This window comes from Acinetobacter sp. NS-4 (assembly GCF_037402435.1).
GTDB lineage: Bacteria > Pseudomonadota > Gammaproteobacteria > Pseudomonadales > Moraxellaceae > Acinetobacter.
Genome location: NZ_JBBEUE010000014.1, coordinates 1 through 89,090, shown reverse-complemented (window position 1 = coordinate 89,090; position 89,090 = coordinate 1). Strand labels below are relative to the sequence as shown.

The following is an 89,090-nucleotide window of genomic DNA, read 5'->3' as shown; positions in this document are numbered from 1 at the left end:
ACGATAAGTTGAAACTACAGGTCGGGGACTTAAGTTCCCGATTTGTATTATAGGTCAGTAGTTCAATTGGTAGAGCGTCGGTCTCCAAAACCGAATGTTGGGGGTTCGAGTCCCTCCTGGCCTGCCATTTTTTTAAAAAAAAGCTTGATGCTGGTTAAATTGTCATATAATAAGTCGCGAAGCCTACGACGAGTACAAAAATGTCGAATGATAAATCGCGTGACGCATTAAGCGAAGCGCCAATTCCACAAAGAAATAATTCTGCTGAAGTTGTTAATTCTGGTTCCCCGTTAGATATTGTTCTATGGGTTATCGCATTGATTTTACTCATTGGTGTGACTATGGTGGGTCAGTATTTGCCAGCGTATTGGGCACCTGCGAATAATGTTGGTGTGCGCGTTGGTGTGATTTTGGCTTGTATCGTAGTGGCTTTAGGTTTATTATACGCCACCCATCAAGGCAAAGGCTTTGTTCGTTTGTTGAAAGATGCGCGAATCGAGTTGCGTCGTGTGACTTGGCCGACCAAGCAGGAAACAGTGACCACATCTTGGCATGTTCTTGCGGTTGTTGTAATCGCTTCCATTGTTTTATGGTGTTTTGATTACATTTTAGGCTGGTTAATGAAGTTTATTATCGGGTAAGAGAGCTATGAAACGTTGGTACATTATTCATGCCTATTCAGGTTATGAAAAACAGGTGTTACGCTCGCTTAATGATCGAATCCAGCGTAGCGCTGTAGCCGATAGCTTTGGTGAAGTCCTCGTTCCGACTGAAGAAGTCGTAGAAATGAAGGATGGCAAGAAGCGTAAATCAGAGCGTAAATTCTTTCCTGGCTATGTATTAGTTGAAATGGAAATGAATGATGATACTTGGCACATTGTTAAAGAATGTCCAAAAGTATTAGGCTTTATTGGTGGTACGGCTGAAAAACCGGCTCCAATTACGCAAAAAGAAGCTGATGCGATTCTTGCACGTGTACGCAATACTGGTGAAGCACCTCGTCCTAAGACAATGTTTGAGCCAGGCGAAGAATTACTCGTTATTGATGGTCCATTCACCGACTTTAAAGGCGTGGTGGAAGAAGTTCTTTACGAGAAGTCACGTTTAACGTTGACAATCAATGTATTCAATCGTCCAACTCAGGTTGAGCTCGAATTTCGTCAAGTCGAAAAAGCGAACTAATTTAAATTGGATTGAAAACGCCCGATTTATTATGGATCGGGCATTGTTGTTGTAACAGTTTTGTTACATGAATAATGTTGGGGAGCCTAGCGGCGTTTGTACCCAGAGGTAATTTGAAATGGCTAAGAAGATTGACGGCTATATCAAGCTGCAAGTTCCAGCTGGTAAAGCGAATCCATCTCCACCGATTGGTCCTGCACTAGGTCAACGTGGTGTTAACATCATGGCATTCTGTAAAGAATTCAATGCTGCTACACAAAAAGTTGAACAAGGTCTTCCAATTCCTGTAGTGATTACTGTGTACAACGACAAGTCGTTCACATTCATCATGAAAACTCCACCTGCTGCGATTCTTCTTAAGAAAGCTGCTGGTATTACTAAGGGTTCAGCTGTACCTAACAAAACTAAAGTTGGTAAGTTGACTCGCGCTCAATTAGAAGAAATTGCGACTACTAAAGAACCAGATTTAACTGGTGCTGATTTAGACGCACGTGTACGTACCATTGCTGGTTCTGCGCGTTCTATGGGCTTGGAAGTGGAGCTATAAGACATGGCTAAATTAACTAAACGTCAAAAAGCCATTGCTGCTGCTATTGAAGCAAACAAAGTTTACACTTTGGAAGAAGCAGTACAAGTTCTTAACAGCCTACCTGCTGCTAAATTCAAAGAATCTTTGGATGTAGCTGTAAATCTAGGTGTTGACCCACGTAAATCTGATCAGGTTGTTCGTGGCGCGACTACACTTCCTGCAGGTACTGGTAAAACTGTACGTGTTGCTGTATTTGCTCAAGGCGCTGCTGCTGAAGCTGCTAAAGCTGAAGGCGCAGACATCGTTGGTTTTGATGATCTTGCTGAGAGCATCCAAGCGGGTAACCTTGACTTTGACGTGGTAATTGCTGCACCTGACGCTATGCGTGTTGTGGGTAAATTAGGTACGATTCTTGGTCCACGTGGCTTAATGCCTAACCCTAAAGTGGGTACTGTAACTCCTGACGTTGCTACTGCAGTTAAAAATGCAAAAGCTGGTCAAGCACGTTACCGTGTAGACAAAGCGGGTATTATCCACGCTGCGATTGGTCAAGTAGGTTTTACTGCTGAAGCTATTCGTTCAAACGTTGAAGCGCTTATCGTTGACCTTAAGAAAGCAAAACCTGCGACTTCTAAAGGTGTTTACGTTCAAAAGATCACTCTAAGCTCAACTATGGGCCCAGGTCTTGTTGTTGACGTAGCAAACATTTCTAAATAAGTCTCGACTTATTTAACAGAATTTTAAAGCCCTGAGTAAGTTTAAAAGCACTGCTTTAAAACTTATGCAAGAGCAACCGGTTTCGGAACTCTTGCGCAACTTAGGCAAACTTTGAATTGATAAATATTTGTTTATCAGCGTCAAAGACCTCGGGCGAGGGGAGTTCTTCGGAGCTCGCTTCTTAAAAGTCCAGTCCGAGTAGACGCGGTGGTGTGATTTGTTCATCCTCCGCGTGTAAATTTAGCAATAAATTTACGAATTGGGAGTGTACTCGTTGGAGTGCATAAATCACCGTTAGGAGGTTTTACAATGGCTCTTCTTATCGAAGGCAAAAAACAGATCGTAGCTGAAGTAACTGAAGTTGCTTCTACTGCATTTGCTGCTGTTGTTGCTGACTACCAAGGTTTAACTGTTGAGCAATTAACTGCTCTTCGTGTTGAAGCTCGTAAGTTAGGTGTTGCTACACGCGTTGTACGTAATACTTTGGCTAAACGCGCTCTTCAAGATACTCAATTCAATATCTTGAACGACAACCTTGTTGGCCCAACAATCTTGGCTTTCTCAACTTCTGAAGACGACATGGGCGCAGCTGCTCGCTTGTTCGAAGAATTTGCTAAAACTAACAAAGCATTTGAACTTAAAGCTGCTGCATTTGACGGCAAACTTTATCAAGGTGCTGAAGTTAGCGTTATCGCGAATCTTCCGAACCAAGAGAAAGCACTTACTATGCTTGCCAATGTTCTTCAAGCTCCTATTTCGAAATTGGGCCGCTTACTTACAGCGCTTCAAGAGAAAAACGAGTCAGAAGCTGCATAAGCTTAAATCTATTTTCACACCATTCAATACCCATTTGGAGTTACTCTCATGGCTTTAACAAACGAAGAAATCTTAAACGCAGTTGCTGAAAAAACTGTTCTTGAACTTGTTGAACTTATTTCTGCTTTCGAAGAAAAATTCAACGTATCTGCTGCTGCTGTAGCTGTTGCTGCAGGTCCTGCTGCTGCTGCTGTTGAAGAACAAACTGAATTCAACGTTGAGTTGACTTCTTTCGGTGCTAACAAAGTTGCTGTAATTAAAGCAGTTCGTGAAATCACTGGTCTTGGCTTGAAAGAAGCTAAAGACATGGTTGAAGGCGCTCCTTCAGTTCTTAAAGAAGGCGTTTCTAAAGAAGAAGCTGAAGAACTTAAGAAAAAACTTGAAGAAACTGGTGCTACAGTTACTGTTAAGTAATTTCGATCGGGGTCTAATTTTAAATTGACCCCAAAAAATGGCTGATGGCTCTTGGGTCATCAGCCTTTTTGCGTTACAATTATCGGCTCGATTTTTGTTTGATTGATGTAAAAAACATCAATTACTATAATAAATCAATAATATCAAATGCTTATCAATATTTTTTATATTTGAAAATATTGCTAAGCGTTTTAATACCACTAAAAATTGCAGCATTTGTAAAAAGTGGTGGCCATATCGGCCTGTGTAATTCCTTCTAGGCTCGTTCTGCAGGCGAGCTTAGTTTACTTTCCGAGGACTCCAGATGGCATACTCATATACCGAAAAGAAACGGATCCGTAAGAATTTTGGTAAATTGCCTAGCGTCATGAATGCTCCGTACTTGCTCGCGATTCAGGTCGACTCGTACCGAACATTCTTACAAGATGGCAAAACACCAAAAAACCGCGAAGATATCGGTCTCCAAGCCGCATTTCGTTCAGTTTTTCCTATTGAAAGTTATTCTGGCAATGCTGCTTTAGAATTTGTTGAGTATAGTCTTGGTAAGCCTGAGTTTGACGTGCGTGAATGTATTTTACGCGGTTCAACTTATGCAGCACCAATGCGTGTGAAAATTCGTCTGATCATTAAAGATCGCGAAACTAAATCAATTAAAGACGTACGTGAACAAGAAGTGTACATGGGTGAAATGCCACTCATGACTGAAAACGGTACTTTTGTCATCAATGGTACTGAGCGTGTAATTGTGTCTCAATTACATCGTTCACCAGGTGTATTCTTTGACCACGATAAAGGCAAAACTCACTCTAGCGGTAAAGTTCTTTATTCAGCACGTATCATTCCTTACCGTGGTTCATGGTTAGACTTTGAATTCGATGCTAAAGACCTTGTCTTTGTACGTATTGACCGTCGTCGTAAATTACTCGCGACTGTTGTTCTACGTGCATTAGGTTATAGCAACGAACAAGTCCTAGACATGTTCTATGAAAAAGTACCTGTGTATCTTGACATGGGTAGTTATCAAATTGACCTTGTGCCTGAACGCCTGCGCGGTGAAATGGCTCAATTCGACATTGCTGATGCTGACGGCAAAGTGATTGTTGAACAAGGTAAACGTATTAATGCACGTCATGTCCGTCAAATGGAAGCATCTGGCTTAACCAAGCTTCCTGTTCCTGATGAGTACTTGTACGAACGCATCACTGCTGAAGATATCGCATTAAAAGATGGCGATGTCATTGCTGCAAACACAGTATTGAGCCATGAGATCATGGTGAAGATTGCAGAAGGCGGTGTTAAACAGTTCAATATTCTGTTCACCAATGACATTGATCGTGGTTCTTTTGTTGCGGACTCTTTACGTGCAGATACGACTTCAGGTCGTGAAGAAGCACTGGTAGAAATCTACAAAGTGATGCGTCCAGGTGAGCCACCAACAAAAGAAGCTGCTGAAAACTTATTCAACAACTTGTTCTTCTCTTCTGAACGTTATGACTTGTCTCCAGTAGGCCGCATGAAGTTCAACCGTCGTTTGGGTCGTCCTTACGAAGTCGGTACAGACCAGAAGTCACGTGAAGTTGAAGGTATTCTTTCAAACGAAGATATTACAGATGTATTAAAAACACTGGTTGAAATTCGCAACGGTAAAGGTGAAGTCGACGATATCGATCACTTGGGTAACCGTCGCGTACGTTCAGTCGGTGAAATGACAGAAAACCAATTCCGTGTTGGTTTGGTTCGTGTAGAACGTGCTGTTAAAGAACGTTTAAGCCAAGCTGAAACTGACAACTTGTCTCCGCAAGATTTAATCAATGCGAAACCAGTTGCTGCTGCAATCAAAGAATTCTTTGGTTCAAGCCAGTTATCTCAGTTCATGGACCAAAACAATCCATTGTCTGAAATTACACATAAACGTCGTGTATCAGCGCTTGGGCCTGGTGGTTTAACACGTGAACGTGCGGGCTTCGAAGTACGTGACGTACATCAAACTCACTACGGTCGTGTTTGTCCAATTGAGACTCCTGAGGGTCCAAACATTGGTTTGATCAACTCATTGTCTGTTTATGCTAAATGTAACAACTTCGGTTTCTTGGAAACTCCCTACCGTAAAGTTGTTGATGGTCGTGTAACAGATGACGTTGAATATCTTTCTGCAATTGAAGAAGTAGGTACTGTCATTGCACAGGCCGATTCTGCAATTGATAAAGAAGGTAACTTAACAGAAGAATTTGTTTCTGTACGTCACCAAGGTGATTTCGTACGTATGCCTCCTGAAAAAGTGACGCATATGGACGTATCTGCTCAACAGGTTGTATCTGTTGCTGCATCACTTATTCCATTCCTTGAACACGATGATGCCAACCGTGCATTGATGGGTTCAAACATGCAACGTCAGGCAGTACCTACGTTGATCGCTGACAAGCCACTTGTTGGTACAGGTATGGAAGCTAACGTAGCGCACGACTCAGGTGTATGTGTTCTTGCGAAACGTGGTGGCCGTATCGAGTTCGTTGATGCTTCTCGTGTGGTTATTCGTGTAAACGAAGAAGAGATGATCGCGGGTGAAGCAGGTGTAGATATCTACAACCTGATCAAATATACACGTTCTAACCAAAACACTTGTATCAACCAAAAAGTTCTTGTGAAACTTGGTGATAAAGTGGGTCGTGGTGACGTTCTTGCGGATGGTCCATCTACAGATGGCGGTGAATTGGCACTTGGTCAAAACATGCGCGTAGCGTTCATGACCTGGAACGGTTACAACTACGAAGACTCGATCTTGTTATCTGAGCGCGTTCTTCAAGAAGACCGTTTAACCTCGATTCACATTCAAGAATTGTCATGTGTGGCTCGTGATACCAAGTTAGGTGCAGAAGAAATTACTGCCGATATTCCTAACGTTGGTGAAGCTGCACTTTCTAAACTTGATGAATCAGGTATCGTTTACATCGGTGCTGAAGTCACTGCGGGCGACATCCTGGTAGGTAAAGTAACGCCTAAAGGTGAAACGCAATTAACACCGGAAGAAAAATTGCTTCGTGCAATCTTCGGTGAAAAAGCGGCTGATGTTAAAGACTCATCTTTACGCGTGTCTTCAGGTGTTAAAGGTACTGTTATTGACGTTCAAGTGTTTACACGTGACGGTCTTGAAAAAGACGAACGTGCTCAAGCAATTGAAAAAGCTCAGCTTGATGCTTACCGTAAAGACTTGAAAGAAGAATTCAAAATCTTCGAAGAAGCAGCACGTGAACGTATCGTTCGTTTGTTGAAAGGTCAAGAATCTAACGGTGGTGGCACAACTAAACGTGGCGATAAATTAACTGAAGATTTATTGGCTGGTTTGGAACTTGTTGATTTGTTGGATATCCAACCTGTTGATGAAGCAATCGCTGAACGTTTAACTCAAATTCAAGTGTTCTTGAAAGAGAAGAGCTTCGAGATTGACGAGAAATTTGCTGAGAAAAAACGCAAACTTTCTACAGGTGACGAATTAACAACTGGCGTATTGAAAGTTGTTAAGGTTTACCTTGCGGTTAAACGTCGCATCCAACCGGGTGATAAGATGGCGGGTCGTCACGGTAACAAAGGTGTTGTATCAAACATCTTACCGGTAGAAGACATGCCACACGATGCTAACGGTGTACCGGTTGATATCGTGTTAAACCCACTGGGTGTACCTTCACGTATGAACGTGGGGCAGATTCTTGAAACTCACTTGGGTATGGCGGCAAAAGGTCTTGGCGATAAAATCGACAAGATGCTGCAAGAACAGCGTACTATTGCTGAACTGCGTATCTTCTTAGATAAGATTTATAACAAAGTCGGTGGCGAGCAAGAAGATCTTGATAGCCTGACTGATGATGAAATCCTGGCGCTTTCTAAAAACTTGCGTAAAGGTATTCCTCTTGCAACTCCTGTATTTGATGGTGCTGATGAAAGCCAAATCAAAGAGTTACTTGAACTTGCAGACATTCCACGTTCTGGTCAAACCGTATTGTTTGACGGACGTACAGGTGAACGTTTCGACCGTCCAGTAACTGTAGGTTACATGTACATGCTCAAATTGAACCACTTGGTTGATGACAAGATGCATGCGCGTTCTACAGGTTCTTACTCTCTAGTAACGCAACAACCATTGGGCGGTAAAGCTCAATTCGGTGGTCAGCGTTTCGGTGAGATGGAAGTCTGGGCTCTTGAAGCATATGGCGCAGCTTATACGCTCCAAGAAATGCTTACTGTTAAGTCGGATGACGTTGAAGGCCGTACTCGTATCTACAAAAACATTGTAGATGGTAACCATTATATGGACCCAGGTATGCCTGAATCGTTCAACGTATTGACCAAAGAGATCCGTTCTTTAGGTATCAACATTGAACTGAAAAATGGTGACTAATAAATCTTCCCCGACCTCTCTTTAGAAAAGAGAGGAGAAAGTCCCCCTTAATAATGGGGGATTTAGGGGGATTTTTTTGAGATTCCCGAATTTCAGTAAAAAACAATATTTGTGACCCAGTTGTGAAGTGAAAATCTCCACAACACACGGAGAAAAAAATTGAAAGACTTGCTCGATATCATGCGCAAAAAGACGGATTCAGACGGTCATGCTCCTGTAGAGTTTGACCGCATCCGTATTGGTCTTGCGTCACCAGAAATGATTAAGTCATGGTCTCATGGTGAAGTTAAAAAACCTGAGACAATTAACTATCGTACGTTCAAACCTGAACGTGATGGTTTGTTCTGTGCCAAAATCTTTGGTCCAGTAAAAGATTACGAATGCTTGTGTGGTAAATACAAGCGTATGAAATACAAAGGCGTCATTTGTGAAAAATGTGGCGTTGAAGTAACAACTGCGAAAGTTCGTCGTGAACGTATGGGTCACATTGAGCTTGCTTCTCCAGTTGCACACATCTGGTTCTTGAAATCATTACCGTCTCGTATCGGTCTTCTTTTAGACATGACTTTACGTGACATCGAACGCGTATTGTATTTCGAATCTTACGTGGTCACTGACCCGGGTATGACTCCAATGGAGAAATACCAGCTTCTTAACGATGAAGAATACTTCACAGCCTTAGAAGAACACGGTGATGAATTTACTGCGAAAATGGGTGCAGAAGCGATTCAAGACTTGTTGAAAGATATCGATCTTGAAAACGAAATTTCACGCCTGCGTGAAGAAATTCCAAACACAACTTCAGAAACCAAGCTGAAAAAAGCGTCTAAACGTTTGAAGTTGATGGAAGCGTTCAAAGAGTCAAACAACAAGCCAGAATGGATGGTATTAACTGTATTGCCAGTTCTTCCACCAGATCTTCGTCCGTTGGTTCCTCTTGAAGGTGGTCGTTTCGCGACTTCTGACTTGAACGATCTTTACCGTCGTGTGATTAACCGTAACAACCGTTTGAAACGTCTTCTTGACCTTGCTGCTCCAGACATTATCGTACGTAACGAAAAACGTATGTTGCAAGAGTCTGTAGATGCATTGTTAGATAACGGTCGTCGTGGTCGCGCAATCACAGGTTCGAACAAACGTCCTCTTAAATCTTTGGCAGATATGATCAAAGGTAAACAAGGTCGTTTCCGTCAAAACTTATTGGGTAAACGTGTCGACTATTCAGGTCGTTCGGTTATTACAGTAGGTCCGACTTTACGTTTGCACCAATGTGGTCTTCCTAAGAAAATGGCACTTGAATTGTTCAAGCCATTCATCTTTGCGAAACTACAAGCATCTGGTCAAGCAACAACCATTAAAGCTGCGAAGAAAATGGTTGAGCGCGAAACGCCGGAAGTTTGGGACGTTCTTGCTCACGTAATTCGTCAACATCCAGTGATGTTGAACCGTGCGCCAACACTTCACCGTTTGGGTCTTCAAGCATTTGAACCGACCCTGATTGAAGGTAAAGCGATCCGTCTACACCCACTCGTATGTGCTGCGTTCAACGCCGACTTCGACGGTGACCAAATGGCGGTACACGTTCCATTAACACTTGAAGCTCAGTTAGAAGCTCGTGCGTTAATGATGTCGACCAACAACATCTTGTCTCCAGCCAACGGTGAACCAATCATCGTACCGTCTCAGGACGTTGTCTTGGGCTTGTATTACATCACGCGTGATGCAATCAATGCCAAAGGTGAAGGCATGGTGTTTGCGGATACTGATGAAGTAAACCGCGCATTGGCGACTGGTCAAGTGAATTTACACGCTCGCGTAAAAGCACGTGTACACCAGACTGTAATTGATGAAGATGGTAACCGCGAACAGCAAACCATTATTGTTGATACGACTCCAGGTCGTTGCTTACTTTGGGAAGTTGTTCCTGAAGGTATGGACTTCCAGCAAATTAACGTTGAGATGACCAAGAAGAACATCTCTAAGTTAATTAACTCTTGCTACCGTAAATTGGGTCTGAAAGATACCGTTATCTTTGCTGACCAGTTGATGTACTTGGGCTTCCGTCAAGCGACTCGCTCTGGTGTATCTGTTGGTATGGAAGACATGCTGATTCCGCCAACAAAATATACGATTATCGAAAAAGCAGAAACTGAAGTTCGCGAAATTGAACAACAGTTTGAACAAGGTTTCGTAACTGCCGGTGAACGTTATAACAAGGTTGTCGATATCTGGGCACGTACCAATGACCAGGTAGCGAAAGCGATGATGGACAACTTGTCTTTCACCACTGTTAAAAACAAACAGGGTGAAGACGAGAAACAAAAATCATTCAACTCGATCTACATGATGTCTGACTCGGGTGCCCGTGGTTCGGCAGCTCAGATTCGTCAGTTGGCGGGTATGCGTGGTTTGATGGCGAAACCGGATGGTTCGATCATTGAAACCCCGATTAAAGCAAACTTCCGTGAAGGTTTGACAGTACTTCAGTACTTCATTTCAACACATGGTGCGCGTAAAGGTTTGGCCGATACAGCACTTAAAACAGCAAACTCTGGTTACTTGACTCGTCGTCTGGTAGACGTAGCGCAGGATTTGGTTATTACCGAGCCGGATTGTGGTACTTATGGCGGTCTGGTCATGACGCCATTCATTCAAGGTGGCGATGTCATTGAGAATCTGGGTGCTCGAGTATTGGGTCGTGTTGTTGCTGAAGACGTGAAACGTGCTGGTTCTGACGAAGTCATTCTTCCACGTAACACTTTAATTGACGAAAAAATTGCTGCCTTCCTTGAAGAAGCAGGTGTCGATGAAGTTAAAGTACGTTCAGTTGTAAACTGTGAATCTACATTTGGCGTATGTGCGAAGTGTTATGGTCGTGACCTTGCTCGCGGTCACTTGGTTAACCCAGGTGAATCTGTGGGTGTAATGGCTGCTCAATCAATTGGTGAGCCAGGTACACAGTTAACCATGCGTACGTTCCACGTGGGTGGTGCTGCGAGCCGAACTTCTGCTGCAAACAGCGTACAAGTTCGTAACAAAGGTACAGTACGTTTCCACAACGTGAAAACAGTACAACATGCCAAAGGTCACTTGGTATCGACTTCACGTTCAGGTGAAATCGGTATTGCGGATGATTTAGGTCGTGAACGCGAACGCTATAAACTTCCTTACGGTGCATCTATCTTGTTGAAAGATGGTGAAGCTGTTGAAGCAGGCGGTATTGTAGCGACTTGGGATCCGCATACACATCCATTGGTTACAGAAGTTGCCGGTAAAGTACGTTTCAGCCAAATTGCTGATGGCGTAACTGTGACATCGAAAACTGATGATGCAACAGGTATGACAACGATCGAAATCTTGCCAGTGACTTCACGTCCTGCGTCAGGTAAAGATTTGCGTCCAGCGGTTGTATTGGATACAACTGATGGTGGCGAACAGTTCTACTTCTTGCCACAAAATACCATTCTTTCTGTCCGTGATGGCGAAACGATTGGTGTAGGTGACGTTATTGGTCGTGTACCACAAGAAACTTCACGTACCCGTGATATTACCGGTGGTCTTCCACGCGTAGCTGACTTGTTCGAAGCACGTAAACCGAAAGAGCACGCAATTCTTGCTGAAATTTCTGGTGTTGTAAGCTTCGGTAAAGAGACTAAAGGTAAGAACCGTCTTGTGATTACTCCGGATGACGGCTCTGAGATCTACGAAGAGCTTATTCCGAAGTGGCGTACCATCAACGTGTTCGAAGGCGAGCATGTGAACCGTGGTGAAACCATTTCTGATGGTCCGCAAAATCCACACGACATCTTGCGCTTGAAAGGTGAAGTGGCGTTGACCAACTACATCGTGAACGAAGTTCAGGACGTATACCGTCTGCAAGGTGTAAAAATCAACGATAAACACATCGAAGTGATCGTGCGTCAAATGTTGCGTAAAGTCGACATTACTGACGGTGGCGATACAAGCTTCATCAAAGGCGAACAAGTGGATTACATCCGTGTTATGAGTGAGAACCAAGCCGTTCTTGCGCAGAACAAGTTCCCGGCGAAGTTTGAACGTCAATTGATGGGTATTACCAAAGCATCGCTTTCTACTGACTCGTTCATCTCTGCTGCATCGTTCCAGGAAACAACTCGTGTGTTAACTGAAGCGGCTGTAACAGGTAAAGAAGATGACCTACGTGGCTTGAAAGAAAACGTAGTTGTAGGTCGTCTGATCCCAGCGGGTACTGGTCTTGCTTACCACTTGGAACGTCGTCGTCAGGAAGCAGAAGCTGCAGAACATGCACTTGTGAATGACTTCTCTGATGTAGACCAAGCATTAAGCCAGGCATTCAGCGATGAGTTTAACGGTCTGTAATTAGTCCTTTAAACTAGTCAAAAAAGAGCCACCTTCGGGTGGCTTTTTTATATACTTAAATTTGATGCTGATAAGTTATGGAGAATATTTTGGATCTAAAGATGCATCAACTTCTAGGACAAATATTGGAAATCGTCCAAAGAAATATCATAGAGAGTCATGATTATGAAATAGATTCATTGTTGCTTAGACAAATAAATAATTTGAATTTAGATGCTAAAAATATATTTTGGCATGATGTCGCAATGTCTTATCTGCGGCTAAATGATCAAAAATACCTAAAATGTATAGAGAAAATAGAAAGCAATAACGACAGTTCTTATGCAAAAGCACAGCATATTTTAGGTCATAATTATCTGAAAAATGGTGACTTAAATAGAGCATTTGAATATTTAAGCAGGGTAAATGAAGTTGATAAAGAAATTTATCATAATGCATTAATTGATTTAGCGTTGGTAAAAGAAAAACAAGGTGATATAGATGGTGCAATAATAAACTATAAAACAATTATAAAAAAAACAAGTAAGAATGATGAAGAATATGCAAAGGCTCAACAAAATTTAGCAAGTCTGTATGTTAATAAGAAACAATATACACAAGCAGAAAAATGTCTGACAAGAATATCTGAAGCTGATACCTCCTCATATGCTGATGCTCAATTCAGTTTAGGTTTAATATCTAGCTTAAAAGGTAAAGATCAAGAAGCATTAAATTTTTATAAAAACGTTAAGAAAAAGTATTCACGTGCTTACTCTAAAGCTAAATTTAATGAAGGTAATATTCACTATAGATCTGAAAAGTTAATCCAAGCTAAAAACTCATATGAAGCGGTTTTGGATACAGAAGTAGATTTATATGCTAAGGCTCAATTCTTATTAGGTCGCATTTTTCTTAGTGAAAATAATTTTAATGAGTTATCTAAGAAATGGAAAAATATACCTAAAGATGCAGATTTTTACCCAATTTATGGTTATCAGATAGAAAATACTATTGAAGTCGAAAGTAATGTAAAAATAACAAATATAAATGCATTTTTAAATATAATTGCTTTAGTAGATATGATTTTGAAGGTATTACATATAAAATCAGAATATGAGAGCTCTATTGCACATTATACGAACTTAACGGTATCAAAAATATTATTTTCTAAAATTGATAATCAACGCTCTCCATTACGTCTAAATACTATTAATTTAATGAATGACCCTAAAGAGGGGTTATTAATGCATAAATTATTAAATTTAGAGCAAAAAATAATTACTCAGGATTTAGCTTTTATTAGTTGTTTTACATTACACCATGACTCACTTAATCAATTTCGCCTTTATGCTAAAGAACATCAGCAAGAGGCAACTGGTGTGAGTTTTATATTTTCAAAAGATTTTTTTTCCAGAGAGTCTAATATTGTAGATATCCTTGGCAAGCTTGATTTTCAGGAATCAAAAATACCCGAATATCAAGAATTAGAAGAAGTTAAAAGAGATGATCATGCGAATTATCTTCCTAAAGTGCCTTTATATCGTTGTATCTATTTAGATCCAAATTCAGGTTTAATAAAGGTCGCACAACGAGAAGAGTGGAGCTTTCATAGGGAATATAAAGATGAAAACAAACAGCATCTGCTTGAATCTAATCCTGAAGCTGAAAAATGGTGGAATCAATATCAGAAAGAAATTTTAGAAATTGAGTCTGAAGTGAGTAAAGATTTAAAGGAAATTGTTATCCAAGTTGTAACTTTGAATCAGGATGAACTAACGTTTGATGAAAAACGGCTATTAGCAGAGATTCTTTTACCTCTACGTTATCTCATTAAACATATGGCATTTAAAGAAGAACAAGAATGTCGCATGATTTACGTGACTCAAATAGATAATCCATTAATTAAATATGATGAGAAAATTAATAGAATTTATATCGACTATGAGCCATCTGTGATGGAGCATTTGGAGAAAATCTATCTCGCACCTAAAGCTAAAGATGAAAAAATGGTGTTTGAATATCTCTGCTCAAGAGGACAAGAAATTCGTAAGGGAAAAGATCCTGTGAAGGTGAAAATTTCTCAAAACCCATTCCGTTAAAGAAAATCATCGACGCCTTCGGGCATCTTTTTTTATGAATTCCATTTGAGGGCATATTCCGGAATTTGAGAAAAATAGGATTTTAAATAGTGTTCAGATAATTTATAGCTTAAATGAGCTCCCTTTAGCTTCTCTCAATGGACAATTAATGGCTTTGTATAAATTGATTCACGGCTTGCGTATATGGATTATTTTTTCCCAGCGATTTATTGATTTCAATATGTGAAAGGGGGACAGGCAATAACTGGGCTTTAGTCCCTAATTTCTGTGCTTGTTGAATAAATTGCTGTGCCTGAGTACAAGGTTGGTCGGCACGGATGGTCGAACAAACAGCGAGAAATGCAGGTAAAGTTTGGTGAAGTTGCGATGTGGGAGAAAGGGCTTTCCAGTTTAATGGCTGATCACCAAAGGCTCGATCATAAAAACCTGCATGCGGAGACCGCATAATTTTTTCTACATTATAAGCGGCGCTGTCTAAAGCAATTGTAGCACGCCAAGACTGAGGCTGTGATACCAGCCAAAGGGGACGTGTTGTTAATAAGCTGACTAAATGTGCACCAGAGGAATGTCCCATGAGGACTAAGCGCTTGGAGTCAACATGCCAATGATGAGCTTGATTTTGAATATAAATGAGTGCTTCTGCGATATCTTGTGTTTGTTGTTGTAATGACACATCAGGAAGTAATCTATAGTTGATAGAAATAAAAATCCAATCTTGTTTCATCCAATAATCAATTTTATTTTTTACCACAGCAGCATTATTTTTATCACCTATGGTCCAAGCCCCGCCATGAACCATAACGATGAGCGGTGCTGGCTTTTCATCTGTTAGAGGTTGGGCAGGAAAATATACATCCATCACTTGATGAGGATGCTGTCCATAAGGAATATTTTTCAAAGATTTAGCTTTAGTCAGGGCATTTGTATCGAAATTATTGGGATATGCTGATGGATTGAAGCAAAGCAATGTCAATATCGATAAAACAAGATTTTTCATCCTGACTCTCCTGTAATTTTAAGTACTACAGCATTTTAAAATTTTTGTTATAAGCTAATTGATCGCTTGGAATATTTTTCTTTGAAATTCTTTTAACTTGAAAATATGTCATTAAACATAGGGTATTTATACAACAGCAGCAATGCCGATTTTTTTATGTTAGGCAAATAAAGCCTGCATTGATTTAATACCTTAACAAGATCAATCGTATCTACATTTATGACGAGCCATCAGTGATGGAGCATTTAGAAAAAATGTATCTTGCTCCTAAAGCCAAAAATAAAAAATGGTATTTGACTATGTTCAGGTATTCCAGTGATACAAAAGGGCGGTGTGATTGTGCCCACCTCAAAAATTGAAGTGAATACCACTATAAAGCAAGAAGGTAAGGTTCTTTCCCAAACCAAAAAAATTGATGCAGAAGGTGTTAAGTTTAAATCCGGACAAGCCCCAATTCATCGACCTTAAAGCTGGATCAGAAAAAGAATTTAGGCCAAAACACTCAAACTTCACATGCTGTTTTGACCGAAAATGGAATAACCACCAAAGATATTATGGTGCTCAGCGAAGACGAACAAGCTCCAATAAAAAAGCCCTGAAATTTTTAGGCCTTTTTACAAAACGCTGCATTTTAACTGTAATGGGTAACATTTTAGGGTCATTGCTTCCACAAAATAGGCATAATCTAAAAGAATGAAAAAAGGAGAGAAATCCCATGAAAAAGTTAATGAGCGTGATGGCAATGGCAACCTTGTCAACTTTTATGCTGGTGGGTTGTGATTCGATGTCTCCAAGAGATCAACGTATTGGCGCGGCTGCATTGGGTGGTGCCGTTGGTGGTGGAGTAGGGAATAAAGTTGGTGGTGGCCTTGGTGCAGCAGTTGGTGGTGGTGCCGGCGCAGCAGTCGGTAGTAAGACCCAAGGGGGTTCTAACCGTAATGCTACTTATAGCGGTATAGGCGGTGCCATTGGTTCTGCTGTGGGTAAAGGCGTGTTTGGTGGTAATGCCGGAGCTGCTATTGGTGGAGCGATTGGTGGCGGTGCAGGTGCTGCAATCGAACAGAAAAAACGTTAATTGATGTTTAGAATTTAAATAAAAGCGCTTGTTGACCAGGCGCTTTTTATCATTTAGGGCTGGCCTTTGGTTTTTTGCGGCGGATGTATACCGTTTTTTGTACCTCGGCAATACGTACGCCTGCTTCATCAAAAATATTTAAACTATAGTTTCGGTATACCGGCGCATGATTTTCAGTCAGCTGCTTAATCTGATCAATCTCTGTGGAATCTAGCCGAATATCGGCATAGACCGTACCACGGCCTGGAGACAGAAATTGTATAGATGCCGATTTATCCCAAACAATATATTTTGAACCCAGATGATGCATCAAAATCAGCATATAAAAAGGATCGACCATCGAATATAAGCTGCCACCAAAATGTACTCCGACCACATTTTGATTTTTACGCGTTAACGGCATTTTGATGCGAATATGAGAATTCGCCAGATCGACCTTATCAATCTCAATCCCTGCCCCACGGTAAGGTGCATAACGATTTAATAAAAATTTAGAAATGGCAGGAATTGTCTGTAGTTTTTTTAAAAGGCTCATTTTGGTCAATTGTTTTTTTATGGCTTCAGAACATACTAAAACAGAATGAGCAGGGTGGCATTGATCGCATTGCCCAGACTCTGCAATAAATAGTCAATAAAAGAATAGGATAACAATACATGCAAGCTCAAACACAATGGGTTGCTACCTCGGATCAGCAGCGTCTTTATGTCAAAACCTGGGGCAATGAGGCAAAACCGGCTTTAGTGCTGGTGCATGGTTATCCCGATAATCAGGAAGTTTGGGAGCCGGTGATTCAACAGTTGATCCAGGATTTTTATGTGCTGACTTATGATGTACGCGGTGCCGGGAAATCATCCATTCCAAAACGAATTCGTGACTATAGTTTGGCACAGTTGTCGCTCGATTTAGAAAGTGTGGTCAATACTGTGTTGGGTGATCGGGCATTTCATCTGGCAGCCCATGATTGGGGTTCAATCCAGTCTTGGGAATCGGTGACTGAAGCCAGATTTAGCCACAGGATTCTGTCCTATACCACCATTTCTGGCCCGTGTTTAGATCATGCGGCTTTTTGGATGCGTCAGCAATTTAAACAAAATAAGCCCAAGTTTTTCAAACAACTGGCTAAATCCTGGTATATCGCTGTTTTTCAGTTGCCATTGCTTGCCCCAACAGTCTGGCATTTTTTTAGCGCTGAAAAATGGGGCAAAGTTTTGCAGCAGCTAGAACATCAAAAAGACTTGCCTAGCAATACTCATATTGCCTCTGATGGAAAGCATGGTGTCGGGCTATATCGTGCCAATTTCCTTCCACGTTTAAGCATGCCACGTCGACGTTTTGCCATTTGTCCGGTACAAGCCATCGTGCTGAAACAGGACAATTTTGTCAGTCCTGAACTGATTGATGAAGTGCCAAAATGGGCGGAAAATTTTCAACGCGTTGAGGTGGATGCCAATCACTGGGCGATTTTAAGTCAAGCCGAGTTAGTCGCAGAATATATTAAAGCATTTGCCTTAAAAAATAATTGAATAGAGATTTTTTATTTAAATTTTAATTAAAATCAATAATTTGATAGTTTATTGCTAAGCCGATTTATTTACAGTTTCAAAAGAGCGAATCTGATAAAATAACGGCTTTTTCATCTTCCTCAAAATTTCCATGAATGCAGTAGTAATTGCGATTGCCGTGATGTTTATACTTTCACTGGCACGAGTTTCTGTTGTCTTGACTTTGGTCATTTCAGCAATTATTGGTGGCCTGGTTGCAGGGCTAAGTTTGTCAGATACTGTAACCGCATTTAATGCGGGGCTAGGTGATGGGGCAGAGGTTGCCTTGGCTTATGCGGTATTGGGTGCCTTTGCTTTAGCCTTGTCAAAATCAGGCTTGCCTGATCTTTTAGCACATAAACTGATTGGTTTGCTGGGTGCGGAAGCCACGCATCAAAAAACCAGAAAAGTAAAATATTTACTGTTAAGCATTTTACTCATTGCAGCCATTTTCTCTCAAAACCTTATTCCTGTGCATATTGCCTTTATTCCGGTACTGGTTCCACCGTTACTTAAAGTGATGAATCACATGAATCTGGACCGTCGTGCGGCAGCATGTGTATTGACCATGGGTCTAGTCGGAACTTATATTTTCCTACCAGTCGGTTTTGGTTCAATTTTCCTTGAACAAATTTTGATGGGCAATATCAATAAAATTGGTGCAGCCTATGACTTGCATGTCGATCGCTGGATGATGCCGATGGGGATGGCCATTCCGGTTATTGGCATGTTGATTGGTACGTTGACTGCCGTATTTTTCAGCTATCGCAAACCACGTCATTATATTGATCGTGCAGTTGCCCGTGTGACCACCATCGATCTGGACAAACCAATTCGTGCGGGCGAAGTGAGTCTGCAAGCGGATGCCGAAGAACTCAAACACGAAGCTGAACAAGCACCAATTATCGCGAAAAAAACCATCCTGATGGCACTACTTGCGATTTCCTTGACTTTGATTGCCCAGCTGTATTCAGGTTCCATGATCTTGGGTGGACTGGTCGGTTTTGCGGTGCTGTCTACTGCAGGTATCTTCAAATGGCAAGAGGCGGATGATGTCTTTGTTCAAGGCATGCGCATGATGGCATTGGTCGGCTTCATTATGATTTCTGCGGCTGGTTTTGCTTCGGTGATGACGCATACTGGTGACATCAATAGTCTGGTGAATGGAGTAGTGCATCTGATTGGTGACAATAAAGCCTTGGCTGCATTTCTGATGTTGTTTATTGGATTATTCGTGACTATTGGGATTGGTTCGTCATTCTCCAGTGTACCGGTATTGGCGGTAATTTATGTACCGCTTTGCGTACAATTCGGTTTCTCTCCATTGGCCACTGTGGCACTGATTGGTACCGCTGCAGCGTTGGGTGATGCCGGTTCTCCAGCTTCAGATTCAACTTTAGGTCCAACAGCCGGTCTGGGTGTGGATGGTCAGCATGATCATATTTGGGATACGGTGGTTCCGACTTTTATCCATTTTAATATTCCATTATTGGTATTTGGTTGGATTGCAGCAATGGTACTTTAATTGAATTTTTAATTCATTTTATTGCTAATTTTAAAATATGTATTTAAAATAAATGTTATTAAATAATTAATATAATAAAACCAAGCAATGTACTTGGAATATAATCATTAATCTGATTAACATAGTTGGTATTAAAACCAACTATGTTGGTCTGATTAAAATAAATAACTAATATTTTCAATGGTTTAAAAATAAATGAAATTTAAAATAATTAATGGCTATTGCATATTAATAATAGGCGTGTTTATTATTAATTAATGTTTGAAAATTACTGTTAATATTCTTCCATAGGGGTTTAAAAATGTTAAAACAAGTTGCTCTTATTACATTATTGGGGATGTCTGCTTCTGCGATGGCAGGTCAGTGGCAGGTTAAAGTAGGTGGTTCTGTAGTTGCTCCAACAGAAGATACAGCAGTGGCTGGCGTAGGCGTTGTTCAAGCTGACAATGAATATGCGTTCACCCCTTCTGTGGAATATTTTTTCAATGACAATATTTCGACTGAATTACTTCTTGCAGCGCCAATTAGCCATGATGTAACACTCGATGGTGTTAATGCGGTTAAAATTAAACATTTACCGCCTACATTAACAGTGAAATATAACTTTAAAAACTCAACTGGCTTCACACCATACATTGGGGTTGGTGGTACAGCATTTGTTGCTTGGGATGAAAGCGAACGTGGTCCTTTAACTGGTACTGACGTTAAGGTTAAAGAGGACTTTGGTTTTGCAGGTCAAGTTGGATTTAACTTTAAACCAGCTGATGCGAAAAACTGGGGTGTATTTGCTGACGTACGTTATGCACAAATTAGTCCTGAAGTGACAGTTAAAGCGGGCGATACTACTGTTGCTCAATTTGACTTGGATATTGATCCACTTGTTTACACCATTGGTTATAGCTACAAATTCTAAAACCAAAACTAAAACTAAAATAACAAATCAGCGTCAAAATCCCCATCTCTGATGGGGATCTTTTTATTTACTTATTCAGTCACAATAAATCACACAAATTGAGCATTTTAGTTCTGTTTAATCATTAAAAATGCGTTTAAGTTAATCGTCTACAATAAGCTAAAAGAGTAAGAAGAATCATGAAATTATTCACTTTATGTGGTGCAGTCTTTTTTAGTTTTTTGATGGGTTCTGCATCTGCTGCCAGTTTTAATTGTGACAAGGCACGTACTGCAACAGAACATGCAATTTGTGATCATCGCGCTATTAATGATGCTGATGTCAAAATGGCCACCACCTACCAGATGATTAAACGTTTGGTACCGATGGGAACACGTGGGGTCATTCAGGATGAACAAGTCAAATGGTTACAGTTGCGCGATCAATGTGGCAATTCAAGCCGTTGTTTAACTGAAGTTTATAAAATGCGCCAACAAAAACTGGATCTGTATATGGAACGGGTCTATCAACAGGGTCCTTTTTAAGAAAAATTTATTTAGTCCTATTGAAAATTCGCTAACTCACTCCATTCATTAAGCATCCAATAAAAACTGTGTAATGAATTTAAGGAGTGATTTATGAGTGAACAAAGCGCACAAAAACATAGTTTCCAGGCCGAAGTAGCGCAGCTGTTACATTTAGTGACGCATTCTCTCTATTCAAACCCTGAAATTTTCCTGCGAGAACTGATCTCGAATGCTTCGGATGCCTGCGATAAGCTGCGTTTTGAAGGGATTAATCATCCTGAATATTATGAGAATGATCCTGACTTGCATGTACGTGTCAGCCTGGATAAAGAGAATAAAACCCTCACCATTTCTGATAATGGTATTGGCTTAACCCAACAGGAAGCCATTGATAACTTGGGTACCATTGCCAAATCAGGTACCAAAGACTTCATGTCTAAACTGTCTGGCGATCAAAAGTCAGATGCGCAATTGATTGGCCAGTTTGGTGTCGGGTTTTATTCAGGCTTTATTGTTGCTGAAAAAATTACCGTAGAATCACGTCATGCAGCTGCCGATACCACTGACGCAGTACGCTGGATCAGTACCGGTACCGGTGATTTCGAAGTTGAACAAATCAATAAGGCTTCACGTGGAACAGATATCATTTTGCATTTGCGTGACAATGCTCTTGAGTATTTAGAATCTTATAAAGTTAAGCAAATCATCAATAAATACTCTGACCACATCAGCTTGCCGATTGAAATGCAGAAAGAAATCTGGCAGCAAGAAGAAGCGGCTGAAGGTGAACAAGCTAAGCCTGGTGAATACGTCAAAACTGACGAATGGGAAGCGATTAACTCTGCCAGCGCACTCTGGACCCGCAATAAAAATGAGATCACTGAAGAGCAATATACCGAGTTCTACAAGAACTTGAGCCATGACTTTGATGCGCCTTTGGCCTGGACGCATAACCGTGTAGAAGGCAGTACCGAATACACCCAGTTGTTGTATGTGCCAAGCAAGGCGCCTGGCAACCTCTTTACCCGTGAAGCCAAAGCTGGCATCAAGCTGTATGTAAAACGCGTGTTTATTATGGATGAAGCGGATAATCTGATTCCAAACTATTTGCGTTTTGTGCAAGGGGTGGTGGATAGTGCCGATCTTCCCCTCAATGTTAGCCGTGAATTGCTGCAAGAAAGCCGCGATGTCAAAACCATTCGTGAAGGAAATGCCCGCCGTGTGCTGACCATGCTGGATGGTCTGGCAAAATCTGAAGATGAACAGGATCAGGAAAAATTCAAAACTTTCTATGCTGAATTTGGTTCAGTACTTAAGGAAGGCTTGGGTGAAGACTTGGGTAACCGTGAACGTATTTTAAAATTATTACGCTTCTCGACTTCAAGCAATGATGAAGTTTCAACTTCATTGAGCGATTATAAGGCTCGCATGAAAGAAGGCCAGAAGGCCATTTATTATGTAACTGCTGATAGTCTGGCTGCTGCAAAAAATTCTCCGCAGCTGGAATTGTTTAAGAAAAAAGGTATTGAAGTGCTGTTAATGGCAGACCGTGTAGATGAGTGGGCAATGGAATTTGTGCACGAGTTTGATGGTACACCTATGCAAAACGTGTCTAAAGGTGCCGTGGACTTGGGTGATCTGCAGGATGCTGAAGAGAAGAAAGCCCTGGAAGCAGCAGCTGAACAGTTTAAACCTGTCGTAGATAAGCTTTCAGATGCACTCAAGGCCAAAACCCAACAAGTGCGGGTGACTACGCGTTTGGTCGATTCACCTGCATGTTTGGTGACAGGTGAAGGTGAACTTTCGCCGCAATTGATTCGTATGTTGAAACAAGCCGGTCAGGCTGTTCCTGAGTCGAAACCGATCTTGGAAATTAACCCGGAACATCCTTTGGTGAAAAAGCTGGAAGGATCGAACCAGTTTGATGATTTGGCCAATGTGATTTTTGATCAGGCCGTGATTGCCGAGGGTGGTCTACCGGAAGATCCTGCTGCCTATGTTAAGCGTATCAATAGTTTATTGTTGAAATAAGTACGCTTTGCTGTGCAATAAAAAACCTCCTCCGGGAGGTTTTTTATTGCAGGAAAATATAAATCATGGTTGCTCAATTTCTGGAGCTGACCTGCCTAGAACAATGCTTCTAGGCGCACTGATGCGCCAAGGAAATGACTCCGGTTTTCACGCTGGTCATTGAGATAGTTCAAATCGCCCTGTAGAAAAAACCATTCACGCACGAAAGGTTGTCGCCATGAAATATAGGGTCCCCAACTATTCAGGCGGAGGTCATTATTATTATAAAAACCGCCAGTATAGAGGCCATAGGCAAAACGGTTATTATGGAAAAACTGATGTTGTCTAAACAGATAATTATCCCAGCTTAAGTCATCAACTTGCTGATCCGAATAGGTCAGGCTGAACTGATTGGACAGAAATGCCTGATTCGGACGAGAATGTGAGAGTTCCAGATTGGTTCTTAAGTAGTTTTCACTCTGAATCCCATAGCGGTAAATCTGTTCAGCACGGAATCTGAAATCATTTTCCAGTTGCCAGTCTCTTGAAGCCTTTAGCCGTAAATAAATATCATCTCCTGAACGGACCCCTAAATCCAGATCGGTCTCAAAAGGAAGACGCTTGGAAAAATCAGACCAACGCAGGGCTAAAGAGCTGTTACTTTCTCGCGTCCGTTCACTGTCTAAAGCTTTACTACTGCTGCTATCCGGGTTTTCATCGGTAATGGCGATATTATTTTTCAGTTCGTTATCCAGAGAGTCATCACCAAATATTAGGCTGACTTTACGTTCTAAGGTCGGAAGTTTAATTTTTCCACGAAGACGCGGCTTAATTTCATAACCATCATGTTTATTCCAGCTGTTATCGATAATCAGACGGAGGGTTGCTGAAGCTGGATCATTCGGATCGGTTTCTCCAAACCAGTTATCAATTTTATGTGAGCTACGGTCGGTCCAATTCCGGATTTCATGTTGTTTGCGATCTAGCCAGCTTTGCTTTTCAGTGGCTTGTATGGGAGGAACAATCACTGCATCCGACTGTTGCGGTAAAACTGTCGGCATCGCATCAATCAGGCTTGGAATCTGATAGAGCAAATTAGAATTTGTTTCTGTTTCTGTTTCTGTTTCTGTTTCTGTTGCGATACGCTTTGGTTGATTAGCCCCGGTTTCAGCTAAGTTTGACCAGCTGACAGTAGACATTAATCCAGAGATCAACACACATAAGAGGGGTTTTAATATAGATAATTGTTTTTGCTGCATATCCTTGCTCTTATATTATCTGATGCTGTCTAGTCTGTTAAAAATACAGACTAAAAAGCAAGCTTTGGCTACAAAAATAAAAACTTAATCTGAAATATGTTTTTGAATCTCTTTATATAATTCCCGGCAATCGATTGGAGGCTTGAATTGGGCAATAATCATCTGAATCATTTGCCAGCTAATTCCATGATGGCGTTCTAATAAAAAATAAGGATAAGCCGATTCAGTCTGTGAGAGGGCTAAACGTTTTTGCCCATGAATGATGCGTATTTTTTGCCGTTCTTTGAGTAAAAGTAGCGGAGTATGAATATTGGCAGCACTTTCTTCAAACTGAATAATTTTTTGGGTCTGAAGCAGTTGTGCAGGAATAAACGGAATATAGTTTTCATCATTCCAGATACAAACAGCCTTATGGATATAGGCCTCAAACAGCGATTCAATGTCGGTAAAACGATCGGCCAAGTCTACCCAGAAAATCTGCTTAATTGCAGCCATGGCATGCTGGGAAGGAGCATTAAATAATTGCATTAACCGAATGGCCTGCATCTGGTCTTCTGCACCCAATAAAGCCAGATATTTAATAAAATGACCTTGCTGGCTAATCTGTTCTGCCAGATAAATCGGGCGTTGTTGCCAGTTTTCTATGTCTGCCCCATACAACAGTAAATCTACATGCTGGTAAAGTTCAGGCAGGACAGAAATGTCTAAACTGTATAGCTGTTGTAGCGAAGTATCTTCGCTATGCAGCGAATGCAGATGCGCCACGTATTGATTAAGTTTCAGAGTTTCTGGAACATCCTTTATTGCAGGGAACTGATCTGCCGGATTTTTTGTATCCGTCTCCGTGAGAGAAGAATCAGCAATGAGCTCTGCTACGAAAGTAGGCTGCTGGCTTTGCTGCATAGATGCATCAGTTACTGTCTGATCTTGCTTTGCATCAACCTCCGCTATGAATAGCTCACTCGAATTTGATGCTTTATTTAGAGCAATGATTTGAAGTTCATCAGCAGATACGGTTAGATTTGTCTCGGTCTCGGTCTCGGTCTCGGTCTCGGTCTCGGTCTCGGTCTCGGTCTCGGTCTCGGTCTCGGTCTCGGTCTCGGTCTCGGTCTCGGTCTCGGTCTCAGTTAAAGCCTTGGCTATCTGTTGCGCAACAAAACTCTGGATTTGCTTGAGTTCATGGTCGGTTTTTAGGCAGCGATAGCTCTGCTGTTGTTCCAGCATCCAATGATAAGTGTCATCCAGATTTCCCCATTCGCTGATTAATGCGGTACGGTTTGATGCGGGAATTAACCAGATTTGCCAACCTTGGTGTGGGTCATACAAAATCGCCCAACCAAAATCCGGATGCAGATAAAGGGCTTTTTCTAGCGCACTATCTTGTTGAAATACCCCACGAAAAGAGAGTTGAAACAAGGTTTGAGCAGCAAAATCTTTGGCTGCTTTTTCAGGCTGGATGTGTGATTTAAATTTTAAGATCTGTTTTTTAAAAATGGGTTCATCGCATAAAGCAAAGATTTCTTTTACCCGTGCTTTTGATCGGGCAATTTCAAAAAAAGATAAGGAACGTTGCTCCAATCCATCGAGGAGTTGATTTAATTCTTTAATCAGCTTGGCTTTTTCCAATACATTCATGCGCTGACCTCTAGAGATGCTTTTGTGCTTTTTCTAGATAACTTGCCAATACGATATTGATCGCAAGTTCAAGTAATTTGTATTCTGCAGACGTGGGCTGAGGGTAATGCTCAGCAAGCACGACCAACTTGTCGATGTTGACCGTTTGCGGAGGAATCTTCCCTTGAATCAGCGCTTGAAGTTCTTGCATATGAACACTTTTGATAGAGTGAATTATTTGTTTAATTGTTTTGATTATATGTATTTAGCAAGAAAAAGCATGAAAAAAATTGTCAGTTTTTGAGCATTTATAGACATAATTTGCAAAAAATGTAAATTTTAAATAAAAAACAAGCAACTTTTTTTGGCGAGGTCGAGACAAATCCTGCAATAAGTTTGTAGTTGTTCAATAATTTTGAAAAGAAAGGGATGAAATTGCGACAAAGAAAAAATTTTGTCTGAACAAAAGCTGCTGATTAATGGGCATAAAAAAAACCAGACGGAGATCACTCAATCTGGTTTTTTATTTGGAGCGCTGGTTAAGCAGCTTTTTTAGATCCAGTTACACTGTGCTCGACAGCATCAGTAGCAGGTGCTTTTTGTTCAGCATTCATTGTTTCAACCGCTTTTTTAACAGGGAAATCTGGAATATAAACAATTTGAGCAGATACATGGGCAGAGCAAGCCACAACAGCTACAGCCCAAAACGATTTAATCACGTTCATCATTTTTTCCTTTAGATGCAAGGATGTCTGGAACATTAAAAAAATAAACCAGGCAAGGAGATGGGTAAAAATAAACTTCACATGAATATTATCAATAAATGATCACATTAAGTAAGGGTTTGAGGGCTAAAAAAGATGAATGGCGAGTTTAAAAAATTATATATATCATATGTTTAGAGTCTTTACTCTAAGGCAGATCGTCCTTTAGCAATCTGCCTTAAATCTTTTAAAAATATAAATAAATTCTACATTTTATGGCATGAATTCTGGCATTTTTTCTCATAAACCTTGCCAGCCACACCTCCAATAATGGCCCCGCTGAAAGTGCCAAAAACAGGTAATACGCTACCAGCAACTGCGCCAATCAGTGCACCTGTTACTGTCGGGGAAAAACGGGATTTTGCACATGGACGTTGTTCAGGGGTAGCATCAACAGCAGCATTTTGTGTTTCAGTGTTCATATTTACCTCTATAAATTTCATGATTTGGAACCGAGATATTCCGCATACTAGCCTAGCGAATTGCACTTTTTATTGTGTCCAAGCCTTGTATAGATAAGTTGTCTTTTGTAAGAAGCGCGCAGCAAAAACAGATAATGTGACCTGGATGTAAGTTTTTGCGCTGTAATGTTAAAACTTACTTTTTTGTTTAAAAAATATCCTATGATCATGGCTCAAAATAATAAAACCTGAGGTGAAAACAATGGCTATAGCAAAAGTGGTTGAGGTTAATTCAAGCAGTAATAAAAGTTTTGAAGATGCTATTCAAACTGGAATCGAGAAAGTCACCGAAACAGTTAAAAATGTGCAAGGTGCATGGATTAATGAACAAAAGGTGGTGATTAAGGATAAAAAAATTACAGAATATCGGGTGAATTTAAAAATTAGTTTCTTGGTTGATTGAACAGATAAATAAATCTTAAGATAAAAAAATCCCCACTATCTGGGGATTTTCATTTGCTTGCTCTGCCTAAGACTTAAGCTTATTTTTCTGGCAGGTCACAGTTATCTTCTTTACACACTGCCGTATCTTCAGCTGGCATATTGGCTTGTTGAGGAGCTTGCTGTGCTTTTTCCATCACCTGTAAAAACACTTCACGTGGCTGTGCACCCGCTAGCGCGATACGTTGATCAAAAACAAAGAATGGTACACCGGTGACTTTTAATTGATCACGGGCCACATCTTCATCGAATTTAACAAAGTCGGCATATTCTTCTGAATTGAGCAGATCATCCACTTCAACCGGATTTAAGCCAATGCGTGCTGCGACATCTTCCAGTGTTTCGCGCTCGCCGATCGGTAATCCTTGAGTCATATAGCTGTAAAAAAAGGCTTCTTTGGCTTCCGATCCCAAACCTTTGCTTTGGGCTAAATGAATAATGCGGTGGGCATTGAAAGTATTACCCGAGTTGGCATTTTCCCAGTTGAACTGAATACCTTCTTCGGCTGCCATGGCAGCAATATTACGCTGCATTTCTTCAACTTCGACCAGGGTGCGGCCATATTTTTGTGCGAGACGCTCAGAGTTGGATATTTCCTGACGAACGGGTGCTTCCGGATCAAGCTCATAGCTATGCCAATGCACTTCAAGTTCTACACCTGCTTGTTCAGCAGCAGCTTCCAGACGTTTTTTACCAATATAACAAAATGGACAAACCACATCTGACCAAATATCTACACGCATGAGAGTTCTCTTATCTTTTCTTGATTCTATTGATGGGGATGGAGATTAAAATTTAAAGCATCTAAGAATGAAAAATGAGGACTTTATCAAATGACATAAAAATATAGATCTAAAGACAAAGTGAAACTTTAAGCATTGTAATGATTATGAAAATATCAAATAAGCATTTCCAATTTAATTAGATTACAAGAATAGCAATAAATAATATGCTTAAAAATATATTATTATTTTATTAATTGTTAATATGAATACTCCAACTTCTATCCGTTTATTAACTGTTTTATTGCCGCTGATCAGTACTCCTGTATTTGCAACGACTGGATACTTTATGCATGGTTATGGCATTAAGGCTCAGGGCAATGCCGGGACCTCGATTGCACATTTTCAAGATGCATTGACCATCGCGAATAACCCGGCAGGGTTGAGCTGGATAGGCTCGAGAATCGATATTGGCGCAACAATTTTTGCACCTGATCGCTCATCAGAAATAGTCGGGAATGCTGTACCGGGTGCCAATGGTCATTATGACGGCAATGGCCGCAAGTATTTCGTACTGCCTGAATTTGCCTATAACCATCAAGTGAATGATCAAGTTAATTTGGGGATTGCTATTTATGGCAATGGCGGTATGAATACCAGCTATAAGCAAAATCCATTTGCTGCATTTGGGAATCAAGGGAGTGCGGGGGTGGATTTGTCACAGATCTTTATTTCTCCTGCTGTCTCTTGGCACTATGCAAAAAATCAATCGATTGGTGTTGCAACCAATATCTTGTATCAACGTTTTGAAGCAAAAGGTATTACCGGCTTTGCGGGTTTTTCTGTTGATGGCGATAAGCTCAGTAATAAGGGTAAAGACTCCGCCACAGGCGTGGGCGTGCGTGTGGGTTGGGCCGGGAAGTTTTTGGATGAGCGTTTAACTCTAGGTGCAAATTATGCGTCTAAAATTGATGCAGACCGTTTTGATCAATACAGTGGCTTATTTGCAGAACAAGGTGATTTCGATGTACCTGAAAGTTATGGTATTGGTGCAGCCTATCAGCTGACAGCAAAGTTGAATGTGGCTGCAGATGTGGAACGTATTAACTATTCAGATGTAGGTTCGGTTGGACATGCTATTAACCCACTGTTCCAAGGGCATGCCTTTGGTTCTGATCAAGGTCCGGGCTTTGGCTGGAATGACATTAACGTGTATAAAGTTGCAGCAAGCTATCAGGTGCATCCAAAATTAACATTACGTGCCGGGTATAGTCATAACGATCAGCCAATTTCGGCGGATCAAACCTTCTTGAATATCTTGGCACCCGGGGTCGTACAAGATCATCTGAGCGTAGGCACAACATGGAATGTAGATGCTCATCAAGAGCTCAGCATTGCATATACCCATGCTTTAGAAAAAGAAGTAAAGGGTAACCAGTCCATTCCTGCAAACTTTGGTGGTGGTGAAGCGAATTTGACAATGAGTCAGAACATTTTAGGCTTGGCTTATGGTTATAAGTTCTAACTTCTGGATTTTAAAAGACGTAATATAAAGCTCTTTTAAGCCCTTTTCATAGGGCTTTTTTTAGGCCTGCAGTTTAATCTTCAATAAGCCATTTTCTTAAACAAGGCACATGGACTAGGTTTTAACTCATTTGTTGTCCTGCATACTTTGTGTACTTATTGTTTAATAAATGAACGATTTAAGCCTAAATCAAGTTATGATGGAAAAAAGGCGGTATAGAGGAGTCTGGTATGCCCAGAATTTTTCTCATCTTGGCATTGGCAACATGCAGTGTATTTGGCTGGATGTTTTATCAATATTCGGTCCAGCAAAAAGAACTCAGCCAACTGCACAGCTACCAGACGGTATTGTATGAAAAAGCTGAACTGATTTATCTGCAGGCGCAAGACTGGTCCAAGCCAATCAATATCCAAGTTTCAGATCCGCGTTTACAGGGCGATTATAAGGTAATGGCAGACTTCGTCCTGAGCCAGATGATTCAGAATGCTGAAGCCAGAAATAAATATTTGCGTGATCTTAAAGCGATTCATTGGGATCAATTTTTAAATATTGACCGTTTGGATCAGGATCGGAAACACAAGTTTGCAGAAACAGAGCAGATGCTACAGCAAGCCCATCTTCTGGCTGCACAGTATCAACAGCAAAGCCAGCAACGCCACGATAATACCTTGGCTCGAGCCAAACAGTTGTCAATCAAGGCACATCTGCGTCACCAATTAATTAATAGCTTGCGCGACAGTCGTGATAATGATCAAAGCCATGCCTTATTTGCTTTGGAACAGCAAGTACTCAATAAGGCCGATGTTCTGTTTCAGGTTTTAAAAAATAATCAATGGGAAAAAAAGAACAAGACCTTTATGTTTTATCAGGATCAACCGCTAAAACAATTTAATGCCTTGTATCAGGAAATTTTACAGTTAAATGCAGAAATGGAAAAAATTAAAAAGCAAAACCGTCAGGCGGTTGAGCAGCGCTTATAGTCTTTAAATTTCTATCGTGGTTGGCTGGCTCAGTTTGATAAGCTGCCTATAAAATAAAAAAGCGTACCGGAGTACGCTTTTTTTTTAATGCGATGTAGCAGCGTGATTAAGCGCTTTTAGCTTCCGCTGAAGCAGCCAACATGTGACCGGTTTCTTCAAAGTTAGAATGCCAAGACAAAGCTTCACGAAGAAGATGTGGAGTATGACCCCCTTTGGCACATGCACGATCAAAGTAATCATTTAATGCATCACGGTACATCGGGTGTGCACAGTTGTCGATAATCGCACGAGCACGTTCACGTGGAGCAAGACCACGTAAGTCAGCAAGACCCTGTTCAGTTACCAGGATGTCTACGTCGTGTTCAGCATGGTCTACGTGAGATGCGAATGGAACGATAGAAGAAATATCGCCACCTTTTGCAATCGATTTAGTCACGAAGATTGCCAAGTGTGCATTACGTGCGAAGTCACCTGAACCACCAATACCGTTCATCATTTTGGTGCCGCAAACGTGAGTTGAGTTTACGTTACCGTAAATATCAAACTCGAGCGCAGTATTGATACCGATAATACCTAGACGGCGAACTAATTCAGGGTGGTTCGAAATTTCCTGTGGACGAAGCACAAGTTTGTCTTTGTATGCTTCCAGGTTGTTAAATACTTTTTCGCCATATTTAGCAGAAAGGGTAATAGATGAACCTGAAGCAAATTTCATTTTGCCTGCATCAATCAATTCAAAAGTACAGTCTTGAAGTACTTCAGAGTACATCACCAAGTCTTCGAAGTTTGAATCTTTCAAACCGGTCAATACAGCGTTGGCAATTGAACCAATACCTGCTTGTAATGGGCCAAGGTTAGATGGAAGACGGCCTTCAGCCACTTCTTTTTCAAAGAATGCGATCAAGTGGTTCGCAATACCTTGAGTTTCATCATCTGGCTCAGTCACAGTTGATGGTGAGTCATGATATTCACCATTAAATACAATACCTACAATCTTAGACGGATCAATATTGATCGCATGTGTACCAATACGCTCATCAACCTTGGTCAAAGGAATTGGCTGACGGGTTGGACGATACGTTGGAATGTAGATGTCGTGTAAGCCTTCAAAAGCAGGGCTTAAGTTGGTGTTGATTTCTACAATCACTTTTTCAGCAAAGATTGCAAAGCTTGCAGAGTTACCTACAGAAGTCGTTGGGATGATGCCACCATCTTCAGTGATTGCAACAGCTTCAATCACTGCTACATCAGGTTTTTTTAACTGAAGGTTACGCATTTGCTCAACCGTTTCAGACAAATGCTGATCGATGAACATCACTTCGCCTTTGTTAATGGCTTTACGTAAAGTATTATCTACTTGGAACGGTAAACGACGAGCAAGTACACCAGCTTCAGTTAATTGTTTATCTAGGTCGTTACCCAGGCTTGCACCTGTGATTAAAGTAATTTTTAAAGGATTACTTTGAGCTTGTTTTACAAGCGCTAAAGGTACAGCTTTTGCTTCACCTGCACGAGTAAAGCCACTCATACCTACAGTCATACCATCTTGGATAAAAGTAGCAGCTTGTTCTGCGCTCATGACTTTGTCATGAAGTGACGCTAAACGAATACGATCTAAAGACATGGTTTACGCTCAATTCTTGTTCAAAACTAGACGGATTGTACCGTCCAAAAAACAAATTGTGCATGCCTGTTAGGCTAAGGTCTAATTTTTTGAAAAAATGTGGGTATAACGATTTTTTATGGTTTTTAATCTATTGATTTTTAGTAGTTAAAAACCAATAGATTAATAGCTGAGCAAAACTGTTTGTTGATTAATTAACCAAACCTTAAAAATGCCCAGTGATTGTTTGTTTAATTTTTCCTAAGGCGCCTTGCGGGATATTTTCCTCAACTTCATCGTGTAGTAGAGGTAAAGAAATAAGTGCTTCTAAACCACCCTGAGGACGATTATGGATCGTGAGCTTGCCTTGATGAAGATCAACAATGCGTTTCACGATGGCCAAACCTAAACCACTGCCTTGTATGGTACGGGCTTCATTACCGCGCACAAAAGGTTGCATTAAATCTTCAATTTGGTCTTCAGGAATGCCTTCGCCATGGTCGGCAACCTGAATCAGTAGATGATGATTTTCCACTTGGGCCGATAATTCGATTGGTTCGGCACCATAGCGTTTTGAGTTGTTAATGAGATTGCCAATCAGGCGTTTTAAAGACTGGCTACGCGCCTGAATGGTCGGCACTTCTTGCGCTTCAAAACGTACATCCAGAGGTTTGAACTGAATCACTAATTCTTGTAACAGCATATTAATGTCAGTGTCCTGGAGTTCTTCATCTGAGCCATCGCGCATGTAGGAGATAAACTGGTTCAGAATGGCATCCATATCTTCAACATCATAAATGAAGCCTTCTTTCAGAAAGTCATCATCGGGCATCATTTCTGCACTTAAGCGGATGCGGGTGAGGGGAGTACGCAAGTCATGAGAAATCCCTGCCAACATGATACGGCGGTCGCGTTCAGTCTGATCCAGGGTATAAATCATATGGTTGAAAGCCCGGTTCACTTCACGAATTTCTTGTGGCCCATGATTGGTTTCAAGATAGGGCGCCGAGCCGGTTTTACTGTAGCTGTTAGCCGCATTTTGCAAACGGCGCAAGGGCCGGTTTAGCTGGCGAACCAGGGTTAAAATGATGGCAGCGGCAATCAGTGGCACACCAAATAACCAGCCATAGACCAGTTCAGGACTATAGTTGGCATAGGTTTTTAAGGGTTCACGAACCCAATGTCCATTCATTTCCGGGGTTTGAATCCAAATACGCGGACTGGGTTTAAACTGGAAATAGACCGTGACATTTTCAATTTTTAGTTCTTTCGCCAGTTTTTTTTCTATCTGATTGGTAAAAAACTCGGCAATCACCTTGTCCTTTACATTGGGATATTCTTTGGGGTTGGTGACATATTCAATCCCAACCCGGTTTTTTAGCCAGGTGTCGACATCCACTTCGGCATCATTATGAAAAATCCGTAACTCAGGATTATTCAGAATTTCCAGTTCGACCCCTAAATAGCGGGCATGCTGTTGAATTTCAGGAAGGTAAAGGGTACGCCAGAAGAACCACAACGACATAAATAAGCTGAAAAATACAATGAATAACACGAGCACGGTGGTACGCATTGCGGCTGAACGTGGCTTTATTTTGTCGAGAAAGCGATTCCATGAGGTTCGCTTCTTTTCAGAATAAGCTTCGTAATCAGTAAATTTTTGCGGGTCGATGGGTTCGAGTTTCACACCGGATTCCTGTGGGCGTATTCTAAAAATTGCAGTTATTTTATTCGCGGTGGAATCTTACTGCTTGTACCTTCGATGGAAGGAGCTCGTTGTGTTACTTTTTTAAAAAAGTAACACCGTTACGCAAGAAAACTTTTGCCATTCGCTGAACTCGCCATCATTCATCTATAAATTCTGTTGAAGGATGCTTCGAACAGCAGCGAATGGCTTTTCCGGACAAGTATTTGAGTTTATCTTATCCGATAAAAATTGGCTTATTCAGCACCATCTGGAACAAAGACATAACCTACACCCCAAACCGTTTGAATGTAGCGCGCACGGGCAGGGTTTTCTTCAACCAGACGACGTAAACGAGACACCTGAACGTCAATCGAGCGTTCCATTGCCCCCCATTCACGACCACGCGCCAAATTCATCAACTTGTCACGGGTTAAAGGTTCACGTGGATGTTGCACTAACGCTTTCAGTACCGCGAACTCACCTGTGGTCAACGTTACCACTTGACCTTCACGAGTCAGGGTGCGGGTAGATAAATCCAGTGACCATGGGCCAAAGCTGACTACTTCCATTTGCTGGCTTGGTGCACCCGGAACTTCACGTACCTGACGACGTAACACGGCACGAATACGCGCCAGCAGTTCATTTGGGTTAAAAGGCTTAGGCAAGTAATCGTCGGCACCCGCTTCTAGCCCGGCAATACGGTCAGAATCGCTACCACGTGCAGTCAGCATGATAATCGGCGTATCAATATTCGATTGGCGTAAACGACGGCAAATACTTAAGCCATCTTCAACCGGAAGCATAAAATCGAGCACGATCAAGGAGAAAAGTTCGCGCTGCAATAAACGATCCATTTGCGTTGCATCGTGAGCGGTTTTGACCACGAAGCCTTTATCTTCTAGAAAACGCTGTAACAACGTACGTAAACGCACATCGTCATCTACAACGAGAATGCGTTCGACGCGATCAGTTTCAGTTTGTACTGGATCTGTTTTTTCAGCAGGTACCACTAAACTCATGATGTGCTCCTTATTCTTTATTGTCATCGTAAACAAAAGTTCGGATAGCCTTGAGTATACGATTCATTTGTATCTGTTTGCTATGCTCTAAAGCAACAAATATTGCAGATAAAATCAAGACATAGATACCAAATGTATACATCTAAATTATCGTTCATCTTGCTGAATATGTAGAGTAAAAATCTACTTGTCACTTAATTTTGTGAGAAATTCTGAAAAAGACATCAATTGGCAATATGAACCACTTATAAATTTAATCAAAACAATTGTGGATTTTATGGGCTTGGTCTTTATAATCATGCCATTTAGTACTTATCCTTGTGGGATCAAACACGATGACTGACTTAGTTCAGCAGTTAGCAAAAGAAATTGCCGTACGTCCAAATCAAGTAGAAGCTGCCATCAAGCTGATTGATGAAGGTGCCAGCGTTCCATTTATCGCACGTTACCGTAAAGAAGTAACGCAAGGCTTGGACGATACCCAGTTACGCCAACTCGACAACCGTTTATCGTATTTACGTGATTTATTTGAACGCCGTGAAAAAGTAATCGAATCTCTGAAAGAACAAAATAAATTGTCAGATGATTTGTTGGCACGTGTAAATGCTGCTGAAACCAAGAATGCTTTAGAAGAGATTTATGCGCCGTACCGTCCAAAACGTACCAGCAAATCTTTTAAAGCCAAAGAAGCAGGTTTGGGACCAATTGCTGAAAAAATCTTTAGCGAACAAGTTGATCCAGCAGAAGCTTTAGCTGGCTTTAGCCATGAAGATTATCCAGATTTAGAAAGTCAGCTCGATGCGATCCAGCATATTCTGCTTGATGACTGGGCACAAAACATTGCTTTAACCACTGAATTAAAAGCGGCATTTGCTAAAACAGCAGTTTTAAAAAGCGCAGTTGCAAGTGATGAGAAAAAAGAAGTCGGCAAAAAATTCCGTGATTACTTCGATTTTTCAGAAAACTTCAATAAGGTACCTTCACATCGCTTGCTTGCAATGCTTCGCGGCCGTCAAGAAAATGTCTTGGGCTTAAAAGTGGATGGTGAAGATGATGCACCCCTTGCGCGTATTGAAACTGAATACAATCTGGAAACAGTACAACCGCAAGCACGTCAAGACTACTTGAAACAAACTGCAAAACTGTTCTGGTTAGGCAAGGTTCGTCCACAAATCGAACATTCATTGTTGACTGAAAAACGTCTTGCTGCTGAAGCTGAAGCAATGGACGTATTTGCAGAAAACTTACGTCATTTATTGCTTTCTGCTCCTGCAGGCGCGCGTTGTACCTTAGGTGTAGATCCAGGCATCCGTACTGGTGTGAAACTGGCAGTGGTAAACCAGTCAGGTGATGTGGTTGCGCATAGCACTATTTACCCGTTTGCACCCAAAGAAGATAAAGAAGGTTCAATTGCTGAACTTGCACGTCTGTGCCGTGAATTCAATGTTGACCTGATTGCGATTGGTAATGGTACTGCAAGCCGTGAAACTGAAGCAGTTGTAGCTGAAATGATGGCTCAAAATGCTGATCTTAATCTAACGCGTGTTTCAGTGAGTGAAGCTGGGGCATCGGTTTATTCAGCTTCTGAACTGGCTTCACAAGAGCTTCCTGAATTAGACGTTACCATTCGTGGCGCAGTTTCAATTGCACGCCGTTTACAAGATCCATTGGCAGAACTTGTGAAAATTGATCCGAAATCAATTGGTGTAGGTCAGTACCAACACGATGTGAACCAAGCGGGCTTGGCAAAAACCCTTGAAGCAGTAGTGGAAGACTGTGTGAACTCGGTCGGTGTAGATGTAAATACTGCATCTTCAGCGATTTTGGGTTATATCGCAGGTTTAAATAAATCAATTGCACAACAGATTGTCGATTTCCGTAAAGAAAATGGCCGTTTTGATAACCGTCAAAGTCTGAAAAAAGTGCCACGTTTAGGCGAACGTACTTTTGAGCAAGCAGCAGGTTTCTTGCGTATTCAAGATGGTTCTGAACCACTGGATGCATCTGCGGTTCACCCTGAATCTTATGCTTTGGTGAGCAAAATTGTTGAAGCAAAAGCCACTACGGTAAAAGACATTATTGGCAATTCTGAAATCATCCGCCAAGTGAATGCAGAAGAATTTGCAGATGAGCAATTTGGTTTGCCAACCATTCAAGATGTATTGTCTGAACTTGAAAAACCGGGTCGTGACCCACGTCCGGAATTCCGTACTGCCAAATTCCGTGAAGACATTACTGAAGTGTCACAATTGACTGAAGGCATGCAGCTGGAAGGCGTAATCACCAATGTCACCAACTTCGGTGCATTTGTGGATGTAGGCGTACACCAAGACGGTTTAGTGCATATTTCTGAACTGGCGAACGAGTTTGTATCAGATCCGCACAAAGTAGTAAAACCGGGTCAGATCGTGCAAGTTCGTGTGTTAACTGTAGATGCTGAGCGTAACCGTGTGAATTTGTCGATGCGTCCTGAAGGTTCTGAAGCACCTGCTAAAGCGCCACGTCAGCCACGCCGTGAGCAAACTCATGGTCAAAATCAGGAACAACGCGGTGAGCGTAAGCCACAAGGCAAACGTCCACAGCATGTACGTCCGCAAGGCGACCGCCCTCAAGCGAAGAAACCTCAATCGGCTAAACCACAAGAGCAAAAAATTGGTGGTTTGGGGGCATTGTTATTACAAGCAGGGATTAAAGGTTCCAAATAATCTTTAACTGCTAAAAGAAAACCTCCCAATTGGGAGGTTTTTTTATTCATATTTGAGGTCTACACCATTAATTCTTATTTGCTGGGTTGATAAGGTTTTTTGCCAATCTATTAATTCTTGATCAAAAATAACTACATTAAAGCCTTTACCAAAAGAACTTTGGAACACTAATCCCTTAAGGTCGCCTATGTTTTTAAAAAATTCAGTAATAAATTGAGTGGGAATATAATCTAATCGAGATCGATGTGGTAATACAGGTAAAGATAATTCGCGGGAAAAATCCTCAAGAAGGTTAACTAATTTTAAAATATTTTTGAAATCAAAATTGTCATCATTTTCTGCTAAAGATAAAAATGATATGTTTTTTCTAGGAGTTCTTAAGTCTATTACTTTGAAATCGCATATAGGATTAATACTAACGATATTTACTTGTTGACCATTAGCTGGTCGTACTTCAGTTAGGCATGTATCAAGTGTTTCGGCAGCATATAAATATGGAATTCCATCAGGGTTAGCACGACCAAAGGTAACTTTATCATTTGGAGGTTGTTTCATTTCACCATTCTGAAGAATTTGTTCTGAAATACGAGCCCTAAAAAGTTGATCAGATGTAGTTATTTCATAATTTAACTCTTCAATAACATTTGTAAAAATATTGAATAGGTTACCTTGTTCTAAGAATGCTTCTTTATAGAGAGTGGTTTGAGGAAAAAATCTATTTTTATTTATTAATTCGGCTTTTAATTCTTCCCACCCGTTATCTAAATCTTGAGATAAGAGTTCAAATTTTTTATCTAAAAGTAATGGTTTATGTTCATAAAATGTATCTTTTACTAATGCGTGAATATTTGTTAAAGGGTTGAAAAGTGAAAACTCTATTTTTAATATTTCAGCAATATTTAAACCAGTTTCAGATTCTCGATAATTAGTCTCAATCACCTCAATAATTGGAGTAATTAGATTGAATAATTCACTTGTTTCAATTGTACTTTCTTCATTACTTCTACAATAAATACAACGTTGAATTTTTCCTAAATTATGAATTTTTTCACGTAAATTTTTATCAGTAAAACATTTGCTACAACATCTCTGAGCCATATTAAGACTCCTGATCTGCTAAATAAATAGAAATTGTTTGTATGTGATGTTTAATTGATAGTTTTTTGACTTGTCCAAGGCCAGGGAAGTGTTCTGAAAGGTGTAAAGCTTTGAATTCTTCTAATCCTATTGTGTCTGAGTAAGGGATTGCTTGAGTTTCAGTATCAGCGATTAATTGATTAAGAGCTTGCTTGAATTTAGCACCTGGATTTGTTGGTGTGCCATCATCTTTAGATGAGTAATGTCGTATAAATAATTCATCAAATCTGTTGAAATCAATATATGAGCAATGGATTGTTACTACATAGGCTGGACCTCCACCTTCACTAAAATCATCACCAGTAATAGTATAGTCTCCAAATCCAATATTAGATTCTTCTTCATAGTAACTATGTAGTGATGAGAATGGAGACTCTTTAGGATAATCAGCATTCTTTTTTTGTTTTCTAAAAAAATCTTCATAAGTGACTTTATTAGAAATTAATTTTTTAACATTCGGACTAGTATCATTTTGAATGAAGTTAATTTTTGATTCTTTTGAGAAATTAATAATTTCTTGATCTATACCTTTTTGTATAAATAAACCGAAATCATTTATTTCGAGAAAGTCTTTATATGTTTCAGTATTTTCATTAATTGAATATAAGATTTGATAACGGAGATAATCGAATTTCTTTAATTCTTCATATAAATTTTTAGGTAAATTTGAGAAATCACCAATCGTGGGATTAATGATTATATAGGGTTCTATAGTATTGGAATTGAGAGCCTCAATAGTTTTTACAAGTGCTTTTATATCTGTTTTTACAGGTTCTATGACTGGCGTGAAATTTTTAAGTTCTAATGGTGCAAGCTCCCTTAAAGCTAGAAGTTCATTTAATTTTCCCCTCAAAATTGGGTAATACATTAAGGTTTTTCTCCGAAAAAGTTTTTATAAGATTTTGAATATCATTTGGTTTGAATTTAAAGCTAATTAGTGCATTAGTCAAAGAATTTGGTAATGAACTTATAGCCTTAGCATTATTCTTTCGTGTAACTTTCAAAGTGGATAAAAATTCTTTTTTTACTATTCTTGGTTCATAAGATTTAATGATTTTTTCGCATAATTCATATAATCGAGTATTGGGAACATCTATTTTTAGTTGATATAGTTTTTCAGCAATAGATTGATATTCATTTTTACGAAGAGACTTCATCATGAGTTCGATATCTAATTGCTTAGTCTCGATAGGCTCACGTATAGTTTTTAAAGTATTTTTTTCTGTTAATACGATTATACCGACTTCTTTAGATGCCAAATCCAAAACAGAATCTACCATTTTTGGAGAACAAACTACATTTACCTTATCGAATAATTTTAAGTACGAGGTTAGTTGGTCTTCTAGTCGAACCAAACTGTCATATTCTGTTTTAATTTCATAACAAGTTGAGCAGCCGTTAAGTAGTACAAGATCAGCTTTATTCGTGCCAACTCGGAATTCTGACAGAAGAATAGAAGAGTTAAGAGAATGGCGACCAAGTAATATATTTCGAGCAATTATATTTTTATAAATATACTCATTGCGGTAATTCTTGCTAAGAGTTTTGTATGCATTTTCATAAAGCTCTTCAAAGGTTTGAGCTTGATACTGATTAGCTATTTCGTGTAGCTTTAACTTTTTTAAAGCAAAAAAATCATTGCCAGCAACGGCATTTAAGCAGTTGCTTGTGAATAACTTAGCAATTTCTCTTTCAGCGATCATAGTCATTAAGCATATTAAGAATATATACATTGTATAAAAAAACCTCCCACTTGGGAGGTTTTTTTATGCGAGCTTTGGCACGATCCAGCCACAAATAATTAGCATAATGCCCAAATGCCCCAACTTACGACTCACTTTTTCTAATATTGAAACTTGCACAGCTGACTGTTGAGATCCACTTTTCATTTTTATCGATGCAACCGCCTCATTGAAATGCAAAAATATAGCCAGATCGATACAAATTAAAATACCGCCGATATCACTGACTATGTCCATCAATTGATAATCTTGCAGGTATAGAGAAGTACCGACCTGATAGCAAAGAAAAAGAGCAAAAGCAAAGCAGGCATATTGAAAAATAACAGCAGCGATCCGCATAAAACATCTAAAAAGCAAAAATGATGGGGTTTATAGCATAAAAAAAGCCAGTCTAGTGGCTGGCTTTCGTATTGCAGAATCTTACCAGTGCTCACCCGGGAACAGGCGTGCATACGCTTTTTGTACCCAGTTTAATTTCTGTGGCTGACCTATCGAAGCGGAAGAACTTGGGAACAGGTTATAACCAATCGACATCAATTTATTATTGATGTCTGGCGCAATCGAATAGGTGATTGATGCTAAACGACCTAAGTTGGTTGCCACTTTTTTCGGACGCTTCACAATTGCATAAGCAATTAAATCTGCTGCCTGTTCAGGAGACAGGGTGGGTACATATTTATAGATTTTGGTTGGTGCAATCATTGGGGTACGAACCAATGGCATGTAAACTGAAGTAATGGCAATTTTATGTGAATGAACTTCGGCAGACAGACAGCGGCTGAAAGCATCCAGTGCGGCTTTAGAAGCCACATAAGCGGAAAAGCGTGTCGCATTGGCCAAGACACCAATCGAGCTGATATTGATGATATGACCATCGCGGCGGATCATCATTTGCGGCAGGATATTCATCACCAAACGCACTGCACCAAAGTAATTGAGTTGCATGGTACGTTCAAAATCATGGAAACGGTCTGTTGATTCATGAACAGCACGACGAATTGAGCGTCCGGCATTGTTGATCAGAATATCAATATGGTCTACAGATGCTAAAATTTGTTTTGATACTTCATCAATAGAGTCCATGTCGTTTAAATCACATGGGAAAACAGAGGCTTTGCCGCCTTTGGCTTCTATTTCTTCTTTAACTTGATCTAATGTTTCTTTGGTACGAGCCACCAACAGAACATGTGCACCAGCATCGGCAAGTTTATACGCAGCGGTTAAACCAATACCACTCGATGCACCTGTGATTAAAACAACTTTGCCGTTGACTCGATTCTGAAAGAGTTTCTCTAGTCTTGAATTCACAATATTTTCCTGGTTTCAATAGAATAAAAATTTGGATTATTTTTTTAGTTGATTCTAGCGCTCAAGATTTGGGGAAGTTGAGCTATTCTCGAGTCGACTATAATAACGAATGTAAAAAAAAAATCTAGAAATAAGTTATTGAATTTACAAATATAATTAGAGTAATTGCTCTATTATTGTTCTAATATTAATTTAATTTTTACCATGAATTTAAAGCAAAGCAAAGAGAAATAACCAGAAAATTACAAGCAAATAAAAAAGCCTTCCTTCGTTCAGAAAGAAGGCCACATTGTATTGAAATCAAAGGCTTTAAACTTGAGCCAATGCCTGTTCCAAATCGGCAATTAAATCATCAATATGCTCAATACCGACAGATAAACGTACCATATCAATACTGACCCCGGCCGATTTCAATTCTTCTTCATTGAGCTGGCGGTGAGTCGTAGTAGCAGGGTGACAAGCCAGACTTTTGGCATCGCCAATATTGACCAAGCGGGTAAAGAGTTGCAGTGCATCAATAAAGCGGGTGCCGCCATCAAGACCATCTTGCACCCCAAAAGACAGGATTGCAGACGGTTTACCTTTCACATATTTTTGTGCCAAGGCATGTTGAGGATGGTCTTTTAGACCTGCATAGTTCACCCAATTTACTTTGGCATGTTGCTGTAAATATTCAGCAACTTTTTGCGCATTTTCAGTATGACGCTCCATGCGGAGGTTAAGCGTTTCCAGACCTTGCAAGATCAGGAATACACTGAGCGGGCTAATGGCAGCACCGGTGTTGCGTAATGGCACCACACGTGCGCGGGCGATATACGCTGCTTCACCCAAAGCTTCGACATAATTAACCCCATGATAACTTGGATCAGGCGTGTTCAATACCTTGAAGCGTTCAGGATATTTGCCCCAAGGGAATTTACCGCTATCGACAATGGCACCGCCGATGGAATTGCCATGTCCGCCGATATATTTTGTCAGTGAATGCACCACAATGTCGGCGCCATATTCGAAAGGCTTAAGCAGAGCAGGAGTGGCCACGGTATTGTCCACAATCACCGGTACGCCGTATTCATGGGCAATGTTTGCAATGGCTTCCAGGTCAATGATATTGCCTAGTGGATTACCAATCGATTCGACAAAGACCAGCTTGGTTTTGTCATCAATCAAGTCGCGTAAGCTTTCAGGTTTTTGATAATCAAAGAAACGAACTTCAATGCCTTGCTTCGGTAAGGTATGGGCAAACAGGTTGTATGTACCGCCATAGAGCGTTGAAACCGAGGCAATATTGTCACCTGCTTCAGCAATGGTCTGGATGGAATAGGTAATCGCAGACATGCCGGAGGCTAGGGCCAAAGCACCAATCCCGCCTTCCAGTGCAGCCAGACGTTGTTCTAAAACAGCTGTGGTGGGATTCATAATCCGGGTATAGATATTGCCCTGAACCTTTAAATCGAATAAATCTGCCCCATGTTGGGTATTGTCAAAAGCATAAGAAGTCGTTTGATAAATGGGTACAGCGACCGCTTTTGTGGTCGGTTCAGGGCTATATCCGGCATGAATGGCAAGTGTTTCGTCTTTATAAGTCATGTTTACGTCATCTTTGTGAGTTAATTGTTTCGGTTGGTTATTTAATTAGTTTATCATCTGTGAATATGAATAAAAGTGCATATTATAGAAAAGAATATCTAATTTTCTTATATATACGGATTTTATTCAGTCAGATTTGAATACAACCTAGTGTCTATGATTATGTTTAAAAAACCAACACGCCATTAGTTGTAACATTCTATTGAAGATGCATGCTATGCCTTATTTTTTTTGTACATTCATCGTATAATGCCGGCCAAATATTTGTTCGCATTCTGCTTTGGTTAGAGTGCGAATGTTGCTTTTTCTATAGAGGAGTCCTACGTGGCCCAATATATTTACACGATGAACCGTGTGTCTAAGATGGTTCCGCCTAAGCGCGAAATCTTAAAAGACATCTCTTTATCATTCTTTCCAGGCGCAAAAATTGGTGTGCTTGGTTTAAACGGTGCAGGTAAATCTACCTTGCTTCGTATTATGGCTGGCGTAGATAAAGATTTCTCAGGTGAAGCGCGTGCTCAACCGGGTATTAAAATCGGCTATCTTGAGCAAGAACCACCACTTGATCCAAATAAAGACGTCCGTGGCAACATTGAAGATGGTTTGCGTGAACCACTAGATGCCTTGGCACGTTTGGATGAAGTTTTTGCTGAATACGCAGCTGAAGATGCAGACTTTGATGCTCTTGCAAAAGAGCAAGAAAAGCTGGAAGCGATTATCCATTCTTGGGATGCGCATAACCTAAGCAACCAGATGGATCAAGCTGCTGCTGCATTAAACTTACCAGCTTGGGATGCAGACGTAACCTTGCTTTCAGGTGGTGAACGCCGTCGTGTTGCACTTTGCCGTTTGCTATTGTCTAAACCGGACATGTTGCTTCTTGATGAACCGACTAACCATTTGGATGCAGAATCTGTATCTTGGTTAGAACGTTTCTTGAAAGACTTCCCGGGTACCATCGTGGCGATTACCCATGACCGTTACTTCCTGGATAACGTTGCGGAATGGATTCTTGAGCTTGACCGTGGCATGGGTATTCCTTACCAAGGTAACTACTCTTCTTGGCTTGAGCAGAAAAATGCCCGTTTAGAGCAAGAAAACAAACAAGAAGAATCTTTTGCCAAGGCATTGAAAAAAGAACTTGAATGGGTTCGTTCAAATGCCAAAGGTCAGCAAAAGAAAAACAAAGCGCGTATGGAGCGTTTTGAAGAGCTTAACTCACGCGAATTCCAGCAGCGTAATGAAACCTCTGAAATCTACATTCCACCTGGTCCACGTTTGGGCAACAAGGTGGTTGAAGTTGAAGGGATTAGCAAATCATTTGATGGTCGTCTGCTGTATAAAGACTTAACCTTCACAGTACCACCAACAGCAATTGTCGGTATCGTGGGTCCGAACGGTGCAGGTAAAACCACATTGTTCCGTATGATGACTGGAGAACAGCAACCGGATACTGGTACGGTGACCTTAGGTGAGTCGGTTAAAGTGGCTTATGTAGGTCAGATCCGTGACACACTAGACAATAATAAAACGGTTTGGGAAGAAGTGTCTGGCGGCCTGGATATTTTACGCATTGGCGATTACGAAATTGCCTCTCGTGCCTATATCGGTCGCTTTAACTTTAAAGGTCAAGATCAGCAAAAACGTGTCGGCGAATTGTCAGGTGGTGAGCGTAACCGTTTACAACTTGCGAAAATCCTGCAAATGGGTGCAAACGTAATTTTGCTGGATGAGCCATCGAACGACTTGGATATCGAAACCTTACGTGCACTTGAGGATGCAATTCTTGTATTCCCGGGTACTGTAATGGTGGTGTCGCATGACCGTTGGTTCCTGGACCGTATCGCAACGCACATCTTGTCATTTGAAAATGAACAGCCTGAATTCTATGAAGGTAACTATGCGGAATATGAAGCATACCGTCAGGCACGTTTAGGTGATGCTGCTGTACAAAAACGTACTAAATACAAAAAAATCGGTGGTTAATCTCTGATTTGATGTATTAAAAAACCAGCCTTCGGGCTGGTTTTTTTTATTAAAATGCAATTTGCGAATAACTATACATTAAAGTCTTTATGGCTTCCGGATGACCCTGATTTGCAGCTTTTTTAACCATTCTTGGGCACGAGTGTAATTTTTATCTAAACCTAAGTCACCGTTTAAATAACATAGGCCGAGTTTATACTGGGCGTCACGATGCCCTTTTAATGCTGCACTTAAAAAGTTCCATATTGCATTTCGGTGATCTTGTGTGACGGGATTTTTTTCTGGTGTTGTGTGATTGGCGTGCAGGCTTGCAAAGATTTGATTATGTTTTATTGCCAACTTTTCCTAATATAGACCTTGCGTATATGCTAACTGCGCCTCGGAAGGTGGATTTTGCTTTGCGGATATTTTAAGAGTCAAATGGAGGAAGCCAAGCGTACACGATCTGTTTTAATGTATGTATGATCATGTTCAGCTCCTTATGATCAAAATTAAATGATTTTTATCCAATATTATTAATTTATATGCTTTTTTTTAATTAAGCACTTTTTATTTGTAATTTGCTTTTTCATTTGAGATCAATTGTGTGTTGATTTTAATTAAGTTGTTAATTTTTTTGAATTTAAAATTTTGAATATGAATTATAATAAATTAATTCCTATATTGAGATTTGGTCTCAGCACTCATGATGCTGAGATAATAATGTAATTTTATAACTTTATAATTCCTTGCTATGCTGACCCAGAAGAAAAGCAAAAATTTATAGAAAAGGGAGTGTGTATGGGTGAACATCATGGGCATGATCACAGCCATGCAATCGTCACAGAGGGCAATGCCAAAAAGCTGACCTTTGCCCTGGCACTCACCAGCACCTTTTTAATTATTGAAGTCATTGCTGGTTTTATCACCCAAAGTTTGGCGCTGCTTTCCGATGCGGCACACATGTTTACCGATGCAGCAGCCTTAGCCATTGCCTTGGTCGCGATCAAAATTGGCAAAATGCCAGCGGATGATAAAAGAACTTTTGGTTACCAGCGTTTTGAAATTCTGGCGGCACTGTTTAATGCCTCGATGCTGTTTGTCGTAGCGATGTATATTCTATTCGAAGCTTATCAACGTTTTAGCCATCCCCCTGAAATCCAGAGTCTGGGCATGCTGGGCGTGGCTGTGATTGGTCTGGTGATTAACCTGATTGCCATGAAAATCCTGTTTTCCAGCTCGGCAGAAAGCCTGAATGTTAAAGGTGCTTATCTGGAAGTTTTAAGCGATGCAGTGGGTTCGATCGGGGTGATTATTGGCGCGGCCGTGATCTATTTCACCGGCTGGATGTGGGTAGATACCCTCATTGCGGTGCTGATTGGTTTTTGGGTATTGCCGAGAACCTGGATTTTACTCAAACAAAGTATCAATATTTTGCTTGAAGGGGTGCCAGAGGAAATTGATATTGAACAGTTGCGTAATGATCTTTTGAGCCTACAGGATGTAGAAAGTATTCATCAGCTGAAAGTTTGGGCCATTACTTCCAAAAATCTCCATCTAACCGTACATCTTTATGCACCACAGGCAGATCATCATGCCTTATATCAGCAAGCCTTGGAGATGTTAAGCCATCAACATGGCATTACAGAAATGACTTTACAGATTGAAGATACCGAATGTATGACGCATTCACATTGCCATAATGCGAGTGATCCAGTGCAACATTCAGATCATCAGGAAGATTCACATCAGCACCAACATTGAAGCTGATGTGAAATCAAATCTGTTTTAGATTTCCCATTCGTGATTACATTCACGACATTTCCATTTTTTTTGTGACTGCATAAAGCCTTGCATGGAAATTTTAAAATCAGGCAGATCACGGTAAAACAAGAACCCGGCGATGACACAGATAATAAAGACCACCACAGTGGCAATTTGTAGGGTAGAGCCTGCGCCATTGCCGAAAATCCACATGGCAATGCTAATTAAAACCAGCAGTAATAAAATGAATACAGCAGGAATTAGAAAGACAAGGCTTTTGGGAACTACAGGTCGTACTGCAGGGCTACCGGCTTGAGCGACAGGCATAATTTTAGGGCTTTGGCATTTGGGGCAACGGTATTGCATTACAACTCCATAATTTTAATCTATTGCTTATTTTAATCGGAATGACACAGAAAGCAAAAAACAGCGCAAATAAAAGTTTAGACAAAATTGAGGCAATAAAAAACCCAAGTCACAATGCTTGGGTTTTTTATCAGATCACTATAAATATATTATAGTGATCTTGAATATGGCGTCCCTACGGGGATTCGAACCCCGGTTACCGCCGTGAAAGGGCGATGTCCTAGGCCTCTAGACGATAGGGACAATTGAGGCAACACAGGTAAAAACAGCAAACTTTGGTGGAGTCAAGGAGGATCGAACTCCTGACCTCTACAATGCCATTGTAGCGCTCTACCAACTGAGCTATGACCCCAGTTTGTGTGAGCGCAATATTAGGGGTATTGCGCTTACACGTCAACTATAAAATCAATTATGCTTTATCAACTGCATCATTTTTCGGCAATTTTAAGCTTTCATTGAGTTTTTCCCATACTTTTGCTTCTTTTTTACTCGGTCCGCCGACAATTTCCAGGGCATGACGTAAACGTGCGAAAGTTAAATCGGGACCAATCGTGACCATAGACTGCATGACTGGAGTCGACGAGGTTGAACCGGCAATGGCAATAAAGAAGGTGGGCATGAAGTCACGAAGTTTCACTTCCATCTGGTTGGCCAAGTCCATTAAGGTTTGGCTGACTGTATCATTATTCCAGGTGAACAGGCTTTCCAGACGCCAAATGGCGAACTGCAAGCTTTGACGAATCTGTTCATCAGACAATTTCTTGCTTTCAAACTGCTCTTTGCTGATGCTTGGGAACTGGTTGAAATAGAAACCAGCCCAGTTCACTGCTTCAGAAAGCAGGTTGATACGCGGCTGAATGGCAGCAGCAATTTCTTCCAGGGTATTGCGGTCAGATTTCCACGCCAATAAAGTATTTAACAATTCGGCAGGAGAGAGTGCTTTAATCCATTGACCATTCAGCCAGTTGAGTTTTTCCACATCAAAGATTGGGCCACCTAAAGACACACGTTTAATGTCGAAGTGCTCAATCATCTCTGCCAACGTGAATTTTTCACGTTCATCTGGCATTGACCAGCCCATACGGCCTAAATAGTTCAACAATGCTTCCGGTAATACGCCGATGTCCCTGTAGTAATTGATTGAAGTCGGGTTTTTACGTTTAGACAGTTTTGATTTGTCCGGATTACGAAGCAATGGCATATGACCCAGTACCGGCATTTCCCAGCCAAAGTATTGGTAGAGCAACTGATGTTTTGGTGCAGATGGTAACCATTCCTCGCCACGGAAAACGTGAGTGATTTGCATCAGATGGTCATCGACGACATTGGCAAGATGGTAAGTCGGTAAACCATCGGTTTTAAGCAAGACTTGCATGTCGACTTGAGCCCAAGGAATTTCAACTACCCCACGCAGTAAATCATTGACTTTACAAATCCCTTCTTCAGGTACTTTCATACGAATCACGTGGGGCTCACCTGCGGCAAGGCGACGCTGCACTTCCTCTGCCGACAGCTTTAAACCACGACCATCATAACGCGGTGTTTCACCACGTGCCTGTTGTTCAGCACGCATTTGATCCAGTCCTTCTGGTGTTGCGAAGCAGTAAAAAGCATGCCCTTTTTCTACAAGTTCTAACGCATATTGCTTATAAATGCCCATACGTTCAGATTGACGGTAGGGTGCATGTGGACCGCCCACATCCGGACCTTCTGACCAATTTAAGCCTAACCAGCGCAATGAATCTAAAATCATTTTTTCAGATTCAGGAGTTGAGCGCAGTTGATCGGTATCTTCAATACGAAGAATAAATTCACCGCCATGCTGTTTAGCAAAACATAAGTTAAACAAGGCAATATAAGCAGTGCCTACGTGTGGAAAGCCAGTAGGAGAAGGTGCAATACGAGTACGAACAGTCATAACCAATATTTTCAGAATGTGAATGGAAGCTATTATAACGAAAAAGCCCAATCACTTAATGTTAAATTCAACATTGAAATGATTAGGCTAGATGGGAACCACTAAAGGGGCAAGAAGTTCGCTGCTGAATTAAGAGTTGTTTTGCGGGAATAGCGCTTGCACAAAACGGCTAAATTTCTGGTTTTGGGCGGCAAAAAAGCTTTGAGTCGGTGCAACTTTAATTTCGGTCAGAATTTTTAAATCGTTATCAGCACGTAAAGTATTGCCCCCGTGCTTTTGCTGTTGCAAGGCTTTTTCAATCAATGAAGATTTTTCAGGGCTTAAAGTCACTTTGGCTTCGGTACCTTTAATTGTAGCTGCATGTCCCAGCTGAGCCATAAACCCTAAACTTAAACTTAAACTTAACGCCTGTATAATTGCTGTATATCGCATTTCCACATCTCCCCTTCTGGTGCTGGAATTTTATATATTGTTTTAATCCTGTGGTGTGACACCATTTAACCACACAAAAAAATACAAAAGTAGAACTAGGTCACACTTTTTTACAAAATGATAAAATACCTATAAAGCTTGGGAACTTTGTATCAAAAAAATATGGAGACAACATGAAGAATGATGAAAAACAACAAGTTTGAGATTTTTTAGGGATGGTTTTAGTGCTAAAAGTGCATTTAAAAGCATTTTTATAGATATCTTTAAAACCGATTTTTAATCAATAAAATATTATAAGTTTATGATTGTTAAAAATATTCTCGATTCATATAGTGTCTTTATTCTTAAAGAAGAGTGTTACACATGAAAAAAATAATCGTCTCTACTTTTTTGGTCTTGCTGGGGAGCATGGGCACGCAGAGTTTCGCCGCGAAAGATTTCCTGAATGTCTCTTATGATCCGACCCGTGAATTTTATCAGGAATATAATCAGGCCTTTGGGGCGTATTGGAAACAACGTACCGGACAGGAGATCAATTTCAAGCAATCTCATGGCGGTTCAGGTAAGCAAGCCCGTTCCGTGATTGATGGTTTGCAGGCTGATGTGGTGACTTTGGCTCTGGCCAACGATATTGATGAAATTGTGAATGCTGGCCTGATTCATAAAAACTGGCAAAAGCAATTTCCGAACAATTCTGCACCGTATACCTCGACCGTGGTTTTTCTGGTTCGCAAGGGTAATCCTAAAAATATTAAAGATTGGAACGATTTAACCAAGCCGGGTGTGGAAATTATTACGCCAAATCCGAAAACTGGTGGTGCGCCACGCTGGATTTATCTGTCGGCATGGGGCTACGCGTTAAAACAGCCGGGTGGAAATGATGTCAAAGCACGGGAGCTGGTGAAAAAGCTTTATGGCAATGTGAAAGTACTGGATTCGGGTGCACGCGGCTCTTTAACCACTTTTGCCGAGCGTGGTATTGGCGATGTGCTGTTGTCTTGGGAAAATGAAGCCTTATTGGCAACTCAAGGCCTGGGCAAAGACAAATATCAGATTGTCTATCCTTCCATTTCAATTTTGGCTGAGCCATCGGTGGCAATTGTCGATAAAAATGTTGATAAGGATGGTAACCGTAACTTGGCTAAAGGTTATTTAAATTATCTGTATTCGCCAAAAGGGCAGGATTTGGCAGCACAATATTTCTTCCGTCCACGTGATTCAAAAGCGGCAGCGAAATATGCAGCACAATTTCCAAAAATCAAACTGTTTACTATTGGAGATGTGTTTGGTGGCTGGGCGAAAGCGCAAAAAACTCATTTTGTGAATGGTGCCATCTTCGACCAGATCTATAGTGAAAAGAATTAATATTCTGATCGTTATCAAGCATTAAAATAGAAAACGGATAACTAGATTATCCGTTTTTTTTATATCTAATCCATAAAAATCTATATATATGAAATAAGTATAATGTTGTCACTATTTTTGTATCTAAAACAGTGAATTAAGTAGAAAAACCTTTTATCTTAATCTGTTATGTCTAAATTGGATGAATTGCGAATTATGACTTTATTTCATATAGTTAGCATTAATGAAGATAATTGATCTGTATTGCAATGAAAACTCAATTTAAAGCGTTACTCAGTGCAGCATTGCTTGCTACGAGCATTGCTTTTACTGCAACTTCTGCTCAGGCGGCAGACCGTGAATTCTTAAATGTATCGTATGATGCAACACGTGAATTTTATGATGAATTCAACAAGTCTTTTGGTGCTTACTGGAAAGAGCGCACTGGGCGTAGTGTGAATTTCAAGCAATCTCATGGTGGCTCAGGCAAGCAGGCGCGTTCTGTGGTTGATGGCTTAAAAGCTGATGTGGTGACTTTGGCATTAGCAAATGATATTGAAGAAATCGTCAAATCGGGTCAAATCCAGCCGGGCTGGCAAAAAGAATTCCCGCATAACTCTGCACCTTATACTTCAACCATCGTATTTATGGTACGTAAAGGCAATCCCAAGCATATTAAAGACTGGTCTGATTTAACTAAACCGGGCGTGCAAATTATTACCCCGAATCCTAAAACAGGTGGTTTACCACGTTGGGTATACTTATCTGCTTGGGGTTATGCGCTGAAACAACCGGGTGGTAACGATGCCAAAGCTAAAGAGTTTGTGGGCAAGATGTACCACAATGTCAAAGTGATGGACTCGGCTGCTCGTGCTTCAATGACCACCTTTGCAGAACGCGGTATTGGCGATGTGTTATTGACTTGGGAAAATGAAGCCTTGGTCACTCAAAAAAGTCTGGGCAAAAACAAATTTGAAATTGTTTATCCATCCATGTCTATCTTAACTGAACCATCAGTTGCAATCGTGGATAAAAACGTGGAGAAAGATGGTAACAAGTGGTTAGCCAAAGGTTATATCAACTACTTGTACTCACCATTGGGTCAGGAAATGGCGGCAAAATACTACTACCGTCCACGTAATCCGGACGTGCTGGCTAAATATTCTGCTCAATTCCCGAAAATAAAAACGTTTACCATTGATGAAGTATTTGGTGGCTGGGCTAAAGCGCAACAGACCCATTTTGTGAATGGTGCAATTTTCGACCAGATTTACAATAGCAAGCGTTAATTCTGCGTGATCTAAAAAAGCCAATCCGTTGTGATTGGCTTTTTTATTGTGATTTGGGCTCATGATCCATAGATAAATCAAGGCCAGCAGGGCAAGGCAACTGCCCCTGAGCAGTAACGGTAATTTTGACCTAAATAAAGAACAAATCGCTAAGCTAGATCAAAGAAATGAACAGTAGAAAAATTTCTATTTAGCTGCTGATCAATTGATGACTAGAGAGGCAAATTTTAACAAACAATAAAGAGAAGAATCGGGTTTTTTAAATAATATGCATTCACAGCAAAATTTGCTTCAATATCCCCAAAAACGGTTTTCTCTATGAAAAGTAATATTTCCCTACAAAAAGTCGTTTGGAGCTTTGTTAAAACAAGGTAATAATGTGCAGTTACATTTTTCATAGTATTGATTGAACCCTTATGTCGCATATTTCTGTATTACTTCACGAAACTGTTGATGCCTTATTGGCAGATCGCAATACAGGAATTTATGTCGATGGCACTTTCGGTCGCGGCGGTCATACCCGTTTATTGCTGTCTAAATTGGATGAAAATGCCCGCGTCTATGCCTTTGATAAAGATCCGCAAGCTTTGGAAACTGCAGCTGTATTAGAACAGGAAGATTCACGTTTTAAAATTATCCATGCCAGCTTTGCCGATTTAAAACAGGAACTGGAAGATTTGGGCATCGACAAGGTTGATGGGGTAATGGCGGATTTAGGGGTGTCCTCTCCACAGCTTGATCAGGCGGAACGTGGTTTTAGTTTTATGAAAGATGGACCGCTAGATATGCGTATGGATAACTCGCAAGGTCCAACGGCGGCTGAATGGTTAGTCAATATTGAAGAAGAAGCTTTGGCCAATGTGATTTTCAAGTATGGAGAAGAGCGTTATAGCCGCCGTATTGCCAAAGCTATTAAAGCGGCAGGTTATATTGAAACGACTGCTCAACTGGCTGAAATTGTAAAAGTTGCCCATCCGAAATGGGAAAAAAATAAACATGCTGCAACCCGAACTTTTCAGGCTATCCGTATTGCCATTAATAAAGAATTAGATGATATTGAAGCTTTCTTGCCACAGGCTGTGGAAGTTTTAAAATCAGAGGGACGTTTGGCGGTGATCAGTTTCCATTCACTGGAAGACCGTCTAATTAAACAATTTATTCAAAAAGAATCGACTTTAGCGGAAGACACCAGTTGGGGGTTGCCACAAAAACGGGAAGATACCCGTCGTTTAAAGAAAATTTCCCGAGTTCGTGCCAGTGAAGAAGAGGTCAAAGCCAACCCTCGTTCTCGTAGTGCATGGCTTAGAGTTGCAGAACGCTTAGCTTCAAAAGGCGAATAATGAAAACTGAAGTTGTTGAAAAGAAAGCCGGTAAAAAGCCGATGAAAAAAATCATCAGTTATATCATTTTGCTGCTATTGGTCTTTGTTAGCGCATTGATGGTGGTATTCCAGGTATTTGAATATCGTCATGATTATCGCGAGTTAAGTTCTTTTATGCGGGAAAGGGATGATCTGAATGCAGAGTGGGGGCGTTTGCTGATTGAGCAACAAACCTTTGGTGCAACGGCGCAAATTGGCACGCGTGCGGTAACGCAATTGCGCATGTACTCGCCACCTGCCGCGCAGACGGTTGTAATTTCTTTACCAATGACTCCAGAAGATAAAAAATAAGGCTAGCTGTAATATGGTGGACAAGAGAACAAGTCAGGCAACACGCAAAAAGCAGCAGCCGATTACCGAGAAAAATGCCCTTAGCGTAGATATGTGGCGTTTTTATCTGATGTGGAGTGTGGTTTTACTATGCTTTTTAGCTTTGGTGAGCCGTGCATTCTATGTACAGGTCATCAACAAGGACTTTTTGCAAAACAAGGCCAATGCCAACATTTTAAGAACGGAAAAAGTCAAGGCGATGCGTGGCGTGATCTATGATCGTCATGGCGTGCCCTTGGCCATTAGTACGCCGGTCATGAAAGTGGTGATTGATCCGCGCGACTATTTTGAAACCAAAAAACTGTTTGATGAGATTACGGCTGAGCTGGCTAAAGATCCTCATAACCGTAAACTGAAACGTCAGTTACCCGATAAAAACCTCAATCTGGATGAACTTGCCGATGCGGTAGGCATTGATCGTGCAGAATTGAAAAAGAAGATGAACGACAAACCTCGTTCACGTTATCTGGTCCTGCAAAAAGAAATTCCACCCCAGCAAGCTGAACTGATCGCAAAACGTGAGTTTCAGGCTGTTTATACCGAGAAAAACTATAAGCGTTACTATCCGCAGCCGCAGCCGAATGCCCAGATTATTGGTTTAACCAATAGTGAAGGAACCGGGATTGAAGGTCTGGAGATGCAGCTGAATAGTGCTTTATCTGGTCATGATGGCGAACAGCAAATTGTGCGCGATAAGCGCGGCAACCGTTTTAAAGATCCTGAAGTTATCAAAGAAGTGGAAGCAGGGGAAAATATCACCTTAAGTATCGATTCGCGCCTGCAATATATTCTGTACCGTGAATTGACCGCTGCCGGTGTGGCCAATAATGCACGTTCTGCCACTGCGATTGCTGTAGATGTCAAAACTGGTGAAATTCTGGCAATGACCAGCTGGCCATCTTATAACCCGAACGATAAGAAAAGTTTAACCAATAAAGATGCCATGCGTAACCGCGGTGCAGTCGATTCATTCGAACCGGGTTCTACCATGAAACCGCTGACTGTGGCGATGGCACTGGAAAGTGGCAAATATACCGCGAACTCTATCGTCAATACATCGCCGGGCAGTATGCGTATTGGTAACCATACCATTCGTGATACCCATAACTATGGCGTACTTACCCTCGGCGGGATTATCCAGAAATCTTCCAACGTTGGTGTGGCAAAAATTGCCTTATCACTGCCTTATGCAACCTTGCCTACATTCTATAAACGTGTGGGGATGGGACAGCGTTCCGCAGTTAAATTCCCGGGTGAAAGTGCGGGTTTGATTTTGCCGCCAAGCAAATGGAATGTATCGGAAGTGGGTACCATGGCCTATGGTTATGGTCTGAATGCGACGGTACTGCAAATTGCCGATGCCTATGCCATGATTGCCAATAAAGGCGTGAAGGTGCCTTTAAGCCTGTATAAACTGGATCAGCCACCGAAGGGTGAGCAAATTGTCGATGCAAAAATTGCCGAACAGGTTTTGTTGATGATGGAAGCGGTGACCTTGCCGGGTGGTACGGCACAGCAGGCCAATATTCCAGGTTATCGTGTCGCAGGTAAGACCGGGACAGCACATAAATTACGTGCAGACCGTAAAGGCTATTCAGACTCGGAATACCGTGCACTGTTTGCCGGTATGGCACCGGTAAGTGATCCGCGCTTGGCCATGGTCATTGTGGTGGAAAATCCGAAAGGGCAATATTACGGTGGTTTGGTGGCAGCTCCTGTATTTGCACGGGTGATGCAAGAATCATTACGTTTGATGAACGTGCCTTTAGATAAACCTTTAGATACTCCCAAAATCCAGTAACAGGTGATGAATGTCGATTACATTTCAAGATCTCTACAGTACTGAGAAAACCGCTGGATGGATAAGCAAGCCATTCGGTGGCTTTAGTTTAGATAGTCGTAAAGTTGAAGCAGGGCAAATTTTTATTGCCCTGACTAGTTTTTCTCAGCCTGAAAAAACGCTGCAGTTTGCACAATCGGCTTTGGCACGTGGTGCCTTGGCGGTGGTGAGTGAAACGGATTTAGGCCTGGAAAACAGTATTGTGGTGCCGAATGTCCGTCATTTGATGGGGCAATGGCAAAAACAATATTTGCAGGCCAGCCAGCCGGTGCAGGCGGAACAGATTATTGCGGTGACAGGGACCAACGGTAAAACTACCATCTCGCGTTTAATTGCTGAACTGTTGATGTTGCAAGGCAAGAAATGCGCCGTGATGGGAACTACCGGTAACGGTATTTTGCCGAATCTGGAAGTTTCTTCGCATACCACTCTGGATGCCTTGCAGTTGCAAAATGCATTACATAAATATGCACAGGCTGGCGCTGAATTTGCTGCGATTGAAGCCAGCTCACACGGTCTGGAACAGGGTCGTTTGAATGGCTGCGATATTGAAATTGCGGCGTATAGCAACTTAAGCCGTGATCATCTGGATTATCACGGTACGCTTGAAGCCTATGCTGAAGCCAAGTCGCGGTTATTCAAATTTTCCAGTTTAAAAGTGGCGATTATCAACATTGATGATGAGCATGCACAGGTCATGATTGAGGCGGCACAATCAAATCCGGCTCGGCCAAAAATTCTCACTTACTCAATCACTCAGAACGCTGACTATCAAGCTGAAAATATTCAATATAGCTTAAGTGGTGCCTGCTTTACACTGTGCACGGCACAGGGTGAATTTGAAGTGCATAGCCCATTGCTCGGTCACTTCAATGTTGAAAATCTTGTCGCGAGTCTGATTGCTGCAGAGCAGGCAGGCTTTAAGCTGGCGGATTCGATTGCCGTTGCAGCGCAACTGAAAGGTGCGCCGGGTCGTATGCAGGTGATCCGTGATGGCGAGCGTCTGTTTGTGGTGGATTATGCCCATACTCCAGATGCTTTGATTCAGGTGCTGACCACCTTAAAACGCCATGTAGCGAAAAATTTATGGGCAGTCTTTGGCTGTGGTGGCGACCGTGACCGTGGCAAGCGTCCGCTGATGACCCGGGCTGCCTTGGATCATGCCGATGTCGCACTGATCACTTCAGACAATCCGCGCACTGAAAATCCGGAACAGATTTTTGCCGACATGAAAGCGGGAATCGATTTTTCAGCGCATACAGTGCATGAAATTCATGACCGCCGTGAAGCGATTAAATTTGCAGTGAAACAGGCTCAGGCGGGTGACATTGTGGTCATTGCCGGCAAGGGGCATGAAAACTATCAGGAAATTGATGGCGTACGTCATTGGTTTGATGATGTGATCGAAGTGCAGGCAGCTATTGATGCACAACCTCACACTCCAGATTCAGCTTATCCTGCGCAATAGGAAACCATCATGCATACATCGACTACCAGTACAGTGCCTTTAGAGCCGTGGACAGCAGCGCAGCTTGCTGAAGCCACCCAGGGTTACTGGTTGAATGAGAAAGTGCCTCAAGGCGAAATCAAACGAATTTTGACAGATTCACGTTATGCCGAACAAGGCGATACATTTCTTGCCCTGAAAGGTGAGCGTTTTGATGCGCACGATTTTGTTGCTCATGTTGCAGCAAATGGCTGTGAAATTGCGATTGTCAGTCATCCGGTCGACGCAGATATTTGTCAACTCGTGGTTGCAGATACGCGTTTGGCTCTTGGTCATTTAGGGGCTTATCGCCGTACGCAGAACTCACAATTGAAAGTGATTGCGCTGACCGGTAGCAGTGGTAAAACCACTACTAAGGAAATGCTAGGCAGTATTTTATCGCGTCTGGCACCGACCTTAATTACCCGCGGTAACCTGAATAACGATTTGGGTGTGCCAATGATGTTGCTCGAGCTGCGTGCCGAACATCAGTTTGCGGTCATGGAACTTGGCGCGAGCCATCAGGGTGAGATTGATTACACATCAAATCTGGTGCAACCGCATGTTGCCGGGATTATCAACATTGGTACGGCACATTTGGGTGAATTTGGCGGACGCGATGGTATCTGTCGTGCCAAATCGGAAATTTATGCACATATTGCCGCAACAGGTACTTCTATTGTTCCCGCTGCCGATGATTTTGCAGATACGATTCGCCAAGTGGTGCAAACTGAGAAGGTATTGAGTTTTGGTCAAGGTGGTGATGTATATGCAACAGACATCGAGTTGCAAGCACAATCTTCCCGCTTTACTTTAAATACCCCTCAAGGTGTGCGTCAGATCAGTCTGCCATTTGCCGGTGAACATAATGTTCAGAATGCCACTGCTGCGACAGCTTTTGCTCTCGCGATTGGTGTTGCGCTGGATGATATTGTGATTGGTCTGGAACAGGCGACGGGTGCCAAAGGTCGTTTGAACTTTATTCATACTGAAAAGCATCTGTTTATTGATGATACTTACAATGCCAATCCGACTTCCATGCGCGCAGCGGCAGAAGTGCTTGCCCAGCAGGAAGGTGTCAAGGTGATGGTGATTGGCGATATTGGTGAATTGGGCACAAGTGCAGCACAGCAACACTATATGCTGGGCCGTGACCTGGTTTCGGTACAGGGCGTTCACTTCGTGGTTGCCGTGGGTGAATTTGCTCCAGCCACCCAAGAAGGGGCGCGCAGTACCCAGTATGGAAAAAAATTGCAGGCCTTTTTGACTCAGGCACAAGCTCTTCCTTTCTTACTTGGTTTAATTGAAACACATCAACCTCAATCCATGAGTTTCCTGTTTAAAGGTTCTCGCTATACCCACATGGAAACATTGATGGCTGATTTGATGGAGAAACTTTAATGCTGTTATGGCTATTTGAACAACTGGCGGGCTATAACAGCTCGTTTCAGGTGGTTCGTTATTTAACATTACGTGCTTTGCTCAGTGTATTAACTGCATTAACCATTGGACTGGTCTTAGGGCCAGTGATGATCCGTAAGCTACAAGCACTCAAATATGGCCAAGCAGTCAGTTCGTTTGCTCCTGAAGGTCATGCCAAAAAAATGGGTACACCCACCATGGGCGGGATTTTGATCCTACTCTCGATTGGGATATCAACCTTGCTTTGGGCCGATTTATCTAATCCTTATGTCTGGATTGTGCTTGGGGTAATGGTGATCTTTGGTGCCGTAGGTTGGGCAGATGACTGGATTAAAGTCCGTTATAAAGACAATGCCGGCTTGCCTGCACGAAAAAAATTCTTCTGGACTTCAGTGGCTTCTCTGGGTGCCGGTATTGCCCTGTATGTGATTGCGACTCAGCAGGTCAATCCTGTGCATACCAGCAACATGCTAGATTTGTTGATTCCGTTCTTTAAAAATCTGTCTATTCCATTCTCGGTTATTCCTTTGGGAATTGGTTTTATTATCTTTACTTATCTGGTGATTAACGGTGCCTCCAATGCGGTCAACCTGACCGATGGTCTGGATGGTCTGGCAATTATGCCAATCGTTCTGGTTGCAGCAGGTTTGGGCGTGTTTGCCTACCTTGCAGGGGATGTTCGTTTTGCTAATTATCTACACATGCCATATGTGAAATATTCATCCGAATTGGTGGTGATCTGCGCTGCAATGATTGGTGCCGGCTTGGCTTTCCTTTGGTATAACGCCCATCCTGCGCAAGTGTTCATGGGTGATGTCGGTGCCTTATCCTTAGGTGCAATGCTAGGTACCATTGCAGTTATGGTTCGTCAGGAAATTGTTTTTGCCATTATGGGTGGTGTTTTTGTGGTAGAAGCCATTTCAGTATTCTTGCAGATCGGTTCACTGCGCATGCGTAACAAGCGGGTATTCCTGATGGCGCCGCTGCATCATCATTATGAGAAAAAAGGCTGGCGTGAAACCCAAGTGGTGATTCGTTTCTGGATTATCACAATTATGCTGGTAGTTTTAGGCTTAATGACCTTAAAATTGCGTTAAGCAAATATTCGAAAGAGCCGGCATTTGCTCCCACATCTGCCGGCTTTTTTATCGCCTGATTTCAGGCACTGGAGAAAAATATGAATCTGCTGATGTGTCCTGTCTGTCATGAAGCATTGAAACTGACCGAAAAAACATGGCACTGTGTGAATAACCACAGTTATGACGTGGCAAAACAAGGCTATGTGAACCTGCATGTGGTGCAGCATAAGCACAGTAAAAATCCGGGTGATACGCCTGAATCGGTACAGGCGCGTCGTGCATTTTTAAGTGCAGGTTTTTATGCACCTTTACAACAGGGCGTGGTTGAAAAAATTCGCGAATTACGCATTGAAAATCTGCTGGATATCGGTTGTGGTGAAGGTTATTACACCAATGCCATGCAGGCGGAAGTGCTGCAATGTGTCGGTGTAGATATTGCCAAAAATGCAGTTCAGGTTGCAGCCAAGCTGAATAAAAATGTGACCTGGGTGGTTGGAACGGGTGCAACATTACCTGTTTTAGATGCATCAATCGACTTGTGTACCAGCTTGTTTAGCCCTATTCCAAAACAGGAGATATTACGGGTACTGAAACCGCATGCCTATTTGATAGTGGTTACGCCTGCAACAGAGCATTTATATGCCATGCGTGAGGCGCTTTTTGAAGACGTGAATCCGCATGAACCACATAAATTTGTCGTCCAGCTGGAAGATGCTTTTGAGCTGGTAGGGGAGAGTATCGTAGATGCGCCCTTTATCTTGTCACAAGCGGATTTAAAGCATCTGCTTGCCATGACGCCTTATGCCTATAAAGCCAAGCCAGAACGACGTCAGGCTTTGGAACAGAAAGATCAGTTTGAGTTAAAGGCTCAATTCCAGATTTATTTGTTCAAAAAGAAATAAGCCCAATAAAAAAGCCCTCATTCGAGGGCTTTTTAGCATGCTATTCAAATACATCAATCAGATGATCAAGTGCATCCGGTTTGTGGTTTTGTTTTTGCATGTCTGGCGGGTTGGCATTATCCGGAACCAGGATTTTCTCTCCAGGAAGATCATCAAAGTCACGTTCCGGTGCCCGTGCTGGAGTAATAGGTGCCGGACGATACAATGGACGAGCCAAAGGTGGAGATGAACGATCTGTTTGAACAGGTTCACCGACAGTAATCGTCTGGTTATGATTGGTTGGCGCTTTGGCATTTTTGTCAAAATGCACCCAGGCTGCCGGTGTGCCTTTTAAGGCATTGCCCATAAAGTTGGTCCAGATTGGCAAGGCGGCAACACCCCCATACTCAAGGCGACCCAACGTAGTAGGCTGGTCAAAACCGACCCAGGCAACCGTCACCAGTTTGCCATTAAAACCGGCAAACCAGGCATCTTTGGCATCATTGGTTGTTCCGGTTTTACCGCCAAGATCATCACGGCCAATTCTGAGTGCGGCACGTCCGGTACCATGCTGAATCACATCACGCAGAATATTGGCCATGTCATATGCAGAGCTTGATTTCAAGACACGCTGTGCCTGACGGTACTGGCTTTTTGTTTCATCAAGTTCAAGTTTGGCCAGTTCTTTTTCTTCTGGTAATGTCTGATTGGTGACATCAATTACTTCATCATCAGGGGTTACCGGTTCTGCAGAGGTAGTTTCTTCATCAGTTTGGTTGATGCAGGAAATACATGCATAGTCAGGATTGCTTTGATAAATCACTTTGCCATACGCATCTTCAATACGGTCAATAAAGTGCGGCTGAATGCGGTAACCGCCATTGGCGAAGGTGGCATAGCCTGTGGCCATTTGAATAGGAAGAACTTGTGGTGTACCTAAGGCAATAGTGTAATTTCGTGGGATCTGATTTTCATGCAAACCAAAATCCATCAGTAATTGTCGGGTACGCTCAATGCCCACCGTTTGCAGCAGGCGAACGGACACGGTATTCCGTGATAAATACAAGGCGCGACGTAATGGAATCATGCCAAGATAACGACCATCCGAGTTTTTCGGTGACCATTTGCCAATGGTGATCGGACTGTCATTGACCATGCTGTAGGGTGTCATACCGCGTTCAAGTGCCAATGCATAGACAAAGGGTTTGATGGTTGAACCTGGTTGACGCCAGCCTTGTAGGGCACGGTTAAATTTGGACTGATAAAAATTGTATCCACCAACAATTGCTTCAATTGCGCCGTTGTTGGGGTTTAATGCAATCAGCTGGCCTTGTGCTTTAGGAATCTGTACCAGTGCCCAAGAAGTTTTATTGTCATTCGGACGCAAGCGGATAATATCGTTTACTTTAACAATTTGGGAAGCTGTGCGTGGAGCAGGACCTACACTGTTGGCATTCCTGTAAGGAGAAGCCCAAGACATGCCTGACCAAGGTACAGTCACGCTAGAGCCATCTTGCATCAATGCTTCAAAAGCGTTTTTATCGACTTTAATCACCTTGGCAGGATAGGTATTTGCATACGCCATGAATTCGCTCAAGGGTTTGTCATGGGCTTCAGCACCTCTCCAGCCATGTCGGCGGTCATAGGCTTCGAGACCTTCTTGTACCGATTGTTCTGCGAAGGCCTGACGTTGGCTATTGATGGTGGTATAGACTTTGTATCCAGAATCAATTGCTTGTTCACCAAACTTTTCCATCAATTCTGAGCGTACCATTTCGCCCACATAGGGAAATTTATTATTGATGCCACGTTCAGGCATATCGAGGTTAATCGGTTCAGCAATAGCCTGTTTATATTGAGCCTGATTAATATAACCCAGCTGCAGCATACGTCCCAGAATCCAGTTGCGACGTTCCAAGGCGCGGGTAGGATTGACCACCGGATTGTATTTTGAAGGTGCTTTGGGCAGCCCTGCAATCATGGCCATCTGAGCAATACTGAGCTGATCCAGGTTTTTGTTGTAGTAAATTTTTGCAGCTGCAGCAATGCCATAGGCATTTTTACCCAAGAAAATTTTATTCACATATAAGGTGAGAATTTCTTCCTTGGTCAGGTTTTGTTCAATTTTACGTGCTAAGAAAATTTCAGTCAGTTTGCGTTTTAGCGTGCGTTCTGGTGTTAAATAATAATTTTTAGCCACCTGCATGGTGATGGTAGAACCGCCGGTTTGTACGTTGGAACCGGTGATGGTTTCACTCACCGCACGTCCTAAACCTTTAAAGCTGATTCCGCTATGTTCAAAGAAGGATGAATCCTCTGCAGCAAGGAAGGCCGAGATAAAGGGTTTTGGAATCTGTTTGTATTCCACAGGGACAGACAATTTCCCGCCATACTCAGCAATAAGCTCATTATCGGCACTATATACTTGTAAAGGTTTTAATAACGGCGCCTTTTTTAAGGTGGTCATTTTGGGTAAGGATGGGGCAATATAGAGATACATGCCATAAAATCCCATCGGAATTGAGACCAAAACTATAATTATGATCAAAAAAAATGGATGAACATGGCCCGAACGTGATAGCTTTTTCATAACAAGTAAGTTTTAATAAGAGCTAATGGCAAACTAATTAGCGGTCAGTATAGCCTTTACACATGCAGATTGTTAGATGAGTTATTGTATCTGTATAAAATTATAGACCAGCACTGATTAGTAGGTTACTTTTATTGGGGATAAAAAAATAATAGGAAGTATATTGTGCTCAGGTTATATCGTAAGCCGAATAAGGGGTTAGTAGGAGTAGATATTAGTTCTACTTCTGTTAAATTGTTAGAACTTTCTGTTAAGAGCGGTAACAGGTACTGGGTTGAGAGCTATGCACTGGTTCCCTTACCTGAGGGTAGTGTTGTTGAAAAAAATATTTTAAATCCAGAAGCTGTCGGAGATGCACTAGAGCGAGCGCTTAATCTTGCCAATACGCAATCTAAAGCTGCAGCCCTTGCCATCCCAACTTCATTGGTGATTACCAAAACCATTGAAATGGATGCCGATATGACGGATGACGAACGTGAAGTTCAGATCCGTATGGATGCAGAGCAATACATTCCCTTTCCTCTGGATGAAGCCAGTCTGGATTTTGAAGTATTGCCGGATCGTTTAGCCAATCCGAATCGGGTGAATGTGCTTTTAGTTGCAACGCGTCTTGAAAATGTAGAAGCACGTGCTGAAGTGCTGGAATTGGCTAACCTGACACCAAAAATTGCCGATGTTGAAAGTTTTGCGATAGAAAATGCCTATAAAGTATTTTCCGATACTTTACCAATAGGTGTGAATACGGTTGGTGTTTTAGATATAGGTCATACCATGACGACCTTATCTGTGATGCAAAATAATAAAGTGATTTATACAAGAGAGCAGGTGTTTGGCGGTAAACAGCTGACTCAAGAAATTCAAAATCGCTATGGTCTGTCTTTTGAAGAAGCGGGCCGTGCCAAGAAAACCCGTTCATTGCCCGATGACTATGATGTTGAAGTCTTAGAGCCGTTCTTGGAAGCTGTAGTTCAACAGGCAGCAAGATCACTGCAGTTCTTCTTCTCATCTTCACAGTTTAATGAGATTGACCACATTTTATTGGCGGGGGGGAATGCTAATATTCCAGGACTCGCGAAATTACTACAACAAAAACTGGGTTATCGCGTCACGATTGCCAACCCATTTTTGCAAATGGGGTTTTCTCCACAAATCGATATTAAAAAAATAGAGAATGATGCTTCCTCGCTCATGGTGGCATGTGGTCTGGCATTGAGGAGTTTTGATTAATGGCAAGAATTAACTTGCTCCCTTGGCGTGATGAGCTGAGAGAGAAACGAAAAAAAGAATTTATAGCAATTTGTATTGGGGCTGCATTCATTGGCGCTTTGGCGGTTACATCATCATGGTTTTATTATGATCAAAAACTTGAAGACCAGGAACAGGCCAATCAGCTAATTACTAGCACCAATCAAAATCTTGATGTGCAATTAAAATCTCTGGAAGGTTTGGAAGCACAGCGCAATGCTATTATTGAGCGTATGAAACTGATTCAAGGCTTGCAAGGGCAACGTCCGATTGCAGTACGTCTGATTGACGAATTGGTACGAGTAACGCCAACTAATTTGTATATTACCAAATTTGTGCGTACTGGTGATAAATTTACTATCGAGGGGAAGGCGGAAAGCCCGAATACTGTTGCAGAGTTTTTACGTAATTTAGAAGCATCTGCCTGGTATCGCAACGCTTTTATGAATTCTTTTTTAGCAGTTGAAGAGCAAAAAGATAAAGCGCCTAGTTCAGTTGTTCCGCGTGTTGAGGAAGGTTATGGTTCATTTGTGGTGACTGCTGACTTAGACGAAATCGCACAACCAGTTGCACCAGAAGCACAACAACAAGCACAATCCGATACAGCTAATTCAACCGTGGAGGCAGCAAAATGAGTCTCGATGAACTAGATGAATTAAATCCAAATGAAGCTGTGGTCACTAAAAAGAAGATGACGCTGGATAAGTTCCTTCAGCAGTTCAATACTTTGGATATGAATAACTATGGCAGTTGGCCATTGTCCGTCAAAATTACCTGCTGGATTGCGATTGTATTGGCGATTGGTGTTCTTGGTTATTTTTTAACCATTAAAAGCAAATTGGACGATATTTCCAATGCTGCTGCTCAAGAACAAAACCTACTTAATGAATTTCGTGAAAAAGATTCCAAGCTTCGTAACCTGCAGTTGTTGCAAGCGCAGTTACAAGAAATGGAAGCGAATTTTAATCAGCAATTAGAGCAATTGCCGAAAGAAACTGAAATTCCAGGTCTGGTTGAAGATATCAACGTGACGGGTGTAAGTTCTGGCTTGAAATTTAAAAACATTAGTTTGGATCCAGAGGTTAAACAAGAATTCTTTATTGAACAGCCAATTTCAATCACAGCAACAGGTGATTATCATGCCTTTGGTTCTTTTGTGAGTGGGATTGCTGCACTGCCACGTATTGTAACCTTACATGATTTTGAGATTACAGCATCGGAAAATAAAGAGAAAAAATCTGACATTCCTCAAGTGAACTATAACGTTAAAGCAAAAACATACCGTTATATTGGGGTTACGGATGCTCAGGCTACGGCTACTCCAGCTACCGGTACTCAGGCTACGGATGCTAACTCAACGGCTACAACTGGAGGGGTAAAGTAATGAAAATGCAAAAAATCTCTCTCAGCTTGATGTTGGGTTTAATGTTAGTGGGCTGTGACTCGCGTATTGATGCCGTGAATGAACAAATGGCCAATATCCGTAATCAACCCCCATTAGCGATTGAACCCGCTCCGGTTTTTCCTCCTGTACCGACATTTAATTATGCGGCACACCAGTTGAAGAGTCCTTTTTTACCGAGTTCGCTGGCTGCTGAATTAAAAATTATGTCAGGAAAGCGGGTCTATCCTAATTTATCACGTCAACTGCAGCCTTTAGAAAGTTATGCAATTGAATCGTTAAATATGAAGGGAAGCATGCGTAGCCAGTCTGGACAGATACTGGCATTGATTCAGACGCCAGATGGTGAAATTGAACGAATACAGCGCGGCAGTTATATGGGTATGAATCATGGTCGCGTGATCAATATTACACCTACACAAATTGATCTCGTGGAAATTATTCCAGATGGGCGAGAAGGATACGTGGAACGTCCAAGAAGTCTAGTATTACTTGGACCAGCGCCTTAAGTTTAAAAGGAATAAAAATGAATAATAGTTTTAAAGATTTTATATTTGGGGATGGCAATACAATGAACCATTTGTTTCGTCAATTTTCTATGGGTGCTGTTGCGATCGCGATCATGCAGGTTGCAAATGCACAAGTCAGTATTACTAATATTGTGCCGATGCAGATTGCAGGTCAGGGTACAGAAATCCGTGTGATGTTTAATGGTTTACCACCACAACCTCAAGCTTATCAACTTGAGCAGCCGTCACGTTTGATTCTTGATTTTGATAAAGCACAACAAAATTTACAACAAAATAGCATTCCTGTCGCAACGAAAGAGGCAACTTCGGTCGATGTGAGTTCAGATGCGCAACGTTCACGTTTAACTGTGAACTTGGCTGATGCGGGTGCCTTTACCACACGTATTGAAGGCAATACCTTTATATTAAAAATTAATTCTGTTGCTGGAAATACATTTGCTTCACAGCAAATTATGGCTCAAAAAACTGCGCAAGGCATTTCCAATATCGGTTTCCAGCGTGGCAGTCAGGGTGAAGGCCAAATTATTGTTGATTTATTAGGTAGTAATACTCCGGTAGATGTACAACAGCAAGGCAGTAAAGTAGTAGTACGAACTTTGGGTAACAAAGTTCCTGCACACTTGGCACGTCGTTTAAATGTCAATGATTTTGCAACTCCGGTATCCACGGTCGATGCTACCAATGACGGCGGTAATGGCGTGATTACCATTCAGACTTCTGGTAGCTATGAATATATGGCTTATCAGACTGATAATAAACTAACCATCAGCTTAAAACGTCCTGAAGATAAAAATCCATTAAAACCTAAAGCAGCCAATGCTTATACAGGGAAAAAGATTTCTTTGGATTTCCAAGATATTGAAGTACGTCGTGTACTGCAATTATTGGCAGATTTCACCGGTATCAATATGGTGACTGCGGATAGTGTTCAAGGCAATATTACCCTGCGTTTAAAAGATGTCCCATGGGATCAGGCTCTTGATATTATTTTGAAAACCAAAAATCTGGATAAGCGCCGTAATGGCAACGTGATCTGGATTGCACCGGTATCAGAACTGATCAAGGCGGAAGAAGAAGAAGCTAAAGCTATAGCACAAAGTGTAAAACTGGCGCCGATTCAAACTGAATATTTAAAATTAAGTTACGCTAAAGTCACTGATATTGAAAAGTTAATTACTGAAACTAAACAGTCGAATAATTCGGGTGGTGGGAGTAGTGGCGGTAGATCAAATGATAATTCAGGTGAAACCCTCTTAAGTCCACGTGGTTCAATTTCGGTTGATGCACGTACCAATACCTTGATTATTAATGATACTGCACAAAATATCGATAAAGTTCGCAAAATGGTGGATTTGCTGGATGTGGCTGTGAAACAGGTTATGGTGGAAGCACGTATAGTGCGTGCAACCACAGACTTTACCAAAGAGATGGGTGTAAAGTGGGGCATTTTATCACAGGGTATCAACCAGAATAGTGACTTGCTTGTCGGTGGTAGTGATACAACCTTGTGGGATTTAAAGACTCCTAGTGATGATGGTAAATATACCATTCAACGTCCACAGAACTTAAATGTGGATTTAGGTGTAACCAGTCAAGGTGCAAGCCGAATTGCATTTGGTTTAATCAGTTTGTCAGATTTTATGCTGGATTTAGAACTTTCTGCATTGCAAGCTGATGGTTATGGTGAAGTTATTTCTACTCCGAAAGTACTCACTGCTGACAAACAAGCTGCAAAAGTAGCATCGGGTACCCAAATTCCTTATCAATCTTCTCAAGGAGGGGGGGCAAATGCTGTTTCCACAACTTCATTTGTTGATGCAACTTTGAGTTTAGATGTCACGCCAAGCATTACTCCAGATGGCAAAATCCAGATGTTGTTGCAAATCAAAAATGACTCTGTAGGGAATCCTACACCTACCGGTCAATATACAATCAATAAAAATGAGATCAACACCAATGTATTGGTTGAAAATGGCGAAACAATAGTCTTGGGGGGTATTTTTGAACAGCAGACAGCCAATACTCAAACTAAGGTGCCTTTCTTGGGAGACTTGCCTTATGTGGGACGCTTATTCCGTAAAGATGTAAAAAAGGATAATAAGAGCGAACTACTGATTTTTGTTACACCACGAATTGTTGATGACAGTGTTTCAAGAAATCATTAATATATTTTAAATTTAGCAAAATAAATAGGTGACTCCTTGCCAAGCAATGAGTTTGAAACCCTGCCAAATGTCTATTTGGTAGGGCCAATGGGGGCTGGGAAAACAACTGTTGGTCGTCATTTAGCGGAACTGTTGGGACGAGAGTTTCTTGATAGTGATCAAGAAATTGAACGTAAAACAGGTGCGACAATTCCTTGGATCTTTGAAAAAGAAGGTGAAAAGGGATTTCGTAACCGTGAAACAATGGTGATTGATGAACTCACTGCCCGTTCACAGCTGGTTATTGCAACTGGTGGTGGAGCAGTGACCCAGTCACCTAATCGTGAATTCTTAAAACAACGTGGAATTGTGGTTTACCTTTATACTCCTGTCGAAATACAATTACAGCGCACTTATCGGGATAAAAACCGTCCTTTACTGCAAGTTGAAAATCCTGAACAAAAGTTACGTGATTTATTGGCTGTTCGCGATCCCTTATATCGTGAAGTTGCAGATTATATTATCGAAACAAATCAGGGCGCTGCTCGTGATTTAGCGCAAAAAATCTTACATATGATTGTTTCTCAAGAAGCAAAGCTAGTCTAATTAACGGTTTTAATTTCATGCAAACTTTACATGTTGAACTCGGTGATCGTCGCTATCCTATCTTTATTGGCAGTGATCTCAATCCCCAATCTTTACTTGAATCTTATATTCACGGAAAGCAGGTCATGCTGGTAACCAATACGACGGTTGCTCCTTTATATCTAGAGCATTACCTCAGTGCGATTGAAGGTTTGGGTAAAACGGTTGCGACATGTATTTTGCCTGATGGCGAAAAGTATAAAAATATTGAGCATTTAAATCTCATTTTTGATGCTTTGCTGGAAGCGGGTTTTAACCGGGATGCGACAGTATTGGCTTTGGGTGGTGGAGTTATTGGTGATATGGCGGGCTTTGCATCTGCTTGTTTCCAGCGTGGGGTGTATTTCATTCAGGTGCCGACGACACTTTTGTCACAAGTCGATTCAAGTGTGGGCGGGAAAACCGGTATCAATCATCCACTCGGTAAAAACATGATCGGGGCTTTCCAGCAACCTCAAGTTGTGCTTGCTGATATGTCGCAGCTTTCGACCTTGCCAGACCGCGAGTTATCTGCGGGTTTGGCAGAAGTGATTAAATATGCCTTACTGGGCGATCGTGATTTTTTAGTCTGGCTTGAACAAAATATGGATGGGCTGGTTGCGCGCGATCCCGGACTGCTCGCTGAAGCCGTATATAAATCTTGCGCTCATAAAGCACGCATTGTCGCCAATGATGAAAAAGAACAAGGCGAACGTGCCTTACTGAATTTAGGGCATACTTTTGGTCATGCAATCGAATCCTATTTGGGTTATGGCGTTTGGCTACATGGAGAAGCTGTTGCTACGGGGATGGTGATGGCGGCTGATTTGTCACAACGTATGGGCTGGATTTCACGTGAAGATCTAGAACGTACAAAAAAAATCATTCAACGTGCTCATTTACCCGTAAAATGCCCAGCTATTCCACTGGAAGAATTTCTTGCCTATATGTCACATGATAAAAAAGTGCTGAATGGGCAGTTGCGTCTGGTCCTGATGAAAGCACTGGGGCAAGCCGTAATTACCAAAGAATTTGATGTGGAATTGATGAAACAAGCGATTTTAGCGAATCAAGAAAAGGCATAACTCATGGCAACCCTCCGTACACAATGGCAACGTATTCAAAATTATATCTGGCTGGTGTGTGGGGTGGTGTGTTTATTTGCAGCACTTGTTTTTTGGGCAATCACGGATAGCGATGCTTTAGTTGAAGTGGAAAAATCTGCGGAAACGGAGTCTGAGCTACAAATTCAACCCGAAAAAGTTGCTGCAACGAACTTGCTTGGTGCGTTACAGGATGAAGTTCGTCCTTTAGAAATGACCACACGTGTAGTGACTACTGGAAGTTATGAACCGGAATTTCGTGGTAGCAAGTTTATTAATGATAATAAGAACGCAAGTACCATCGAATTGTTTCGCACAACCAAGGATGATGTGATTCGCAGTTTTTTAAAAAAACAATCCGATCGCAAGAACTTTTTTTATATACGTTTAAGCGGTGAGAACCAGATTGAACAATATGTGCTTCTCTATGGGGTATATAGAAATAAAGATGAAGCTCAACGTATGCTAGAGCAATTACCGCTGCAATTTCCCAAGACTGTTCAGCCTAAAGTACAGGATATTGAAAATTATGTCCCTTTAGTAAATGACATGGGTGCGGATGAAATGGGTACTAATAATAAGCTGTATGCAGTCAATCTAAAATCTGCGCCTTTACCTAAAGTTGACGAAAGCATATTGGCAATTGTGAAACCAAAATCCAATGAGCCGGCAACTGATGCTAAAACAGCAACTACAACCACCACTGTGACACGTCGCGACGAACAGGGCAATGTAGTGGATGTGCAGCAGTCACATTCAGCTGTCGAATCTGCACCGAAACAAGGCGGAAATAAAGTTCCAGAAAAAGAAATTAATGACCCATTTAACTAAAAATATAGTTCTAAAATAGAGCAAATTAGGTTATAAAAATAACAATACGCACAAATATAGTGCAAAAAATGTTTTGCTGAGAGTTTGATAAAACTCGCGAAACTTTAATGTTTTTATATTTAAAACGTTTAGCATTGTCTTTTTGTGATTGGCATATTTTTTGCTTAATTGGTGCGTGAATTGAGTTGATGTCCCTGTTTTGGCGCGAAAAGATTCAATGATTGTGCGAAATCGTCAAATTTGCCTGCTTTAAAAGAGTGCATGAACGAAGCAAAACATTTTTGCAATTAATTCATGTACAAAGATTAAAATCGGATTATCTTAAGCATGATGAAAAGATTTTACTCATCATTGATCTTAAAGTGAGTAAATTGGACTAAATCGCAAAGAAGATATTTGATTGTTAGATGCCCGCTTTATGGGCCATGTTGAAAAGAAGGGTACGCTATGCACATGCCATCGCCTAATACTGTAGCTCCCGCTCAAGGTTTATACCAACCGGATGAGTTTAAAGATAACTGTGGTTTCGGTCTAATCGCCCATATGCAGGGTGATGCCAGCCATGATCTCGTCAAGACCGCTATGCATAGTCTTAGCTGTATGACACACCGTGGTGGTATTGCCGCAGATGGTAAGACAGGGGATGGTTGTGGTCTGCTCTTGGCAATGCCGAAGAAATTCTTCCGTGAAGAAGCAAAAAAACTCAGTGATATCACTTTAAGCGAAATTTTTGCTGTCGGTACCGTATTTTTAAATGTAGACCCAGCAATTGCTGCACATTCTAAACAAGTGTTGGCCAAAGAAATTGAATCTGAAGGTCTTAAAGTTCTCGCTTGGCGTGTTATTCCAACCAATAACGATGTGCTTGGTGAAATTGCAATGCAGTCTTTACCTGCATTCGAACAGATTATTGTCAACTGCCCTATGGGTGTGACTGAGGTCGAGTTTAACCGTAAATTGTTCTTGGCACGTCGTCGTGCAGAACAACAGTTAACCAATGATCCATCATTCTATGTGACCACTTTGTGTTCTACAGTGATTAGCTATAAAGGCCTGATGATGCCTGAAGCGATTGCTGACTTTTACACCGATTTGGCAGATGAACGCCTGGAATCTCATATTGTAGTGTTCCACCAACGTTTCTCGACCAACACTTTACCGCGTTGGCCTTTAGCGCAGCCATTCCGTTATCTGGCGCATAATGGTGAAATCAACACCATTACTGCAAACCGTAACTGGGCAATGGCGCGTACACCAAAATTCGAAAACCCGCTATTACCTGGATTAACCGATCTTAACCCGATTGTGAACCGTACCGGTTCAGACTCTTCAAGCCTGGATAACATGCTTGAGATTCTTGTCGGTGGCGGCATGGACCTGTTCCGTGCACTGCGTATGCTGGTTCCACCAGCTTGGCAAAACGTTGAAACTTTAGATGCAGACCTTCGTGCATTCTATGAATTCAACTCTAAGCATATGGAAGCTTGGGATGGTCCGGCGGGTCTGGTGATTCAAGATGGCCGTCATGCGATCTGTATGCTGGATCGTAATGGCTTACGTCCAGCACGTTGGGTCATCACTAAAAATGGCTACATCACGCTTGCATCAGAAATTGGGGTTTGGGGTTATCAGCCTGAAGATGTGATTTCTAAAGGTCGTGTTGGCCCGGGTCAAATTCTGGTGATTGATACTTTCACTGGAAAAATGCTTGACACCAAAGATGTCAGCAACCATTTGAAAAAAATGCGTCCTTACCGTGAATGGTTGCGTGAGAACTCTGTACGCATTCAAGGTAGTCCGGAACTGGAAGAATATTTATGTGATCAAGGCCTGAAAGGCGATGAGCTGAAAGCATCACAGAAAATGTTCATGGTGACTTTTGAAGAGCGTGACCAGTTGCTTCGCCCAATCGCTGAAAGTGGCCAGGAAGCAGTGGGTTCAATGGGTGATGATACGCCAATGGCAGTATTGTCTCGTCAAGTACGCCATGTATCAGATTACTTCCGCCAACAGTTTGCACAGGTAACCAATCCGCCAATCGACCCATTACGTGAATCGATTGTGATGTCATTGGAAACTTGCCTGGGTCGCGAACAAAACGTATTCGAGCAAAGCCCTGAACATGCCGATCGCTTGATTATTTCTAGTCCTGTACTTACAAATTCAAAAATGCATCAGATTCGTACCCTTGGGCGTCCGGGTTACGAAATTGCTGATATCGATTTGAACTATGCAGAAACTGAAGGTCTGGAAGCTGCGCTTACACGTATTTGTATCGAGGCTGCACAAGCGATCCGTGATGGTAAAACTTTATTGGTGCTTTCAGACAAGAAAATCCGTCAAGGTTTCTTGCCTGCTAATGCACTCATGGCAACAGGTGCAGTACATCACTACTTAATCAATGTGGGCCTGCGTACTGATGCCAACATTATTGTTGAAACTGGCTTGGCACGTGATCCACATCAATTTGCAGTGATCTTGGGCTTTGGTGCAACTGCGATTTATCCTTACCTGGCTTATGACGTGATCAATGACTTGATCGCGAAAGGCGAGTTGTTGGGTGACCCAATCCATGCACAAGCCAACTTCCGTAAGGGTATTGAGAAAGGCTTATTGAAAGTCCTTTCGAAAATGGGTATTTCGACTGTTGCCTCTTATCGTGGTGGCCAGTTATTTGAAGCTGTGGGTTTATCGACTGAAGTAGTTGCTAAATGCTTCACTGGTGTACCAAGCCGTATTAAAGGTGCAACTTTTGCTGATCTTGAAAATGATCTGAAAAAACTGGCTGATACAGCGTGGAAATCACGTAAGCCAATCGATCAGGGCGGTATGCTGAAATTCGTATTCGACAAGGAATATCATGCATTTAACCCAGATGTGATCAATGCCTTACATAAATCAGTTCGTTCAGGCAAATACGCGGACTTTAAAGAATATGCTGAACTGGTAAACACCCGTCCGGTCGCTACCATTCGTGACTTGTTGAAGCTGAAAACCGATAATTCAATTGCACTAGATCAAGTGGAATCGGTTGAAGAAATTCTGCCACGTTTCGACTCTGCCGGGATGTCTTTGGGTGCATTGTCTCCTGAAGCACATGAAGCGATTGCCATTGCCATGAATACCATCGGTGGTCGTTCAAACTCTGGTGAGGGCGGTGAAGATCCAGCGCGTTATGGCACAATCCGTAACTCGAAAATCAAACAGATCGCTTCTGGTCGTTTTGGTGTAACGCCTGCGTATTTAACTTCTGCTGAAGTGTTGCAGATTAAAGTCGCACAAGGTGCAAAACCGGGTGAAGGCGGTCAGTTACCGGGTGGTAAAGTGAATGGCTTAATTGCACGTTTACGTTACTCAGTACCAGGCGTAACCTTAATTTCACCTCCACCACACCATGACATCTACTCAATTGAAGATTTGTCACAACTGATCTTTGACTTGAAACAGGTCAATCCTCAGGCGATGGTGTCAGTAAAACTGGTATCTGAACCGGGTGTAGGGACGATTGCTGCGGGTGTTGCGAAAGCATATGCCGATTTCATTACCATTTCGGGTTATGACGGCGGTACAGCGGCTTCCCCGTTATCTTCAATTCACCATGCTGGTTCGCCATGGGAATTAGGTCTTTCTGAAGCGCATCAAGCCCTTCGTGTGAACGACCTACGTGGCAAAGTACGTGTGCAAACCGATGGTGGTTTGAAAACTGGTCTAGACGTGGTTAAAGCGGCAATCCTCGGTGCGGAAAGCTTTGGTTTTGGTTCTACACCAATGATTGCATTGGGTTGTAAATACCTGCGTATCTGTCACTTGAACAACTGTGCGACCGGTGTTGCAACTCAACAGGATCATTTACGTCAGGAACACTACATCGGTGAACCTGAAATGCTGATCAACTTCTTCCACTTTATTGCGGAAGAAACACGTGAATGGTTGGCAGCGCTTGGTGTATCAAGCCTGAAAGACCTGATTGGCCGTACTGATCTGCTTGAAGTATTGCCAGGTGAAACTGACAAGCATGCTCACTTGGATTTAAGTGCATTATTAACCTCGCATCCATCTGCAGAAGGTAAAGCGCAATATTGCCAAGTACAAGGTAATGCGCCATTCGATAAAGGTCTGCTTGCAGAGAAAATGGTTGATGAGATGCTTCCGACCATTGAAGCAGGTAAGAGCGGTGAGTTCAGCTTTAATGTGGTGAACTGTGACCGTTCAATTGGTGCACGTATTTCTGGTGAGATTGCTAAACGTTATGGCAACCTCAGCATGGAAGCACATCCTGTTAAAGTCAATCTGACCGGTACTGCGGGTCAGTCTTTAGGTGTATGGAACGCTGGCGGTTTACATATTAAACTTGAAGGTGATGCCAACGATTATGTCGGTAAAGGTATGGCGGGTGGTCGCGTATCGATCTTCCCACCAAAAGGTTCGCCTTTCCAAACTCAAGAAACGGCAATTATTGGTAATACCTGTTTGTATGGTGCAACTGGCGGTAAACTGTTTGCTGCAGGTACTGCAGGTGAGCGTTTCGCGGTACGTAACTCAGGTGCCTTTGCCGTAATTGAAGGTGCAGGCGATCACTGCTGTGAATATATGACTGGCGGTATTGTAACTGTACTCGGTAAAGTAGGTCATAACTTCGGTGCCGGTATGACGGGCGGTTTTGCTTATGTACTTGATTTGGATAACGACTTCGTTGACCATTACAACCATGAGCTAATCGAATTAAACCGTATTTCTACAGAGGCGATGGAAGAACATCAAGAATTCTTGCTTCGTATCTTAGATGAACATATTGCTGAAACAGGTAGTGCTTGGGCGTACAAGATCCGCAATGAGTTTGATTTTTACAGCCGTAAATTCTGGCTTGTAAAACCAAAAGCTGCTAATTTGCAAACGCTTTTGAAAACAACCAAAGCTGATCCACAATAATTCCACTACTGCAGATTGATAGGCAGGTGTAGCGGTAAAAGATGAAACCGTTACACCTACCCACGGAGAGAGACATGGCAGAGCGCCTAAACAATGACTTTCAATTCCTGGATGTAGCACGCCAAGATCCAGAGAAAAAAGATCTAACTGTCCGCAAAGCAGAGTTTGTGGAAATTTATAAACCTTTTACAGCGGAAATTGCGGCTAACCAAACCCACCGTTGTTTAGGTTGTGGTAACCCATATTGCGAATGGAAATGTCCGGTACATAACTACATTCCAAACTGGTTGAAGTTAATTGCTGAAGGCCGTATTTTCCAGGCAGCAGAACTGTGCCATCAAACCAACACTTTACCGGAAGTCTGTGGCCGTGTATGTCCGCAAGACCGTTTATGTGAAGGGGCGTGTACCCTGAATGATGGTTTTGGTGCAGTGACCATTGGTAATGCAGAAAAATACATTAATGATACCGCTTTTGCCTTGGGCTGGCGTCCAGACATGTCACACGTGAAATGGACTGATAAAAAAGTCGCAATCATTGGTGCTGGTCCTGCAGGACTCGGTTGTGCAGACATTCTGGTACGTAATGGTGTAAAACCGGTGGTATTTGACAAGCGCCCTGAAATTGGCGGTTTGCTGACTTTCGGTATTCCTGAATTCAAAATGGAAAAAGACGTCATGAAACGTCGCCGTGAAATTTTCACAGGCATGGGCGTTGAATTCCGTTTAAATACTGAAATTGGTACAGACGTAACGATTGATCAGCTACTTGCAGATTACGATGCAGTATTCATGGGTATGGGTACATACACTTACATGAAAGGCGGTTTTGCCGGTGAAGATCTAGACGGTGTCTATGACGCGCTTGATTTCCTGATTGCCAACGTCAACCGTTGCCAAGGCTGGGAAAAAGATGCGGCTGAATACATCAGTGTAGAAGGTCAAAAAGTTATCGTACTGGGTGGTGGTGACACTGCGATGGACTGTAACCGTACTTCTATCCGTCAAGGTGCTGAATCAGTGATCTGTGCTTACCGTCGCGATGAAGAAAACATGCCAGGTTCTCGCCGTGAAGTGAAAAATGCACGTGAAGAAGGTGTGGAATTCCAGTTTAACCGTCAGCCAATTGAAATTGTCGGTGAAAACGGCAAAGTGACTGGCGTTAAATTTGTGACTACACAATTGAGCGAGCCAGACAGCCGCGGTCGCCGCAGTCCAGAGCCAATTCCAGGTTCTGAAGAAGTGTTGCCAGCGGATGCCGTACTTCTTGCATTTGGTTTCCGTACTAGCCCAGCTGATTGGTTTAATAATGTGAAAATTAACTTGGATGGTTCAGGCCGTGTTGTTGCGCCGGAACAGCAAGAGTTTAAATTCCAGACTTCAAATCCAAAAATCTTTGCTGGTGGCGATATGGTGCGCGGTTCTGACCTGGTTGTGACTGCAATCTGGGAAGGTCGTCAAGCTGCAGAAGGTATCCTGGATTACTTGGATGTTTAATTCGATATAAACTGAATTGGATTCATTCTAAGAACCCGCTTCGGCGGGTTTTTTATTGCCTATATAACTCCCTCCTTTATCAAAGGAGGGTTGGGGAGGATTTAAATATAAATTTTTCCTCACCCTAACCCTCTCCCACATGGCATAGGTATCTACACAATTCCCGAGCTTTGCGTTAAATTGAATAGCATGCTCTTCAATTTAACATCTCTGGTCTGGATCAGCGTCTTGTTAAACGCTATAACAGCCTTGTAAAGCTCAATATGAATCCTCTTGCTTCACTTGCTCCCGCAATCAAAGACCTGGCTTCTACCCAAAGGTCGAGTTTCGCAACCACACAGGCAGTTTGGCGATTCCTGAATAATGACAAGATTTCTTTTAGTCAGTTAAACCAACCGATTGAACAGCTTGCATGTGAACAGATCAACTCGTCACAGCATCGGTATGCATTGATCGTTCATGACTGGTCTCAGCAGCAGTATGTGAAACACAATCATAAAACTCAAAGGCTTCAAAGAACCCATCAATACGATTCAGGCTATGAGTTGCAAACCAGTCTGCTGGTTGATGCAGCCTCGGGACTCCCGATTGCACCACTGGCTCAGACGCTAACAGATGTATCAGGCTGTTATTCCACATTCACTGAACAATACAGTGAGCGCAAGTCCCATCTGGACTCCCTCTCTGAACAAATCAAAACTGTCGAACAGTATCCCATTGAGAGAATACGTGTTCATCTCATTGATCGTGAAGGTGACTCGATTGCTCACCTGAGGGAAATGAGCAGCCACGGTTTTAAATGGCTGATTCGGGCCAAAGAAGGCCATCGGATTGAGCATCAGGGGGAAACCTGCAAAGTTGCAGTAGCCGCAGAACGGGTAGAAACGCAGCAGGTTCAGCCGATTTTTTATAAGGGAAACCGGCATATGCTTCATGTTGGAGAAACTGCTATTCGGATGACTCGTGCAGCAAAGCCGAAGAGAAAAGATGATTCAGGCCAACGGGTTGCTCCCCAGTCAGGTGAAGCGATTGAAGCGAGATTAATTGTTGCAGTGGTTAAAGATGCTCAGGATAAAACCGTCGCAAGATGGTCACTGATCAGCAATGTTGCTTCAGAGATTGATGCAGTAGAGCTGACGACCTGGTATTACTGGCGCTGGACGATTGAGTGCTATTTCAAGCTGCTCAAGCAGGCCAGGTCATGATATCGAAGCATGGCTTCAGGACTACACCTAAAGCCATTTTAAGGGGATTACTGATTAGCTGTATGGCATGTGTGCTGACTTGGAGAGTGCAACGTTGTACGGATGAAAAAAATAAGCAAGTCCGTGTATTTCTGGCCCGTCTTTCAGGCAGACAGCAGAAAAGAGGCAAGCTGGAAAGTGCACCTGCGATATTGGCAGGACTTTCGATTTTACTGAACACCCTTCAACTGCTCTCAGAATATTTAATAGATGAACTCAATGAGATTGCTGCAATTGCAATAGGTACCTCATAGAGGTGTAGATACCTATGCCCACATGGAGAGGGAACTTCTTAAATGGTTGGGCTAAATAAAAAATGAACCTTTTCGCTAATTCAACAAGCGCTTTCGCCATATCTGTCAGAAAAATTGCTGTTCATACTGAAGTTATTATCCGATCAAATTTTTAGGATTAATGACATGACTCAAGTGACGACAGAAAAATCATATCAAAATCGTCCAAAGGCTATCGGGATTACAGTGCGTAAACCACAATTTAATCCGCAAGCCATTCGCAGGCATTATTTCGCCAATTCCCCTATCATGTCACATTTGCTGACCGCGCTATCTTCTACATTTCCTGTAGGAGAACAGTTTTTCGTACATAGCGTGCGTAATGTTCGTGATCAGGTAAAAGATGAAAAATTGCAGGCTCAAATTGCAGCCTTTATTGGACAGGAAGCCATGCATTCCAAAGCTCATGCCGAGTTTAATGCTGCCTGGCGCCGTGATGACTATAATCTGGACCGTTTTCAGGCTTGGCTGGCACGTAAAGACAGCTATATAAAAGGACTGCATTCAAAAATCCAGCTGGCGATTACCTGTGCTTTTGAGCATTTTACCGCTTTGCTGGGAGGATATATTCTGCGACATCCTGAAATCTTGGCCAGCCTGGATGAAGATACCATCAAACTCTGGGTCTGGCATGCCATTGAAGAAATTGAACATCGCGCTGTCGCCTTTGATGTTTATCAGCATGTGTATGGGGATGATAAAGTGCGGCGTATGATTATGCGTAGTGTGACCACAGGTTTTGCCAGCTTGACCTTCTATTCGGCCACCCGGTTATTTTGGCAAGATAAGAAAAAAAGTTTGCCTAAAGTGACGGGTAATCTTCTGGGAATCTATTTAATCGGGAAAATGTTTATCCAGTTATTGCCTGAATATTTATCTTATTTTAAAGCCGATTTTCATCCTTCTGAAATTGACTATAGCGAGATCGTCAAGGAGTGGAAGCAGCGACTGGCGACCATATATCTCCATCCGGAATTTCAAAAGGAGCTATCAACAGTCGCTTATAGCTGATTGAAATTTTGCTGGATTAAGCTCGATTGATGATCGGGCTTTTTTATTTTCTTCCAAAAAATTGAACTTCATCTTGAATAAATAAATTAAACAAAACTACAGCTAAATATGTTTACAATAAAATTAGTTAAACAAATACAAATAAATAATAGAGGAATAGCTGAATGAATTTTATGAAAAAAACTGCAGCGACAGTCGTACTTGCGAGCACGCTGACCTTAACCGGCTGTGGTTATAACACTTTACAGGTGAAGGATGAGGCTGTTACAGCTTCTTGGGCAGAAGTGCAAAACCAGTATCAACGCCGTGCAGATTTGGTGCCTAATCTGGTGAATGTGGTGAAAGGCTATGCAAAACATGAAGAGCAGGTATTGACTGAAGTGACTCAGGCGCGTGCCAATGTTGCCGGTCTAAAAGTGGATAAACAAGTGCTGGAAGATCCTGCTTTATTCCAAAAATATCAACAGGCTCAGGCCCAGATGACCAGTGCATTGTCACGCTTAATTGCGGTTTCAGAAAACTATCCTGACTTAAAAGCCAATGAGCAGTTCCGCGATTTACAGGTACAACTGGAAGGGACTGAAAACCGCATTGCAGTGGCACGTAACCGTTATATTGCCTCAGTTCAAGACTTTAATGCCTATTCACGGCAGTTCCCGCAAGTGATGACGGCTAAAGTCATCGGCATGAATCCGAAACCGAATTTCAGTGCAGAACAGGGTGCACAAACCGCACCTAAGGTTACATTTAACTAGTAGGTCATGAGTAAGGTGCCTGAATAGAAAAGGATGTGCTTATGCTTGCTTCAGAACATAAAAATACGTTCACGATGATTTTAAAAGTGCTGATCTTGTGCTTTGCAATGTTGTCCAGTTCATTTGCTTTGAGTGAAGTGGCCACGGCCAGTGACAGTGAAGAAGCGGTTATCGTCGGAAAGGTGATTCAAGAGCAGCAAAAAGCTAATCAAAACCAGCAAAAACCGACAGCACAGGCAGAAAATAAGCAGCCGCAAATTGCCAATGATATGGTGGAAGGCGAATCTATCCGCGGCCTGCCGACTTTAAATGAGCCAATCGTTGATCAGGCCAATCTATTAACTGCCAGTGAAAAGCAGGCGCTAAGCCAGCGGATTCTAAACTTGCATGCGCAGGGCAAAGCCCAAATTGGTGTGGTGATTGTTCCAACGACCGGTCAGGAAGATATTTTTGATTTTGCCATGCGGGTGGCTGAGAAATGGCAACTTGGATCTGCGAAACAGGATAATGGCCTGTTAATGGCGATTGCGGTAAATGATCGGCGTATCCAGATCTTAACAGGCTATGGTCTGGAAGGTGTATTGCCGGATATTATTGTTAGCCGAATCATTCGTAATCAAATTACCCCTTATTTTAAACAGGCCCAATATGCCCAAGGCATTGATGCCGGTTTGGCTGAAATTGAGCGTATTTTAAATATGGATCCCGAAGTTGCAGCGAATGCTGCGCAGGAACTGAAAGAACGGCAAGAAAAAGCCTTGCATGAACAACAGGCGAAAGAGAAAACGTTCAGTACAGCTTTATTTATTTTAATTGCAGGGATTGTTGGCTCATTTATTGTAGGTAAACCTCTAAGTGCTGCTACAGCAGCTGTTGCGGGAACTGTAGCTGGTCTGGTCAATGGTGCCGGACTGCTCACCAGTTTATTAATCGGTGGTGGTATTTTTTTCTTATTAATTACTGCAATTGCGCAAACCATTTTTCAATTGATATTGTCATCCGCTGGTCGCGGTGGTGGTAGAGGAGGCGGTGGGGGCTTCGGTGGTGGCGGATTTAGTGGCGGTGGCGGTGGCTTTGGCGGAGGAGGGGCATCAGGATCATGGTAACAACAACAGATACAACAGAAATTGTCACACAACCTAAGACAGCAGAAGTAAGTCAGCCCAGTTTTAAGCGTTGGTTAAAGCATTTTCTATATATGCCTGCAACAAAACGCTATTTTTCCAAACATGATCAAGCTGCGATTGCACAGGCAGTGACTGAGGCTGAACATGGACATATAGGAGAAATTCAGGTCGTAATTGAAGGTCATCTACCCGTAAATCAGGCCTATTTTCAAAATACCCACATGCGTGCTCGCCAGCTGTTTGCAGAACTTGGGGTATGGGATACTGAATATAATAGTGGTGTGCTTCTTTACATCAATTTATGTGAAAGAAAAGTTGAAATTATTATTGATCGGGGAATAAAAATGGCTACCGAGCAAATAATTTGGGATGAAATCTGCCAGAATATGGTTGCTCAGTTGGCCCAACAGCAGTTTCAGCAGGCTGTAATCAATGGCATGATGGGTATAGGTCAGGTGCTAAACCAGTTTTATGCTCGGTCTATCAATGATAAAAGTAATGAATTAGGAAATGATCCTGTGATTTTAGGCTAAAAAATAAGTGCTTATTGACAAAAAATGTCACTTTTTTACTAAAAAAAACATTAAAACTACGTTGTAACAATTTTATTTTTTTAAACTGCTGTTTTTTCTGTTAATTTTATTATAATCAGTTTTGGCACAATTAGTGCTAACTATAAATTAGCTTACAAAGCTTATAAATAAACAAAAAACATTTGTGGAGAATGTTATGAACAAAATGCAAAAGGGTTTTACCCTAATTGAATTAATGATCGTTGTAGCGATTATCGGTATTTTGGCTGCTTTCGCAATTCCTGCTTACCAAGACTATATCGCTCGTGGTCAAGCGGCTGAAGGTTTTTCTTTGGCTGACGGCTTAAAAACCAGCATTGCTGATGATTTACAAGCAGGTACATGTGGTAGTAGTAGTGCGCATGGTAAATATGCGGCAAGTGTAGTAGTTACAGAAGCAGCTCCAAATGCTGCTGGCGAATGTGAGATTACAATTAAATACCAAGCTGCCGGTATTGCTAAGCAAATCCAAGGTGCAACTGTTGTAGCTAAAACAGATAAAAATGGCTCTATCACAGTTACAAATCCTGGAACTGTTAAGAAATATCTTCCTAAAGCTAACTTGTAATAATTTATATTTAGCTTAATGGTATTTGAAAAAGAGGCTTATAGGGCCTCTTTTTCTTTTGTCTGGTGTTTTTGATGTAAATAATTTAATGTTTATCACGTTTTTATATGAATAAGTAAAAATATGCCAAATTTAAAAGTTTTATCTATTGGGGGGCTGTTTGGGATTTGTCTGCTCACAGTATTGGCCTATTGGAGCGGTCTTGCTGGTGGTTTTTTATTTGATGATAAGCCAAATCTTGGTGGATTGGTACATTATGGGCAGTCAGGTAAATGGGAAGATGCTAAGCAGTTTATTGAAAGTGGTTTTGCTGGCCCCACTGGGCGTCCCATATCATTAGCAACATTTATATTTCAAGCTGAAAGTTGGCCACATGATGCCTATCCCTTTAAATTGGTAAATTTATTTATTCATTTAACTTGCGGCGTATTGCTTTTTTTTGTAATGCGTTTAGTGCTTAGTAGTTATGGTTATGTAGAAAAAAAGGCAATCTGGATTGCATTTTTTTCTACCAGTATTTGGTTGTTACATCCATTATTTGTTTCAACAACATTGTATGTCATACAGCGTATGGCACAGTTACCATTATTGTTTAGCTTATTGGGGATGCTAGGTTATCTAAAAGCAAGAGAACATATTTCTAATCGACCACTTTTTGCTTATCTTGTAATGACCTTGTCTATTGGTATTTCGACAATACTGGCCACCTACAGTAAAGAAAATGGTGCATTATTACCACTTTTAATCTTAGTAATAGAGTTTTGTAACCCAACTCGAGTAAATAGGCCAATTTGGTATTGGCGTGCCGTATGTTTATGGCTGCCCTCTTTGGCTATTGCAGTTTTGCTTTTTAAAGAAATTAATTTTTCAGAAAACCCTTGGCCTTTTCGTAATTTTAATCAAATAGAACGATTATGGAGTGAAGGGCGAATTCTCTGCGATTATTTGTATCGTTTATTTATTCCTCAAGTAGAAGGCTATGGCCTATTTCAAGATGGTTATATTGTCTCTAGGGGGTGGTTGGAACCAGTTACAACTCTGACATCAGCTATTTTTTTAAGTCTATTATTTTTGTCAGCATTCTTGCTTCGAAGAAAATATCCATTATTTGCACTTGCAATATTATTTTTCTTTGCTGCTCATTTAATTGAATCTACTTTTATTGGGTTAGAATTATATTTTGAACATCGTAATTATATTGCAGCCATTTTTTTATTTTTACCCTTAGCATCAGGATTATGGATACTGTCCGAAAAAACTCAACCTAAAGTCGCTATTGTCGCTGGTAGTTTGATTCTGACCATTTTTGGGTGGATGACATGGCAACGTGCTATGTTATGGTCTGATGCAACAAAACTGCAAGTTTATTGGGCTCAAAATAATCCTCAGTCTGTTCGAGCACAGAGTCGCTTTGCTGAAATACTAGCTTTACACGGGAGATCTACGGAAGCGAATGTGGTGTTGGAGCGAGCAATTCAAAATCATCCAGATGCAGGGTTAATGATTCAATTGTTAAAGCAAAAAATTGATTTAGGTGTTGATGCTCGAAATGACTTGTTGAAAATCAAAGATCAGCTATTAATACAAAAAGCAGATGGTGCCGCGATTTGGGGACTAAGAGGTTTGGTAGATAAAATTGTAACCAATCAAAAATCAACCAATTTGTATGCATTAGATTTAGCAAACTTATTGAAAGAATTAGTTGAAAAAAATCAAAATTATCGAAACTATCCAGATTTTTATCCATTGTCTATATATTTGCGCGGACAACTTCTAATTGCTTTGGATCAATTAAATGCAGGATATGAAGAATATAGACTGGCGGCAGAGAAGTATCAGAATGCAAGCTCGGCATTAGCGTTGGTTGCTGACTTGGGTAATAAAGGCTACCCTCAATTAGCATTGCAGTTAATGGTTGAAATAGAGAATACCTATAAAAAGCAATTAGAAAATGATACTTCTTTAATTAAGATAAAAGATAAAATGAAAAAAGATTTACTTGCAAACCACCAACTAACGACAATTGGAGAATCAGAACAGCATGGGGAGAAGTGAAGTGAAGTATAGTGTTGTTCTTCCAGCAAAAAATGAGGCAGGTGCGATTGGGGAAACAATAAAAAAAATTCAACATTTGAATATGATTGATGAAATTATTGTTGTAAATGATGGATCTACAGATACTACACAGCTGGTTGCAGAAAGTGCGGGTGCTAAAGTGATTACTCATCCTTACTCTAAGGGGAATGGTGCTGCAATAAAAACAGGAGCACGTAATGCATCTGGTGAAATAATTGTATTTATGGATGCAGATGGACAGCATAATCCAAATGATATTCTAAAATTGCTTGAAAAAATTAATGAAGGTTATGATCTTGTTGTTGGGGCAAGGCAGAAAGGCTCACAAGCAAGTGTTGGGCGTGGAGTTGCAAATAAACTCTATAATAATTTGGCAACATATATGTCAGATCATAAAGTTGAAGATTTAACATCAGGTTTTAGAGCAGTACGGGCAGAAAAATTTAAAGAATTCATTTATTTATTACCAAATGGTTTTTCATATCCAACAACCAGTACTATGGCCTTTTTCAGAGCTGGTTATTCAGTTACATATGTTCCAATTCATGCTGTTAAGAGGGTAGGGAAAAGCCATATACACCCGGTTAAAGATAGTGTGCGCTTTTTTTTGATTATCTTTAAGATTGCTACCCTGTATTCACCTTTAAAAATGTTTTTACCTATTGCTGTAATGTTATTTATAGTAGCTACAAGTTGGTACGGATATACATTATATGAGTTTGCTCGTTTTACTAACATGAGTGCCTTGCTTTATACAGGCAGTATTATGATTTTTCTAATGGGGCTTATTTCTGAACAAATCACTGCATTAATGTATAAAGAGAAATAAAAGACGTGTTAAAAAGTTTGAATCAGCTTTGGAAAATTTTGTCACCACTTGATAAGCGTAAAGTGATTTATGTACTTATTTTGGTGATGGGAATGGCTTTAATAGAATCAGCGGGTGTGATTTCTATTATGCCGTTTCTTGCTGTTTTATCAAATCCAGCGGTTGTTGACTCCAATCATTATTTAAAACTGATATATAATTTTACAAATGTATCAAGTAAAAAAAATTTTATACTCTATTTAGGTTTTCTCTCTTTAGCTATTGTGATTTGTTCAACCGTATTTAAAATTGTGACCTTGCATGCAGTTAATCGTTTTGCCAGTTTGCAGCGACATTATTTTTCGACACGGCTGTTGAAAATTTATTTACAGCAAAACTATGAATTTTTTATTCAACGCAATAGTTCAACTTTAGTTAAAAATATTTTATCCGAAGTCGATCAACTGATTTGGACCATGATTTTGCCCGCTTTGACCCTGATGTCTTATGGTGTAGTACTGCTTTCTATGATTGGGATTTTACTGCTATATGATCCACTGATGGCGGTTGCTACAGCTCTAGTATTAGGCTCATTTTATGTCAGCATTTACGCTTTAGTCAGAAGAAAACTTACTCAAATTGGGCAAGAATTCACCCAAGCCAATCAAGAGCGTTATCAAACTTGCCAAGAGGCATTGGCTGGTATCAAAGATGTGATGATTAATAATGCTAAATACGGCTATATTGAACAATTTGAGCAATCGTCACGAGTATTTGCACGACACATTGCAACTCGGGATACCTTGGGGCAAGTCCCTCTGAATATTATTGAAACTGTGGGTTATGGTTGTTTAATTGGTTTAGCCATGATTTTGGTGGTGTCGGGGAAAGATGTCTCGCATATTTTGCCTGTATTGGGCTTATATGGTTTTGCCGCTTACCGTATGCTGCCTGCGGCACAAAATATCTACCGTTCGATTTCGCAAATTAAATTTTCTCAGCAAGTATTGGCAATCCTGCAACCCGAATTTGCCTTAGAAGAACATGATCATGTAACACTTTTAAAATCAGATTTACAAAAGTTAAGCTTTGAACATTCAATTTGTCTAAAAAATATTGGTTTTGCCTATCCAAATCGTCTAGATCAACCTATATTAAAAGACATGAACCTGAGCATTACTAAGAATAGCAGTCTAGGTATCGTAGGTAAAAGTGGCAGTGGTAAAAGCACCCTAATGGATATGATGCTGGGACTTTTACAACCCCAGCAGGGGCAAATATTGATTGATGGAGTTGCACTGACCGAACATAACATCATGGCGTGGCGAGATTTGGTCGGGTATGTACCGCAAAGTATTTTTTTGGCGGATAAAAGTATTGCGGAAAATATTGCCTTTGGTGTGCCATCAGTACAGATTGATTTTGAACAAGTGGAATTTGTTGCTAAACAAGCACAAATACATGATTTTATTAAAAATCAACTACCTTTAGGATATGATACCTTGGTGGGTGAGCGTGGAGTGATGCTCTCTGGGGGGCAACGCCAACGTATTGGAATTGCACGTGCTTTATATAAAAAACCACAGGTCTTATTTATGGATGAGGCGACTAGTGCGTTAGATATTTCTACAGAATTAGAGATAATTAAGGTTTTACATAGCATCAATTTGGATATAACAATCATTGCAATTGCTCACAGGCTAAGTGCATTAGATTTTTGTAAAAAAGTCTTAACTATTAAATAAGAGAATTAAATGATTAATTCAGTATGTTGTATTATTGTTTCTTATAATCCGGATTTGATTGCTCTTATAAATATTATAAAATGTATAAAATTTAATTCTGTTCCTATAATTATTGTAGATAATAATTCTTTGAATAAAAAAGATTTTACTTTTGTAGATGATTGTTACCCTATTTTTCTTGACAATAATGAAGGTATTGCTAAAGCACAAAATATTGGATTGAAAATAGCTTATGAACGTGGTTATGAGTATGTTTTACTACTTGATCAAGACTCCGATATTAAAGATGATTTTATTGGGAAAATGTTTGAAGCTTTTCGGCTGAATAATAGTGATGATAAACTTATAGCGCTAGGTCCAACCTCTTACAATATTCATTCGGAAAAAAATTATAAAGTTCAATCTGTATTTTGGGGTGCTATAGATCCATTATATAGCAATGATGATTTTATTGAAGTAAGTTATTTGATTTCTTCTGGAAGTTTAATAAATTTAAAGAAAATGAAGGAGGTTGGTTTTTTTAAAGCACATTATTTTATTGACTACGTTGATATTGAATGGGGCTTTAGAGCATTAAATTATAATTACAGACAAGTTGTTGCTAAGAATATAATAATGAATCATCAAATTGGTGAAAATTTTAAAATATTGAATAAAACTAAATCATTACATTCGCCTTTTCGTAAATATTATATGATAAGAAATAGTTTTTATCTTTTATCGGAAAAGCATGTTCCAAAAAAATACGCTATAAACCAAATTTACTCTCAATCTATTTCTCAGTTATTCTTTTTATTTTTTATTAAAAAAAATAAAATTGATTACTTTTTTCAATATGTTAGAGGATTAACTCATGGTTTATTTTATGTGGTATCAAAAAAAAAATAATA

72 protein-coding genes, 3 tRNA genes and 1 pseudogene are annotated in these 89,090 nt (G+C 41.3%); 52 read left to right on the top strand and 24 right to left on the bottom strand.

Annotated elements, in window-relative coordinates; all coding sequences use genetic code 11:
- Positions 1-51: 51 nt before the first annotated feature.
- The 10 genes from WAE57_RS11710 (at position 52) to WAE57_RS11665 (ending at position 14,488) form a co-directional block, all read left to right on the top strand.
- Positions 52-127, top strand: a tRNA-Trp gene (locus tag WAE57_RS11710).
- Positions 128-200: 73 nt separating this feature from the next.
- The gene (gene secE / locus WAE57_RS11705) at positions 201-641 is read left to right on the top strand and encodes a preprotein translocase subunit SecE (RefSeq protein WP_337710751.1); all 441 of its coding nucleotides are present in this window, start codon (positions 201-203) and stop codon (positions 639-641) included.
- 7 nt (positions 642-648) lie between these two features.
- Positions 649-1,182 carry a transcription termination/antitermination protein NusG gene (nusG, locus tag WAE57_RS11700; protein WP_086175351.1) on the top strand — a complete coding sequence of 178 codons (534 nt, stop codon included), beginning with the start codon at positions 649-651 and terminating at the stop codon, positions 1,180-1,182.
- A gap of 118 nt (positions 1,183-1,300) precedes the next feature.
- Positions 1,301-1,729 (top strand): 50S ribosomal protein L11, encoded by a 429-nt coding sequence (gene rplK / locus WAE57_RS11695; protein ID WP_237788544.1) that lies wholly within the window; start codon positions 1,301-1,303, stop codon positions 1,727-1,729.
- A gap of 3 nt (positions 1,730-1,732) precedes the next feature.
- Positions 1,733-2,428 carry a 50S ribosomal protein L1 gene (gene rplA, locus WAE57_RS11690; protein WP_237788543.1) on the top strand — a complete coding sequence of 232 codons (696 nt, stop codon included), beginning with the start codon at positions 1,733-1,735 and terminating at the stop codon, positions 2,426-2,428.
- 309 nt (positions 2,429-2,737) lie between these two features.
- Entirely contained in the window at positions 2,738-3,244 is a 507-nt protein-coding gene (gene rplJ, locus WAE57_RS11685; RefSeq protein WP_086175348.1) for a 50S ribosomal protein L10, read from the top strand.
- A 48-nt stretch (positions 3,245-3,292) separates the two neighbouring features.
- A complete protein-coding gene (rplL, locus tag WAE57_RS11680) occupies positions 3,293-3,658 on the top strand; it encodes a 50S ribosomal protein L7/L12 (protein WP_086175347.1) in 366 nt (121 codons plus the stop codon).
- Positions 3,659-3,962: 304 nt separating this feature from the next.
- Entirely contained in the window at positions 3,963-8,051 is a 4,089-nt protein-coding gene (gene rpoB / locus WAE57_RS11675) for a DNA-directed RNA polymerase subunit beta (protein ID WP_237788542.1), read from the top strand.
- Positions 8,052-8,210: 159 nt separating this feature from the next.
- Complete coding sequence (gene rpoC / locus WAE57_RS11670) at positions 8,211-12,410, top strand: DNA-directed RNA polymerase subunit beta' (RefSeq protein WP_337710750.1); 4,200 nt, start codon at positions 8,211-8,213, stop codon at positions 12,408-12,410.
- Between the two features lie 101 nt (positions 12,411-12,511).
- The gene (locus tag WAE57_RS11665) at positions 12,512-14,488 is read left to right on the top strand and encodes a tetratricopeptide repeat protein (protein ID WP_337710749.1); all 1,977 of its coding nucleotides are present in this window, start codon (positions 12,512-12,514) and stop codon (positions 14,486-14,488) included.
- A gap of 145 nt (positions 14,489-14,633) precedes the next feature.
- Here the strand turns inward: WAE57_RS11665 and WAE57_RS11660 are convergent, their stop codons facing one another.
- A complete protein-coding gene (locus WAE57_RS11660) occupies positions 14,634-15,485 on the bottom strand; it encodes an alpha/beta hydrolase (RefSeq protein ID WP_337710748.1) in 852 nt (283 codons plus the stop codon).
- 315 nt (positions 15,486-15,800) lie between these two features.
- Here WAE57_RS11660 and WAE57_RS11655 point away from each other — a divergent pair, with 315 nt between their 5' ends.
- The gene (locus WAE57_RS11655) at positions 15,801-15,953 is read left to right on the top strand and encodes a hypothetical protein (protein WP_337710747.1); all 153 of its coding nucleotides are present in this window, start codon (positions 15,801-15,803) and stop codon (positions 15,951-15,953) included.
- Positions 15,954-16,200: 247 nt separating this feature from the next.
- The gene (locus WAE57_RS11650) at positions 16,201-16,560 is read left to right on the top strand and encodes a DNA transfer protein p32 (RefSeq protein ID WP_086175342.1); all 360 of its coding nucleotides are present in this window, start codon (positions 16,201-16,203) and stop codon (positions 16,558-16,560) included.
- A 49-nt stretch (positions 16,561-16,609) separates the two neighbouring features.
- Here WAE57_RS11650 and WAE57_RS11645 read toward each other — a convergent pair whose 3' ends face one another.
- Positions 16,610-17,095 (bottom strand): DUF4442 domain-containing protein, encoded by a 486-nt coding sequence (locus WAE57_RS11645; protein ID WP_237788538.1) that lies wholly within the window; start codon positions 17,093-17,095, stop codon positions 16,610-16,612.
- 119 nt (positions 17,096-17,214) lie between these two features.
- Between WAE57_RS11645 and WAE57_RS11640 the strand changes: the two genes are divergently transcribed.
- The 5 genes from WAE57_RS11640 (at position 17,215) to htpG (ending at position 23,077) form a co-directional block, all read left to right on the top strand.
- Complete coding sequence (locus WAE57_RS11640; RefSeq protein ID WP_337710746.1) at positions 17,215-18,084, top strand: alpha/beta fold hydrolase; 870 nt, start codon at positions 17,215-17,217, stop codon at positions 18,082-18,084.
- 130 nt (positions 18,085-18,214) lie between these two features.
- Positions 18,215-19,627 carry a Na+/H+ antiporter family protein gene (locus tag WAE57_RS11635; protein WP_337710745.1) on the top strand — a complete coding sequence of 471 codons (1,413 nt, stop codon included), beginning with the start codon at positions 18,215-18,217 and terminating at the stop codon, positions 19,625-19,627.
- Positions 19,628-19,928: 301 nt separating this feature from the next.
- On the top strand, positions 19,929-20,540 hold the full coding sequence (locus WAE57_RS11630) for an OmpW family outer membrane protein (RefSeq protein WP_337710744.1): 612 nt from the start codon (positions 19,929-19,931) through the stop codon (positions 20,538-20,540).
- A gap of 179 nt (positions 20,541-20,719) precedes the next feature.
- On the top strand, positions 20,720-21,064 hold the full coding sequence (locus tag WAE57_RS11625; RefSeq protein WP_337710743.1) for a lysozyme inhibitor LprI family protein: 345 nt from the start codon (positions 20,720-20,722) through the stop codon (positions 21,062-21,064).
- Between the two features lie 93 nt (positions 21,065-21,157).
- Positions 21,158-23,077 (top strand): molecular chaperone HtpG, encoded by a 1,920-nt coding sequence (gene htpG / locus WAE57_RS11620; protein ID WP_337710742.1) that lies wholly within the window; start codon positions 21,158-21,160, stop codon positions 23,075-23,077.
- 95 nt (positions 23,078-23,172) lie between these two features.
- Here the strand turns inward: htpG and WAE57_RS11615 are convergent, their stop codons facing one another.
- The 5 genes from WAE57_RS11615 to WAE57_RS11595 all read right to left on the bottom strand — a co-directional run bounded on the left by WAE57_RS11615 (position 23,173) and on the right by WAE57_RS11595 (position 27,115).
- Positions 23,173-24,315 (bottom strand): hypothetical protein, encoded by a 1,143-nt coding sequence (locus WAE57_RS11615; RefSeq protein WP_337710741.1) that lies wholly within the window; start codon positions 24,313-24,315, stop codon positions 23,173-23,175.
- 84 nt (positions 24,316-24,399) lie between these two features.
- Positions 24,400-25,950 carry a hypothetical protein gene (locus WAE57_RS11610; RefSeq protein WP_337710740.1) on the bottom strand — a complete coding sequence of 517 codons (1,551 nt, stop codon included), beginning with the start codon at positions 25,948-25,950 and terminating at the stop codon, positions 24,400-24,402.
- Positions 25,951-25,960: 10 nt separating this feature from the next.
- Positions 25,961-26,140, bottom strand: coding sequence for a hypothetical protein (locus WAE57_RS11605; protein WP_237787006.1), 180 nt, complete (start codon positions 26,138-26,140; stop codon positions 25,961-25,963).
- Between the two features lie 328 nt (positions 26,141-26,468).
- A complete protein-coding gene (locus WAE57_RS11600; protein WP_337710739.1) occupies positions 26,469-26,654 on the bottom strand; it encodes a hypothetical protein in 186 nt (61 codons plus the stop codon).
- 245 nt (positions 26,655-26,899) lie between these two features.
- A complete protein-coding gene (locus tag WAE57_RS11595) occupies positions 26,900-27,115 on the bottom strand; it encodes a glycine zipper domain-containing protein (protein WP_086174589.1) in 216 nt (71 codons plus the stop codon).
- A gap of 241 nt (positions 27,116-27,356) precedes the next feature.
- Here WAE57_RS11595 and WAE57_RS11590 point away from each other — a divergent pair, with 241 nt between their 5' ends.
- On the top strand, positions 27,357-27,557 hold the full coding sequence (locus WAE57_RS11590; protein ID WP_086174588.1) for a dodecin family protein: 201 nt from the start codon (positions 27,357-27,359) through the stop codon (positions 27,555-27,557).
- Positions 27,558-27,636: 79 nt separating this feature from the next.
- Here the strand turns inward: WAE57_RS11590 and WAE57_RS11585 are convergent, their stop codons facing one another.
- Entirely contained in the window at positions 27,637-28,338 is a 702-nt protein-coding gene (locus WAE57_RS11585) for a DsbA family oxidoreductase (RefSeq protein WP_337710738.1), read from the bottom strand.
- Between the two features lie 244 nt (positions 28,339-28,582).
- Here WAE57_RS11585 and WAE57_RS11580 point away from each other — a divergent pair, with 244 nt between their 5' ends.
- Both WAE57_RS11580 and WAE57_RS11575 read left to right on the top strand, forming a co-directional pair.
- On the top strand, positions 28,583-29,842 hold the full coding sequence (locus WAE57_RS11580; RefSeq protein WP_337710737.1) for an outer membrane protein transport protein: 1,260 nt from the start codon (positions 28,583-28,585) through the stop codon (positions 29,840-29,842).
- 230 nt (positions 29,843-30,072) lie between these two features.
- The gene (locus WAE57_RS11575) at positions 30,073-30,822 is read left to right on the top strand and encodes a hypothetical protein (protein ID WP_337710736.1); all 750 of its coding nucleotides are present in this window, start codon (positions 30,073-30,075) and stop codon (positions 30,820-30,822) included.
- A 106-nt stretch (positions 30,823-30,928) separates the two neighbouring features.
- Here WAE57_RS11575 and WAE57_RS11570 read toward each other — a convergent pair whose 3' ends face one another.
- The 3 genes from WAE57_RS11570 to ompR all read right to left on the bottom strand — a co-directional run bounded on the left by WAE57_RS11570 (position 30,929) and on the right by ompR (position 35,131).
- Positions 30,929-32,446 carry an acetyl-CoA hydrolase/transferase family protein gene (locus tag WAE57_RS11570; protein WP_237787011.1) on the bottom strand — a complete coding sequence of 506 codons (1,518 nt, stop codon included), beginning with the start codon at positions 32,444-32,446 and terminating at the stop codon, positions 30,929-30,931.
- Positions 32,447-32,651: 205 nt separating this feature from the next.
- Entirely contained in the window at positions 32,652-34,112 is a 1,461-nt protein-coding gene (locus WAE57_RS11565) for an ATP-binding protein (protein WP_337710735.1), read from the bottom strand.
- 254 nt (positions 34,113-34,366) lie between these two features.
- On the bottom strand, positions 34,367-35,131 hold the full coding sequence (gene ompR, locus WAE57_RS11560; protein WP_086174583.1) for a two-component system response regulator OmpR: 765 nt from the start codon (positions 35,129-35,131) through the stop codon (positions 34,367-34,369).
- 335 nt (positions 35,132-35,466) lie between these two features.
- Between ompR and WAE57_RS11555 the strand changes: the two genes are divergently transcribed.
- Positions 35,467-37,836, top strand: coding sequence for a Tex family protein (locus tag WAE57_RS11555; protein WP_337710734.1), 2,370 nt, complete (start codon positions 35,467-35,469; stop codon positions 37,834-37,836).
- 42 nt (positions 37,837-37,878) lie between these two features.
- On the opposite strand, the gene WAE57_RS11550 is transcribed toward WAE57_RS11555, so the two are convergent.
- From WAE57_RS11550 to WAE57_RS11525, 6 genes are all read right to left on the bottom strand, one after another.
- A complete protein-coding gene (locus WAE57_RS11550; RefSeq protein WP_337710733.1) occupies positions 37,879-38,934 on the bottom strand; it encodes an RES family NAD+ phosphorylase in 1,056 nt (351 codons plus the stop codon).
- A gap of 1 nt (position 38,935) precedes the next feature.
- Positions 38,936-39,841: a sce7725 family protein gene (locus WAE57_RS11545; RefSeq protein WP_337710732.1), complete on the bottom strand. Its 906-nt coding sequence runs from the start codon at positions 39,839-39,841 to the stop codon at positions 38,936-38,938.
- Complete coding sequence (locus WAE57_RS11540) at positions 39,807-40,676, bottom strand: sce7726 family protein (RefSeq protein ID WP_337710731.1); 870 nt, start codon at positions 40,674-40,676, stop codon at positions 39,807-39,809. The genes WAE57_RS11545 and WAE57_RS11540 overlap by 35 nt, the downstream gene beginning before the upstream one ends.
- A gap of 63 nt (positions 40,677-40,739) precedes the next feature.
- Positions 40,740-41,054 (bottom strand): hypothetical protein, encoded by a 315-nt coding sequence (locus WAE57_RS11535; protein WP_337710730.1) that lies wholly within the window; start codon positions 41,052-41,054, stop codon positions 40,740-40,742.
- 81 nt (positions 41,055-41,135) lie between these two features.
- Positions 41,136-42,023: an SDR family NAD(P)-dependent oxidoreductase gene (locus WAE57_RS11530; protein WP_337710729.1), complete on the bottom strand. Its 888-nt coding sequence runs from the start codon at positions 42,021-42,023 to the stop codon at positions 41,136-41,138.
- Between the two features lie 309 nt (positions 42,024-42,332).
- Positions 42,333-43,610, bottom strand: coding sequence for an aminotransferase class V-fold PLP-dependent enzyme (locus tag WAE57_RS11525; protein ID WP_337710728.1), 1,278 nt, complete (start codon positions 43,608-43,610; stop codon positions 42,333-42,335).
- Between the two features lie 324 nt (positions 43,611-43,934).
- Between WAE57_RS11525 and ettA the strand changes: the two genes are divergently transcribed.
- Entirely contained in the window at positions 43,935-45,596 is a 1,662-nt protein-coding gene (gene ettA, locus WAE57_RS11520; RefSeq protein ID WP_337710727.1) for an energy-dependent translational throttle protein EttA, read from the top strand.
- 87 nt (positions 45,597-45,683) lie between these two features.
- On the opposite strand, the gene WAE57_RS11515 is transcribed toward ettA, so the two are convergent.
- Positions 45,684-45,935, bottom strand: coding sequence for a hypothetical protein (locus tag WAE57_RS11515; RefSeq protein ID WP_337710726.1), 252 nt, complete (start codon positions 45,933-45,935; stop codon positions 45,684-45,686).
- Between the two features lie 441 nt (positions 45,936-46,376).
- On the opposite strand from WAE57_RS11515, the gene WAE57_RS11510 reads away from it, so the two are divergent.
- Positions 46,377-47,339 (top strand): cation diffusion facilitator family transporter, encoded by a 963-nt coding sequence (locus WAE57_RS11510; RefSeq protein ID WP_337710725.1) that lies wholly within the window; start codon positions 46,377-46,379, stop codon positions 47,337-47,339.
- 24 nt (positions 47,340-47,363) lie between these two features.
- Here WAE57_RS11510 and WAE57_RS11505 read toward each other — a convergent pair whose 3' ends face one another.
- The 5 genes from WAE57_RS11505 to WAE57_RS11485 all read right to left on the bottom strand — a co-directional run bounded on the left by WAE57_RS11505 (position 47,364) and on the right by WAE57_RS11485 (position 50,055).
- Positions 47,364-47,705, bottom strand: a complete 342-nt coding sequence (locus WAE57_RS11505) for a zinc-ribbon domain-containing protein (RefSeq protein WP_237787020.1) — start codon at positions 47,703-47,705, stop codon at positions 47,364-47,366.
- 167 nt (positions 47,706-47,872) lie between these two features.
- Positions 47,873-47,948: transfer RNA gene (locus WAE57_RS11500), tRNA-Glu, on the bottom strand.
- Between the two features lie 33 nt (positions 47,949-47,981).
- Positions 47,982-48,057 (bottom strand) — tRNA-Ala (locus WAE57_RS11495).
- Positions 48,058-48,114: 57 nt separating this feature from the next.
- Positions 48,115-49,623: a glutamate--tRNA ligase gene (gltX, locus tag WAE57_RS11490; RefSeq protein ID WP_337710724.1), complete on the bottom strand. Its 1,509-nt coding sequence runs from the start codon at positions 49,621-49,623 to the stop codon at positions 48,115-48,117.
- Between the two features lie 129 nt (positions 49,624-49,752).
- Positions 49,753-50,055 (bottom strand): hypothetical protein, encoded by a 303-nt coding sequence (locus WAE57_RS11485; RefSeq protein WP_301435283.1) that lies wholly within the window; start codon positions 50,053-50,055, stop codon positions 49,753-49,755.
- A 363-nt stretch (positions 50,056-50,418) separates the two neighbouring features.
- Here WAE57_RS11485 and WAE57_RS11480 point away from each other — a divergent pair, with 363 nt between their 5' ends.
- The 9 genes from WAE57_RS11480 to WAE57_RS11440 all read left to right on the top strand — a co-directional run bounded on the left by WAE57_RS11480 (position 50,419) and on the right by WAE57_RS11440 (position 61,128).
- Positions 50,419-51,420 carry a sulfate ABC transporter substrate-binding protein gene (locus tag WAE57_RS11480; RefSeq protein ID WP_337710723.1) on the top strand — a complete coding sequence of 334 codons (1,002 nt, stop codon included), beginning with the start codon at positions 50,419-50,421 and terminating at the stop codon, positions 51,418-51,420.
- A gap of 248 nt (positions 51,421-51,668) precedes the next feature.
- Positions 51,669-52,688 (top strand): sulfate ABC transporter substrate-binding protein, encoded by a 1,020-nt coding sequence (locus WAE57_RS11475; protein WP_237787023.1) that lies wholly within the window; start codon positions 51,669-51,671, stop codon positions 52,686-52,688.
- Between the two features lie 416 nt (positions 52,689-53,104).
- A complete protein-coding gene (gene rsmH / locus WAE57_RS11470) occupies positions 53,105-54,028 on the top strand; it encodes a 16S rRNA (cytosine(1402)-N(4))-methyltransferase RsmH (protein ID WP_337710722.1) in 924 nt (307 codons plus the stop codon).
- Positions 54,028-54,360 (top strand): cell division protein FtsL, encoded by a 333-nt coding sequence (gene ftsL / locus WAE57_RS11465; protein WP_337710721.1) that lies wholly within the window; start codon positions 54,028-54,030, stop codon positions 54,358-54,360. The genes rsmH and ftsL overlap by 1 nt, the downstream gene beginning before the upstream one ends.
- 13 nt (positions 54,361-54,373) lie before the next feature.
- Positions 54,374-56,200, top strand: a complete 1,827-nt coding sequence (gene ftsI / locus WAE57_RS11460) for a penicillin-binding protein PBP3 (RefSeq protein ID WP_337710720.1) — start codon at positions 54,374-54,376, stop codon at positions 56,198-56,200.
- Between the two features lie 10 nt (positions 56,201-56,210).
- Complete coding sequence (locus WAE57_RS11455; RefSeq protein ID WP_337710719.1) at positions 56,211-57,707, top strand: UDP-N-acetylmuramoyl-L-alanyl-D-glutamate--2,6-diaminopimelate ligase; 1,497 nt, start codon at positions 56,211-56,213, stop codon at positions 57,705-57,707.
- A gap of 9 nt (positions 57,708-57,716) precedes the next feature.
- Positions 57,717-59,126 carry a UDP-N-acetylmuramoyl-tripeptide--D-alanyl-D-alanine ligase gene (murF, locus tag WAE57_RS11450; RefSeq protein WP_337710718.1) on the top strand — a complete coding sequence of 470 codons (1,410 nt, stop codon included), beginning with the start codon at positions 57,717-57,719 and terminating at the stop codon, positions 59,124-59,126.
- The gene (mraY, locus tag WAE57_RS11445; RefSeq protein WP_237787029.1) at positions 59,126-60,244 is read left to right on the top strand and encodes a phospho-N-acetylmuramoyl-pentapeptide-transferase; all 1,119 of its coding nucleotides are present in this window, start codon (positions 59,126-59,128) and stop codon (positions 60,242-60,244) included. Before murF ends, mraY begins: the two co-directional genes overlap by 1 nt.
- A gap of 80 nt (positions 60,245-60,324) precedes the next feature.
- Positions 60,325-61,128: a putative RNA methyltransferase gene (locus tag WAE57_RS11440; RefSeq protein WP_337710717.1), complete on the top strand. Its 804-nt coding sequence runs from the start codon at positions 60,325-60,327 to the stop codon at positions 61,126-61,128.
- Between the two features lie 40 nt (positions 61,129-61,168).
- Here the strand turns inward: WAE57_RS11440 and ponA are convergent, their stop codons facing one another.
- On the bottom strand, positions 61,169-63,697 hold the full coding sequence (gene ponA, locus WAE57_RS11435; protein ID WP_337710716.1) for a penicillin-binding protein PBP1a: 2,529 nt from the start codon (positions 63,695-63,697) through the stop codon (positions 61,169-61,171).
- A gap of 165 nt (positions 63,698-63,862) precedes the next feature.
- Here ponA and WAE57_RS11430 point away from each other — a divergent pair, with 165 nt between their 5' ends.
- From WAE57_RS11430 to WAE57_RS11335, 20 genes and pseudogenes are all read left to right on the top strand, one after another.
- Complete coding sequence (locus WAE57_RS11430) at positions 63,863-64,924, top strand: pilus assembly protein PilM (protein ID WP_237787032.1); 1,062 nt, start codon at positions 63,863-63,865, stop codon at positions 64,922-64,924.
- The gene (locus WAE57_RS11425; protein ID WP_337710715.1) at positions 64,924-65,577 is read left to right on the top strand and encodes a PilN domain-containing protein; all 654 of its coding nucleotides are present in this window, start codon (positions 64,924-64,926) and stop codon (positions 65,575-65,577) included. Before WAE57_RS11430 ends, WAE57_RS11425 begins: the two co-directional genes overlap by 1 nt.
- A complete protein-coding gene (gene pilO / locus WAE57_RS11420) occupies positions 65,574-66,326 on the top strand; it encodes a type 4a pilus biogenesis protein PilO (protein WP_337710714.1) in 753 nt (250 codons plus the stop codon). The genes WAE57_RS11425 and pilO overlap by 4 nt, the downstream gene beginning before the upstream one ends.
- On the top strand, positions 66,326-66,853 hold the full coding sequence (locus WAE57_RS11415) for a pilus assembly protein PilP (RefSeq protein WP_337710713.1): 528 nt from the start codon (positions 66,326-66,328) through the stop codon (positions 66,851-66,853). Before pilO ends, WAE57_RS11415 begins: the two co-directional genes overlap by 1 nt.
- A gap of 62 nt (positions 66,854-66,915) precedes the next feature.
- The gene (locus WAE57_RS11410; RefSeq protein WP_337710712.1) at positions 66,916-69,039 is read left to right on the top strand and encodes a type IV pilus secretin PilQ family protein; all 2,124 of its coding nucleotides are present in this window, start codon (positions 66,916-66,918) and stop codon (positions 69,037-69,039) included.
- 36 nt (positions 69,040-69,075) lie between these two features.
- Positions 69,076-69,624 (top strand): shikimate kinase AroK, encoded by a 549-nt coding sequence (gene aroK / locus WAE57_RS11405; protein WP_086174554.1) that lies wholly within the window; start codon positions 69,076-69,078, stop codon positions 69,622-69,624.
- Between the two features lie 17 nt (positions 69,625-69,641).
- Complete coding sequence (aroB, locus tag WAE57_RS11400) at positions 69,642-70,727, top strand: 3-dehydroquinate synthase (RefSeq protein ID WP_337710711.1); 1,086 nt, start codon at positions 69,642-69,644, stop codon at positions 70,725-70,727.
- Between the two features lie 3 nt (positions 70,728-70,730).
- Entirely contained in the window at positions 70,731-71,576 is an 846-nt protein-coding gene (locus tag WAE57_RS11395; protein WP_337710710.1) for a hypothetical protein, read from the top strand.
- Positions 71,577-72,029: 453 nt separating this feature from the next.
- On the top strand, positions 72,030-76,505 hold the full coding sequence (gene gltB, locus WAE57_RS11390) for a glutamate synthase large subunit (protein WP_337710709.1): 4,476 nt from the start codon (positions 72,030-72,032) through the stop codon (positions 76,503-76,505).
- 74 nt (positions 76,506-76,579) lie between these two features.
- Entirely contained in the window at positions 76,580-78,001 is a 1,422-nt protein-coding gene (locus WAE57_RS11385; RefSeq protein WP_337710708.1) for an FAD-dependent oxidoreductase, read from the top strand.
- A 263-nt stretch (positions 78,002-78,264) separates the two neighbouring features.
- Positions 78,265-79,499 (top strand): annotated as a pseudogene (locus tag WAE57_RS11380) (transposase).
- 165 nt (positions 79,500-79,664) lie between these two features.
- Positions 79,665-80,549 (top strand): metal-dependent hydrolase, encoded by an 885-nt coding sequence (locus tag WAE57_RS11375; RefSeq protein WP_337710707.1) that lies wholly within the window; start codon positions 79,665-79,667, stop codon positions 80,547-80,549.
- 164 nt (positions 80,550-80,713) lie between these two features.
- Positions 80,714-81,304: a LemA family protein gene (locus tag WAE57_RS11370; RefSeq protein WP_337710706.1), complete on the top strand. Its 591-nt coding sequence runs from the start codon at positions 80,714-80,716 to the stop codon at positions 81,302-81,304.
- 74 nt (positions 81,305-81,378) lie between these two features.
- Complete coding sequence (locus WAE57_RS11365) at positions 81,379-82,410, top strand: TPM domain-containing protein (RefSeq protein WP_337710752.1); 1,032 nt, start codon at positions 81,379-81,381, stop codon at positions 82,408-82,410.
- Positions 82,404-82,964, top strand: coding sequence for a TPM domain-containing protein (locus WAE57_RS11360; RefSeq protein WP_337710705.1), 561 nt, complete (start codon positions 82,404-82,406; stop codon positions 82,962-82,964). The genes WAE57_RS11365 and WAE57_RS11360 overlap by 7 nt, the downstream gene beginning before the upstream one ends.
- A gap of 196 nt (positions 82,965-83,160) precedes the next feature.
- Positions 83,161-83,571 carry a pilin gene (locus tag WAE57_RS11355; protein WP_337710704.1) on the top strand — a complete coding sequence of 137 codons (411 nt, stop codon included), beginning with the start codon at positions 83,161-83,163 and terminating at the stop codon, positions 83,569-83,571.
- Positions 83,572-83,694: 123 nt separating this feature from the next.
- On the top strand, positions 83,695-85,626 hold the full coding sequence (locus WAE57_RS11350; RefSeq protein WP_337710703.1) for a hypothetical protein: 1,932 nt from the start codon (positions 83,695-83,697) through the stop codon (positions 85,624-85,626).
- Positions 85,613-86,476, top strand: a complete 864-nt coding sequence (locus WAE57_RS11345; protein WP_337710702.1) for a glycosyltransferase family 2 protein — start codon at positions 85,613-85,615, stop codon at positions 86,474-86,476. The genes WAE57_RS11350 and WAE57_RS11345 overlap by 14 nt, the downstream gene beginning before the upstream one ends.
- Before the next feature lie 5 nt (positions 86,477-86,481).
- Positions 86,482-88,200, top strand: a complete 1,719-nt coding sequence (locus WAE57_RS11340) for an ABC transporter ATP-binding protein (protein ID WP_337710701.1) — start codon at positions 86,482-86,484, stop codon at positions 88,198-88,200.
- Between the two features lie 9 nt (positions 88,201-88,209).
- Positions 88,210-89,088, top strand: a complete 879-nt coding sequence (locus WAE57_RS11335) for a glycosyltransferase family 2 protein (protein WP_337710700.1) — start codon at positions 88,210-88,212, stop codon at positions 89,086-89,088.
- Positions 89,089-89,090: the final 2 nt, after the last annotated feature.

What these genes read in the sequence shown, in the direction of transcription:
- WAE57_RS11410 (WP_337710712.1), top strand. Translation starts at nt 66,916, where the DNA reads ATGAACCATTTGTTTCGTCAATTTTCTATGGGTGCTGTTGCGATCGCG.
- WAE57_RS11605 (WP_237787006.1), bottom strand. Translation starts at nt 26,140, where the DNA reads ATGCAAGAACTTCAAGCGCTGATTCAAGGGAAGATTCCTCCGCAAACG.
- WAE57_RS11485 (WP_301435283.1), bottom strand. Translation starts at nt 50,055, where the DNA reads ATGCGATATACAGCAATTATACAGGCGTTAAGTTTAAGTTTAAGTTTA.
- murF (WP_337710718.1), top strand. Translation starts at nt 57,717, where the DNA reads ATGCATACATCGACTACCAGTACAGTGCCTTTAGAGCCGTGGACAGCA.
- WAE57_RS11375 (WP_337710707.1), top strand. Translation starts at nt 79,665, where the DNA reads ATGACTCAAGTGACGACAGAAAAATCATATCAAAATCGTCCAAAGGCT.
- gltX (WP_337710724.1), bottom strand. Translation starts at nt 49,623, where the DNA reads ATGACTGTTCGTACTCGTATTGCACCTTCTCCTACTGGCTTTCCACAC.
- WAE57_RS11350 (WP_337710703.1), top strand. Translation starts at nt 83,695, where the DNA reads ATGCCAAATTTAAAAGTTTTATCTATTGGGGGGCTGTTTGGGATTTGT.
- WAE57_RS11660 (WP_337710748.1), bottom strand. Translation starts at nt 15,485, where the DNA reads ATGAAAAATCTTGTTTTATCGATATTGACATTGCTTTGCTTCAATCCA.
- WAE57_RS11510 (WP_337710725.1), top strand. Translation starts at nt 46,377, where the DNA reads ATGGGTGAACATCATGGGCATGATCACAGCCATGCAATCGTCACAGAG.
- WAE57_RS11440 (WP_337710717.1), top strand. Translation starts at nt 60,325, where the DNA reads ATGAATCTGCTGATGTGTCCTGTCTGTCATGAAGCATTGAAACTGACC.
- rplL (WP_086175347.1), top strand. Translation starts at nt 3,293, where the DNA reads ATGGCTTTAACAAACGAAGAAATCTTAAACGCAGTTGCTGAAAAAACT.
- WAE57_RS11480 (WP_337710723.1), top strand. Translation starts at nt 50,419, where the DNA reads ATGAAAAAAATAATCGTCTCTACTTTTTTGGTCTTGCTGGGGAGCATG.
- WAE57_RS11355 (WP_337710704.1), top strand. Translation starts at nt 83,161, where the DNA reads ATGAACAAAATGCAAAAGGGTTTTACCCTAATTGAATTAATGATCGTT.
- WAE57_RS11545 (WP_337710732.1), bottom strand. Translation starts at nt 39,841, where the DNA reads ATGTATTACCCAATTTTGAGGGGAAAATTAAATGAACTTCTAGCTTTA.
- rsmH (WP_337710722.1), top strand. Translation starts at nt 53,105, where the DNA reads ATGTCGCATATTTCTGTATTACTTCACGAAACTGTTGATGCCTTATTG.
- WAE57_RS11370 (WP_337710706.1), top strand. Translation starts at nt 80,714, where the DNA reads ATGAATTTTATGAAAAAAACTGCAGCGACAGTCGTACTTGCGAGCACG.
- WAE57_RS11665 (WP_337710749.1), top strand. Translation starts at nt 12,512, where the DNA reads ATGCATCAACTTCTAGGACAAATATTGGAAATCGTCCAAAGAAATATC.
- pilO (WP_337710714.1), top strand. Translation starts at nt 65,574, where the DNA reads ATGAGTCTCGATGAACTAGATGAATTAAATCCAAATGAAGCTGTGGTC.
- aroB (WP_337710711.1), top strand. Translation starts at nt 69,642, where the DNA reads ATGCAAACTTTACATGTTGAACTCGGTGATCGTCGCTATCCTATCTTT.
- WAE57_RS11640 (WP_337710746.1), top strand. Translation starts at nt 17,215, where the DNA reads ATGCAAGCTCAAACACAATGGGTTGCTACCTCGGATCAGCAGCGTCTT.
- WAE57_RS11610 (WP_337710740.1), bottom strand. Translation starts at nt 25,950, where the DNA reads ATGAATGTATTGGAAAAAGCCAAGCTGATTAAAGAATTAAATCAACTC.
- ftsI (WP_337710720.1), top strand. Translation starts at nt 54,374, where the DNA reads ATGGTGGACAAGAGAACAAGTCAGGCAACACGCAAAAAGCAGCAGCCG.
- ftsL (WP_337710721.1), top strand. Translation starts at nt 54,028, where the DNA reads ATGAAAACTGAAGTTGTTGAAAAGAAAGCCGGTAAAAAGCCGATGAAA.
- WAE57_RS11635 (WP_337710745.1), top strand. Translation starts at nt 18,215, where the DNA reads ATGAATGCAGTAGTAATTGCGATTGCCGTGATGTTTATACTTTCACTG.
- WAE57_RS11360 (WP_337710705.1), top strand. Translation starts at nt 82,404, where the DNA reads ATGGTAACAACAACAGATACAACAGAAATTGTCACACAACCTAAGACA.
- htpG (WP_337710742.1), top strand. Translation starts at nt 21,158, where the DNA reads ATGAGTGAACAAAGCGCACAAAAACATAGTTTCCAGGCCGAAGTAGCG.
- rplJ (WP_086175348.1), top strand. Translation starts at nt 2,738, where the DNA reads ATGGCTCTTCTTATCGAAGGCAAAAAACAGATCGTAGCTGAAGTAACT.
- WAE57_RS11615 (WP_337710741.1), bottom strand. Translation starts at nt 24,315, where the DNA reads ATGCAGCAAAAACAATTATCTATATTAAAACCCCTCTTATGTGTGTTG.
- ompR (WP_086174583.1), bottom strand. Translation starts at nt 35,131, where the DNA reads ATGAGTTTAGTGGTACCTGCTGAAAAAACAGATCCAGTACAAACTGAA.
- WAE57_RS11475 (WP_237787023.1), top strand. Translation starts at nt 51,669, where the DNA reads ATGAAAACTCAATTTAAAGCGTTACTCAGTGCAGCATTGCTTGCTACG.
- WAE57_RS11555 (WP_337710734.1), top strand. Translation starts at nt 35,467, where the DNA reads ATGACTGACTTAGTTCAGCAGTTAGCAAAAGAAATTGCCGTACGTCCA.
- WAE57_RS11525 (WP_337710728.1), bottom strand. Translation starts at nt 43,610, where the DNA reads ATGACTTATAAAGACGAAACACTTGCCATTCATGCCGGATATAGCCCT.
- WAE57_RS11385 (WP_337710708.1), top strand. Translation starts at nt 76,580, where the DNA reads ATGGCAGAGCGCCTAAACAATGACTTTCAATTCCTGGATGTAGCACGC.
- WAE57_RS11455 (WP_337710719.1), top strand. Translation starts at nt 56,211, where the DNA reads ATGTCGATTACATTTCAAGATCTCTACAGTACTGAGAAAACCGCTGGA.
- WAE57_RS11585 (WP_337710738.1), bottom strand. Translation starts at nt 28,338, where the DNA reads ATGCGTGTAGATATTTGGTCAGATGTGGTTTGTCCATTTTGTTATATT.
- rpoB (WP_237788542.1), top strand. Translation starts at nt 3,963, where the DNA reads ATGGCATACTCATATACCGAAAAGAAACGGATCCGTAAGAATTTTGGT.
- ponA (WP_337710716.1), bottom strand. Translation starts at nt 63,697, where the DNA reads ATGAAAAAGCTATCACGTTCGGGCCATGTTCATCCATTTTTTTTGATC.
- WAE57_RS11415 (WP_337710713.1), top strand. Translation starts at nt 66,326, where the DNA reads ATGAAAATGCAAAAAATCTCTCTCAGCTTGATGTTGGGTTTAATGTTA.
- nusG (WP_086175351.1), top strand. Translation starts at nt 649, where the DNA reads ATGAAACGTTGGTACATTATTCATGCCTATTCAGGTTATGAAAAACAG.
- WAE57_RS11550 (WP_337710733.1), bottom strand. Translation starts at nt 38,934, where the DNA reads ATGGCTCAGAGATGTTGTAGCAAATGTTTTACTGATAAAAATTTACGT.
- WAE57_RS11580 (WP_337710737.1), top strand. Translation starts at nt 28,583, where the DNA reads ATGAATACTCCAACTTCTATCCGTTTATTAACTGTTTTATTGCCGCTG.
- WAE57_RS11365 (WP_337710752.1), top strand. Translation starts at nt 81,379, where the DNA reads ATGATTTTAAAAGTGCTGATCTTGTGCTTTGCAATGTTGTCCAGTTCA.
- WAE57_RS11630 (WP_337710744.1), top strand. Translation starts at nt 19,929, where the DNA reads ATGTTAAAACAAGTTGCTCTTATTACATTATTGGGGATGTCTGCTTCT.
- WAE57_RS11575 (WP_337710736.1), top strand. Translation starts at nt 30,073, where the DNA reads ATGCCCAGAATTTTTCTCATCTTGGCATTGGCAACATGCAGTGTATTT.
- WAE57_RS11570 (WP_237787011.1), bottom strand. Translation starts at nt 32,446, where the DNA reads ATGTCTTTAGATCGTATTCGTTTAGCGTCACTTCATGACAAAGTCATG.
- WAE57_RS11595 (WP_086174589.1), bottom strand. Translation starts at nt 27,115, where the DNA reads ATGAACACTGAAACACAAAATGCTGCTGTTGATGCTACCCCTGAACAA.
- WAE57_RS11505 (WP_237787020.1), bottom strand. Translation starts at nt 47,705, where the DNA reads ATGCAATACCGTTGCCCCAAATGCCAAAGCCCTAAAATTATGCCTGTC.
- WAE57_RS11625 (WP_337710743.1), top strand. Translation starts at nt 20,720, where the DNA reads ATGAAATTATTCACTTTATGTGGTGCAGTCTTTTTTAGTTTTTTGATG.
- WAE57_RS11650 (WP_086175342.1), top strand. Translation starts at nt 16,201, where the DNA reads ATGAAAAAGTTAATGAGCGTGATGGCAATGGCAACCTTGTCAACTTTT.
- WAE57_RS11425 (WP_337710715.1), top strand. Translation starts at nt 64,924, where the DNA reads ATGGCAAGAATTAACTTGCTCCCTTGGCGTGATGAGCTGAGAGAGAAA.
- secE (WP_337710751.1), top strand. Translation starts at nt 201, where the DNA reads ATGTCGAATGATAAATCGCGTGACGCATTAAGCGAAGCGCCAATTCCA.
- WAE57_RS11335 (WP_337710700.1), top strand. Translation starts at nt 88,210, where the DNA reads ATGATTAATTCAGTATGTTGTATTATTGTTTCTTATAATCCGGATTTG.
- WAE57_RS11535 (WP_337710730.1), bottom strand. Translation starts at nt 41,054, where the DNA reads ATGCGGATCGCTGCTGTTATTTTTCAATATGCCTGCTTTGCTTTTGCT.
- WAE57_RS11345 (WP_337710702.1), top strand. Translation starts at nt 85,613, where the DNA reads ATGGGGAGAAGTGAAGTGAAGTATAGTGTTGTTCTTCCAGCAAAAAAT.
- mraY (WP_237787029.1), top strand. Translation starts at nt 59,126, where the DNA reads ATGCTGTTATGGCTATTTGAACAACTGGCGGGCTATAACAGCTCGTTT.
- WAE57_RS11395 (WP_337710710.1), top strand. Translation starts at nt 70,731, where the DNA reads ATGGCAACCCTCCGTACACAATGGCAACGTATTCAAAATTATATCTGG.
- WAE57_RS11540 (WP_337710731.1), bottom strand. Translation starts at nt 40,676, where the DNA reads ATGATCGCTGAAAGAGAAATTGCTAAGTTATTCACAAGCAACTGCTTA.
- WAE57_RS11590 (WP_086174588.1), top strand. Translation starts at nt 27,357, where the DNA reads ATGGCTATAGCAAAAGTGGTTGAGGTTAATTCAAGCAGTAATAAAAGT.
- gltB (WP_337710709.1), top strand. Translation starts at nt 72,030, where the DNA reads ATGCCATCGCCTAATACTGTAGCTCCCGCTCAAGGTTTATACCAACCG.
- WAE57_RS11600 (WP_337710739.1), bottom strand. Translation starts at nt 26,654, where the DNA reads ATGAACGTGATTAAATCGTTTTGGGCTGTAGCTGTTGTGGCTTGCTCT.
- rplA (WP_237788543.1), top strand. Translation starts at nt 1,733, where the DNA reads ATGGCTAAATTAACTAAACGTCAAAAAGCCATTGCTGCTGCTATTGAA.
- rplK (WP_237788544.1), top strand. Translation starts at nt 1,301, where the DNA reads ATGGCTAAGAAGATTGACGGCTATATCAAGCTGCAAGTTCCAGCTGGT.
- WAE57_RS11645 (WP_237788538.1), bottom strand. Translation starts at nt 17,095, where the DNA reads ATGAGCCTTTTAAAAAAACTACAGACAATTCCTGCCATTTCTAAATTT.